This window comes from Kribbella sp. NPDC058245 (assembly GCF_042882005.1).
In the GTDB taxonomy this organism is placed as follows: Bacteria; Actinomycetota; Actinomycetes; order Propionibacteriales; family Kribbellaceae; genus Kribbella.
Map to the genome: position 1 here is coordinate 115371 of NZ_JBHVWY010000002.1, position 115343 is coordinate 230713.

Here is a 115343-nt window from a genome sequence, read left to right on the forward strand (position 1 = left end):
TTGCCCCCTCGGATTTTCATTGGGCAACCCCCCAACTGAGGGGATATCCCTCCACCTAGAGGGTTGCCCCCTCGGATTTTCATTGGGCAACCCCCCAACTGAGGGGATATCCCTCCACCTAGAGGGTTGCCCCCTCGGATTTTCATTGGGCAACCCCCCAACTGAGGGGATATCCCTCCACCTAGAGGGTTCGCCCAGCGGCCAGATACCGAGCGGCCGGGCACCAGGTCGCGGGGGCGCCGTACCGGCGGGCGTGAGATCGCTCGGCGGCGTACCGGCGGTGGTGAGGTCGGTTGGCGCCGTACGGGCAGGTGCTCGGCCCACGCGACCCGCATCCGTGGCGGCCCCGTCCCGTCCACGCCCGGAATTTGGACGGATACCCCCTGAGGTTGCTCCTTCTCCCCTCAAAATTTGAGCAGAGAAGGGGCCAGTTGGAGGGATATCCGTTGAAATGCGCCGGGGTGGGGCGGTGAGGATGGGAGGGACGACTCGGCCGGCGGTGAGGGTGGGTGGGGCGACTCGGCCGGCGGTCAGGGTGGGTGGGGCGACTCGGCCGGCGGTCAGGGTGGGTGGGGCGACTCGGCCGGCGGTCAGGGTGGGTGGGGCGACTCGACCGGCGGTGAGGGTGGGTGGGGCGGTCGAGGGGGCCTCAGCTAGAGAGCGCGTTCCGGCGTGTTGCGACGCGAGAGCAGACGGCGGCGCGGCTCTTCGCGGTCGACCCAGTCGAGGTCGTCGCCCAGTACGGCGTCGTTGGTGCGGTCGGCGTACGGGTCGGGCGGCGGCGGGACCGGGGGCAGCGCGCGCAGCTTCAGCGCGACCATCGGGACCGCGAGCAGGACGGCGACGACGAGCCAGGCGCCGTACTCGCGCAGGATCGGCTCGAAGGAGTTGAAGAACGCCTTCATGGCGGCGTCGACCGTTGCGTTCAGGTTCTGTGCGGCCGGTGCGCGGTCGACGGCCTGGATCGCGGCGACCACTCCGAACGACGCGAGGTACCAAGCCGTGAGCGGCACCCAGAAGTACGCCGAACGCCACCCGCGCAGCCAGCAGGCGCCGTACAGGAGCAGGGCCAGCCCGGCGCCGACGAGGAGTCCGTTCAGCTGCCAGAGCCAACTGAAGTCGGCCAGTTGGCCGGCCGGACGCAGCGCGTACCAGGCGATCGGGAGGGCGAGGGCGAAGGCGGCAACCACCGAGCTTCTGGTGCCCAGGGCACCGAAGACGGCGCCGACGGCACTTGCCGCCAGCAACGAGATCAGCAGACCACGTTCATCCCAAGGGTTCCCGCTCAGCCACCATGCGCCCGCGGCAACGATCAGGACGACCGGTACGGCGGCGCGCACGCGGGCGACCAGCAGACCGGCCAGCACTCCCCCGGCGAATCCGCCGAGGAGCAACAGATCCAGCCGGGGCGGTACGAACAGCGTCGCACCGCCCGGCAGACCCTTCAGGTACGCGGCGGAGAAGCCACCCACGAACCAGGCGACAACAGCAGCCGGGATCGACCACAGGTAGCGCATTCACATCCCCGTTCCCACCCCAACCGAGGCGGACGGGGTTAGTGCTGGGCTCTCTCGACCTTGTTCTTCAAGTCTTCCGCTGTGTCGACGGTAGCTCCCTCGGACCGCAACCAGCCGTCAAGACTCGCCCGATCCTGCAGAGACATCACGGCGACCACGTCACCCGGCTGCGCCTGGGCGACCAGGGACTGCGCCGCCTCCAGCTCGGTCGGGAAGGCCGGTACGTCGTCGACGCCGACCGACGCGGCTCCTTCGCGGAAGACGGCCTCCAGCTCGGACGGCGGCCGGCCGCGCAGGTACTCACTCTTGTGCCCGATCGCGACCAGGTCGGCGCCTCGGGCACCGATCGCGCCGAGGGCGGAAACCATGTCGTCGGCCCGGTCACCCGGCGAGCCGAGGGCGAGCAGCAACCGGCCGCCCTCGTGACGCACGCCGTTCATGATCTCGAGCAGGGCTTCCAGACCGGCCTCGTTGTGCGCGAGGTCGATCACCACGGTGAAGCCGCGCAGCGAGTACATGTTCATCCGGCCCGGGTTGTTCTCGTTCGGCGCGAACGAGCTCAGCCCTTCGATCACCGCGGCCCGCGGCAGCCCGAGCCCGAGTGCCGCCGAGGCGGCCGCGAGCGCGTTCTCCACGTTGTAGTGCGACAGGCCGGACAACGTCATCGGTACGTCGACCACCTTGAGCAGCGGCTCCGGGTCGGTCGCCTGATCGAGCACCGTGATGAAGCCGTCGAGGATCGTGGTCGCCCGGCCGCCCTCGTCGAGGACAGAACGGATCGACGGCGAGTCGGGATCGCGGGAGAACACCCAGCACTTGGCCGGTGAACCGAGCCGCATCGCGAAGGTCCGCGGGTCGTCGCCGTTCACTACACACCAGCCGCGCGGGCGGGTGATGTGCGTGATGACCGCCTTCACCTCGGCGAGCTGGTCGACGGTGTCGATCCCGCCCAGGCCGAGGTGGTCCGCGGTGACGTTGGTGACGACCGAGACGTCGTTCGACACGACACCGACGCCGCGGCGCAGGATTCCACCGCGCGCGGTCTCGGTGACGGCCAGCTGGATGCCCGGCTGGGACAGCACCTGTCCAGCACCGCTCGGACCGGAGAAGTCGCCGTACTTGACGAGCTCGCCGTCGAAGTAGACGCCGTCGGTGCTCGACCAGCCGACGTGCAGCCCGGCCGCGCGACCGATGTGCGCGATCATCCGCGAGGTCGTGGTCTTGCCGTTGGTCCCGGTGACCGCGACGACCGGCACCTTGGGCCGGATGGTCGGCGGCACGTTGCCGGGCGGCTCGTTGCGCACGCGCTCGCCGACCGACGCCATCAGCTCAGGCAAGTGTTCGGCACCGAACGCGTCCAGCACCTCGACGATCGCAGCCGCGAGAGCGCGCGCCCGCTGTTCGTGGGCCCAGGGGAAGGCCACGACCAGCCGGTGGTTGTCGGACTCGGGCCGGACCCGAACGCCGATCCGGCCGATGCCGGCCTCGCGCGCGATCCGCCGTACGACGTGACCGGTCACGCGGATCGCGAACCGCTGCCGGAACCCGGAACCGATCCGGCCCGGCCGGGTCGCGCCCAGGCCAACGGCCTGCGCATACGCCTTCGCGGCCGGCGCCGGGGCGTCCACCAACGCGGTCACGTCGAGCGTGAGCTTGACCGCCGCGCGGCTGAAGTAGAGGTTGGCGCCGTCCAGGACACGGAGCTCAACCAAAGAGGTCGTGGGCACTACGCTCCCATCGCGTGGTAGCCGCCGTCGACGTGAATGATCTCGCCGGTGGTGGAGGGGAAGAAGTCACTGAGCAGGGCAACGATGGTCCTGCCGGTGGGTTCGAGATCGGTCGGGTCCCAGCCGAGCGGGGCGCGCTCCAGCCAGGGCTCCTCGAACTTCTCGAAGCCCGGGATCGCCTTCGCGGCCAGGGTCTTGAGCGGGCCGGCCGAGACCAGGTTGCAGCGGATGCCCTGCGCACCGAGGTCGCGGGCCAGGTACCGGCTGGTCGACTCGAGGGCAGCCTTGGCCACGCCCATCCAGTCGTAGCCCGGCCAGGCCACGGTCGCGTCGAACGTCATCCCGACGACACTGCTCCCGCGCGGCATCAGCGGCGCGCAGGTGGTCGCGAGCGACTTCAGCGAGTACGCCGAGACGTGCACCGCCTGGGCCACGTCCTCCCAGGGGCCCTCGAGGAACTTGCCACCGAGGATCGTCTCCGGGTTCCCGTACGCGATCGAGTGCACGACGCCGTCCAGGCCGTCGACATGCTCCCGTACGGCGTCCGGCAGCGCGGCCAGGTGATCGGCGTTCGTCACGTCCAGTTCGAGCACCGGCGGTTCGACCGGGAGCCGCTTCGCGATCCGCTTGGTGATGCTGAGCGCGCGGCCGAAGTTCGAGATCAGGACCGTGGCGCCTTGTTCCTGCGCCACCTTGGCCGTGGCGAAGCCGATCGAGGAGTCCAGTGTGACCCCGGCGACCAGGATCCGTTTGCCGTCGAGGATGCCCACCGGCTTCCCCCTTTCGTTCGCAGAGAGGTTGTTGGCTAGTTGCCCATACCGATGCCGCCGTCGACCGGGATCACCGCTCCGGTGATGTACCCGGCCTCTTCGGAGGCAAGCCAGCGGACCGCGTACGCGATCTCCTCGGTCAGCCCGAAGCGGCCGAGCGGGATCTGGCTCAGGTACTGCTTGGAGGTCTCTTCCGGCAGTACGGCGGTCATGTCGGTCTCGACGAAACCGGGGGCGACCACGTTCGCGGTGATGCCGCGGCTGCCGAGCTCCCGCGCGATCGAGCGCGCCATCCCGACCAGACCGGACTTGCTGGCCGCGTAGTTCACCTGACCGGCCTGGCCGAGCAGACCGACGACCGAGGAGATGAAGACGATCCGGCCCTTGCGCAGCCGCAACATGCCCTTGGCCGCCCGCCGCGCGACCCGGAACGACCCCGTGAGGTTGGTGTCGATGACCGAGTCCCAGTCGTCGTCGGACATCCGCAGCAGCAGCGTGTCGCGGGTGATGCCGGCGTTGGCCACCAGCACCTCGACCGGACCCTGCTGCTCCTGGATGGTGTCGAACGCGGCGTCGACCTGCTCCTGGTCGGTGATGTCGCACTTGACGCCGAGGAACCCCTCGGGCGGCGGGCTGCTGTTGTAGGTGACGGCGACCTGGTCACCGGCTTCCTTGAACGCAGTAGCGATCGCCAGCCCGATCCCCCGGTTGCCACCGGTCACCAATACAGACCTGCCCACAAGAACTCCTCACACGTCGCCAGTCGTAGCCGAACGCTATCGCCCGCGCCCCCGCCCCCACTCCCCCGGGTCACCCGCCCCGCATTTGCCTGGCTAGGCACCCATATTGGGGGTTCCGCACCGTGAACCAGAGTGCGGAACCCCCGACGCGGGTGCCTAGCCAGCGAAAGGGGGACCGTCAGGAGTCTTCGAGCCGGAAACCGACCTTCAGTCCGACCTGGTAGTGGTCGATCTGGTTGTCGACGATGTGCCCGCGGATCTGGGTCACCTCGAACCAGTCCAGGTGCCGCAGGGTCTCCCCGGCCCGGCTGATCGCGTTCGTGATCGCCTCGTCCACCCCCTCCTTCGACGTACCGACGAGCTCCGTGACCCGGTAAGTGCGATCCGTCATCAGGCTTCCTTCCGTAGCGGCGTACCGTGGTTGATGGTGAGGAGGATAGATGTCCAAACGTCGTGAACGCCCCGGCGAAACGGTCATTTCGGTGACCAGTGCCCAGCCCGGCCGTTCCGAGGACCTGGACAGCCGCATCATCCGGTACGCCGCGATGATGGCGCTGCGGGTCGCGTGTTTCGTGCTGGCCGTGTTCACCCCGTCGCCGTGGCGCTGGCTGTTCGTCGTCGGTGCGGTGTTCCTGCCGTACTTCGCGGTCGTGCTGGCCAACGTCGCGAAGACCGCGACGCAGGACGGCGGCACCCCGTACGTCGCTCCCGAGCGGCCCTCGCTGGAGGCCTCACCGGGCCCCGTGATCCGGGTCGAACCCGACGAAGAACCAGTGCGACGGACCGACACCGAAAAGTGATCTGTGCCGGGACTGGAAAGTTCGCCGGGTTCCGTGTCAGAATCTCCCGCGTGCGCTGAAGTTCACTGTTGGAATTCAGCCTCTTGATGCGGCGTCGGACGGCTCCCCCCGTGGCTGTCCGACGTCGCTTCATTTGTGCCTGGGACGATTTACCCCAAGCTATTGATAATTGAGGGATCAGGAATGGCAATGCCCGAGATCTGCTCGGCCAAGGGCTGCGGCAACGCCGCCACCTGGGCCGTGCTGTGGAACAACCCGAAGATCCACACCCCGGACCGGCGGAAGACCTGGCTGGCGTGTGACGAGCACAAGGCGTCCTTGTCGGACTTCCTCGACCGCCGCGGATTCCTTCGCGACGTCGAACCATTCACCAAGGCTTAGCGAAAAACTGCATTTCCCGATTAACCGCCGATGGCCGACATCGGCCGCGCGGGTTGCAGGAACGCAGGATCGTTGATCCCGTGGCCGGGGAGTTTCTTCCACATCGCCCGCCGCCAGCGATCCGCGAGTTCCGCGTCATCGGCGCCGGCGCGCAATGCGGTCCGCAGATCCGATTCGGTCCGGGCGAACAAGCAGTCGCGCACCTGACCGTCAGCCGTCAGCCGCACCCGGTCGCAGTCACCACAGAACGGCCGGGTGACGGACGCGATGATCCCGACCGTCTGCTCCCCACCGCGGACGCTGAAGATCTCGGCCGGCGCACTCCCCCGGGCCGCCGCGTCCGTCGGCTCCAGACCGAACTGCTCACCGAGCCGCTCGAGGATCTCGTCCGCCGTCACCATCGTGGCGCGGTCCCAGCCGTGCTGCGCATCCAGTGGCATCTGCTCGATGAACCGCAGCTCGTAGCCGTGGTCCAGGCAGAACTGCAGGAGCTCCGGAGCGTGGCTGTCGTTGATTCCACGCATCAGTACGGCGTTCACCTTGACCGGCGACAGGCCGGCCTCCTGAGCGGCGGCCATCCCGGCCAGCACGTCCTTCAGGCGGTCCCGCCGGGTGAGTTGCTCGAAGGTGTCCGGGCGAATGGTGTCGAGACTCACATTCACCCGATCCAGACCGGCCGCCTTCAGCGCGACCGCCTGCCGGGCCAGACCGATGCCATTCGTGGTCAAAGACACCTCGGGCCGCGGCGTGAGCGCCGTCGTACGGTCGATGATGCCGACCAGGCCGCGGCGCAGGAGTGGCTCACCGCCGGTGAACCGGATCTCGTGGACGCCGAGCTGAGTGACTGCGATCCCCACCAGGCGGACGATCTCGTCGTCGGTGAGCAGCTCCGGCTTGGCCAGCCAGTCGAGCCCCTCTTCCGGCATGCAGTAGGTGCAGCGCAGGTTGCAGCGGTCCGTGAGCGAGACCCTGAGATCCGTGGCGATCCGGCCGTACGTGTCGGCCAGTCCTGCCTGAGTCACCTCTTCGGTCGCGGTCACCCGCCCAGAGTACGTGCCGGGCGTTGAGAGTTATGGGGCATGGCTTAAGTTCGAGACGTGCGTCGATTGATGAACGTCCGATGGCTCGGCGCCGCGCTGACGATCCTGGTCCTGGCCACGGTGTGCATTCAGCTCGGCCGCTGGCAACTGCATCGGCTGCATGACCGCGAGGCCCGCAACGAGGTCACCCGGTCGAATCTCGCTGCGCCGCCGGCCCCGATCGACCAGATCGTCGGTCCGCAGGCCGTGGTCGGCGACCAGCATGCGTGGCGCACCGCGGTCCTCACCGGCCGCTTCGACGCCTCGAAGCAGATAGTTCTGCGCTATCGGAACGTCAACGATCGGCCCGGATTCGAAATCATCACGCCGCTGATCCTCCCTGACGGCAAGGGTGTGCTGATCGACCGCGGGTTCCTGGCCCGCCAGGGCGCCGAACTCGCCCCGGGCAACGTTCCCGCCGTACCGGCTGGTGAGGTGACGATCACCGGCCGGCTGCAGCGCAGCGAACGCGGTGGGCACACCAACGGCGGTACGCCGGACAACGGGACGGCGCGGCTGATCAACGGGCCCGAGTACGCCAAGGCTCTTGGTCTGGACCTGTACGACGGTTATGTCACCGTCGACAGCCAGGTCCCGGCCAACGACCCCGCGTTCGGGAAGTTCCCCGGGCCGGAGATCGACAACGGGCCGCACTTCTTCTACGCCCTGCAGTGGTTCATGTTCGCGCTGCTCGCGGTCGGCGGCCTGATCTACTTCACCCGCCGGCCGGCCACCAACGCCGCCGGCGAAGTTGTTGCCGAGCGCAACGACGTACCGGAACCCGCCGTCGGACGGGACTAACCAAACGAACGCTTGCCGACGGCCACGAACTTCGAGATGCAGACCTGGCAACGGTGAGGCAGGATGGTGCCGTGGACCTTGGACTGCGCGACCGCATCTATATCGTCACCGGTGCCAGCACCGGCCTCGGCTTCGCTACCGCGAAGGCTTTGGCCGCCGACGGAGCCCGGCTCGTCATCTCCAGCCGGAGCGAGGAGAACATCGCCCGGGCCGCCGCCGAGCTCGGTGAGAACGTGGTCGGCATCCCGGTCGACAACGCCGACCCGGAGAGCGCCGAGCGGCTGGCCGCCACCGCGATCGCGAAGTGGGGTGCGCTGCACGGCGCCCTGATCAGCGTCGGTGGCCCGAAGCCCGGCACGGTACTGGACTCCGACGAGGCCGACTGGACGGCGGCCTTCAACAGCGTCTTCCTCGGCGGCCTGCGGATCGCCAAGTCGGTCGCCCGGGCCGGCTCGGACGGCACCTCGATCGCGTTCGTCCTGTCCACCTCGGTCAAGGCCCCGATCCCGGGCCTGGCCATCTCCAACGGCCTGCGCCCCGGCCTGGCCATGGTCGCGAAGACCCTGGCCGACGAGCTCGGCCCGAACGGCGTCCGCGTCAACGGCCTGCTCCCCGGCCGGATCGCGACCGACCGGCTCAAGGAGCTCGACGGCAAGGGCGGCGACCCCGAGGTGGCCCGCCGCAGCGCCGAGCGCACCATCCCGCTCCGCCGGTACGGCGACCCTGACGAGTTCGGCCGGGTTGCCGCCTTCGTACTCTCCCCCGCCGCGTCCTACCTGACCGGCGCCATCATCCCGATCGACGGCGGCGCCCTCCGCTCACTGTAAGACGCGATCTTCTCATCAGTTCCCGGTATTTACTCGCACAGATCACAGGGGCGCTGTTATCTTTTAACAGCCTCATTCGCCCCCTGGGAGGAACTGATCCATGCGACGAACCAAGATCCGGACGGCCGGCGTACTGCTTGGCACCCTTGCGTTGGTGGTCACCACGAGCGGCGTCGCGAACGCCGCGTCGTTCAGCTACGGCGCCTACGAGGGAGGCGGCTGGGGGTCCTGGCAGGAGGACCCGGGCGACGACGGCGAACCGGGGGACTCGATCCAGGCGTGCGACATGAAGGCGGACGGGTGGGGAATCGAGGTTCGGCTGGACATCGGCCGCGACGGCGACATCGACCGCAAGGTCAGCACCCGCGGTCACCCCGCCGACTACTGCTCGGGCTGGGCCAGCGGCAACATTCCTGAGGGAACCAAGGTCCGCGTCTGGGTCGTGAAGGTCAACGGCGACACCGACTACCACCCGGTGTACAAGGACGGCACCGCCTAATCGTCCTTCGGGCGGTCGCGGTCTTTTGAGGGCTGCACGCGCTTGGGCTCGCCGGGCATCTTCGGGTACTCCGGCGGATAGGGCAGGTCGGCCTCGCCGTGGTCACGCTCGTGCTTGGCCGACAGCTCCAGCAATGAGTCGAGGGAGAAGGCCTGCTCGCCGACCGCGGCGTGCAGGTCACCGACCTCGGCGAACCGGGCCGGCATCGTGAGCACGTCGAAGTCGTTCGGTACGACGTCCTCGAGCTCCTCCCAGCGCAGTGGCGCGGAGACGCGGGCTCGCTCGTTCGGCCGGACCGAGTACGCCGAGGCGATGGTGCGGTCGCGGGCCATCTGGTTGTAGTCGATGAAGATGCGTTCGCCGCGCTCCTCCTTCCACCAGTTGACCGTGACCTGGTCGGGCAGCCGTTTGGACAGCTCGCGGCCGAGCGCGATCACCGCCCGCCGGGCCTGGATGAAGTCCCAGCGCGGCTCGATCGGCACGTAGACGTGCAGACCGCGGCCGCCCGAGGTCTTCGGGAAGCCCTCCAGGCCGTGCTCGGCGAGCAGCTCGCGCAGCGCCGGGGCCACCGCGACCGCGCTCTTGAAGTCCGTCCCCGGTTGCGGGTCGAGGTCGATCCGCAATTGATCGGGGTTGTCGACGTTCGGACGCCGTACCGGCCAAGGATGGAAGGTCAGCGTGCCGAGGTTGACCGCCCACGCGACCACCGCGAGCTCGGTCGGGCAGACCTCGTCGGCGGGCCGGCCGCTCGGGAACTTGATGGTCGCGGTCTCCACCCACTCGGGCGCGCCCTTGGCCACCCGCTTCTGGTAGAACGCGTCGCCGCGGTTGTCCGCCCGGGTGGAGAGTTTGGCGCCCTCGAACCAGCCGCCCGGCCAGCGCTCCAGCGTGGTCGGCCGGTCCCGGAGCGCGCCCAGGATGCCGTCGCCGACCGCGACGAAGTAGTTCACGATGTCGAGCTTGGTCAGCCCGCGATCCGCGAAGTACGGCTTGTCGGGGTTGCTCACCCGGACCTGCCGCCCACCGATCTCGAGCTCGATCGCCTTGGTCGCCGCCATGGCCGCGACGCTACCGCCCGGCACCGACGAAACGTCGAAGATTCGGCGGAAAGACAAGTTTTCGCAACCCCTGGCCACGGCCAGTAACTGGGCGGTAACGTCTCAGCACCCTCGTTCCTGGGGCGTGAGGCCCCCGGGACGCTGACCAAGGAGCGCGAGGATGAACAGATCCGCCCTGTTCGCCGCTGCCACCGCAGTTGCGACCACCACCGCCCTCGGGCTGACGTCGGCCACCACCGCCACCGGTGCGCCCACGGCAGCCCCCGTCCCCACGCCGGCCGCCGCCGTCGCCCAGGCCAAGGCCGCTCTCGGCGACCACCTCGCCGCCCTCAAGGCGACGGGCGCCGACGCGTTCGCCGTACGGGATGTGATCGTCGACAAGGACGGCGCCACCCACGTCCGGATGGACCGCAGCATCGGCGGCCTCAAGGTCCTCGGTGGCGACGTGGTCGTCCACCAGGGCGTCCAGGGCGCCTGGCAGGGCATCAGCCAGACGCTGACCCGCAGCGCGAACGTCGGCCGGACCCCCAAGGTCAGCGTCGCGACCGCGACCAGCAAGGCGCTCGGCAAGGGTCTCAAGGCCGAGGGCAAGCCCGCTCTGGTGATCGAGGCCCGTAAGGGCGCGCCGCGGCTGGCCTACCTGGTCACCACGACCGGCACCCAGGCCGACGGGACGCCGAGCCACATCACCACCACGGTGGACGCGCTGACCGGCGCCAAGCTGATCAGCGAGCAGCACATCGAGACCGCGACCGGTGACGGCCAGAGCCTGTACTCCGGCACCGTGCCGCTCGACACCACGCCGGCGACCGGTGGCTTCACGCTGACCGACCCCGTCCGTGGCGGCGGCTTCACCGGGGATGCGAACAACAAGACCGAGTCGATCCTGTGCACGCTGTTCGGCATCAGCTGCATCGTGCCGACCAAGTACACCGACGCCGACAACCACTGGGGCACCGGTACGACGGCCGACCGCGCCAGCGCCGCTGTCGACGCCCACTACGGCGCTGCGACGACGTTCGACTACTACAAGAACACCCACGGCCGGAACGGCATCTTCAACGACGGCAAGGGTGTCCCGAGCCGCGTGCACTACGGCTCGAACTACGTCAACGCCTTCTGGGACGGCAAGCAGATGACGTACGGCGACGGCGACAACGTCGCAGCCGGTCCGCTGGTCTCGATCGACGTGGCCGGTCACGAGATGTCCCACGGCGTCACCTCCGCCACCGCGAACCTCACCTACTCGGGTGAGTCCGGCGGCCTGAACGAGGCCACCAGCGACATCATGGGCACGCTCGTCGAGTTCTACTCGAACAAGGCCGCCGACCCGGGCGACTACTACATCGGTGAGCGGATCATGAAGGACCGCGTCGCGCTGCGCTTCATGGACCAGCCGAGCAAGGACGGCAAGTCCGCCGACTGCTGGTCGTCCGGTGTCGGCAACCTCGACGTCCATTACTCCAGCGGCGTCGCGAACCACTTCGCGTACCTGCTCGCCGAGGGCACCGGCCCGAAGACCATCGGCGGTCTCCCACACAACGGCACGACCTGCAACAACTCGACGCTGAACGGCATCGGTCACGACAAGCTCGGCAAGATCTGGTACCGCGCGCTGACCGTCTACATGACGACCAGCACGAGCTACGCCCAGGCCCGGACCGCGACGCTGAGCGCCGCCACCGACCTGTACGGCGCCAGCAGCCCCGAGCGGGCCGCTGTGGCCGCAGCCTGGACCGCGGTGAGCGTCAACTAATGCGGTGAATTCGCCGGTCCTGTCCCACTGGGGCGGGCAGGACCGGCGAATGATCCCCCGTGCCCTCATGGGCAACAACCAGCTGTTCACCAATTGGACCTTGGCGCAGACCGGTCCGGGTGTGAGAATCCGCGACATGTCTGCCCACAGCCGACCACGACGCCGCCTGGGCGCTCTGGTCATCAGTTCCACACTCATCGCCTCCGGAGCGGCTGTCTTCAGCGCCGTACCGGCGGGCGCCGCGTCCACCTCGGTCGTCATCACCGAGGTGTACGGCGGTGGCGGCAACAGCGGTGCGCCGTACACGAACGATTTCGTCGAGCTGACCAACAACAGCGCGTCCCCGGTCGACCTGACCGGCTGGACGGTCCAGTACGCCTCCGCAGCCGGCACCTCGTGGACCAACAAGATCACTCTGACCGGCTCGATCGCCCCTGGCGCGGTGTACCTCGCGCAGGGCGCATCCGGCGGCGCCAACGGGCAGCCGCTGCCGACGCCGGACGCCACCGGCACTGTGAACATGTCCGCCGCCTCCGGCAAGGTCGCACTGGTCAAGACGGCCACCAGCCTGAGCTGCACGACCGGCTGCGCCACTGCGCCCGGCGTGATCGACTTCGTCGGGTACGGCGCCGCCAACGACTTCGAGACCTCCGCCGCGCCGGGGACGTCGAACACCACGTCGGCCACCCGCAAGGTGCCGACCACGGACGCCGACAACAACGGCACCGAGTTCGCCGAGGTCGCTCCGTCGCCGAAGGTGCTCACCAACACCCCGCCGCCGCCGGACCCGATCGACGCCAAGATCCACGACATCCAGGGCGCCGCTCACCTCTCGCCGCTGAACGGCAAGCCGGTCCGGAACGTGACCGGTGTCGTGATCGCGAAGAGCGGCAACGGTTTCTGGTTCCAGGACACCGAGCCGGACGACAACCCGGCGACCAGTGAGGGCCTGTTCGTCTTCACCAGCTCCGCGCCGACCGTCAACGTCGGCGACGCGCTGAACGTGGCGGGCACCGTCTCCGAGTTCCGGCCGGGCGGCTCGGGTGGGGTCACGAACCTCACCACGACCGAGCTGACCCAGGCGAAGATCACGGTCACCGGAACGGCCGCCGTACCGGCTCCGACCATCGTCGGCCCGGGCGGGCGCGTACCGCCGGCCACCGTGATCGACAACGACTCGTCCGGAGACGTCGAGACCACCGGCACGTTCGACCCCGCGGAGGACGGCCTGGACTTCTGGGAGTCGCTCGAGGGCATGTGGACCGGCATCAACACGCCGGAGGTGACCGGCCCGACGAGCTCCTTCCGCGAGCTGTCCGTCGTACCGGCCGGCTCTGGTCTGCGGACCGTCCGCGGCGGCATCCTGCTGCAGCCGACCGACAGCAACCCCGAGCGGATCCTGCTCGACGACCTGCTGGTCCCGATCCCGGACGCCAAGACCGGTGACAAGCTCGCCGGGACGGTTGCCGGTGTCGTCGACTACGCGTTCGGCAACTTCAAGCTGCTGCCGACCACCACGCCGACCGTCGTCGACGGTGGGGTGAAGCGGGAAGCCACCAAGGCGTCCTCGCTGCTGCAGGTCTCGGTCGCGACGTTCAACGTGGAGAACCTGGACCCGTCCGACGGTGAGGCCAAGTTCGACGGACTCGGCCAGGCCGTGGTCAAGAACCTCGCGTCGCCCGACATCATCGGGCTCGAAGAGGTCCAGGACAACGACGGTGCGACCAACTCCGGTACGACGGCCGCCAACGTCACGCTCGACCTGCTGACCGCGGCGATCGTGAAGGCCGGCGGACCGAAGTACGCCTACCGCCAGATCGACCCGGTGAACAACGCCGAGGGTGGCGAGCCGGGCGGCAACATCCGGGTCGCGTTCCTGTACCGCACCGACCGGCCGGTCAAGTTCGTCGACCGCGCGGGCGGCGGTTCGACCGTCGCGACCACGATCACCACCGACCGGTTCGGCCGGCCGCACCTGAGCGCCTCCCCCGGCCGCGTCGACCCGGCCAACCCGGCCTGGGCCGCGACCCGCGTGCCGCTGGCGGGCGAGTTCACCTGGCTCGGCCAGAGCCTGTTCGTGGTGGTCAACCACTTCAGCTCCAAGGGCGGCGACACGCCGCTGTGGGGCCGGACCCAGCCGCCGGTCCAGTCGTCCGCGCCCAAGCGGCACCAGCAGGCGCAGGCGGTCCGTGGGTTCGTCGACCAGCTGTTCGCCAAGGACCCGGGCGCGAACGTGATCGTGCTCGGTGACCTGAACGACTTCGACTTCTCCGAGACCACGAACATCCTGGTCGGCGCGGGCAAGACCGCGCTGATCGACATGCCCCGGACGCTGCCGCTGCCGGAGCGCTACAGCTACGTGTTCGAGGGCAACAGCCAGATCCTCGACCAGATCCTGATCTCTCAGAACCTCCGGCCGGCCTCGTCGTACGACGTGGTGCACATGAACGCGGAGTTCCCGGACCAGATCAGTGACCACGACCCGCAGGTGGTGCGCGTCATTCCACTGCCTTCGTGGATCCACTGATTGCGTGAGCCTTACGTCGGTGGTCTGGGCGGGGTTTTCTTGCCCGGACCACCGATACTGGTGAAGTGACTGATTCGACCAAGCAGTACGCCGTACAGAAGTCTGACGCGGAGTGGAAGGCGCAGCTGTCCCCCGCCGAGTTCCAGGTGCTGCGCAAGGCCGGGACCGAACGTCCGTTCACCGGTGAGTACACCGACACCAAGACCGTCGGTGTCTACAAGTGCCGGGCCTGTGACGCCGAGTTGTTCCGGAGCGAGACCAAGTTCGACTCGCACTGCGGCTGGCCGTCGTTCTTCGCGCCGCTGGCCGAGGACCGGGTCGACTACATCACCGACACCACGCTCGGCATGAAGCGGGTCGAGGTGCGCTGTGCGAACTGCGGCTCGCACCTGGGCCACGTGTTCGAGGGCGAGGGCTACGGCACCCCGACCGACCAGCGGTACTGCATCAACAGCGTCAGCCTGAGCCTGCAGCCGGAGTAGCCCAGTTCCCGCGGATCAGCCGCGGCCTCTACCCGGCGTCCCCACCGCCCGGCCCTCACCGCCCGCCGTACCGGCGTACCGACGTACCCACCGCCCGCCCCTCACCGCCCGGCGTACCGGCGTACCGGCGTACCGGCGTACCGGCGTACCGGCGTACCGGCAATTTGAACGGATAACCCCTGAGGTTGCCCCTTCTCCCCCCGAAATTTGACGGGAGAAGGGGCACTTTCACGGGTCATCCCCTCAAGTTGCTGGTTCTCTCCTCATCGAGTGCCCCGCCACCGACCTTGAGCACGGCCCAACCACTTCGGCCGGCGTCACGTGGTTGAGGGGTGCACAAAGTGACCCGCCCACCCGACCTTGAGCACGGCCCAACCACTCCGACCGGCGTCACGTGGTCGAGGGGTGCACAAAGTGACCCGCCCACCCGACCTTGAGCACGGCCGAACCACTCCGACCGGCGTCACGTGGTCGAGGGGTGCACAAAGTGACCCCGCCCCCCGACCTTGAGCACGCCCCAACCACTCCGACCGGCGTCACGTGGTCGAGGGGTGCACAAAGTGACCCGCCCACCCGACCTTGAGCACGGCCCAACCACTCCGACCAGCGTCACGTGGTCGAGGGGTGCACAAAGTGACCCGCCCACCCGACCTTGAGCACGGCCCAACCACTCCGACCGGCGTCACGTGGTCGAGGGGTGCACAAGGTGGCTTACGGGGTTGGGGGTGGCGGTCCGGCGATCGTGGGTTTCGCGGGGTGGGAGTGCGCGCGGTTGACGGGGCGGTCGTCGGTGAGTTTTCGTCGCCTGGACCCGAAAAACTCACCGATAGCGCAAGCTCCGGGCATCACGTACCTCAGCCACAGCCCGTCAGCCCCAGGCAACGTGCACCTCGGTCGCCGACCGCACCATCCCCCTCAGCCATCTGCTTGGCGCGCGCGAAGCTTTCAGTCGACCGCCGGAGGCGGTCGGGTCGCGCGGCGGGCCAGGTGAGCGACTCGGCCGGCCACGTCGCGCTGTGGCTGAGCTTGGCGTCGGCCGATCAAAAGACGGGGTGGCTGGGCAATGCGGTGGCTGCGGGGGATGGTTCGGCCGGTGACCGCGCTCACCGTTGCCTAGGGCTGACGGGCTTTGGTTGCGGTCGGAAAAGAAGCCTCGCGGGTTCACCGTTGCTGGCCGGCCGGCCGGCTGGCGGGCCGGCGGGTTGTGGTTGCGATCTGGGAACGACGCCGGCGGGTTCGCGGTTGCTTGGGGTGACGGGCGTTGAGTCCGCGAAAATAGGGCGCTTTGGTGATCGGGCTGTACAGACCGACTGTTAGTAGGCGGACGGAGCGGGCGTGCTGCAGCGTGACGGAGGCGCCGAAAAGGGGCGGCTGGTAGGCGTAGTAACAGTCGGTGTGTACGTAGCCGGCAGATCCAACTCATGCGCCGCAGCGGCCGCAGCCCCGGCAACGCCGGGTAACCCACACATCGAGCAGGAGAACCCCATTTGAGGGGAGAAGGGTCAGCGCCCTTTTGCTGGGCCTTCCGGCACCGGTTGCTTGAACGGATATCCCCTGAAATGCGCGGGGCGGGAGGCGCGTCCCGCGGAGGGGTTCACCCGCTCGCGAGCACGGTGGGTTCAGTGGCGGGGCCAGGAGGGATCGGGGAGGATCCACCCCCCGGATCCGTCCCGAATCCTCCCCGAACTCGCTCGAGGCGGGTGGCTTTCCTCCCCAAACCGGTTTGGGGAGGAGGCGTTGTCCCGGAAGCGGTTTGGGGGAGGACGCGATTGTCTCGGAGGCGGTTGGGGGGTTGGGCACCGGATGGCGAGATGCTCGGGGCGCCGGGGATCAGGCATCGGAAGGTGACTCGGCTGACGCGCTGGGCCGGCGCACGCTGGGCCGGCGCGCACTGGGACGCTGCGGGGCGGTTCGTGACCGGCGGTCCCATAGACTGCAACGGTGCTGGATGTCCTGGGTGCTGAGCAGTCATGGGAGGTGCCGGGGGCTTGGGTGACGGCCGTCCGGCAGAGGATGCACGGCTGGGGCCAGGACCAGCGGTCCTTGCGGCCGCTGCGTCCCGACGCCTTCGCGGGGTTCGCGAAGGGGACGCCGGCCGGCGTCTGGTTCACCGCTCAGGTGGCTCCGCTGCTGGCCGGGTGGATCCCGGTTCTGCATGGCGATCATGCCGATCTCGGTGCGGTGCTGACGCGTGAGTTCCAGCGTTCGCCGTACCAGATCGGTGGTGCCGGGCACATCGTCCGGGTCGCGGCGACCGACTGGCCGCTGCAGGTGCTCGCGGGTGCGCAGGGCTTCCGCGAGCAGGGCCGCAAGCATGCGGTCGAGGTGTCGCGCGACGTCGTTGCGATGTTCGTCGACGCTCCCCCGCTTGCTGCCCGCGCGAAGGCGTTGACGGCCGCGTTCGACCGGGTCCTCGCCGACCGCGAGGCGATCCACATCCATATGACGGCCGACTACCCGACGATCGTCCAGTACTGGCGCACGACCGCGCTCACGGCCGCTGAACTCGCCGTACTGCCGGAGTTGGCCGGTCCGAACGCTGCGCTCAAGTACTCGCTGAACTCGCTGCGGGACGCGCACGCCAAGCTGCTGATGACGATTCCGGACGAGGACGCCGGTGACTTCGCCCAGCTGATGGCCGGGATGATCCTGGCCGGCCGGCTCACCAACCTTCCGCCGGGAGTGGCGCAGATCCTCGGTCCGGCGGCTCACGACGTCGAGAAGGCTTTCGCGTCAGCACGGACCGGCTTCCGCCCTCAGGCATGGCTGAATACGAACACCGAGTGGCTGGCGCGCGCCGTACGGCATGATCAGCGCGCTGCCGCCCGAGCCTGGGCTGCGGCGGCGACGCGGGTCTCCGTGCACCTGTCCGGTGCGCTCGGGGACGCGCCGTGGCCGGATCCGCTGATCCCCGATCTGGATGCGTTGTTCCGGCTGCTCGATCGGGATCGCCGACCGACGGCGGCGGTGGAGCAGAAGGAGACCTCGCTCTCGTCGGCCTGGGACAACGTCCAGGGCACGCCCAAGGAGCAGAAGCCGGTCGAGCTGGGACCGGTCGACTTCACCAACGATCCGCTGGCTGAGCTCGACTCGCTGGTCGGGCTGGAGTCGGTGAAGGACTCGGTCCGCAAGATGGTGGCCGAGGTGAAGACCAACCTGCGTCGCCAGGAGCTCGGTCTGCCCAGCCACGAGCGCGCTCGGCACATGGTGTTCGTCGGCAAGCCCGGTACGGCGAAGACGACGATCGCGCGACTGTTGAGCCGCATCTACCACCAGCTCGGCGTACTGGAGAAGGGTCACGTGGTCGAGGTCGACCGGTCCGACCTGGTCGGATCCAGCACCGGTACGACGGCGCCGATGACCGCGGAGAAGTTCCGCGAGGCGATCGGCGGCGTGCTGTTCGTCGACGAGGCGTACACGCTCGTCCCGGAGAACAGCCCGGGTGACTACGGGCTCGAGGCCATCGCGACGATCCTGAAGCTGATGGAGGACCACCGCAACGACTGCATCGTGATCGTCGCCGGGTACCACCGGGAGATGCAGCGGTTCATGGAGTCCAACACCGGTCTGGCGTCACGGTTCCCGAAGCTGCTGTCGTTCGCCGAGTACGACACCAACCAGCTGGTCGAGATCTTCCAGCTGCAGGCCCGGTACAAGGGCATGACGTACAGCGACGACGTCCTGGACGTGGTCCGGTCGATCATTCCGCCGTCGCCGCGAGGCCACAACTTCGGCAACGGCCGTTTCATCCGCAACGTCCTCGAAGAGGCGATCTCCAACCAGGCCACGCGGTTGTCGACGCGCGACCCCGACGCCCTCACCGAGAAGGACCTCCGCGAGCTCCTCCCCGAAGACGTCCGCCCGCCGATGTCCATGCGCGCCGAGGACTACCTCTTCCAGAAGCCCGGCACATAATCCCTAGCGTCCGAAGGGCGCGCGGGGGTCGTCGGCGTGTTTTCGGACGTTAGCGATCAGATGGGGGTGGCGAGGGCGACCGGGTTGCCTTCGGGGTCGGCGAGGTACGCCTGGCGTTCGCCCCAGGGCATGGTGGCCGGCTCCTGAAGGACGGGATGACCGGCCGCGCGGAAGACAGCCACCTCGGCCTCGACGTCGTCGACGTACACGAACAGCTCGAAGCGGGGCGCCGTACCGACGGTGATGCCGAGCTGCGCCTCCGGCCAGTTGGAGTCGGCGATCCCCAGTGAGGAGTCGCCGCGCTCCAGGCCGACGTAGTGCGGGTCGCCCTCCAGCGGGAACTGGTATGTCATCTCGTAGCCGAGCAGGGCGTAGAACTCGACGGACTTCTGCACGTTGCTCACGTAGAGCACCGGGAACGCCTTGCGGTGTATCACGCCAGGTTGGCGATCAGCTCGCCCAGCTCGGTCCGCTTGCCGGTGTAGAACGGCACCTCTTCGCGCACGTGCCGGCGGGCCGTGGAGGCGCGCAGGTCACGCATCAGGTCGACCATCCGGTGCAGTTCGTCGGCCTCGAAGGCCAGCATCCACTCGTAGTCGCCGAGGGCGAACGAGGCGACCGTGTTCGCCCGGACGTCCGGGTAGCCGCGCGCCATCTTGCCGTGCTCGGCGAGCATGAAGCGGCGCTCCTCGTCGGGGAGCAGGTACCACTCGTAGGAGCGGACGAACGGGTACACGCAGACGTACGCGCGCGGCTCCTCGTCGGCCAGGAACGCCGGGATGTGGCTCTTGTTGAACTCGGCCGGCCGGTGCAGCGCGAGCTGCGACCAGACCGGCGCGAGGTGCCGGCCGAGCCCCGAGCGGCGCAGCGCGTGGTACGCCTTCTGCAGCGCGTCCGAGGTCGGGGCGTGCCACCAGACCAGGAAGTCGGCGTCGGCGCGGAGCCCCTCGACGTCGTAGAACCCGCGGATGACCACGTCGTCGGCCGCCAGCTTGCCGACCAGTTCGTTCAGCTCGGCGGTGAGCTCGTCGCGGTCCACGTCACCGAGCCGGGTCTCCACCTTGAAGACCGACCACATGGTGTAGCGGATCACATTGTTCAGCTCGCGCGCCTTCGGCTTCTCCGTCACGGAGCCATTGTCTCCAATGAATCGGTGAAACCACGCACCCGGGTGGCCGCTTTCACACCCGAGGCCACGCAGGCGGCGATCCCGACACCCCGGTACGCCGCTCCGGCGACCGCCAGGCCGGGGTGACCGGCCACCGCCGCCTCGATCCTCGCGACCCGGTCGAGGTGACCGACGGCGTACTGCGGAAGACCCCCGCCCCAGCGGGTGACGAGGGAGCCGATGACGGGTCCTTGCAGGCCGATTGCCTTGTTCAGGTCGCTGGTCGCGAGGCGGACGAGCTCGTCGTCGGAGCGTTGCAGCACGTACTCCTCACCAAGCCGGCCGACGGAGGTTCGCAGTACGGCGAGGTCTCCCCCGGCGTCGCTCGACCACTGCCACTTGGCGTGCGAGTACGTCGCCGCCTTGATCGTGCGCTGCTCCACCGACGGAACGAGGAAGCCGGAACCGGTTGCTGTGGTTGGCCAGTCCTCCTTGCGAACCGCGAGCGTGACGATCGCCATACTCGCGTAGTCGATGCTCGCCAGCTCGGTCGATGCCTCGGGCACCAATCCGGCGAGCATCCGGCTCGCTGGGGCCGCAGGAGTCGCCACGATCACGGCGTCCGCGGTCAGGTACGTCGGCGCGGGTACGGGGCCTGCTTCCAGCTCATAACCATCCGGGGTGCGGGTGATCCGCCGTACCGTGAGTTGTCGTTGGATGACCACGCCGCGGGCGGTCAGGTCCTGCTCCAGCGCAGTGATCAATCGGTTGATGCCGCCGACGAGGCCGGCGAACACGGGCTGGCCGGCGCGCTTCTGTCCGAGCTCCCGCAGCTCAGCCGTGGCGGCGAGCACGCTCGGTGCCGTCTGCAACTTCGCATACAGATCCGGTACGGCGGCCGCGAGCGAGATCTCGTCCGCCTTGCCCGCGTACACCCCGCCGAGCAGCGGATCGATCAGCTTGTCGGTCACCGCGGAGCCCATGCGCTCGGCAACGAACCGCCCGATCGCCACATCCTCGGTCAACGCGGGCGGCGCCAGCTCGGCCTCGTGCGCAACCCGCTCAGCGGCAGCCTCACCCAGTACGTCGGCAGTCGCGGCCGGGTCGACCGGCACACCCATCACGGTTGGCGGGATCGCGCGGATGCGGTCCCCGACCCACAGCCCGGCCGAGGTCGTTGCCGGATGCACCACCTCGTCACCGAGCCCGAGCGCCTTCATCAGGTCGAGCGCCTCAGGCCGCCGTACCAGCACGGACTCAGCGCCCAGGTCGACCGGCACGCCTTCGATCTCAGCCCCGGCCAGCTTCCCACCGAGCCGCGGCGAGCCCTCGAGAACCGTGATCCGCGGCGGATTGGGCCCACTCGCCAACGCATGCGCAGCGGCCAGCCCACTGATCCCGCCACCCACCACAACAACCCGGCTCACGAATCCTCCAACCTCAACACAAACGCCACCTGCGGCCTCGCTCCGACCGTACGCCCGCCCTCCGGGGGTTCAGTGGCGAGGTGAAAGCCCGCTCGGGTCAGCACCGTTTGCGAAGCGACGTTGACCCGTGAGGTGCCAGCGGTCAGCTGCCTCAGGCCGTACTCCGTCGCCGCCAGCCGCGTGATCGCCCGAACGGCGGCTGTCGCCAGCCCACGCCCGGCGGCACGCTCGGCGATCCGGTAGCCCAGCTCGGCAGACCCGTCGTCGATGTCGACCAGGTTCACTCGACCGACCACCGCACCGTCGCCGTCCACCAGCACGTGGAACCGGCCTTCGCCGGCGGCCTGCTCAGCGAGCCGCGCCTGCAGTACGTCCGCGAACTTCGTGAAGAACTCGTCGCCCCGGTCGGAGATGGAGGCCGCGAAGTACAACCGGTTCTCCAACTCGAAGGCGAGTAGAGCGTCCGAATGGGCGGCCGTCAGTCGTTCGAGAGTGACGCCGTGCTCAGAGAGCAGCACGAGCTGACTTCGACTGGACGTACTTGACGATGCGGCCGAGGACCTCCGGGTCGGCATCCGGCGGGACACCGTGACCGAGGTTGAAGATGTGGCCCGGAGCCGCGCGACCCTCCGCGAGGATGCGATCGATCTCGCGCTCCAGCACCTCCCAGCCCGCGTGCAGCAGCGCCGGGTCGAGGTTGCCCTGCACCGGCTTCGCGCCGCCGATCCGGCGAGCCGCCTCGTCCAACGGCACCCGCCAGTCGGCCCCGACCACGTCGGCACCGGCCTCGCTCATCAGGCCGAGCAGCTCACCGGTGTTCACCCCGAAGTGGATCTTCGGTACGTCGTACGACGAGAGCGCCTCGAAGACCTTCGCCGAGTGCGGCTGCACGAACTGCTCGTAATCCCGCGGCGACAAGCTACCCGCCCACGAGTCGAACAGCTGGATCGCCGACGCGCCCGCCTCGACCTGCGCGATCAGACAGGCGATCGCGACATCGGCGAGCCGATCGGCCAGCGCATGCCACAGCTTCGGATCGCTGTGCATGAGCGCCTTCGTCTTCGCGTGGTCCTTGCTCGGCCCACCCTCGACCAGGTACGACGCCACTGTGAACGGCGCGCCCGCGAATCCGATCAGCGGGGTGTCACCGAGCTGCCGCACCAGCTCCTGGACCGACTCGGTGAGGTAGAACAGCTCGGCCGGAGTCGCCGGGCGAACCGCCGCCAGGCCGGCCAGGTCGCGAATCGGGTCCGCCACCACCGGGCCGACGCCGGGCTTGATCTCGACCCCGAAGCCGGTCGCCTTCAGCGGCGTCACGATGTCGGAGTAGAAGATCGCCGCGTCGACACCGTAACGGCGTACCGGCTGCAGCGTTATCTCGACGACGAGGTCGGGCCGCAGGCACGACTCGAGCATCGTGGTCCCCGCCCGGATCGCGCGGTACTCGGGCAGCGCGCGGCCGGCCTGCCGCATGAACCACACCGGGGTGTGCGGGCCGGGCTCACCGCGCGCGGCGAGCAGGAAGGGGGAACGGGCAAGCGTCGAAGGCACGTCACGATGATCCCACGCTGTGCCGAACGGGTTTTCCGGGCCCGAGGGGTTCCGGTTTTGTCCGCGACTGCGTTTGGTTACCGGCGCGTCTAAACAGGCGTCGGTGCGTAATCAGTCGTAGGCTGCGAAGCATGGGTGCCCGCAAGCAGGTCGACGCGCCACCCGCGGAGTTCACCGAGGCCGTGGCGCAGTTACGCGGTGCCCGGTTCCGGCCCGAAGTATTCGTCGAGGAGATGCCCGCACCGCAACGGATCGCTCCGCACGCGGCCGCGGTCAGCGCCGATGTGACGATCGACGGCGACGATGTCGCCACCGGTCGGCTCGTCGTCCTCTACGACCCGGCCGGGAACGACGCCTGGCAGTCGACCTTCCGCTGTGTCGCGTATGTGCGCGCTGCCGTCGAGCCGGAGATGGTGACGGACGCGCTGCTCGGTGGCGTGGGCTGGACCTGGCTGATGGAGGCACTGGCCGACCGGGGTGCGGAGTATCTGGCCCCGAGCGGTACCGTCACCCGCGTGGTATCGGAGAGTTTCGGCGGCATGGCCGACGACGAGGCGACGGCGGAGATCGAGATCCGTGCGTCCTGGAGCCCGGTGCCCGGACCTGGTGGACTGGTGGACGTGACCAAGCACGCCGAGGCGTGGGGTGAAACGCTCTGTACGGCGGCCGGACTGCCGCCGGTTCCGCCGGGAGTGGTCGCGATGCCGACCCGGCGCGGTCAGCGGGGCCGATGAGCCAGGCCGATCCCCAGCAGCAACCGGCCGCTCAGGAAGATCCGGCGCCGGAACTGCCCCTCCTCGAACTGCGCGACGGCCTCTCCGAGGTCATCGACACCGACCCTGCGCTCGCCGAGGTGATCGAAGCCTTCCGGTCCGGCACCGGCTCGGTCGCCGTCGACGCCGAGCGCGCGTCCGGCTACCGCTACTCGCACCGGGCCTACCTGGTCCAGCTGCGTCGCGAGGGCTCCGGCTCCGCGCTGGTCGACCCGATCCCGTTCGGTGACCTCTCTGCTCTGGGTGACGCGATCGTCGACGCGGAGTGGATCATTCACGCCGCGAACCAGGACCTGGCCTGTCTCGCCGAGGTCGGCATGGTCCCGCGCAAGGTCTTCGACACAGAGCTCGCCGGCCGCCTCCTCGGCTACCCGAAGGTCGGCCTGGCCTCACTCGTCAGCGAGGTCCTCGGCTACCGGATGCGCAAGGAACACTCGGCCGCCGACTGGTCCACACGTCCGCTTCCCGCGCCCTGGCTCGTGTACGCCGCCCTGGACGTCGAGATGCTGATCGAGCTCCGCGACGCCATCGAGGCCGAGCTGCGCCGCGAAGGCAAGTGGGAGTGGGCCGAGCAGGAGTTCGCCGCGATCCTCTCCGCACCACCACGCGAACCGAAGCCGGATCCGTGGCGCCGGACCTCGGGCATGCACCGGGTCCGCAACCGCCGCAGCCTCGCCGTCGTACGGGCATTGTGGGAAGCACGCGACCAGATCGCCGAGTCCGCCGACATCTCCCCCGGCCGCATCCTGCCCGACGCCGCCATCGTCGAGGCCGCGGCTGCGATGCCCACCGACCGCGACACCCTGCAGAAGCTCACCGCCTTCAAGGGCCGCGGCGCCCACCGCCACATGCGTACCTGGTGGGAGGCGATCGACCACGCCCGCCGCCTCCCCGACACCGAACTCCCCAAACAAGGCCCCCGGTACGACGGCCCGCCTCCAGCCCGCGCCTGGGCCGACCGCGACCCCGACGCCGCAGCCCGCCTCTCCGCCGCCCGTGCCGCCGTCTCCGAGATCGCCGAGGCCCATCGGCTGCCGACGGAGAACCTCCTCTCCCCCGACACCATCCGCCGCCTCGCCTGGACCCCACCAGCCGGCGCGGACCTCACCGCGGTCTCCGCCTTCCTCCGCGACCACCACGCCCGCGACTGGCAGATCGCCCTCACCGCCCCCGTCCTCACCGACGCCATAGCCACCGAACCAGCCACAAACCTCGACTAGCCAGCGCTCCCTCAAGCCGGCGAATGCCCCTCGCCCCGGAGTTTCGCCGTACGGCGAACAGCGCGTCGCCTGCTGCACCGAACGCCGCTTCCCCCCACAACGTCCGAACACCCGGAGACGAGCCCTGCGGTTTTCGGACGTTAGCCTGCGGCCGCCTGCGTATGCGGTGGCTGCTCGCCGCGGCGGCCGGTTTGCAGAGACGGGTGGCCGGGGTGGTCTTGGGTTGAGGGGGATGGTGCGGTCGGCGACCGAGGCTCGGGTTGCTTGGGCTTCCGGGCTGTGGTTGCTGCCCGACAAAATGAGGGGATCTCCCCTGAACTTGCCGGTTCTCCCCTCGAAATTTGAACGGAGAACCGGCAGCTTGAGGGGAGATCCCCTCAAATGGCCGAGGGCAGAGGGCGGCCTGGTCGCGGCGGTCCAGTTTGCTGAGACGAATGGTGGGCGCGGCCTTCGGCTGAGGGGGATGGCGAGGCCAGCGACCACAGCTCGGGTTGCTTGAGCTTCCGCGCCGTGGTTGCTCCCCGACAACATGAAGGGATCTCCCCTGAACTTGCCGGTTCTCACCTGAAATTTCGGGGGGAGAAGGGACAACTTGAACGGAGATCCCCTCAAATTGCCAAGGGCAGAGGGCGGCCTGGTCGGGCGGCCGTGGGCCGTGGGCCGAACCGCAGGACCGCAGGACCGCCGAACCGCAGGACCGGCCGCAGGCAGCACCCCAACTGACCTGATCCGATGCGCAACCAGCGCCAAGGATCAGCCGACGGGCCTCCGCAGCACTGGCCTCAGCCGAAGCCCGGAAGCTCAGGCGACGTACACCTGTCCGCCGAGCGCACCATCCCCCTCAGCCGTAGACCGCGCCAGCCACCCGTCTCTGTAAACCGGCCGCAGCGGCGAGCAACCACCCCCGTACGACACCGGCCGCATCCGAGCGTGCGCCCAACCGAGCGAACCCCAACCGGGTGGGCCCCAACCGAGCGGACTCCAACCACCGCCGTACGACGCCGGCCGCATCCGAGCGTGCACCCAACCGAGCGAACCCCAACCGGGTGGGCCCCAACCGAGCGGACTCCAACCACCCCCGTACGACGCCGGCCGCATCCGAGCGTGCGCCCAACCGAGCGAACCCCAACCGGGTGGGCCCCAACCGAGCGGGCACCAACCACCGCCGTACGACGCCGGCCGCGTCCGAGCGTCCCCCGAACTGAGGAGGCTCAGGCGGCCGGGTCGAAGATGGCGCTTTGGACGTAGGTCATGGCGGCTACGAACTTGGGGTCGGTCAGGCGGCGGGTCATCTCGTCGGGGTCGACGATCTCGATGCGGGTGTGCAGCCAGTAGAGGTTGCCGAAAGGGTCGCTGACGCGCGCCACGACATCACCCCAGAACATGTGGGTGGGTTCAGTGATGACCGTGCCGCCGGCGGCGACGGCGTTCTTCAGGGTCTGCTCGACGTCCGGGACGTAGAGGCGGAGGAACGCGGGCGTCGGCGTCCAGTTGGGCTTGTCGAACATCATCACGACGGAGTCGCCGATGCGCATCTCGGCGTGGCCGATCCGGCCCTGGTCGTCAACGACGCGGCCTCCGAGATCGACGGCGTCGAAGGCGGCGGCGAGGAAGTCCATCAGGCCGGCGGTGTCACGGCCGATGATCCACGGGGTCACCGAGTGGTAGCCGTCGGGGATGGGCGTCACGGTCATGTTCTGCTCCTTCGTGGTTGGTGATCACCACGCTAGGAGCAGAACAGGACGGGTTGTGACCTCTACTTCGACAGCTGCGCTTCGATCGCGGAAACGACCTCGGGAGACTCCGGCGTCGTCTGCGGGCGGAAACGCGCGGCGACCGTGCCCTCGGGGCTGATCAGGAACTTCTCGAAGTTCCACTGGATGTCACCGGCCTCACCGGCGGCGTCCGCGGTCTGGGTGAGTTCGGCGTACAGGGGGTGCCGGTCGTCGCCGTTGACCTCGAGCTTGTCGAGCATCGGGAAGGTGACGCCGTACGTGGTGGAGCAGAAGGTGTCGATCTCCTCGGCGGTACCGGGCTCCTGGCCGCCGAACTGGTTGCAGGGGGCGCCGAGCACGGTGAAGCCGCGGGACGCGTAGGTCTTCTGCAGGTTCTCGAGACCTTCGTACTGCGGGGTCAGGCCGCATTTGGAGGCCACGTTCACCACGAGGACGGCCTTGCCCTTGTAGTCACCGAGCGAGGTCGGCGCACCGGACAGCGTGGTCAGCGGGATGTCATACAGACTCATGAAGCTCCTTGCAGGGTGCGAAAAAGGAATTCGACAGTGCGCTCCCACGCCAGCGCCGAGGCGTCGGTGTCGTGGAAGGCAGGCATTGGGTTGTCGAAGGCGTGGCCGGCCTTCGGGTAACGGTGAACTTCCGCGCCGACCAGCGCAGGCACCACCACATCCACCGGGATGTAGTCGTCGGCGTCACCGAAGTGGTGCAGGCTCGGCGCGGTCACGTCGGGCGCGAGGTGCAGGAGGTTCGGCAGGGCCGAGCCGTAGTAGCTGACGAGCGCATCCGGCGACGACACCGCGGCGACGTTGAACGCCAGGCCACCGCCGAAGCAGAAGCCGACAATGCCGGTACGGCGATCGCGGCCGCGCAGGTACTCGAGTGCGGCGACCGAATCCACGACCGCCTGGTCCCAGTCCAGCCGCTGCATCGTCCCGATCGCGCGCTCGAGTAGATCGGGCGCGTCCTCGTCACTCAGGTCCACCTCATCGAGGCGCCAGTAGATCTCCGGAGCGATCACGTAGTACCCGAGCGCGGACAGCTCTGCAGCGCGCTGCTCGATGTACGGCGAGACCCCGAAGATCTCCTGCAGCAACAGGATTCCGGGTGTGGACGAGTCGGCGTCACCCCACTCGTGGACTGGCATCAACCCTGAACCGGTATCGATCTCCAAAGTCACACAGTGAAGCGTACGACCTCGTGCCGAACGGGCTGCTTCACGGGTACCCAGCTCTTGGTCTCCTCGATGGCCGCGGTCAGCAGGTTGAAGAGCCGCTCATCCGGGTTCGGCACGCAGGCCTGCGAGATCCCCTCGACCGCACACGACACGGCTCGGGGGGCAGTCCGGCGCGCGAAGTCCGGCGTACCGCGATGGGCTCGCGACGTGAAGGTCCGCGCCCACTTGGTCGCGGCCGGGACCGCCTCCAGCGCCTCGCGCGATGCCGGCTCCAGATCGTCCATCGGCCGCCCGTCGAGCAGCGCCAACTGCCGCTCCCCCACGATCAGCGCGACGGCCAGGATGTACTGCCGCTCCTGCGACACCACCGGCAGCGCATGCTGAATGCACCGCGCCGTCACTCGCGGTACGACGTGTGGGTCGTGCGGCGTCAGCCCGATCACCGACGGGATCAACGGCGCCAGCCGGGTGCGCCCGGCGTCCGACGTACAGTCATTGACGTCGCGAGCCACCCCGGCCAGCAGCGCGTGCGTGCAGCTTGGATGGTCGGACCACGGCTCCCCCGCCAGATACGAGGCGAACTCCATGAAGCACGCGCCTTTGCGCGGATTGCGGTGCTTCCCCCGGCTGAGAACCGGGACTGACAGCTCAAGGTTGTTCATAGAACAGCTCCCGATCAGTACCTGTCGTCTCAGCATGCGCCTGTGTGAGCAGCCGCACAACGCGTGGCGGTTGGGCGCTTCTGTTACCGACGAGTAGTATCGAGGTAGCTTTCCCTACCAAGAGGAGCGCTCCCGTGCCCCGTGAGATCCGCGATGTCGTGTTCGTCGACGGCGTTCGCACCCCGTTCGGCAAGGCCAAGGGCCAGTACGCCGAAACCCGCGCCGATGATCTGGTGATCAAGTGCATCCGCGAACTGCTGCGCCGCAACCCGGGCCTGCCGCCGGAGAAGGTCGAGGAGGTCGCGATCGCGGCCACCACCCAGATCGGTGACCAGGGCCTGACCATCGGCCGGACCGCGGCGCTGCTGGCCGGTCTGCCGAACACCACACCCGGCTACGCGATCGACCGGATGTGCGCCGGCGCGATGACCGCTGTCACCACGCTCGCGTCCGGGATCGCCTTCGGCGCGTACGACGTCGTCGTGGCCGGCGGCGTTGAGCACATGGGACGGCACCCGATGGGTGAGGGCGTCGACCCGAACCCGCGGATCATCTCCGAGAAGCTCGTCGACACCAGCGCGCTGGTGATGGGGTCGACCGCGGAGAACCTGCACGACCGGTACCCGTCGATCACCAAGGCGCGGACCGACGCGTTCGCCGTACTGTCGCAGGAGCGTGCTGCCAAGGCATACGCGAACGACCTGATCCAGCCGGACCTGGTTCCGATCGCGACCCGCTCGGCCGAGCTGGGTTGGGGGCTGGCGAGCACCGACGAGCCGATGCGCCCGGGCACCACACTGGAGGACCTGGCCAAGCTGAAGACCCCGTTCCGGCCGCACGGCCGGGTCACCGCGGGCAACTCGGCCGGTATCAACGACGGCGCGACCGCCGCGCTGATCACCTCGGCCGAGGCCGCTGAAGAGCTGGGCCTGAAGCCGAAGATGAAGCTCGTCTCCTACGGCTTCGTCGGCGTCGAGCCCGAGGTGATGGGCTTCGGTCCGGTGCCGGCGACCGAGAAGGCGCTGAAGCTGGCCGGGCTGACCATCGACGACATCCAGGCCTTCGAGGTCAACGAGGCGTTCGCCGTGCAGGTGCTGGCGTTCCTCGAGCACTACGGCATCGCCGACGACGACCCGCGAGTCAACCCGTACGGCGGTGCGATCGCCTACGGTCACCCGCTGGCCTCGTCCGGCATCCGGCTGATGACCCAGCTGGCCAAGCAGTTCGAGCTCAAGCCCGAGGTGCGCTACGGCCTGACGACGATGTGCGTCGGCCTCGGCATGGGTGGAACGGTCATCTGGGAGAACCCGAACTGGGAAGGCGCAGCCGCATGAGCGACTTGCAGGAACTGATCGACAGCGCGTCTGAGCTCTCGACCGACGAGGTCGTCACGCTGGCACACTCGCGGGACGTCGTACTGCCTAACAAGGCCGGGACGCTCGCGCTGATCACCCTCGACAACGGGCACGACCACACCAAGCCGAACACCTTCGGGCCGAAGGGCCTGGGGTCCCTGAACACGGCGATCGACGCGGCGCTGGCCCGCGACGAGGTTGTCGCGATCGGCGTCACCGGCAAGCCGTTCATCCTCGCGGCCGGCGCCGACCTGACCGGCGTACCGAAGTTGACCGATCGCGAGCAGGCGCTGGCGCTCGGCAAGATCGGGCACGGCGTGATGCGCAAGCTGGTCGACGGTGGCAAGCCGTCGTTCGCGTTCGTCAACGGTGTCGCGCTCGGCGGCGGCCTCGAGGTCGCGCTGCACGCGTCGTACCGGACCGTCTCGGTCGCGGCCGGCGTACTGGCGACGCCCGAGGTCTTCCTCGGCCTGATCCCGGGCTGGGGCGGTAACTTCCTGCTTCCGAACTTGATCGGCGCTGACAAGGCCGTGAAGGTCGTGGTCGAGAACGCGCTGAACCAGAACAAGATGCTCAGCGGTCCGGAGGCGGTCAAGCTCGGGATCGGCGACGTCCTGCTGGACTCGGCCGACTTCCTCGAGCAGTCGTTCATCTGGGCCTCGAAGGTGCTGACCGGTGAGATCACTGTCGAGCGCGCCGAGATCGACCGCGGCGACGCGTGGGACGCAGCCGTTGCCCGAGGCAAGGGATTTGCCGACGTCAAGGTCAGCGGCGCGGCGCCCGCGCCGTACCGGGCTCTCGATCTGATCGCCGCGGCCAAGGACAACGATCGCGACCGCGGTTTCGCGGCCGAGGACGACGCGCTCGCCGACCTGATCATGAGCGAGGAGCTGCGCAGCGGCCTCTACGCCTTCGACCTGGTGAACAAGCGGGCCAAGCGCCCGGCCGGTGCGCCGGACAAGTCGCTGGCGCGCCCGGTGGCCAAGGTCGGCGTCGTCGGCGCGGGCCTGATGGCCGGTCAGCTGGCGCTGCTGTTCGCGCGGCGGCTCGAGGTGCCGGTCGTGCTGACCGACCTCGACCAGGAGCGTGTCGACCGTGGTGTCGGCTACGTGCACGGTGAGATCGACAAGCTGCTCGGCAAGGGCCGGATCCGTCCGGACAAGGCCAACCAGCTGAAGGCGCTCGTCACCGGTTCGGTGGATCGTGCGGTCTTCGCGGACGCCGACTTCGTGATCGAGGCGGTCTTCGAGGAGCTGCAGCTGAAGAAGACGATCTTCGCCGACCTGGAGAAGATCGTCCGCCCGGACGCGATCCTCGCGACCAACACCTCGTCGCTGTCGATCACCGACATGGCCGCTGACCTGGAGCACCCGGAGCGCGTGGTCGGGTTCCACTTCTTCAACCCGGTCGCCGTGCTGCCGCTGCTGGAGATCATCCGGGCGGCGCAGACCGACGACGCGACGCTGGCCACCGCGTTCGCGGTCGGCAAGACACTGAAGAAGTCGTGCGTGCTGGTCAAGGACGCTCCGGCGTTCGTAGTGAACCGGCTGCTGACGCGCTTCCTCGGTGAGGTCAGCGCGGCGGTCGACGAAGGTACGCCGATTCCTGAGGCGGACAAGGCGTTGTCGGCGCTCGGCCTGCCGATGCCGCCGTTCGTGCTGCTCCAGCTGGTCGGCCTGCCGGTCGCGCTGCACGTCGCGGAGACCATGAACCGGGCGTACCCGGACCGCTTCGCGGTGTCGGAGAACCTGGCCAAGGTCGTTGCCGCCGGCAAGCCTTCGTTCTACATCTGGCCCGAGGGCAAGCCGGTCGTCGACCCGGAGATCGAGGCTCTCGTCACGGTTGGCGACAAGCCGTCGACCGCCGACGAGCTCCGCACGCGGGTGCTGACCGCCCTCGCCGAGGAGATCAAGATCATGCTCGACGAGGGTGTCGTGGCCGAGGCGCAGGACATCGACCTGTGCCTGCTGCTCGGTGCCGGCTGGCCGTTCCACCTCGGCGGGATCACGCCGTACCTGGACCGCTCCGGTATCTCCGAGAAGGTCAACGGCAGCACCTTCCTCCCGGCGGGACTAGCTAGCTTGGAAAAGGGTCTCGCTAGCCTCTGAACTTCTTGACCGCTGCCAGCAACTGGGCCGGCGTCATCTTGGTGTGTTTCTTCAGGATGGCGTCGGCCCCGCTCGCGTGACCGGCCAGATCGGCGTACAGAGCAGCGACCTTCTTCTCACCGAACCGATCGATCAGATACTCGATCGTCCACCAGGCCTGACCGTACGAGCGGTCGCCGTTCGCACCGAACTCCGCCGGACCCGGCAGCGCCTTCATCGACGGCAGGCTCTTGCGGACCGTCTTGCGGTACGGGTCGACCGTCCAGTGCGGGTCGTCCTCGATCACGGCACAGCGGACGTACTCCGCGTATCCCTCGACCATCCACATCGGTGCCTGCTCTCCGAGCAGGACAGCGGCGGCGTGCGTCATCTCATGCGCCAGCAGGTCCTTGTCGAGCTTTGTACGCAGCTCCGGGTTGACCACGATCCGGGAGCCGGCAGGCGCGCCCCCGCCGTGTGGTTCCCCGTCGTAGATGGGGAGGTCCTTGGCCGCGATCGTCCAGCCCCCGGCTCCAACGGTCCAGAAGATCGACAGCACCTGCGGCTCGGGCATCGCCACGACCATCACCGAGCCGTTCCACGGCTGCGGCCAATGCCGCTGCACTCCGCTGACGGCCTGCTGTGCGATCGCGGCGATCTTGGCGCCGAGGGCGGCCTCGCGCTGGGCGACGACCACCGCGACCTTGCCACGGCGGACGACAGTGATGGGCTGGTAGTCCCACGGCTGGCGGTGGCCGGCGTAGCTGAGCACCTCGTCGATCGCGTTGTCCTCGACCAGCAGCCACCCGCTCCCCCGTCGTACAAAGGTGTAGGCGACGTCGGTCTGCACCGGCTTCGCATCGAGGCCGGCCAACTGGTACCGCATCATCACCCGCGACGAGAAGGCGGTCGGGCCGTACTTCTCGGTCAGCCGCGGAACCTGGTGCTCGTCGGCCAGGAAGTACTCGAGCCTGGTGAACCCGAACTGGCGCAGGTTGGCGAACAACGTCCGCTGCCGGGCCGCCAGCTTGGCGTCCTTGGTGTTCACCGCAGCAAGGAACGCCTTCAGATCACCTCTGCGTACGGCGGTCGCGCGCGCGCTCAGCAGCTTGTTGATCGCCTGCTTGCGCGCGGCAACGTCCGCGGTCGGCGTGGGCGGCGCTGCTTTGACGGCTGCCGCGCTGTTGCCCGGCGCAGCCGCGCCTTGCTGCAGCCGAACCCCGACCACTGCCACTGCGCCGGCGATCGCCAGCGTCGTCACCGCGGCGACCAGGCGCCTCGGGTGCTTCATTGCTCCGTGCTCCCCCTCCGATGGTCGGCTGATCCTACCCTCAGACTCAGCCGGCCACCGGAGCGGAGATGATCACGCCTTGATGTGCTCTCCGGTCTTCTGCTCGATACCCACGCGACTGCGGCGATAGCCGTAGACCGCGTAGATGATGAAGCCGAGCACCATCCAGATGGCGAACCGCAGCCAGGTCTCCAGCGACAGGTTCAGCATCAGGTAGACGCAGATCACTGCCGCGACGATCGGGATCACCGGGTTCCACGGCACCGTGAAGGACCGCTTGATGTCCGGGCGGCTCTTGCGAAGGATCGGCACCGCGATCGACACCAGGGTGAACGCGGCCAGCGTGCCGATGTTCACCATCTCCTCCAGCTTGCCGATCGGCGTCACCCCGGCCACGATCGCGACCACGATGCCGATACCGATCGTCAGCCGGTACGGCGTGCCCCACTTGGGGTGCGTCTTGCCGAGTTGACGGGGCATCAGGTGGTCACGGCTCATCGCGAACACGACCCGCGCCGCACCGATCATCAGGGTCAGCACGACCGTGGTCAGGCCGGCCACCGCACCTGCCGAGATCAGCGTCGCGAACCCGCCGCGACCGACCGAGCGGAACGCCTCGGCCAGCGCGGCCTCACCGCTGATGTCGGTGTACTTGACCATGCCGGTGATCACGATGCAGACCGCGACGTACAGGACCGTGCAGATCGCCAGCGAACCGATGATGCCGCGCGGCAGGTCGCGCTGCGGGTTCTTCGCCTCTTCGGCGGTGGTCGCGACCACGTCGAACCCGATGAACGCGAAGAACACCAGCGACGCGCCGGAGACCAGACCCATCACACCGAACGTCGACGGCGTGAACCCGAACAGCGCCTGGAACAGCGGCGTCGTGATCGTGACGTGGGCGTCGGGCGTCGGCACGCTCGGCGGGATGAACGGGGTCAGGTTCGAGCTCTTGATGTAGAACAGGCCCGCGATGATCACGAACAGCACCACGAAGAGCTTGATCGCGACCAGGAACAGGTTGACCCGCAGCGACTCCTTGATACCGATCGTCGCGAGCGTCGCCAGGACCAGCACCAGCAGCATCGCCAGCACGTTCACATGACTGTCCGGGCCGATCGAAGCGGGCCAGCCCAATCCGATCTGTTCCAGGAACAGTGCGGCGTACGTCGACCAGCCCTGGGCCACGACGCTTGCTCCGAGCATCAGCTCGAGCAGCAGGTCCCAACCGATGATCCAGGCAAAGATCTCCCCGAGGGAGAAGTACGAGAACGTGTACGCCGATCCTGACACCGGGACGGTGGAGGAGAACTCGGCGTAGCACAGGGCGGCCAGCGCGCAGCAGAATGCGGCCAGCACGAACGACAGGGCGATACCCGGGCCCGCGTAGGCCTTGGCGGCCCGGCCCGTCAGCGTGAAGATACCGGCACCGATGATCACGCCGATCCCGAAGACCGTCAGGTCCAGGGCGGTGAGGCGTTTCTTGAGCTGGTACTCCGGCTCGTCGGTGTCCGCGATCGACTGTTCGATCGTTTTCTTCCGGACAAGACTCATCTGCGCCTCCTCGACTGCGTCCACTCAGGGACTTGGACGGAACCCCCCGAGCCTGCCCCTCTGACGCCGCGAGGTCAATCCGGCACTCAGCGTTGTGGCCGGTATGTCCGTAAAGATGTCCATAACGTGACCTCGGTGAGCCCACTGCGGCTGAGCAGGATCCGGTCCCGCGACACCTGATTGATGCCGTGGGCAGCCATGTCCTCGTAGAGCTCCTCGACCGCGTCCAGACCGATCCGCTGCACCAGGTAGCGGACGGCCAGCCAGCTCACGCCGTACACGTCGGCGTTGCTCTCGTAGAAGCCGGCGTCGGTCGGCAGCGCGCGCAGCGTGGGCATCGCCTGGTCGATGACCTCCTGCTCCCACTTCGAGACCTCGCCGGACCCGCTGATCGCCTCGATGCCGCTCCAGGAGACATACTCCGCCGCGCCCTCGGCCAGCCAGAGCGGTTCGTACCCACCGAGGTCGGCGGTCGCGACGTGCGTGAGCTCGTGGGAGAGCAGGATCTCGTCGACCTGGTCGCGCTGGTTCGGGTTGATCACGATGTAGGCGCCGGCCACGGTGCCGTCGGCGGTGTCCTGACCGGGCAGCGACGAGAAGGTCGACCCCGCGCTCGCCGCTGACTCGATGTCCTCGTCGGCGAACCGGGCATCCCGTACGTCGGTGTCGTCGAGCGCGATGATGAGCGCCGACCCACGCCAGCGGCGCGGCCAGTAGTCACGTACCTCGGTCAGCCCCTCGGCGGCCTCGGTCAGGATCTTCCGGCCGCGGGCCACGTCACCCTTCTCGACCACGACCAGGACGCGCGGTCCGCGCAGCACCTCGATCCGGCCCAGGTCCCACGCCTCGCGGTGCGCGCCGGGGCCGAGGTCCTTGTCCAGGTCGTCGTCATCGGTCAGCACCCAGCGGCCGGCCCGGCTGATGAACGTGTACCCGAGCTCGGTCGTCACCGGGGCGACGTCGACCTTCGGGATCTGGTAGCGCATCAGGATCCGGACCAGGTACGTCGCCCGCCCGCGAGCCTTGACGACCGCCGGGTCGAAACGCTCCTCGGCCTGGCTGTAGCCGAGCTCGGTGAAGCCGATCTCGACCAGGTTCGCGAAGAGGATCTTCTGCTGGGCGATCAGCTTGGTGTTCGACGGGTCGAGATCCTTGAGGAACAGCGCCAGGTCGCCCTTCTCGACGGCCTGGGCGCGGCGGATCAGGATCGTGTCGATGGCCACCCGGCGGGCGGTCGCCGCGATCGACGCCTTCGACGGTGCTCTCGGCGTACTGGGTGGTGCGGGGGTCGCGGCAAGCCGCGCCCGGGCGTCCTCGGACCGCTCGCCGACGGCGTAGACCACACCGCCGGACACGAGCGCTACCGCCAGCAGCAACCCCAGCCATCGGCGGGGGCCAGCCGGAGCGCCTGGCGGTGGGGCGCTAGGGATGGTCGCACTCACGTCGGGTCGTTCCTCCGAGGGCCCGTCTGTCTACAGCTCGGCCACCCTACTCGGTTCGCCGCGTTCCGCCACCAACACGCCGGTCACGATGCGGCGGCGGTCTTCAATGCCCGGAACAGAGCAGCCTCGGTGAGGCCGACATGCTCGGTCATGATCCGGTCCCGCTCCGCCTGATTCGCGCCCAGGGCGGCCAGTTCCTGATACAGGGTGGCGACTTCTGTGCCACCGAAGCGCTCGAACAGGTAGTCGACGGCGAGCCACGACAGCGGGTACGAACTGTCGGGGTGCTGGAAGAAGACCGCGTCGGCGGGCAGGCTCTTGGCCTTCGCCAGGTACTTCGTCCGGACCTCCTGCCGGTACTTCGGCAGGGCCAGATCCTGGGCGCCGTCCATCGGCAGGAACTCGACGTACGTCGCCGCTCCCTCGACCAGCCAGCGCGGCGCATAGGCGCCGTACGGGGCAGTGGCGACGTGGGTGAACTCGTGCGCGAGGGTGCGGGCGTCGATCCTGGTGCGGTTGTGCGGGTTGACGACGACGTACGAGTCGGCGCGCTCGCCCGCCCCACTGACCTCGCCGGGGAGCGTGCGGTAGACCCAGGTGGCCATCGCCAGCGCGTCCTCGGCATTCTTCGGGACGGTGTAATCCGCGCCGCGGACGATCTTGTCGTCGAGGGCGATCACCACGCCGGAGCCGGTCCAGCCGCCCGGCCAGTTCTTGCTGACCGCCTTCACCGCGCTGGTCGCGATCCCGATCAGTTTGGTCGCCAGCTGCTGCTGCCCCTTCTCGACGACGACAAGCACCCGTGCGGCGCGTTTCACCAGTACGTCGCCTGTGTCCCAGGCCTCCTCGTGTGAACCGCGCGGAAGGCGTTTGTCGAGGTCCTGGTCGGAGACGAGCGTCCATTTGCCAGCCGCGCGTTCACTGAACGTGTAGCCGAGCATCGAGCGGACGGGGACGGAGTCGATGCCGCGGATCTGGTAGGTCATCGCGACGGCGACCAGGTACGTCGAGGGGCCGTACTTGCTGGTCACGGCGTCGTCGTACTGCTGGGAGAGCTGTTGGTAGGCGAGCTTGGCGAAGCCGAACTGCTTCAGGTTGGTGAAGAGGATGCGCTGGCGCGCGACCAGGCTCTGGTTGGCGGGATCAACATCGGCCAGGAAGGCCGCTTCGTCGTCCTGGAGGACGGCCGTGGAGCGGCGCTTGAGGACCTTGTCGACGGCCGCGGACCTGGCCGCCAGGTCGATCGCCGGGGCCTTCGGACCGGCCGCCGACGGCTGATCAGCCTCGGTGCTGGATTGATGCAGCGCCAGACCGCCCGCGACCGCCGCGGCGATCAGCACGAACGACAGCAAGAACGGCCAAAGCGGCGTACGGGCCCGTCCTGCTGCCCGTCGCCGCGCCGGCGCCGCATGGCGGCCCACTCAGGCCGCCTGCTCAGGCTCCGCCAGGCCGGGCCGGCTCATCGATCTTGTCGCCCTGGGTCTGGGCGATGGCTTCGATGACGTCCCGCGCGATCTGCTGGCCCGTGAGGCCGATCTGCTGCAACACCGCCGCACGCTTCGCATGATCCAAGAACTGCTGTGGGATGCCGAAGTCACGCACCGGCGTACCGACGTTGTGGTCGCGCAGGGCCTGGGCGATCATCACGCCGCAGCCGCCGGCGCGGCCGTTGTCCTCGATCGTGACGACGAGCTTGAACTTGGGCGCCAGCTCGATCAGCTTCGGATCGACCGGCTTCACCCAGCGCGGGTCGACCACGGTGACGCCGATCCCCTGCGCCTGCAGCCGGTCGGCGACTTCCATCGCGGTGGCCGCCATCGAGCCGATACCGACCACCAGTACGTCGGTGCCCGAGCGGTGCAGGACGTCGAGGCCACCGATCTTGTCGATCGGGTCGATGTCCGGGAACACCTCGCCCTTGGCATATCTCACGACGGTCGGGGCGTCGCTGACGTCGACCGCCTCGTTGAGCAGCTCCACCAGCCGTGTGCTGTCCCGCGGCGCGGCCAGCCTGAGGCCAGGCACGACCTGGACGATCGACATGTCCCACATGCCGTTGTGGCTCGCGCCGTCGTCACCGGTTACCCCGGCGCGGTCGAGCACGAACGTCACGCCGCACTTGTGCAGGGCGACATCGAGCAGCAGCTGGTCGAACGCGCGGTTGAGGAACGTCGCGTACAGGCCGACGACCGGGTGCATGCCGCCCATCGCGAGGCCCGCGGCGCTGGTGACCGCGTGCTGCTCGGCGATCCCGACGTCGAACGTGCGGTCGGGGAAGGCCTGCTGGAACTGGTTCAGCCCGGTCGGGTTCATCATCGCGGCGGTGATCGCCACCACGTCCGGCCGGCGGTGACCGATCCGGACGAGCTCCTCGGCGAACACGTCCGTCCACCCACGCGGCTTGTTGGCCGGGCGCATCTGGTGGAAGTTGTCCTCCTCGTCCTGCTCGGCAGCGGCGTACCCGAAGCCCTTCTGGGTCACCGCGTGCACGATCACCGGACCGCCGAACGCCTTCGCGTTGCGCAGCGCGTCTTCCATCGCCTCGCGGTCATGGCCGTCGACAGGACCGACGTACTTGAGGCCGAGGTCCTCGAACATGCCCTGCGGGGCAAGCATGTCCTTGAGCCCCTTCTTCACCCCGTGGAGCACCTCGTACATCGGGGGGCCGACGTACGGCGTCCGGCCGAGGTTCTTCTTGATCAGGTCGAGGATCTTCTCGTACCGCGGGTTCGTGCGCAGCGCGGTCAGGTGCGTCGCCAGCCCACCGACGGTCGGGCTGTACGACCGGCCGTTGTCGTTGACGATGATCACGAGCTTGAGGTCCTTGGCGGCGGCGATGTTGTTCAGCGCCTCCCAGGCCATCCCGCCGGTCAGGCCACCATCGCCGATCAGCGCGACGACATGGCGGTCCTCCTTGCGGATCCGGTACGCCTTGGCCAGGCCATCGGCATACGAAAGACTCGTGCTCGCGTGGCTGTTCTCGACGATGTCGTGGTCGGACTCCGCCTGGCTCGGGTAGCCGCTCAGGCCGCCCTCCTGCCGCAGGCTGTCGAACTTCGGCGCCCGGCCGGTCAGCAGCTTGTGCACATACGTCTGGTGCCCGGTGTCGTAGATCAACCGGTCCGTCGGCGAATCGAACACCCGGTGCATGGCCAGTGTGATCTCCACCATGCCCAGGTTCGGCCCGAGGTGACCACCGGTCCGCGACACGGTCTCCACCAGCACGTCCCGGATCTCCGCCGCGAGATCGGTGAGCTCCTTCGGCGTCAGCTTCTTCAGATCAGCCGGCCCGCCGACCGTCTCCAGCACGCGCATCGAGCCCCTTCCACCGGACTTGAGAGAACGCTTGAGTCTATGCATGTGCCCGCGCGTTTCCGAACCCGGTCACGACGTGCTGTGAATCTCAGTTCCTGAGACGCTCACTGACAGTGATTAGTTCGGGGTCTCCCCTACAGTGACCGCATGCAGCAGGTGACCACACTGTTCACCAAGTACGACGGCACCCCCCATCGCCTGATGGAGGCCGTCCATCTCGGCGAGGACGAACACGGCCTCTGGGTAGGTTCCCTCCCCGGCCAGCGCGCCCGCCGCGCCGACGGCACCTGGATCACCGTCGACCACCACCGCGTCCGCCTCTTCCCCCGCGGCCAATGGTGGTCCGCCCTCTTCAACGACGACCCGCACGCCACCCGCATCTACTGCGACGTCACCATGCCCGCCGAGTTCGGCGTAGACACCGTCACCCTCGTCGACCTCGACCTCGACATCCGCCTGCTGCGCACGGGCGCCGTACGAGTCATGGACGAAGACGAGTTCGAGGCCCACCGGGTGAAATTCGGCTATCCGCCCCAGGTGGTCGCCACCGCCCAAGCCACCTGCACATGGCTGGCCGCCAACATCACCGTCGCCGAACCCTTCACCACCGCCTACCAGCCCTACCTGGCCGCCGTCAAAGCCCTCTAGACAGCAACCGGCCCCCGCCGGCTAGGAGCCCCCCTGAGCCGACAAGGGCCGATCAACCCGCGCCCTCTAGGAACGCGACCCCACCCATCCTCAACCACTCCCCGTACTTGTTCCACCCCTAACAGCAAACTTGCACCTTCCTGCAACGCCCTTCGACGCCCGCACCGACCAGTGGTCACGACTACGCCGGCGTGCCTCGTCGTCCGGCCAGTCGAACAGCGGCCTCGCATGCGCACGGGCGACCACGAGGTGTCACCTCATTTTCGCCACCAAGACGTAAAGACCTCGATCGCGACGGACACATCATCAGTGTCAACTTGACTCTCCGAATCGGATTCTAGCGTGAACGGTGGCGCACCGTCCACATTAGAATCCAGCTGCAAACGGTCAGAATTCGATGGAAGCGTCAAGAACCATACATTGTCATCGTCCGCCGGACGCCTTACCTCAAGGCGCTCGACATGGAGTTCGGGGAATCTTTCACGAAGACCGGAAAGAATGTCATCGACCGGCCCTCCAACCCGGAAAGCAAGGTCCCATGAAGCTTTGCCGCTCATATTCGAAATCGCTCCGATCGATATGCTCCCTTCAGCAGCCAACGCCATGGCACAGCAACGCCTCAGCCCGGCCCCCGACCCTTGCCCTCAGCCCTGCCCAGAGTCACTGCGCCGATGGAGTTGCACTCCCCCTGGACTGCCCGCCGTCGCATCGGCATTGGGTTCCCAGCAACGCAATTCTTGCCTAGCTGGCAAGCCAGGCGATTGTGTCTTCGTTTTCAGCGGCCGTTCGGTACGAATCGCCGATGTTCAGACGGGCGACATCCCGGAGAGACTGCACACGATTCGGGCTCGGAAGGACGCAGGTCCCGATACTGTCTTGCCATACCGTGCCCTGCAAAAACACCGTCCCATCGAGCGCAGACATCACGAACGCAGGATGACCAAATGGGCCGCCCGTAATACCGGCCGCGCAGCCCGCGCCCATGATGTCCCAGCCGTCCAGCAATTCGACAAGCCCCCAAGCGGCCTCGACATCCGTATCGTCGACGGCCTTCGGGTGCGGGACACTAATGGCGAGTAGGAAGTGGCTTTCTGCTGAAAACAATCCAAATCTCGTCGCCAATTCGAACCAGTCCGCGTTCGCCTTCAAAACTCGTGCCAGGTCATCGAGTGCGGTCGTACGATCCCGGCGGCCCTCATCCGGTCGACATGATGTAACCATGCCCGCAAGGTACGGAGGGATACCCGTCCCGCGCCTGAATCCCAAGAACCCCAGACCGCACTCCGCCATAGTTTGCTCGAGGCGCCGCTCATCCGTAGACATTGAACCACCGACCCCTTTCAGCATGGATCAACATCTATCAACTTAACAAAAATGCCCTGCACCCTTTTGTTCCCACGTGGCCCGACCCATTTGTTCGCGTATCCGGATTAGTGTTGGCATTGTGGTCAGGAGCCGCAGGCTCGTTGGCCTGGGTAGTCGGTGCAGACTTCGGTGGTTGCCAGGTTGCCGGTGTAGAGGTGGATGTTGTCCAGGCGGCCGGTGAAGGGGGCGCCGGTGGGGCCTGGTTTGCCGACGGTGGTGGTGCCGTCGCGACGGGGGGCGGTGAAGGATCGCAGTGAGCCGTCGCGGCTTCGGAGGTCTCGGGTGAGCGAGATCTGGTCCTGGCTCGGGTCGCGATCGTTGAGGACGTAGCTGGCGGTGATGAGGTGCCAGCCGTCGAGGTCCTCCTCGTCGGCGGTGACCGTGAGGGTGGCAGCTGTTTCGGTGTTCGAGCCGGCGTTGGCGCGCGCGAAGGTGAACTGGCCGGAGTCGCCGACAGGCTCGTAGGCGAGGCGCCAGGTGTCCGTGGTGGCGGTGCCTTGGCGGAGGATTACGCCGGGCTTGGTCGGGTCGGTCAGCTTGACCATGACGGCGAGGGAGAAGCTCGCGCTAGCGTCGACCAGGGGACGGCCAAGGGACACTGATGCACGCGACGATCCATTGAGCTGCAGGACCTTGCCTCGCTCGGCGTCGTCGACGAAGGCCTTGGACTGGTCGGCGCCCTGGAAGCCTGAGACGGTCAGGTCGGCGCCGCGGACGGTCTCCGGGGACCGCCAGACCTGGTCAGCGCCGCGCACGGCGGTGTCGAGCGGCCAGTGTGCGACGTCACCTGTGACCACCATGCCGTTCGAATCCTTTGGCAACTGCAGCTCGAGGACCTCTTCCGGACGTAGGACTCGCTGCCAGATCTGCAGGTTGTCGATGGATCCGGCGAAGTAGCCGCCGGCCGCACCGGTCAGCAGACCACGGCCGACAGTCAGCGCACCGGTTGCCTTCCACACGGCAGTGGCAGGAGACGTCGTCTCCTGCTGAAGACGGCCGTTGACGTAGAACTTGAGCGCTCCCGTAAGGACGTCGTACATCGCCAACAGGTGCGACCAGGCGCCGTTGACGGGAGCCTCTTTCGAGGATGCCTTGTACAGCGTGGGATTGCGGACGTCGGCCGAGGTGCGCGCAAAGACCCAGCGTTTGCTCGAGGGGTCGTAGCCGAGGCCGGTAGCAGTGGTGTTGGCTCCATTCGCGGAGGCGATGACGCCGAGCTTCGATGGGTTCGTGGGGCGCGCCCACACCGAGATCGAGAAGCTCTGCGAGGTGTCGACGACCGACTCGCTCGCGGACGCGTAGTCGTCGGCTCCGTCGAGGGCAAGGCCTCCGTCCAGACGGCCGGAGGCCTCGAACGTCGACCCGGCAAGCGCGAGCGGGTGCGTCAGCCCTGGGCCGTCCGCGGCCGTCGTACCACTGCCGTCGTTGAACTCCCACGAACCGACCGGGCCGGGCGCGGGGCCGACGAACAGCATGAAGTTCGTGTCCTGGCTGGGCTGCCCGAACGAATTGACGCTCTGCACCATCAGGAGTAGTCGCCCGTCGTTCGGCGGCTCCAGCTCCAGCGTGGCGGCCGCCCCGTCGACGGTCACGGGATTCGTGCCGATCCATCGGTAGCGGAGACTTACGGCATCAGGCGAGGTCGACGTAAAGGTGAAGGTCACCTTGTCGCCCAGGGCCACGCGCTCAGAACATCTCGGCAGGTCCCAGCAGTTATCAAGCGGCTCGCCGTGATGAGTCGCCGTGACCGAAGGCGGTGCGGGCGGAACAGGCGGGTCGGCGGCGGATGCGACGGGCACTGTTGTGGCCACTAAAGCTAGTGCGGCCAGCAGTGCCACGGTCAGGCGGCGTCCGGACAGTGGGCGTGCGTGATTCATGTGGTCCCTCCCCAGGGCGGCTTTCAGACCAACGCGCCATCCTGCCGTGTGGGCACGGAGCGTGTCCATGAAGTTGCACGAAGCTGCAGAAACCTGGGCGATGGGAGCCGGTCGCGCGATAGCTTTGGGGGATGGGACGGGACGTGCGGGTGGTTTATCGGAAGTTCGACGAGAGTCTGCACTGGCATCAGTGGCTGGAGTGGCTTGGGGAGGACGAGTACGGCGTTTGGCTGGGTGGACGCGTGGGGGCGGTGTCGCAGCGGGGTGAGGGGTTGAAGCTGACGGCCAAGGAAGCGCATGTGCAGTTGTTTCCGCGGGACCAGTGGTTCACGGCGATCTTCAATGACGCGCCGCGGATGACGGAGATCTACTGCGACATCACGACGCCGGTGGAGTTCTTCGAGGATCGCGTGACGATGATCGATCTGGATCTCGACGTGATCAAGCGGCGCGATGGCACTGTGCTCGTGGACGACGAGGACGAGTTCGCGGAGCACCAGGTGAAGTACAACTACCCGCCTGAGATCATCACGCAGGCGCAGGCTTCGTGTGACTGGCTGGTGCAGGCGGTGGTGAACGACGAGCCGTTCACCACCGTCTACAAGACCTACCTGGATATGGTGCGGTAGCTGACGGTCGTGTTCTTCAGCAGAAGGGCGCCGGGAAGCGGGGCGCGTTGGCCGGCGTACATGTCGGCTATGGGCGAGACCGTCAGGTAGAGGTTCTGCCCGGCTGGTACGTCGACGGCTACGGCCGGGAGTTCGATGGTACGGCGGACGCCGTGGGCGGCTCGTTTCTCGCGTAGGGGCAGGGTGTTGTTCTGGATGACGCGGGCGGTGAGGGGGCTGGTGCCTACGCTCAGAGCGAGGAATGCCGGGGTACGCGGGACGATGGTGTAGACGTTCGCGGTGACATGGGGGGTGCCGGCGACGGTGAGGGGGCCGGCGGCGATCTTGACGTTGACGGGGACGCCGGCGCCGGTCGGGGTGGCGATCTTGCCCAGCTTCACCGCGGTGTTCGAGGCCAGCGAACGTTGCGTCAGGCAACGGCCATCGGCGGTGGCCAGGTGGTACAGGCCGAAGCCGGTGAGGCCGGTGTTCTGGCCCAGCAGGTTCAACTTCAAAAACCGCAGGGCCAGGTCGGCGAAGTTGGGCGAGCCCAGGGCGATCGAGCAGGGGTCGCCGGAGGTGCCGTAGCCCGGGGGCATGACGGCGGGGAGGGCGTGGCCGCCGTTGTAGCCGACGAGCATCGAGCGGGAACGGGCGCGCGGGGTGAGGGCGCGGTCGAAGTTCGAGAGGCCCTCGTTGAAGTTGAAGAGGTTGTCGGTGATGCCCTGTTCGAACAGGACGGGGATGTCGAGCTTGCGCCCGTGGGCGACGTGCCAGGCGGGGCCGTTCTTGGCGAAGAAGGCGGTGAGCTCGCGGCCGGCTTTGCCGGGGGGCCAGGCGCCGGTGGCGATCAGGGTGGCCCAGGACTTGCCGATCGCGGGCGGGAGGTTCTTGCCGCCGCTGGCGTAGAGGATGCCGAGCCAGATGGTGCGGGCGGTCTCGGAAGGGGCGAGGGAGCGCTTGAGATCCCACCAGGTGATCTCGGGGGCGAGCGCGTCGAAGCGGGTGCGGCCGTGGTCGCGGATCTCGGTGAAGGCGCCGGCGAGTTGGTAGCCGCCGCCGTACGAGCCGCCGATGGCGCCGATCAGCGGGTCGCCGGGTCGTTGCTTGGTCACCCAATCGAGCGAGGCGACGAAGTCGATCAGTTTGACGACGTCGCGGCCCTCGTAGTCAGGGTTCATCACGTGGGCGACGCCGGTGCTCTCGCCGAAGCTGCGCTGATCGAAGCTCAGGATGCCGAAGCCCGCATCGAGGTGGGCCCGGAACTGGCGGATGTCCGTGGTCCGCGAACCGCCCCAGCCATGGCTGCTGAAGAGCAGCGGCACGGTGTGGCTCGACGACGCGACGGCAGGCTTGAAGAGCGTGTAGCAGATCTTCACCGGCACGGACGTCCCTGGCTCGGGGACCGACTGCACGCAGCCGGTAGTGACGGTGTCTTCAGCGGGAGCGGCAGGGACTGCGACTGCGGGCGCCGGGACGAGCACGGCGCCGAAGAACAGGAGGGCGGAGACGACGGAGACAGTACGACGCATGTGATCACTCCCCGTAGTGGACGGATCTCGCTCCGCACACGCTAGACGACACAGGCCATCTGATCCAGAGCAAGCTGCGACACTGTGCACCGTGCATATTGCGATCGAGATCGTCGCCCTCGTCGCCGTGGTGGCGGGCGGGGCCGCGCTGGCTCGGCGGATCGGGCTGTCGGCTCCCCTGCTGCTCGTGGTGATCGGGGTCGCCGCGTCCTATCTGCCGTTCGTTCCGCGGGTCGAGCTGTCGCCCGAGGTGGTCCTGATCGGCTTCCTGCCGCCGCTGCTGTACTCCGCGGCGATCAAGACCAGCCTGGTCGACTTCACCAAGCACCGCCGGTCGATCGGCCTGCTGTCGGTCGGCCTGGTCGCGTTCACCGCGGTCGGTGTCGGCATGGTGGCCTACTGGCTGCTCAACGTGATGGCCAAGTCCCAGGGCTACCAGCCGCTCCCCCTCTGGGCCGCGTTCGCCATCGGCGCGGTCATCGCGCCGCCGGACGCCGTCGCCGCGACCGCGATCGCGAAACGGGTGGGACTCCCCCGGCGCGTGGTCACGATCCTCGAGGGCGAGAGCCTGGTCAACGACGCGACTGCCCTGGTCATTCTCCGTACGGCGCTCGGCGCGGCGCTGGTCACCCCGACCGTTCTCCATGTCGGGCTCGACTTCCTTCGCGCGGCCGGCGGCGGGATCATCGTCGGCCTGGTCGTGGCGATCGTGCTGGCCAAGGTGCGCAAGCGGTTCACCGACCCGGTGCTCGACACCACGCTCAGTCTGACCGCGCCGTTCATCGCGTACGTCGCTGCCGAGAACCACACCATCCATGCGTCCGGCGTACTGGCTGTGGTGGTCTGCGGCCTGATCCTCGGCCACAAGGCGCCCATCCTGCAGTCAGCCAAGTCACGGATCTCGGAGCGGACCAACTGGCGCACCTTCCAGTTCCTGCTCGAGAACACGGTCTTCCTGCTGATCGGCCTGCAGACCCGCTGGATCCTCGACGAGCTCTCGCGGAGCCCCCTGCCGGGCTGGCTGATCGCCGCCGCGACAGTGGGGGTCTTCCTGGCCACGATCCTGCTGCGGCCGATCTGGGTCATCCCGAGCACCTACCTGTCCCGCCGGATCCTCGGCCGGTCCCGCCCGGGCCCGGTCTCCTTCGGCGCTCTGGTCGTCGTCTGCTGGGCCGGGATGCGCGGCGTGGTCACGCTGGCCGCCGTCTTCACGCTGCCGCCGGACACTCCCCACCGCGAGGTGCTGGTCTTCATCGCCCTGGCGGTCACCGGTGGCACACTCCTCTTGAACGGCTCGACCCTCCCCTGGCTGGTACGGCGACTCAAGCTCCCCGGACCGGATCCAGCCGAGGACGCGCTCCAGGAGGCCGCCGTACTGCAGGGTGCGCATCGCGCCGCGCTCGCGAAGCTGGACGAGATCACCACCCCTGACGACCCTGAGGCTGTGCTCGCGGTCCTTCGGCAGCGCGGTGAGTCGCGTGCGCTTGCTGCGTGGGAGCGGCTGGGGCGTCCGGAGACGGAGTACGAGACGCCGAGCGAGGCGTACCGGCGGTTGCGGATGGCCATGCTGGAAGCCGAGCGGTCGCACATCCTCGAGGTCCGTGACGCCGGTCTGGTCGCCGACGAGGTCCTGCAGCGGGCGCAGGGCGTACTCGACATCGAGGAGTCGATCCTCGACCGCGACGAGGACGACGACGTCGGCGGCCGCTCGGAGGACCTGCGCCCCCCGGCCTCGGCGAGCGGTGGCTGCGAGCACCTCCGCGAGGCGCCGGCGGTCGTCACCCCGAACACGCCTGCCGGCTGTGAGGAGTGTCTGGCCGATGGCGGTACCTGGGTGCACCTGCGGCTCTGCCTGAGCTGCGGTCACGTCGGCTGCTGCGACTCGTCGGAGATGAAGCACGCGAGCAAGCACTACGACGAGACCAAGCACCCGGTGATGCGCAGCTTCGAACCGGGTGAGAGTTGGCGCTGGTGCTTCGCGGACGAGGTGCTCGGCTGATGGCTGACTGTCTGTTCTGCTCGATCATCTCCGGTACGACGCCCGCACACATCGTGCTCGAGACGCCGGAGGTGGTCGGCTTCCTCGACATCCGCCCGGTGTTCAAGGGCCACACGCTGATCGTGCCCCGCGAGCACATCCCGACCATGGTCGAGCTGCCCGGCGAGCTCACCGTCCCACTCTTCGGTACGGCGCGATCCGTCGCGGCCGCGGTCCGGACGGCGTACGAGGCACAAGGTTCGTTCGTTGCCGTGAACAACGTTGTGTCCCAGTCCGTCCCCCACCTCCACGTGCACGTCGTGCCGCGGACGAAAGGGGACGGACTGCGCGGGTTCTTCTGGCCGCGGACCAAGTACGCCGACGATGCCGAAGCCGCCGAGTACGCCGCCAAACTGCGCTCAGCGTTGGAATCCCACCCCTGACGTCCGAAACCACGCCGACCACGTACTGCGCTTCTTCTGACGCTGTGAGGTTAGGGGCGGGCGGTCTCCCAGGCGACGGTGTCGTCGGCCGTGAGCGCACGTGCGGCGGGAGCAGGTGGGGTTTCGGCGGTGAGGTGCAGACCCGGTTTACGGTCCTCGATCGTGAACTGGGCTCGCGTGAACGCCTCCGCGTCATGGTCGCGAACCGTCCGTAGCGTGCGGAAGTCGGCGACCATCGACTCACGCGTGATCGTGGTGTTCACGTAACCGCGCAGGTTGTTCTGGAACCGCAGATGCGGATTCCACTTCAGCCACGGATGCGCCGTCGTACCGCCGTCCGCACCATCACCACCGGTCGTGATCGACGAGCACACCAGTTCCGAACCGACCGCGGGCGCGTTGGGGTCGTCGTAGTTCAGCTTCAGATCCGACGCCCAGTGCGCGTGCACGTCACCCGTCAGTACGACGGCATTGCGCACGCGCGCGTCGACCCAGCCGCGGGTGATCCGGTCGCGAGAGGCGACGTACCCGTCCCAGGAGTCCATCGAGGTGACCTTCAACGGGCCCTCGTTGTTGTCACGCTGCGCGAAGAACACCTGCTGACCGAGGATGTCCCAGCGCGCCTCGGACCGGCGGAAGCCGTCGATCAGCCACTTCTCCTGCCGCTCCCCCGTGATGGACCGCTTCGGGTCCACCGCTGCCGGGCAGTCCTTGTACCCGTCCCCGCAGCCCTGGTCGTCGCGGTACTGCCGGGTGTCGAGCATGTGGAACGTTGCCAGCTCACCCCACTTGACCCGCCGGAAGAGCTGCATGTCGATCCCGCGCGGCTTCGACGACGCGCGCAGTGGCATGTTCTCGTAGTACGCCTGGAACGCCGCGGCCCGCCGCTCGAGGAACCCTTCCTCGGGCTTCTCCGGCGTCTCGTCGGCCCAGTTGTTGTCGACCTCGTGGTCGTCCCACACGGCCAGCCAGGGCGCGACCGCATGCGCGGCCTGCAGATCCGGGTCGGCCTTGTACTGCGCGTGCCGCTGCCGGTACGACGCCAGGTCCGTCGTCTCGGGTCCGTCGTGGTCACGGACGTTCCCACCGGGCGCGACGTAGGTGTTCTTCGTGTACTCGTACTGGTAGTCGCCCAGGTGGAGTACCAGGTCCGGCCGGTCCTCGGCCAGCCGCCGGTACGCCGTGAAGTAGCCGTGCTCGAACTGCGAGCAGGACACGAACGCCATCGCCAGCTCGCGCGGCGTCGTACCGCGAGCCGGTGCGGTCAGCGTGCGGCCTACCGACGTCACGTAACCCTCGCTACGGAACCGGTAGTAGTACTCGCGGCCGGGCTGCAGACCCTCGACGGTCACGTGGATCGCATGCGCGTGCTCCGGCCGCGCGACCGCGACACCGGCCCGCACGACGTGGTGGAAGCGCCGGTCGGTCGCGACCTGCCACTGGACGGCGTACGCGCGGTTCGGCATTCCACCGCGGCCGTCCTCGGCGACAGGGTTGACGGCAAGCCGGGTCCAGAGCACGAACCCGTCGGGCCACGGGTCACCGCTCGCGATCCCGAGAGTGAACGGGTCCTGCCGGACGGGCGTCGCCGCGGCGGTGGCGGGAGCGGACAGGCCGGCGACCGCCGCGCTGGACGCCAGACCGGCTTTCAGGACTGATCTTCGCGAAGTCTCCATGCGGCGAACGCTTCCCAGCCTGGGCAGCCGGTGGTTGGACAGCACTTTAAGACTGGCTGAAGACGCGCCCCGAGGATGTGCTTCAAGGGGGGTTGTCATGAGGTGGATGCTGTTTGCGGCAGGACTGTTCGTTGTCGTGTCCTGTACGACGGGGACAGGCAGCACACCCTCGACCCCACCTGGGCAGCGCGTGATCGTCACCCTGGCCGGCTCGTTCCGGCCCGAGGGTGACCTGGGGGATCAGGCGCGTCAGGAGCAACGCAAGGCGATCAGAACCGCACAGGACGCCGTACTGGCCGAGGTTCCGCAGGCTCAGCTGATTCGGCGGTACGACGCCGTACCGCAGCTGGCCCTGGTCGTCGATGCAGCTGCTCTCGACCGGCTGCGGCACTCACCACATGTCGCGGCCGTGCAGCAGGACACCGCCCAGCAGTCCGGCTGAGGCGGCACCACCGTAGTTGGGGGAATTACGATGCATGTCCGAAGACTGTTCGTTGCGCTGGCCTTGGCCGGTCTGGCAGCGAGCACCACGCAGCTACCAGCACACGCGGAGTCCGGGGAAACGACCCGCGTGATCGTGCAGGTCGACCACATCAGCGACAAGCAGCAGGTGCTCGACAACATCGACCAAGGCACCGCGGAGCAGAACCGCACCTACCGGTCGTTCCCGTTGCTCGCGCTCGACGCCGACAAGGCCGCGCTGGCCGAGCTCGCCGCCGACCCGAACGTGGTCTCGATCCAGCCGGACAAGGTCGGCTCGCCGTCCTTGGCCGAGAGCATCCCGTTCATTCATGCCGACCGCGTCCAGCAGCTCGGCTTCACCGGCGCCGGTCAGACCGTCGCGATCCTCGACACCGGGATCGACCGCGACCACCCGTTCTTCGGCAGCCGGATCGTGTCCGAGGCCTGTTACTCCAGCACCGACGGCACCGCCAACGAGGTCTCGCTCTGTCCGAACGGTACGGCGAGTCAGACCGGCGCGGGATCGGCCGACGCCGAGACTGCCCAGTGCCTCAACGGTACGACGAACATCTGCTTCCACGGCACGCATGTCGCCGGCATCGCGGCCGGCGCCGGAACCGGCGTGACCGGTGCCCCGGGCAACGGAGTGGCGCCGGGCGCGAACATCATCGCGATCCAGATCTACCACCGCAGCAATGTCGGCTGTAAAGGCAATCCGCCGTGCGCGCAGTTCTACTACTCGGACTTCATCGCCGGGATGCAACGCGTCTACGACCTGCGCAACGACTTCACCATCGCCTCGGCGAACCTGAGCGGTGGCGACGCCAGCAACCACACCACGACCTGTGACGGCAGCTCGACGAAGGCTTCGATCGACCTGCTGCTCTCGGCCGGTATCACCACGACCATCTCGGCCGGCAACGAGTCACACCCGGCAGGCGTCGGTGAGCCGGGCTGCGTGTCCACCGCCGTCACGGTCGGCGCGATCGATGCCGATGCCAGCGGCAACGAAGTCGACAGCCCCGCCAGCTACTCGAACCGCGGCCCGCTGCTCGACCTCTTCGCCCCCGGTACGTCGATCCGCGCGTCCGTCCCCGACGACGCCTGGGCCAACCTCAGCGGTACGTCGATGGCCGCGCCGCACGTGGCCGGTGCGATTGCCGCCCTGCGGAACGCCTACCCTGCCGCGACCGCGGCCACCCTGCTCGGGTACCTGCGCGACACCGGCGTCGACATCACCTACGCGACCAGCCCGACAACCAACGCGACCACGCCGCGGATCGACCTGCTGGCCGCCCTGCAGCAGGGCAACAACCCGCCCAGCATCAGCGCCGACGCCGGCACGGTGACCGTCAACGAAGGCACCACTGCCACCAATGCCGGTGGCTTCAGTGATCCCGAGGGCAAGGCGGTCGCGCTGACCGCCTCCAGCGGGAACGTCGTCAACGTCGGCGGCGGTCGCTGGTCGTGGAGTTCGACCACGAGTGACGGCCCGACACAGAGCCGCGATGTGACGATCACCGCGACGGATGACAAGGGTGAGACGGCGACCACGACCTTCCACCTGACCGTCAACAACGTTGCCCCGAGCATCAGCATCGCGCCGGGCCAAGCCGGTACGACGACAGAGGGAGCGTCGTACGGGGTGAAGGCCTTGTACTCCGATCCGGGCTCGCTGGACACGCACTCGGCCGTGATCGATTGGGGTGACGGTACGACGACGAACCCGCCGGCCACCGCGGGCCAGATCAATGGCAGCCACGTGTATGCGGACAACGGCAACTACACCGTCAAGGTCACCGTGACCGACGACGACGGTGGAACCAGCTCGGCGTCCTTCCCCGTTGCCGTCAGCAACGTGGCACCGGTCGTGACGATCGACCCGGCACAGGTGAAGACGATCACCGAGGGCTCGACACTCACGGCGAAGGCGTCGTTCGTGGATCCAGGGACCGCTGACACGCACACGGCGAGCATCGACTGGGGCTTCGGCGCGCCGAGCACCGGTTCGTTGCTGATGACAACGGTCACCGGAAGCCGCGCGTACGGCGACAACGGCTCGTTCACCGTTGGAGTCAAGGTGACCGATGACGACGGTGGAGTCGGTACGGCGACCTTCCCGGTGCAGGTGACGAACGTGGCACCGACCGCCGTGATCGACGAATCCGGGGCGACGGTGGTGAACGGCGTACCGACGTTCATCGCGCACAGCGGGCAGCCGATCGACTTCAAGGCCCGATCGACCGATCCGGGCAGTGACGACCTCGCGCTCAGCTGGAGCTGGGGTGACACGACCAACTACCTGGTGAACCCGCCCGGTACCGATCCGGCGAGCAGCCCGAGTCTGCAGCCGCGTGATGTGACGGACGCGAAGTCGCATGCGTTCGGATCGGCGTGCAACTACGACGTCGGCTTCACGGCTCGCGACGACGATGGTGGTTCGAGTGTGGACTCGGCCAAGGTCGTCGTGCAGGGCAACGCGCACCTGACCAAGATCGCGCCGCTGTGGTTCCTGCAGACCCGCGCCGGGCTGCGGATCCCGCCGGTCGATCTGCCGGTGAGCACGGTCAACTGCTACCTCCAGGTGGCCCAGCAGATGAGCCCGGTCTTCTCCGAGGCGCGTGACGTCTCGACGATGGCCAAGGCGAACGCGGTCCTCAACGTCCAGCTGCTGAACTCGAAGGCCGAGTTCGACCGGCAGGCGCTGACTGCCTGGCTGAACTTCGCGGACGGCTCGTTCGACCTCGGCACCCGGGTGGACACCAACCTGGACCTGCGGCTGGACAGCACCTTCGGCGCCGTGATGGCCCAGGCCGAGGCGATCCGCCTCAACCCAGCCTCGACCAGCAACCAGATCCGGCAGCAGACGCTGCTGCTCGAGAAGCTCAATACCTTGGGCTTCTAGGCCCCAGCCGCTCACTGAGTTTGGCCAAGGCACGCTCGACGGCGGCCCGGACCGTATGGTCCGGGTCGCCTGCCAGTTCTTCGACCGCCTCCACATGCTCGGACTCCCCCGCCACCCCGATAGCCCGTACGGCGGCCGCCCGGACCCGCGGCAACTCGTGCTCCAGCATCGGCAGCAGCCCATCGACCAGCTGACCGAGCTCCCGTTGGGCGGTGATCCGCGCGACGTGCTCGCGGACCCGCCATGCGGGGTCGTCCTCCACCGCCAGCAGCGCGTCCACCACGTCGTCCCGCCAGACGTAGAGGAAGACCCGCGCCGCCCAGACCCGGATCCAGTAGTAGTTCACCGGGTCGACTGGTGCCGTCCAGCCACCAGGATTCGTCGAGCCCGTGATCGCGACCAGCTTCGGGAGCTCAGCGCCGTACGCCGCCTCTCCGCTGATCTCGCCGGTCAGGAACGCGACCGCCCAGTCGATCACCGTGTCCTCGCCGTGCGCGGCGACAGCGGCCTGCACCACCTCGCGCGGATGGTCCTTGGTCATGCGCCCAGTAAATCGCGCCCCACCGACAAAAGGTGACCTGAGACGCCGCGCATACTGCCGGACATGGACCAGGTATGACCTCGACGCCAAGTCCCGAGGACGCCTTCCGCGAACTGTTCGAGCAGAACTTCCGGGAGCTCCTCGGCTACGCCCTGCGCCGTTGCGGCTCCCCTGACGACGCCGCCGACGTGGTGGCCGACACCATGCTGGTCGCCTGGCGCCGGTTCGGCCAGGTCCCCACCGACGGGACCGCGCGACTTTGGCTGTACGGCGTCGCCCGCCGCGTGCTCGCGAATCACCGGCGCGGGGTCCAGCGCCGGGACCGGCTCGGCGATCGACTGCGCGTGGAGCTGCAGGACGTCGTACCGGATCACGCCGACGGCGTCGAAGCGAACGCCGTACTGATGGGTGCTTTGGCCGGATTGAGTGCCGACGATCGTGAGCTGATCATGCTGACCACGTGGGAGAACCTGGCACCACAGGAGGCGGCCGTGGTGCTCGACGTACCGGCGCGGGTGGTGCGAACCAGGCTGCATCGGGCGCGGGCGCGGTTGCGAAAGCAGCTCGGAGACGCGTTCACGGATCACGGACATGTACGGGATGACAGAGCACTGCGACCAGTTCAGGAGAAGCGATGAACGACCGCGAACTCGACCAGCTGATCGCACGGGCCAACCCGTTCGGCGACGATACGGTCCGGCAGCTGCCGACCGCGGACGCCGAGTCCGATCTGCTGGAGGACATCTTGACTACCACCGAACCCGCCACCCGGTTGCGGCCGACCCGGCGCCGCCGGATCGCTATTGGCGCCGCAGCCGCAGTCGGTGTGGCCGCTGCGGTCGGCGTCGTGGGCGCCGTGCTGCCCAAGGACAGCCCGGTCGCGCCGTATGTGGCGCCGTTCGTGGCTCCGCAACCGGCGTACGCGGCAGAGCTCGTCGCGGTCGCCGAGGCCAACGATCGCATCCTGATCGACGACCCGGCCTGGAAGATCACCCAGGTCGACGAGTTCACCAAAGACACCGGCGACATGACCTTCAGCAAGGGCGACCAGACGTTCCAGCTGAAGTGGTTCCCGGCCAAGGAGTTCAAGGACTACTACAACGACCGGGTGACGGGCTCGGTCGAGCACAGCGAGGTGCAGGTGCTCGGCCAGAAGGGGACGTTGTTCCGCTACGCCAAGGAGAACTTCGACTCCGCGTTCATGCTGCCGCCGCGCGGCCCGAGCTTCGTCGAGACCCGTGCGGACCTCGGTTCCCTGGAGGCCTACCGCGACGTGCTCGGCAAGCTGAAGAAGGTCGACGTCAACACCTGGCTGGCGGCGATGCCGGAGGAGGTCGTGAAGCCGGAGAAGGTGCGCGCGGCCGTCGACAGCATGCTCGCGGGAGTCGCCGTACCGAAGGGCTTCAACAAGAAGCCGCTCTACAAGGAGACCGTGATCGCGCGCTACCACCTCGGTGCGCGGGTGACGACTGCCGCATCGTGTGCCTGGCTCGACCAGTGGACCGCCGCGACGAAGTCCGGCGACAAGGCGAAGGCCGCCGAAGCCGTGCAGGCCATGCAGGGCAGCAAGAAGTGGAAGATCCTGCAGGAGATGAAGGCCGAGGGTGACATGCCGGAGATGATCTGGCAGTACGCCGACGAGATCGCCGGCAAGGTCAAGCCCGAGTCCAAGAGCGGCCACCCCGCCGAAGGTTACAAGGACGGGCTCGGCTGCCGCTGATTGTCGCTAACGTCCGAAAACACGCCGACGACGCCCGCGTGTCCTTCGGACGCTACGAAAAACAAGGGGGCCGACCGGATTGCAGCCCGGTCGGCCCTTTCGCGTTGCTCAGTTGGCGATCAGGGAGCGGAGGACGTACTGCAGGATGCCGCCGTTGCGGTAGTAGTCCGCCTCACCGGGGGTGTCGATGCGGACGACCGCGTCGAACTCCTTCACCGAACCGTCGCTCGCGGTCACGGTGACGTGGACGGTGCTCGGGATCGTGCCGTCGTTGAGCACGGTGACGCCGGAGAAGTCGAACGTCTCCTCACCGGTCAGGCCGAGCGACTCCGCGTTCTCACCCTCCGGGTACTGCAGCGGCAGCACGCCCATGCCGATCAGGTTCGACCGGTGGATGCGCTCGAAGGACTCCGTGATCACGGCCCGGACGCCGAGGAGCGCCGTACCCTTGGCCGCCCAGTCGCGCGACGAACCCGAGCCGTACTCCTTGCCGGCCAGGATGACCAGCGGCGTACCGGCGGCGATGTAGGACTCCGACGCCTCGTAGATGCTCGTCACGGGGGCATCGTCCTTGGTGAAGTCGCGGGTGAAGCCGCCCTCGGTGCCCGGTGCGATCTGGTTGCGCAGCCGGATGTTGGCGAACGTGCCCCGGATCATCACCTCGTGGTTGCCACGACGTGAGCCGTACGAGTTGTAGTCCTTGCGGTCGACACCGTGCTCGGCCAGGTACTTGCCGGCCGGGCCGTCGGCCTTGATCGAGCCGGCCGGGGAGATGTGGTCGGTGGTGACCGAGTCGCCCAGCTTGGCCAGCACGCGGGCACCGGAGATGTCGGTGACCGGCGACGGCTCCTTGGCCATCCCGTCGAAGTACGGAGGCTTGCGCACGTACGTCGAGTCGGCGTCCCAGTCGAAGACCTTGCCCTCGGGCGTCGGCAGCGACTGCCAGCGCTCGTCACCGGCGAAGACGTCGGCGTAGTCCTTGGTGAACATCTCCCGGTTGATCGAGGTCGCGATCACCTTCTCCACGTCCTCGGCGGCCGGCCAGATGTCCTTCAGGAACACGTCGTTGCCGTCGGTGTCCTGACCCAGCGCGTCGGTCTCGAAGTCGAAGTCCATCGTGCCGGCCAGCGCGTACGCGATCACCAGCGGCGGGCTCGCCAGGTAGTTCATCTTCACGTCCGGGTTGATCCGGCCCTCGAAGTTCCGGTTGCCGGACAGCACCGACACGACGGCCAGATCGGCCGCCTGGACGCCGGCCGAGACCTCCTCGGGCAGCGGGCCCGAGTTGCCGATGCAGGTGGTGCAGCCGTAGCCGACGAGGTGGAAGCCGAGCTTCTCCAGGTACGGCGTGACGCCGGCCTTCTCGTAGTAGTCGGTGACGACCTTCGAGCCCGGGGCCAGCGAGGTCTTCACCCACGGCTTGCTGGTCAGGCCCTTGTCGACCGCGTTCTTCGCGAGCAGCGCGGCGGCGAGCATGACGGACGGGTTCGAGGTGTTGGTGCAGGAGGTGATGCTGGCGATCACGACGTGGCCGTGGTCGAGCTCGGTCTCCTGGCCGTTCAGGGTGATCTTGGTCTTCTTGACCGGACGGCCCGCGGCACCGGCGCCGTGCGGGACGTGCGGGTCGTCGTTGGTGTGACCATGACCGTTCGGCGCGTCGCTGGCCGGGAAGCTGCCCAGCTCCGACGGGTCGACCTCAGCCTCGTCGTCGTTGCTCGCGTAGTCGGCCAGCGCGCCGCGGAAGCCTTCCTTGGCCTCGCTCAGCGCGACCCGGTCCTGCGGCCGCTTCGGGCCGGCGATCGACGGTACGACGGTCGCCAGGTCCAGCTCGAGGTACTCCGAGAACCGCGGCTCGACGGCCGGGTTGTGCCACAGGCCCTGCTCCTTGGCGTAGGCCTCGACGAGGGCGACCTCGTCGTCGCCGCGACCGGTCAGGCGCAGGTAGTCCAGGGTGATGTCGTCGATCGGGAAGATCGCGCAGGTCGAGCCGAACTCCGGGCTCATGTTGCCGATGGTGGCGCGGTTGGCCAGCGGCACCGCGGTCACGCCCTCGCCGTAGAACTCGACGAACTTGCCGACCACACCGTGCTTGCGCAGCATCTGGGTGATGGTCAGCACGACGTCGGTCGCGGTCGCGCCGGCCGGAACCGCACCGGTCAGTTTGAAGCCAACCACCTTCGGGATCAGCATGCTGACCGGCTGACCGAGCATCGCGGCCTCGGCCTCGATACCGCCGACGCCCCAGCCCAGCACGCCGAGGCCGTTCACCATCGTGGTGTGGCTGTCGGTGCCGACGCAGGTGTCCGGGTAGGCCTGGCCGTTGCGGACCATGACCGTGCGGGCGAGGTGCTCGATGTTCACCTGGTGCACGATGCCGGTGCCCGGCGGGACGACCTTGAACTCGTCGAACGCGGTCTGGCCCCAGCGCAGGAACTGGTAACGCTCACGGTTGCGCTCGTACTCCAGCTCGACGTTGCGCTCGAAGGCGTCCTGCCGGCCGAAGACGTCGATGATGACCGAGTGGTCGATGACCAGCTCGGCCGGCGCCAGCGGGTTGATCTTGGTCGGGTCGCCCCCGAGCTCGGCGACCGCCTCGCGCATCGTGGCCAGGTCGACCACACACGGCACACCGGTGAAGTCCTGCATGATCACCCGGGCCGGGGTGAACTGGATCTCCGTGTCCGGAGCCGCGTTCGCGTCCCAGTTGCCCAGCTTGCGGATGTGGTCGGCGGTGATGTTCGCGCCGTCCTCGGTGCGCAGCAGGTTCTCCAGCAGCACCTTGAGCGAGTAGGGCAGCGTCTCCGCCCCCTCGACACCCGCCAACCTGAAGATCTCGTACGACTGTCCGTTGACCTCGAGTGCCCCCTGGGCACCGAAGCTGTCGACGCTCGCCATCAACCTGCTCCTCTATCCGGTCCAGTTCCGCTGCGGCCCATCCTCCCGGGCCCCGCATCTCGCTCCGAGGTCAGGTCAACCTAACTTCGGAGCGAGGAAGTCTCTCGACATCAAGATACACGACATCGAGTCACTTTCCGAGTCGAACCCGCCTCGCTCCAGAGGCTTCGCCGTACGGCAATCGCCACCGTGCGGACCGAGCACAACCAACCCCGCGACCCCTGTCACAACGTCCGAAGAACCGGAGACGGGCCCTCCGCCCTTTCGGACGTCAGGTGAGCGTGGCCGCTAACGTCCGAAGGATCGGAGACGGGCCCTCCGGTCTTTCGGACGTTAGTTGCATCCGTTGCAACCGTCACCCGGCAACCGTCGCCCGGCAACGTCGCCAGCCGAGCCCCCGGCGACGCCAAACGGCGGTATCGCCACCCGGCGGTTTCGCCACCCGGAAATCGCGGGGATATCCCTCCACTTTGCCGGTTCTCCCCTGAGATTTCGGGCGGAGAACCGGCAACTTCAGGGGTGATCCGTTCATATTGCCCTTGGCCGAAGCCGGCTCCCAACGACTCCGCTCGGCGTGACAATGCCCGGGTCACGAAACCTGCGGCAGAACCTCCGACGCGATCAGGTCCAGGTGGTCGAGGTCGCCGAGGTCCATGATCTGCAGGTAGAAGTGCCGGCTGCCGAGCTCGGCGAAGCGGCCGAGCTGGTCGACCACCTGGTCCGGCGTACCGCCGACGCCGTGCGCCTTCAGCTCGTCCAGACTCCAGCCGACCGCCTCGGCGCGACGCTTCACCTCGACGTCGTCCTTGCCGACCACCACGCGGTGCGCGGCCGAGAGCACGAGCGAGTCGGCGGCGCGGCCGATCGCCGTACAGGCTGCTTGGGCGCGCTCGAACAACACCTTCGTGTCGTCGATCGTCTTGAAGCCGGCGTTGAACTCGGTGGCGTACTTCGCGGTGAGCTCCGGCGTGCGCTTCTTGCCTGCGCCGCCGACGATGATCGGCGGGTGCGGCTGCTGGACCGGCTTCGGCAGCGCCGGCGAGTCCTTGAGCTGGTAGTGCTCGCCGCTGAACTCGTACTTCTCCCCCACCGGGGTGTCCCACAGTCCGGTGATCACCTCGAGCTGCTCTTCCAGCAGGTCGAACCGGCCAGGCGTGTCCGGGAACTCCAGCCCGTACGCCGCGTGCTCCGCCTCGAACCAGCCGGCCCCAAGCCCGAGCTCCGCGCGCCCGCCGCTCATCTGGTCGACCTGGGCGACGCTGATCGCGAGCACGCCCGGGTTCCGGAAGGTAACCGGGCTGACCAGGGTGCCGAGCTTGATCCGCTGGGTCTCACGCGCCAGGCCGGCGAGCGTGATCCACGCGTCGGTCGGACCCGGGAGCCCGTCGCCGTCGCCCATCACGAGGTAGTGGTCAGAGCGGAAGAACGCGTCGAAACCGTTCTCCTCGGTCTTGCGCGCGACGGCGAGAATCTCGTCGTACGCCGCGCCTTGCTGGGGTTCGGTGAAGATCCTGAGAAGCATGCGGACACGCTATCTCGCGTTGGTATACAGCTTCTGCACGTACGACGGCTGCCAAGCGGGATCACGGCTCGTCAGACGGCGAGCCAGGTTGCCGATGTCCAGTCGAGTCTCGACCGGGGTGTCCCACCACTCGGGCACCTGGTCGTACCAACGGTCGATACGCAGCGTCCGGCCGGCGGCGTCGAGTCGCGCGAACAGCCAACCGCCGTGCTCCCCCTGCGCCTCGGTGAGCCAGAGATCGCCGAGGAGTCCACTGAGCTTGTCGGCGGCGAACTCGGGGTCGTCGACATTCGGGGGCTCGAGGTCGAACCGGTACGACGGTGCTTCGGGGTCGAGCACCTGGACCTGGATCGTGAATCCCGAAGGGACGATCGCGGTGCGGGCGCGGCACCAGGCGTGGAGTGCCTCGAAGGCGGTTGAGTCTGCTGGGCGGGGGCGGACTCGCTCGGCTTCGGCACGCATCGCCTCCTCGAGGGAGCCCGGTACCAGCTCGACGCCGGGTCCGTCGGCGCCGACGAGGCCGAGACCCGGGATCGACATCGCCCCGAGTGCGGGCAGCACGGCGGCTGGGCGCTGCTCGCCGTACGGCGCGACATCCTGCCGCTCGTCATACGCCGGTGGCGACGGGCGCTCGCCGTAGGCGGCTCCCTCGTCAGCCTGGTACGCCGCGACCTCGTGTGCTTGGTACGGCGCTGCTTCGTTCTGCTCGTAAGGCGCCTCGTGATCCTGGTTGGGCGCTGCCTGGTGAACCGGCTGGGCCTCGTACGAACCGTTGGCCGGATCGCCCGCCTGCTCGGCGTACGCCACCTGCTGACCGTCAGCCGCCTGGCCGTCATCCCCGAAGACCGCAGGGATCACCCCAGTCGGCTCATCCGCGTCCTCCGGCCACTCCTCAACCTGCGCCGCTGCGAACTCCTCCTGCGGCTCCACGTCGTACTTGTTGCTCTCGGAGTCGTTGCCCTGAGCACGCTCTTCCGCCTCGCCGAACTGGCCTCCCCCGGACGCCTCGTCGTACTGGCCGCGGTCGTCCGACTCGCGATGCTGCGTCTGAGCATCGGCGGGCTCGGCGCGGGTGCCTGCCGCGTCGGTGGGGTTCTGGTTGCGGGTCAGCGCGTCCGAAGCGCCGGTGGGCTGCCACGCGTGCACTTGGTCGGCGGCCAGCTCCGCGGTGGCCAGGTTGGCGTCGACTGCTGGGATGACGCCGGTCGGCTCGTCGTCGCCGAGCTCGGTGACCTGCGCACCCACCGGGGCGGGCTGGCTCGGCTCGGCGTCCGGCCACGGGGACGCGTCGCCAGGGGGCGGCGTCGGGTTCGGCGCGGGGCCAGGCTCGGGCTGAGGTACTGGTTCCGGTTCGGGCGCCGGCTCGGGGTCGGGCGGGGGTACGGGCTCCGGTTGCGGCGCAGGCTCGGGCTCCGGCGCCGGATACGGCCCGGGCACGGGGTCAGGCTGCGGAACAGGCGTCGGCTCCGGCGACGGCCCGGGGGTCGGGTACGGCGACGGACGCGGGTCAGGCTCGGGCCCCGGGAACGGCGACGGGTCCGGTCCGGGGGGCGGGTACGGCGACGGACGCGGGTCGGGCTCAGGTCCCGGGAACGGCGTGGGCTCCGGGTGGGGCGTGGGTCGTGGTTGCGGCGTCGGATTCGGGCTGGGCGTCGGTTCAGGGCGCGGGTACGGGTCCGGGCCGGGCGCGGGGTATGGGTCCGGCGACGGGTGAGGGGTCGGGGCGGGGTGCGGGTCCGTGGGCTGCGGCCAGGGGGTCGGCTGCGGCCAGGGCTCGGGGCTGGGCTGGGGCCACGGCTGCGACTGGAGGTGAGGGTCGACCTGAGCTTGAGGGTGCTCGTCGGTCGAGGGTTCGATGATCGCGGGGATCTCGGCGGTCTCGTCATCCAGTACGTCGTCCTGGTCGACCGAGGCCGGCGCGAACGGACTGTCCGCCGCCCTGTCGTCCGTCGACTGCGGCGCGAACGGACTACCAGCCGCAAAGTCGCGATCAGCACCCTGACCGGCCTCCCCCGACAGCGCGAACGGGCTCGCGTCTGCCCGGTCTGATTCGCCTGCGGGTGGGGCGAAGGGTGACGGGCCGGTGAAGGAGGCCGGGTCTGCGGGGACGGCGGCGATCTCGGCGGTGGGCGCCTCGTCGTCGTCGAAGGCGGTCGGCGCAGGTTCGGGAGCCGGCTGACTGGAGTGGTCGAGGGCCGGAGTGTTCGGGGATTCAGCTGTGTCGGTGTCGCTCGTAGCGCCGCGGTCTGGGGCTGGGGCGTCGGAGCTGTTCGGGGCCGGTGGGGACTCGACCCACTCGCCGTTGATCCAGGCGGGGCCGTCCCAGGCGTCCTCGGACGGCGCAGGCGCGAAGGGCGAGTAGGCAGCGGTCGCTTCTGCGGCATCAGGAGCCGCCGCGAACGGCGACTGCTCCGCACGCGGATCGTGGTCGGAACGCGCCGCAGGCTGCTCCGGCAGCGGCGCGAAAGGTGTGTAGGCCGCAGTTGCGTCCGGGTCCGACGGCAACGCACCCAATGGCGTCCGCGCCGATTGCTCGGCGCGTGCTTCCTGGTTCGAGGGTGCGAAGGGCGACTGGGCCGGGGGCTCTTCGGGGATCGGGGCGAAGGCGTTCGCGGCCGTGGCGTCCGAGTCCTCGGGGGCGCCGGTGGCGCCTTGGAAGGGGTCGTACTGGTTGGTGGCTTCGGGGTCGGACCAGGCGGGCTGTTCGGAGGTTTCGAAGTCTTGGTCGGGGGTTGCTGCGGCGGGGGCGTCGGCGAAGAGGCTGTTGAAGAAGTCGTCGCCTTCGTGGCGGCCGTCGCCTACGCGTGGGGGCTCCGACGACGGCAGGCGGTTGTACGGGAGGCCGTTGTCGGGGACGTCCGCAGGCACGTAGGAGCCGGGAGCGGGGGCAGCAGCGGGTGGCGCGGCAGGGGCGGGGGCTTCGTCTTGCTTGCGCCGCCGGAGCCAACCTTGCTTCTTGCCGACGACGCCGTACTCGTCCTGCTTCGGCGCCTCGTCGCGACCGAACGGGACCTGCTGGTACGACGCGGGCTGGTCGGCCACGATCGGCGTACCACCGGTGTCGGTGGCGATCGGCTGGCCGGTGAACGGGCTGATTCCAGGTGGGACGACGAAGGATTCCTCTTCGTCGTGCGCCGGCCGGCCGTCGGGTGTTCCAGTCACGACAGGCTCAACGACCGAACCCCTAGGCGCGTCAGGCTCCGGCGCAAACTTTTCCGGGACCGCAAGATTCGGCTGAGCCGCGGTGAACATCGACGCGGCCGCGGCCCCGGCGGGCAGGTCCGGCTGCACCGGCGACCGCGGGTTGATGTTGAACGGGGCGAAGAACGCCGCGAGCGCCTCGACCGTGATCGCTCCCCCGGTGCGGATCAGCGCCACGCCGTACGGGAGCAACTCGTCGAGGCCGCCGAGGTAGTCCGCCCACTCGGCGACCCACTCGATCATTTCGCGGGCAGAGTCCTCCTCGGAGGTGATCCAGCCGCCGATCTCCAGGAAGCCGTCGGGCACGGGCTCCCACGGGTCACCCTCGTACGCCGCACGCGCCCACGTCCCGTTGAAGGCGCCGTAGACGAAGCCCAGCTCCCCCGCCGCGAGCCGCTGCCGCACCTCGGGTGAGCCGATCCACTCGGGTGAGCCGGCCAGCAGGTCGGAGCCGGCGGTCTGGCTGTGCTGGGTCTGGTAGCCGAACAGGACGGCCCGGCCGTCGCCCAGGCGCTGGAGGCGCAGGATGGAGCCGGTCTCGTCCTGGTGGTAGTACCCGTCGACGTCCGCATACCACCGGCGGTCGAAACCGGTGGCGTGGGACACGGCGGCCAGCGCACTCCAGCGAGCGCGCAACTCCTCCGGGTCGTCGAGATCAACGAGCGGCATTCAGGTCTCCAGCGCATTGGAATCCAGAGCCAGAACGCTACCCCGAGAGCTCGACACCCACCACTCAGCTGTCCACAGGCTGCAGAACGGCGACGCATTCGATGTGGTGCGTCATCCCGAACAGGTCGAACGCCCGCAGCGACGCGATCCCGTAGCCGAGCCCCGCGAACGTCTTCAGGTCCCGCGCCAGCGCTGCCGGGTCGCACGCCACATACGCGATCCGCCGAGGCGCCAGCGCCGCAATCCGCCGTACGACGTCCTTCCCGGCACCGGTGCGAGGCGGATCCAGCACCACCAGGTCGACGTGCTCCAGCCCCTGCCCGGCAGCCACGTTCAGCACGCGGTCGACGTCACCAGACTCCAGTGTCACGTTCGGCAGGTCGTGCAGGTTGCGGCGTGCGTTCTTCACCGCGTCCTTGTCACCCTCCACCGCGAGCACCGTGCACCCAGCCTCGGCCAGGAAGGCCGCAAACAGCCCCACACCGGAGTACAGGTCCAGAGCCGACTCACCCGCCGCAGGCTCCAGTCCGCTCATCACAGCGTCCACCAGCGTCTCCGGAGCAGCCGGGTGAACCTGCCAGAACCCACCGGCCTCCACCCGGAACCGTCGGTTCCGCACAACCTCCACCACCCGACCAGCGGGCGCGGAGTCCGTGACCACCGCAGTCTTGCCTTCAGACGACACAACAGCCTGTACGGACGCCACTCCCGGCCACCGCTGTGCCAGCACGTCCGGAGTCTCCGGGTGGGCGATCAGACACTTGTCGATCGGGACCAGGTCGTGGGAGCGGTGTGCACGCATCCCCGGCCGTCCGTCGACGACGGCGTACCGCTGTCGCGTCCGCCAGCCCAGACCGTCGTCCCCTGGTGACTCCATCACCACGGTCCGCTCGATCCCACCGATCCGCCGCAGCGTGTCGGAGACCACGGTCGCCTTCAGCCGACGCTGCTCGACGATATTGGCGTGCTGGAAGTCGCACCCGCCACACAGCCCCGGGCCGGCGTACGGGCACGGTGGCTCGATCCGTTGCGGTGACGGTGTCAGCACCTGTACGGCGTCGGCCCGCAGGTACTTCGCGGTCTGCTCGGTGATGCGGGCGTGCACAAGCTCACCTGGCAGCGCGTGCCGGACGAAGACGACCTGGCCCTCGTGCCGGGCCACACAGTGGCCACCGTGCGCCACTGGTCCCACTTCCAGCTCTACTACCGTCCCGACGATGTTCTCGTCTGTCACCGATCTCCTGACGCCTTACGGGGCCCTCGACGTACCTGTCCGGCCACTCGTTCCTCCCGGTCCTGCCGTTCCTCCGCTGCCTGCGACGAGATCAGCTGGTAGGGAACGGACGTAACCATCACACCAGGTGTGAACAAGAGCCGGCCCTTGAGCCGCAGTGCGCTCTGGTTGTGCAGCACGTGTTCCCACCAGTGTCCGACCACGTATTCGGGGATGTAGACCATCACCACGTCCCGCGGCGACTGCCGCCGGATGTCCCGCACGTACTGCAGGATCGGCCGGGTGATCTCCCGGTACGGCGACGCCAGGCGCTTGAGCGGGATCGGGATCCCCATCCGGTCCCACTCGGCCTGGAGGATGTCGGACTCGTCCCGGTCGACGTCCACCGTGACCGCCTCGACCGTGTACGGCCGGGCCGCCTTGGCGAAGGCCAGCGCCCGCAGGGTCGGTTTGTGCAGCTTGGAGACCAGCACGATGGCGTGCACCCGGGACGGCAGCATCAGCGGCTCGTCACCGTCCACGGCCGTCTGCTTACCGACCGTGTCGTAGTGCCGGTGGATGCCCTTCATCAGCAGGAACAGCGCGGCCATCGCGATGATCGCGATGTAGGCGCCGTGGGTGAACTTGGTCAGCAGCACGATCACCAGCACGATGCCGGTCATGGTCAGACCGACCGTGTTGATCACCCGCGACCGCATCATCTGGCGCCGCTTGCCGCCGTCGGTCTCGCTCTTCAGGTGCCGCGTCCAGTGCCGGATCATGCCGAACTGGCTGAGCGTGAAGCTGACGAACACCCCGACGATGTAGAGCTGGATCAGCTTGGTGACCTCGGCGTCGAACGCGATGATCAGGCCGATCGCGCAGAGCGCCAGCAGCACGATCCCGTTGCTGTAGGCGAGCCGGTCGCCGCGGGTGTGCAGCTGCCGCGGCAGGTAGCCGTCGCGGGCGAGGATCGAGCCCAGCACCGGGAAGCCGTTGAACGCGGTGTTCGCGGCCAGCACCAGGATCAGCATGGTCGCGCCGATCACCAGGTAGAACCCGGGTGGGAAGTTCGAGAAGACCGAGTCGGCGATCTGCGCGATCACCGTCTTCTGGGCGTAGCCCGGGCCGACCGGCTGGCCGTCGGGTCCCAGCAACTGGGTCGCGGGGTCCTCGGCGAACCGCAGCCGGATCTTGTCGGCCAGGAACAGGATGCTCATCAGCATCGTCACGGCGATCGTGCCGAGCAGCAGCAGCGTCGTCGCCGCGTTCTTGCTCTTCGGCTTCCGGAACGCCGGTACGCCGTTGCTGATCGCCTCGACACCGGTCAGGGCCGCACACCCGGACGAGAACGCCCGGGCCAGCAGGAAGACCGCAGCGAGCCCGTTGAACACCTCGTGCCCGGGCTCGGGCCGGACCTGGAAGCCCGAGCTCTCCGCCATCGGCAGGCCACCGACGGCGTACCGGATGACTCCCCACACCGCCATCCCGATGACGGCGGCCATGAAGATGTACGTCGGGATCGCGAAGAACGCACCGGACTCGCGGACACCGCGCAGGTTCATCGCGGTGAGCAGCAGCACCAGGCCGACACCGATCGGCACCTCGTGGCCGGCCAGGAACGGGAGCGCGGACTTCGCGTTCTGCACCCCGGACGAGATCGACACGGCGACCGTGAGCACATAGTCGACCATCAGCGCGCTGGCCACGGTCAGGCCGGCCGTCGGGCCGATGTTGACCGTGGCGACCTCGTAGTCGCCACCGCCGGAGGGGTAGGCGTGCACGTTCTGCCGGTACGACGCGACCACGACGAGCATCACGAACGCGACCAGCAGGCCGATCTTCCAGGAGAAGCTGTAGGCGGCCAGACCGCTGATGGACAGGGTCAGGAAGATCTCGTCAGGTGCGTAGGCGACCGAGGACAGTGCGTCACTGGCGAACACCGGAAGGGCGAGCCGCTTGGGCAAAAGCGTCTCACCCAGCTGAGTGCTGCGCAGTTTGCGACCGAGCAGCAGCCGTTTGCCGATATCGCCGAGAGCGGGAGTCACACGGGAGATGTTAGAGGGAGCCTGGTACTCCTGTAGCGTCTAGCCCTGCCGAACCGACCAGTGTGCCCTGTTGGGGCAAGGAGTGATCAGCGAGTGCACGTCGTCATCATGGGGTGCGGCCGCGTCGGCTCGACGCTGGCCCGGACCCTGGAGAAACGTGGCCATACGGTCGCGATCATCGACCAGTCCGCGGACTCGTTCCGCCGGTTGAGCCCGAACTTCACCGGTCGCACGGTGACCGGGATGGGCTTCGACCGCGAGGTGCTGATCGAGGCCGGGATCGAGGGGGCCGAGGCGTTCGCCGCGGTCTCCAACGGCGACAACTCGAACATCCTGGCCGCGCGTGTCGCCCGGGAGAACTTCGGGATCGGCAACGTCGTGGCGCGGATCTACGACCCGGGCCGGGCCGAGGTCTACCAGCGGCTCGGTATCCCCACCGTCGGCACCGTCCGCTGGACCGTCGACCAGATGATCCGTCGCTTGCTGCCCGAGGGTTCCGAGCCGGAGTGGCGCGACCCCTCGGCCACCATCCGGCTGGCCGAGGTGCACGTGCACAAGGACTGGGTCGGCCGGCTCGCCTTGGACATCGAGAAGGCCACCGGGGCCCGGGTCGCGTTCCTGACCCGGCTCGGCGAGGGCTTCCTGCCCAAGGCCGACACGGTCATCCAGGAGGGCGACCTGGTCCACGTCGTGATGCTGGAGCGGGACGCCACCGCGATCGAGTCCCAGCTCGGCACCAAGCCTGAGGAGCTGTGATGCGGGTAGCCATCGCCGGGGCCGGCCAGGTCGGCCGGTCGATCGCCAGCGAACTGCTGGACAACGGCCACGAGGTCCTGCTGATCGACAAGGACCCGCGCGCGATCAAGGCCGAGTCGGTGCCGCGCGCCGAGTGGCTGCTGGCCGACGCCTGCGAGCTCTCCTCACTGGAGGAGGCCGCCCTCCAGCGCTGCCAGGTGGCGATCGCCAGCACCGGTGACGACAAGGTCAACCTGGTCGTCTCGCTGCTGGCCAAGACCGAGTTCGGCGTCCCGCGAACCGTTGCCCGGGTCAACCACCCGCGCAACGAGTGGATGTTCAACGAGGCCTGGGGTGTGGACGTCTCGGTGTCGACCCCGCGGATCATGTCCGCGCTGGTCGAGGAGGCGGTCTCGGTCGGCGACCTGGTCCGGCTGTTCACCTTCCGTCAGGGCGACGCCAACCTGGTGGAGCTCACGCTGCCCGAGGACTCCCCGATGATCGGCCTGCGGGTCGGCGACATCGACTGGCCGCTGGACACCGCCCTGGTGTGCATCCTGCGCGAGGGTCGCGTGCTGCGGCCCGAGCCCGACGGCACGCTGGAGCTGAACGACGAGCTCCTGTTCGTCGCGGCCGACGAGACCGAGGAGCAGCTCGAGGACATGCTCTCCCCGCACCACCGCCGCAACAACGGCAACAACTGACCCAGGCTGACCCCGGAGGGCCCGCTCAGCTTTCGCGAGCGGGCTCTTCCTTCGTGGCCCCGACCTTGTCCTCGACCGGCTCGGGCGGAGGCGGCTGGGTGCCCTTGAGCAGGTGGGTGAAGTTCTCCTTGACCTCGTCCCACTTGTCGTCGGGCATCGAGCCACGCAGTACGGCGTACGCCGCCCAGAGCGTGACCGCGTAGAACGGCAGTCCGAGCGCGATCTTGGCGATCCCGAGCGCGTTCACGCTGTTGGTCAGGTACAGCGGCAGCATGATCGCGAGCCGGATCCCGACCTGCGCGGTGAACACCATCGTGACCCGGTTCAGCGCGCGGAACAGCACCTCGTCCTTGCGCCAGGCCAGCCAGGTCTGCGTGATCGCGCCGTACAGGAGACCGAACAGCGGGTACCGCGTGATCAGCGTGATCGCGTAGCCCACGAAGAAGCACGAGTTCAGGATGATGCCGGGCAGGAAGACGTCCTCGGCCTGACCGGTGCGGGACGCCGTGAAGGCCGAGATGCCGACGCCGAAGAAGCCACCGATCACGTTCGCGATGGGCTGCTTGCGGACGAGCCGGAACACGCCGACCACGGCCGCGGCCGAGATCGCGACGATCAGCGCCAGCTTCAGGTCGTGGTCACTGAACGCGTAGACCACGGTGAACGCGATCCACGGCAGCCCGATGTCGACCAGGGTGCCGATCCAGCCGAGGACCTGCTGGGCGTTGCTCTTGGGCGGAGTTACCGCGGTCTCAGCCATGCGCAGCCGTCGGCCGGAGCTCGTAGCGCGGGTTGAACATCACCCGGTCGCCGTCGACGACCCCGATCCGGCCGGAAGCGGTCAGCTCCGAGCCCGGGTGGATACCGGCGATCTTGCGCCGTCCCAGCCAGACCAGCTTCACCGTGCCGGTGCCGTCGTACAACTCACCCTCCAAGGCCGGTACGCCGCCGCGCGGGCTGAACGTGATCGTCCGCAACGTGCCGTACAGCGTCACGACCTCGCGGTCGCGGCAGCCGGTGATGGACCGCGCGCCGCAGTCGTGCGCGTAGTCCTGAAGTACCTCTGCATCCTGCTGGTCCCGGTCCCCGGCCAGCCCACGGAAGGCCCGCCGGAACAGGCCCGCGGGTTTCTCACTACCCATAGCTCTGATTGTAGTCCGGCTACGCCTGCTCGGCTTCGCCCTCGACGGGCTCCGCGCCCGGCGGCAGACGCAGCGGCAGGGACTCACGCACGGCCATCGGCTCGTCACCGCGGACGACGATCACCTCACGCAGCGTCTGCTCGAGCGGCGGCGCGACCTCGGGGTCGACCGCGGCGCGGCCGAGGATGGTGGCGCGCAGCAGCCAGCGCGGGCCGTCGATGCCGACCACCCGGGAGGTCTGGCTGTAGATCTTGCCGTCCGGGTCCTCGACCGGCACGACCAGCACCAGCTCGGTGCCGAACCCGGTCTCGGTCTCGGTCGCGGTACCGCCCATCCGGGTCGCCTCGCCGGCGATCTCCTGCCGGACCTCGTCCCAGATGCCGGTCCGCTTCGGTGCGGCGAAGGCGCGCAGCTCCAGCGCCGACTCCTCGACCACCAGCAGGATCGCCTGCACCGCACCGGACTGCTCGTCGACCTGCAGCCGCAGCTCCATGCCCGGCAGGCCGCTGATCACGAGAGCACCGAGGTCGATCCGGTCCTCCGCCTCGAGCAGCTCCGGGTCCACCTCGGACGAGTCGAACGGACCCTCGGCCCGGGGCTCCGCCGTACCGGTGGCCGCCTCGTCGCCGGTCTCGTTCTCGAGGTCTTCGTTCTTGCTCTTCCGGCGGAAGATCACAGCTCTTGCCTACTTCCTGAAATCGATTGGTACGGCGGCGGTAGTCTCCCGCATCAGTGGTGTCACCCGTCGCACCTGATCAGCGTGTCACATTCCCGAAGCCGCCGGTCGAGCCGTGGCCACCCTCGCCGCGATCGGATCCCGGCAGCGTCGTCACCTCGACGAACCTGGCCTTCTCCACCTGCTGGATCACCAGCTGCGCGATCCGGTCGCCACGCTTCAGCGTGACCTCGGTGTGCGGGTCGAGATTGATCAGGCAGACCTTGATCTCGCCCCGGTAGCCCGCATCTACGGTGCCCGGCGCGTTCACGATCGACACCCCATGCTTGGCGGCCAGTCCGGACCGCGGGTGCACGAGGGCGACGTACCCGTCCTGCAGGGCGATCGCGATCCCCGTACCGACCAGGCCGCGCTCGCCAGGCTTCAGGGTGATGTCGGAGACCGCCACCAGGTCCGCACCGGCGTCGCCGGGATGTGCGTACGCCGGGATCGGCAGGTCAGGGTCGAGTCGCTGGATGAGAACCTCGGTCACGAGAGGCGACCCTACCGACGCGCTCCGAGACGTCGCATGCCAGGCTGGGCTTGTGGGTGTTTACCGCGAAAGACTGAGCGTGCCAGTGTCCTGGTGGATCATCTCCGCCGCCGCCGTGGTGACGCTGTTCGCCATCACGGCCGTCCCGGTCGGCCTGCTGGCCGGACTGATCGTCGCCGCCGTCACAGTGGCCGTGCTGCTCGCGATCCTGCTCCGGTACGGCGCTGCGCGGGTCGAGGTGGACACGGAGCACCTCCGCGCCGGCCGGGCCGTCATCGAACGCGCTCACCTGGGCGCTGCCGAGGCCCTGACCGGTGAGGCCGCCCGGAACGCCTTCGGCCGCGACTGCGACCCCAAGGCCTACCTGCTGCTGCGCAGCTACGCCTCCGGGGCGGTCCGGGTCGCGATCAACGATCCGAGCGACCCCACGCCGTACTGGGTGCTCGCCACGCGGCACCCCGAACGGTTGGCAGCGGCTCTGAGCGGGCACAGCGTGACAAGATCCTGACTGTCAGGCAATTCGCTAGGAGGGCATGTCGTGGTCGGAGCCAAGATCGGCTGGAAGCTGGTGCAGACCGCCTTCTCGCTCGTAGTCGGTATCGCCGCCAGCAAGGCGGTCAGTAGCGCCTGGAAGCTCGGCTCAGGCGGTAAGCCGCCGAGGAAGGGCCAGGGCGGGTACGTCGAAGTCGCCGCCTGGGCAGCGGCCAGCGCGGCGGCCGCCGCGGTGGCGACGGTGTTCGCCGAGCGCCAGGCAGCGTCGTACTACCTGAAGTCCACCGGCCACGCGCCTCCCGGCTGGGAGCAGGACGCCACCGTCCGCAGCGGGCTCGTGAAGAGCATCGGCAAGGACTGACTCGGCAGCGCTGTTCAGACACGACGACGGGACCTTCCCACCCGGGAAAGGTCCCGTTGTCGTCTACTGACGAAGAAGAGGGCGCTCGATCAGACGCAGTCGCGACAGATCAGCTGCGTTCCCTTCGTCTCTGCAAGCTGGCTGCGGTGGTGCACCAGGAAGCAGCTCGAACACGTGAACTCGTCGGCTTGGCGTGGCAGCACCCGCACTGCCAGCTCTTCGTGACTCAGGTCGGCACCGGGCAGCTCGAAGCTTTCCGCGGCCTCCGCCTCGTCCTCGTCGACCTTGCCGGAGTTCTTGTCGTGACGGCGAGTCTTCAGTTCCTCGATCGACTCTTCGGAAGCGTCCTCGTCCGTCTTGCGCGGGGCGTCGTAATCAGTCGCCATGTGTTCCCTGCCCTCTTCATACCCGTGGTGTTGCCTTGCTGAGCCCTTGAACGGGTGGAGTGGCCGAGAAATTCCGCGCTGAGGTACAGCGCCGAACGTTTCGTCCCCCGAAACCCTTGACAGCCAGGCCGGGAGCGGCAACTTCCGCTCCCGAGGACGGGATTGTGCCCTATCGAGGGCCCTTCGCGCGCACTGGGGTCCAAGTTGTGACCCGCGTGTCGCACTTCTTGTCAGGACCGAACAAATGAATGCTCATTACTGCACAGTTCGAGCAGTAATGAACACTCAACTGCAATCAGGCGCGCAGTGGGTCTCCGGCGGCCAGCAGATCGTGGAAGGCGTCGAACAGCTCCGGCGCGGCCGCGATCGACATCTCGGGCGACACCGGCTCCCCGTGCAGCCCGCCGACCTTCGCTCCGGCCTCGGCGGCGATCAGCGCGCCGGCGCCGTAGTCCCACGGGTTCAGGCCGCGCTCGTAGACCGCGTCCAGCCGGCCGCAGGCGACGTAGCAGAGGTCGATCGCTCCGACCCCGATCCGGCGGATGTCGCGGACCTTGGCAATCAGGTGGGCGACCACCTCGGCCTGGACCTGCCGCCGTACCGGGTCGTATCCGAAGCCGGTACCGACCAGGGCCCGGGACAGCTCGGAGCAGTCCGAGGCCTGGATCGGCTTGCCGTCGAGGAACGCCCCACCGCCGAGCGTCGCCGTGAAGACCTCGCCCTTCGGCGCGTCCACGACCACCCCGGCGACCGTCGTACCGTCGACCTCGACCGCGATGGAGACGGCGTACGTCGGGTGGTCGTAGAGGTAGTTGACCGTGCCGTCGATCGGGTCGACCACCCAGCGCACCCCGCTGGTGCCGACCACGTCGTCGCCCTCCTCGCCGAGGAACGAGTCGTCCGGCCGGGCCTGCAGCACGCGGGCCCGGATCAGCTCCTCGGACTCCCGGTCGACCGCGGTGACGACATCGGTGATCGTGCTCTTGGTGGCGGCGACCGTGATGGTCCCCCGGCGCCGCTCGACGATCAGCGCCGCCGCTTCCTCGGCGACCGTCACAGCGAGCTTCAGCAGGTCTTGGGGGTTCATACAGGTTCCTTTACTGGTCGGCGCAGGGCAGGGCAGCAGTCGTGCCGGCAGTCGTCCCAGGCCGGGCCGAGCTTGCCGACGCACGGCCGCTCCGGCCGCTCGCCGCGCTCGGCGGCGGCCCGCTCGACGACCAGGTCGCGCAACATCGTGACGAACCGCTCGTCGGTCCCGGGCGTGGCCGCCCGGGCCATCGGCAGTCCGAGCTTCTCGGTGGTCGCGGCGGCCTCGGTGTCGAGGTCGTAGATGACCTCCATGTGGTCGCTCACGAACCCGATCGGTACGACGGCCACCCCGGGTACCCCGTCGGCTGCCAGGGCCTCCAGGTGGTCGTTCACGTCCGGCTCAAGCCACGGCACCTGCGGCGGACCGGACCGCGAGCAGTAGACGAGGTCGGTCCGACGGGTCTGCCCGGTACGGCGCTCCAGCTCGGCGTCGATCTCCCCAGCGACGTCCAGGTGCCAGTCGACGTACCCGTTGCCGTCCGGACCGCTGGTGGCGTTCATCGCATTCGGGATCGAGTGGGTGACGTAGGCGATCGCACTGCCCTTTGGGAGCGTGCTGAGCGCGTCGGCGGTCGACTCGACGAACGAGCCGACGAACCCGGGGTGGTTCGCGTAGTGGCGCAGCTTGTCCAGGCGTGGCGCGTCTGGGACCTCGCGGACCGCGTCCTCGAGGTTCTCCCGGTACTGGCGGCAGCCCGAGTACGACGGGTAGGCCGCGGTGACGATCACCACAGCACGCTGGATGCCGTCCGCGGCCATCTCGCGCAGGGTGTCACTCAGGTACGGCGCCCAGTTCCGGTTGCCCCAGTAGATCGGGAGCTCCAGACCGGCCTGGTCGAACGACGCCCGCAGCGCAGCAAGCAGCGCGCGGTTCTGGCCGTTGATCGGGCTCTTGCCGCCGAACGAGTAGTAGTGCTCGCCGACTTCCTTCAGCCGCTCGTCCGGGATCCCCCGGCCCCGGGTCACGTTCTGCAGGAACGGCAGCACGTCTTCGGGAGTCTCGGGTCCCCCGAAGGACAGCAGGAGGACGGCGTCGTACGGGGTCGCATCTGTGGTACCGACGGGCATGCATCCAGTCTCTCAGCCGGAGCGAAACGATGATGCGCGGGGCCGCAGGTCGATGTCAGGCCCAGTGATCGGCGCTGTGTTGGCGAGGCGCTAAGGTGCAACTGCCATGCTGAAGCCTTACCTGCACCTGATGCGCCGACCGGGCGCCGGCGCGTTCTTCAGTGCCGGGGTGCTCGGCCGGATGCCGATCTCGATGACCGGACTCGGTGTCGTCATCCTGATCGCTCGCGAGAGCGGTTCGTACGGTCTGGCCGGCGCAGTCTCCGGTGTGGCCGTCATCGCGGGTGCCCTGACCGGTCCGATCCAGGGCCGGCTGGTCGATCGCTTCGGCCAGCGCCTCTTGCTCATCGTCGGTTCAGTGCTCTGCACGGTCGGTCTGGCCGGACTGCTGATCGCCGTCAAGGCCGACGCCCCGACGTGGGTGCTCTACGCGCTGGCGTTTGTTGCCGGTGGCACCCGTCCGCAGGTCGGTTCGTTCGTCCGCGCCCGCTGGACGCATCTCCTCGGCCGTGGTCGCGCCCTCCAGACCGCGTTCGCACTCGAGGCGGTCGGCGACGAGGTCGTCTTCATCATCGGTCCCGTCGTGGTCACCTTCCTCGCGACCGAGATCAGCCCGTACGCCGGACTCGCCACGGCCGGCGTACTCGGTCTGCTCGGTGGACTCTGGCTCGCGTTCCTGCGCGGCTCTGACCCGCCTGGTCGCGGCAAGGCCAACGGCAAGGAGCAGGCGCCGATGCCGTGGGTGTCGATCGCCCTGCTCAGCCTGATCGGTCTGGGCCTCGGTGCGACGCTCGGTGGCGCTGAGGTGATCACCGTCGCCTTCGCCACACTCAAGGGTCAGGCGAGCATGGCTGGCGTCGTACTGGCCGTCTGGGCGTTCGGCAGCCTGCTGGCTGGCCTCTGGTACGGCTCGGTGCACTGGCGCGCCCCCGTGGAGCGTCGGCTGTTGATCGGCACGATCCTGCTCGCCATCACACTGGCACCACTCCCCTGGGTCAACAGCGTCTGGCTGCTCGGTGTCGTCCTCTTCTGCTGCGGCATGACGATTGCCCCGACCATGGTCGCGGTCACCGCCTGCGTCGAGGAGTGGGTCCCGCCCGAGCGCCTCACCGAGGCAATCACCTGGACCGTCACCGGCATCCTGCTCGGCGTAGCCCCCGGCAACGCCGCCGCCGGCCACGCAGTCGACCTCTGGGGCCCCTCCGACGCCTACTGGGTCCCCGTAGCCGTCGGCATCGCCTGCGCCCTCATAGCCGCCGCCTCCATCACCTTCGCCCGCCCCAAAACCACCTTCGCCCACAACTAACCGGCCTTCTCGCCGCTCCACGCCTTCCCCGCAAAACGTCGTACCGCCCAGGGGTTATTCAAGACCTCTTGTACAACCCCTATTGCGCGGCATCGCCGTACCGAAGAACGGGTAGTAGTCGGCGATCTGGGTGCTCCCCGGCCACCCCCACGCTCCCGGCCGTCACCCCGCCCCCACCACTACCCGCCCGTCGGTACGCCCACCCCGACCTCAACGCCCACGACAGACCCACCCGGGACCGCCCTCAACGACCGCGTTCCCACCCCTGCGCATTTGGCCGGATATCCCCTGAAATTGCCCCTTCTCCCCTCAAAATTTGACCAGAGAAGGGGCAACCTCAACGGATATCCCCTCAAATTGCCGGGGGTCGGCGGGCGCTCGAGGGACGGGGGCGGGGTGCTCGGGAGACGGCGGCGGGGTCCTCGGGGGACGGCGGCGGGGTGCTGGGGGGACGGGGTGGGCTAGTGGGTTCGGGGGAGGGGGGCGTTCCAGCCTCGGCGGATGGCTAGGAGGCGGATGGTGAAGCAGGTGAGGACGGCGGCGTACGAGACCCAGAGGGCGTTGTAGTCGAGGGCCGCGGCGACCACGACGATGGTGGCGCCGAGGAAAGCTGGGGTGGCGTAGATCTCACGGCGGAGTACGACGGGGACGCGGCCGCTGAGCAGGTCGCGGATCACGCCGCCGCCGATGCCGGAGATCGTGCCGAGCAGGGCGGCGGACAGGGGTGACAGGCCGTACGACACCGCCTTCAGCGCGCCGGTCACGCAGAACAGGCCGAGGCCGGCCGCGTCGAAGATGTTCACCAGCCGCTCGAGGCGCTCGATCCCGGGATGCAGGAAGAACGTGATCAGCCCGGCGACGATCGGCACCACGAGATAGCGCCAGTCCTTGAGTGCGGCGGGTGGGGTAGCGCCGATCAGTACGTCGCGGATGAAGCCACCGCCGAGCCCGGTCACCAACGCCAGCACCTGGATCCCGAACACGTCCAACTGCTTGCGAACCCCGACCAGCGCGCCGGTGATCCCGAACACGAAGATGCCCACCAGATCCAGCACGTGCAGAGCCACACCCCCACGCTAAACCACAGGCGCCCAGGTCCCTTGCACCCTTATCGTCTGTGGACATGAGCGGACCACCCGATGTCGATTACCGTGCAACCTCTGAGCGTCCGGCTTGGGCGTTGGTCCCGGCTGACCTGCAGGGGGCTCTGGCTGTTGCCTTGGGCACCGACATTGTGAGTGTGGGCGCGTCGGTGCGGTCCGGGTTCACGGGTGGGTTCGCGGCGCCGGCTCGGCTTGCTGACGGGCGGCGGGTGTTCATCAAGGCGTCGGACAACACACTGCATTCGTACGGCGCTTATCAGCGCGAGGCCGAGATCGTCCCGCAACTGCCGTCGGCGGTACCTGTCCCGCCTATCGTCACCACGGCTCGCACCGACGATTGGTTCGCGGTCGTGTCCGAGTGGGTGGACGCGCGGATGCCCGGAGCGCCATGGACGGCTGAGGACTTCGCCGTGGTCACCGCCACGTGTGAACAGATCGCGGTCGCGCTGGATCCCAGTCCGATCGCCGGGCTGGACACCTTCTTGAAGGATCTCGAGTCCGGTGAGTCGGCCCTGCTGGTGCCGAGTCAGATCCTGTCCGGCGACCGCCCGCTGCCGCGCGGATTGCAGGAGTGGTTGCCACGGATCCTGCCGGAGCTGGCCGACCTGATGAACGCCGTACCGGAGATGCTGACCGGCGACGCCGCCGCCCACGGCGATCTGCGGCCGGACAACCTGTTGATCGACACGACCGGCGCCTGCTGGACGGTGGACTGGAACTGGCTGGCCCACGGACCGCGCTGGATGGACTGGGTCGGCCTGCTCCCGCTCGCCCAGCACCACGGCATCGACACCTTCGCCGCGATCCGCACCAGCCCGCTCACGGCCGACGTACCGGCAGAGCAGCTCGACTGCTTCGTCGCAGTCATCGCGGCGTACATGCTGAAGAACCCTGACAGCCCACCACCGATCGGTACGACGCCCGCGCTGCGGGAGCATCAGCGGCTCTATGCATGGACCTTCCTGGACTGGCTGGCCACGCGACGTGGATGGACCACCTAACGTGGATGTATGACCAAAGCTCCGACCAGCCGGTTCAAGGTCGAGGTGCTCGACGGCGAGCGCACCTCGCGGCGTGAGGACGTCGTCGTCACCGAGGAGCCACTCGAGCTCAGATTCGAGTGGCCCGGCCGCGCACCCGAGCCGCTCGTCGTGACGATGCGGACGCCCGGCGCGGACTTCGAGCTCGCTGCCGGGTTCTGCCTCGGCGAAGGGTTCGCGGTCCGGCCGGACGCGATCCGCACGGTCGCCTATTGCACCGACAACAAGCTCACCCGCGAGCAGCAGTTCAACACCGTCACCATCACCTTCGACGGTCCGCCCGACCGCGAACCACCCCAGCGGTACGGCGTGACGTCGGCCGCGTGCGGGGTGTGTGGTCAGCAGTCCCTCGACGAACTCGCCGAGCGCGACTACGACCCGGTCAACCCCGTCGAGGTCTCGGTTGACGTCGTACGGCGGCTTCCCGATCTGCTCCGCGAAGCTCAGCCCACGTTCTCGCGGACTGGCGGCCTGCACGCGGCCGGTCTGTTCACCGCGGACGGCGACAAGGTCGTCGTACGGGAGGATGTCGGTCGCCACAACGCGGTCGACAAGGTGGTCGGGTGGACCGTGCTCAACCAGCACACGCGACAAGGACTCGTGCTCGCGGTGAGCGGCCGCGTCGGATACGAGATCGTGCAGAAGGCGGTCGCGGCCGGTCTCGGCATGATCGTCGCGGTCGGTGCGCCGTCCAGCCTGGCGGTGGATCTCGCGCGGCGGTTCGGTGTGACGGTCGCGGGCTTCACCCGCGGCGAGCGCTGTGTTGTCTACAGCTACCCGGAGCGGATCATCCGTCCAGCTTGATGAACGTCGCCTTCGGGACGTACTCGTAGCGGTCCGGCATGCAGGTCAGGATGATGACCTGGCCGTGGTCACCGGCGCGGCCGAGCAGTGCACCCATGTCACGCAGCCGGGCCTTGTCGGACCAGCCGAGCGCGTCGTCGAAGATGACTGGCACGCTGCCGTCGCCGGTGCTGACCAGGTGACTGATCGCGAGCCGCGTGATGATCGCCAACTGCTCCTGCGCGCCGGTCGAGAGTGCCTCGATCGGCAACCGCACGCCATCCATCTCGCGCTCCGCGACCGCCAGGTCGTCGTCCAGCCAGACCTTGAACGACGGCCCGTAGACACTGCGTCCCAGCGCCTCGATGCGGGTCTGCAGCGGCTCGGAGTACCGCGTCTGCGCCTCGGCGCGATGCCGGCCCAGCGTCTCGTACACGCGCCGCGCAGCCTCGGCCCGGCGCTGCAAGCTCTCGTGCTCGGTCCGTACGGCGGCCAACTCCAGCTCGGCCACGTCCCGGCGAGTCGCCAGCCCGTCACGGCCGGACTGCTCCAGCCGGCCCTCGGTCGTCCGCAGCGCGTCGCGCAGGGTGTCCCGCTCCCCCTGCATCCGCGTCGCGACCGACAGCGCATCGGCCAGCTCCCCGGCGACTTGATCCGCGCCGGCCGCATCGGCCTGCTCCTGGACCGCGGTCAGCTCCTCAAGCACCGCCTCAACCTCAGCCGTGGCCTCCGTCTCGGCCGCCGTCACCGCGTCGTCGTCGAGCAGCTTCCGTGCAACCGCCAGCGCGTCGACCGCTGCCGCCAACCGCTCTCCCGCGATCTCGGAGCGAGCTCGCGCCTGCTGCGCCTCGGACCGATCCTCGTCCGCCGCCTTCCGCGCCTGCTGCGCCGCGAACTCCGCATCGGTCAGCAGCCGCTCGACCACGCCCAATTCAGTGCGCGCCTCGTCCAGCGCACGCTGTGCAGCGGCCAGGTCATCGACCGGCGGAGGCGGTGGCTCGAAGTCGTCGAACAACGTGTCGAGCGGTGACGCGAACTCCTCGAACAACGACATCTGCCCGGGCACGCCCTCGACGGCCGCCTGCTTCCCGCCGCTCTGCTCGCCGTCCTCCTCGTCGACCCCGAGCCGCGCGGTCAGTACCGCGATCCGCTCCCCCGGGTCCCCGGCGGACGTCAACGACTTCTCGGTACGACGGGCCTCCTGCAACTCGGCCGACGCCGTGTCCGCCTTGCGCAGCTGGTCCCGTGCGGCCGCGACATCCTTCACGCCGGCCTTCTTCAGCAGCTCCTTCTCGCGCCGGACCGCGTCGTCGACCCGAGACCGCAGCGTCGCCGCCTCACCGCCCGCGCGCACCGTCACCTCAAGCTGACCCGGTACGCCGATCGTCAGCTCGCCCGAGACCAGCAGCTCTGCCGACTCGTCGAACCCGAGCTCCTTCGGCATCCGGCCAAGGTTGTTGGATTTCTGGCCAGCTTCGACGCCCTTGCCCGACAACTCGACCGGCTCCGCGCCAAGCCGCCGTACCAGGACTTCCGGTACGCCGGCCGCCAGCGCGGCGCGTGCCTCGACCACCGCGGACCGGGCGTCCTCGAGCGCCGCGACCAACGCGTCGTCGACCTTGATCTTGTCCAGGATCGCCGCGGCCGCCACGATCCGGGCGCGCACGTCGATCAGCTCGCCCTGCTGCCCGAGTAGCCGCTCGAGCTCGGCCTGGTCCATCAGCTGGCTGACCCGCCGCTCGGCGTCCTGCGCGTCGGTACGGCGAATGTCCTTGAGCTCGATCACCTCTGCGAGTGCGGCTTCGGCGGCCTGCACGGTCTCGGTCGCGGCCTTCGCGACCGTGTCCGCATCGGTACGGCGTTCAGCGAGCTCGGCGTCGATCTTGGTGAACCGCTCGACCTCGTCGAGCAGCCGCTCCCGCTCGATCCGCGTGCGGGTGTGGTTCTCCAGCCGGGCTCGAGCTGTCTCGGCCCGGGAGCGGATCGAGTCGCGGCGGAGCAGGATCTCGTCGGTGGCCTGCTTGCGCTGGCGAACCTCCTCGACCGTGCTCAGGTGCTCGCCCAGGCGCGCGTCGACATCGGAGAGGTCGAGGGTCAGCCGCTCGGCCCGGCGGATGTCCTGCTGGACCTCCTCCATCGCCTTCAGCGCCTGCATCGCGGCCAGCTCAGCCGCCGCGACCGCCTTCTCCGACCTCGCGTAGTCGCCGGTCGCCCGGCCGCCGCGCGTCCAGTACCGCAGGTACTCGTGCTCGACGGCACTCACCAACGGCATCGACGCGCCATCGACCGGCGTACCGGACTCGGCCGTGACGGCGGTGATCAGCGGCTCGGCGTCAGCCGGGGTCGGCAGGATCAGCGACTGCCCCTGGCTGACCATCAGGGTCTGCCAGAGCACCGGGTCGACGTACTCGTGGAAGAGCCGCTCGGCCTCGTTGTGCGCCTCGCGTCCGGTCCACGCCGTCCGGCGTCCGTCGGACTCGACAACGGCCAGCTCGGTCGACCGGTTCTTCAACCAGCGCTTGGTGTAAGTGAGCTCGCGACCGCCCAGCGTCAGCTCGGCGGTCACCTCCGGACCGACGTCCTGGCCGACCGGCTGGATGTCGCGGACCCTGGTCGACTTGGAGTCGTCCGGGAAATCGAAGATCAGCGCGAACGCCTCGACCAGGCTGGACTTCCCGACCTCGTTGTCGCCGACGACGACCGTCGTACCGAGGGCGGGCAGGCGAACAGTACGGTCCTTGACGCCGCGGAAGTTCCGCAGCGTCAGAGAGTGCAGCCTCATCCCGCGTCCCGCGCCAATCGGTGCATCAGCGACAACGCGGCACCCGCACCCTCGTCGCCACCGGCCAGCGCCTGCCGCAGCTCCTCCATCGCCGCCCGCGCCGGGCCGCTCAACTGCAGCGCATCCAGATCCGCCGCGTCCGGGGCCGGTCGCACGGTCCAGAACTTCGCCCACCGCTCAACGCTGGCGAACGCCTCACCCTGTACGTCGATCATCGTGTCGAGCCGGCTGAGCAACGGCAATGTGAGTGAGCCGTCGCCGGCCAGCCGCACGTACGTGCGCTCCTTGTCGGGCAGCTCGGCGAACCAGTCTTCGAGCGCGTTGAGCGACTCCTCGTCGAACAGCTCCACGCGGTGATCCACCATGTGCCAGGCGCCGACCCGGATCGGCTCGACCTCGATCTCGCTCTGGCTGACAGTCACCTTCAGCACGTTGCCCGGGTCGGTCTCCTCCGGGGTGGTGACCTCCTGCGTCCCGGAGAACCAGATCCGGTCAGTGACGCGCGTCGTCGAGTGCCGGTCGCCGAGGCCGACGTACTGGACCTTGTTGGCGGCCACTGCGGCCTCGAGTGCCGGCTGGTCGATCGGCGGTACCTCGGACATCCCGCCGCTCAGACTCGTCAACTGCCCGTGCACGAGCAGGATGCGCGTCGTACCGGCTGGTGCTGGGTCCAGCTTGGCGTAGGCCTCCGCGGCGGGGTCGGACGTCGGCCGGCGTGACCGCCAGGGCGCTCCGACAACCTCGACGCCCGGCAGGATCTCGATCGGCGTCGTGTCCGTCAGCACCGTGACGTGCTTCGGCGCATGCGCCTGCCACTGACTCGACGTCCAGAGCGAGCCCGGCTCGAGCGCGTCATGGTTCCCCGGCAACAGGACGACCGGAACCGCGATCCGCTTCAGCGCCTCGCACGCTCGGAGGATCGTCTGCCGCTCCACCTGGTTGTGCTCGAACACATCCCCCGTCACCACCACAAAGGCAGCTCCGGTCTGCTCCGCGACCGCACCGATCCGCGCGACAGCATCCAGGCGGCCCTGCCCCCACCGGGCCTGACCGTCCGGCCCCAGGAACCGGCGCAGCATCCCCAGCTGCCAGTCCGAACTGTGCAGAAACGTGATCGAGTCGTCCATTGCGGTCAGAACGCTAACCCGACCACCCGAAATCCACCCAACCCAACACACCCCAACCCCCCAACCGCCCACACTCCGGACACTCCCACCCCGCAGGTGGGTCAGCCCATCGCGTGGTGGGTGGGCCAACCGCATGCGGTTGGCCCTCCCGCAACCTGGTGGGTTGACCCCAAAGCCGGTTGTTAGCGGGTCGGCGGCGGTATCAAGCGGCCCGGTTGGGTCCGGTTTGCGGAGTGCTGCTGTCGCGGTGGCTGGCGCGCTGTGGCTCCCCAAACCGGTTTGGGGAGAGTTAGCCCGGCCCGAAACGAGATGTGGGGAGGATTTTGCCCCCGAATCGGTCGCATATCCTCCCCACTCTGGTTGGACGCCGACCCGGATCCTCCCCGGGAACCGGTTACGTCCTAAGACACGCCGTACCAGGTGTGCTGTACCAGGCGTGCAGGGCTTCGGACGTCAGCTCGCCCCGCAGGCCGTTTGACACCAACCCTGACCCACTAACTAACTGGCTTTGGGGTTAACCCATGAGGTGGTGGGTTCTAGACCCTCGAGTACGGAACCCACAAGCTGGTGGGCGAACCCATCAGCTGGGAGACAACACAGAAGGTGTTGAGACGGGGTGCAGGGCTGCAGGTGCTCAGGTGGTGCAGGTCATGAGCCGGTTCGGGGCGGGCGGACTGCTCTGGCGGGTTGGAAAACCTGTGTCGGCGCTGGGGCCTGGCGAATAGGGTCGCGGGCATGAGCGAGGGCGACTGGAGGGATGGCGGGTTCAGGCAGCGTCGGCCTTCGGCGGAGACGTTGGACTGGGTCGCGGCGTCGATGGGCGAGGGCAGTCGCGTCGCCGGGTTTCGCCGAATGACTGGTGGCGTCTGCTCTGCCGTGCATAGGGTGAGTGTCGAGCGCCGTGGGGTGCGGACGTTCGTCGTACTGCGGCAGTATCCCGGTGGGCTTGGCCTGCAGGCGGCGTTGGAGAAGGAGGTCGCCAACCTCCGGGTGGTGGCGGGGAGCGCGCTCCCGGTTCCAGAGGTGCTGGCTGCTGATGTTGCTGGTGCGTCGACCGGCGACGCGCCGGCGTTGCTGATGACGCGGTTGCCGGGGCATGTTGAGCTCAGTCCGGCGGATCCTCGGTTGTGGCTGACGAGGATCGCGGAGATCGCCGTCCAGCTGCATTCGCTCGATCTCCCCGCGAAGACGTTGAGACCTTGGACTGATTCCTGGATCGCTCCTCGGGATGGGTTTGAGGTTCCGCTCGGCGCGCGGAGGCCGGCGGTGTGGAGGGCGGCGTTCGATGTAATGGGGGTGGAGCCGCCGAAGGACCCGGCGGTGTTTCTGCACTGCGACCTTCTGCCGGTCAACCTGCTGTGGTCGCGCGGGCGGATCACGGGGCTGACCGACTGGAACAGCATTCATCGGGGCTCGCGCGCGATTGACATCGGGCACTGTCGGCGATTCCTGGCGGCGCTCTACTCGCCCGAGTGGGCCGAGCAGCTTCGGTCGCTGTATGAGTCCATCGCCGGCGTGACTCTCGATCCGTGGTGGGACCTGTATGCCCTGCTGCACTATGACGACAACGGTTCGAAGTGGATCCATGGTCAGGTCGCTGGGCGCCGTCCTGTCGATGTGCCCGGCATGACCTCCCGGGTCGAGGTCGCCATCGAGACAACGCTCCGGCGCCTCGGATAGCTCGGATGGAGAGCGAGCGGCTGCGGCTGCGGGAGTTCACCCCGGCGGACCTCGACCTGTTGGTCGAGCTGGACTCGGATCCAGAGGTGATGCGATTCCTGACAGGGAAGGCGACGCCGCGCGGCGAGATCGCGGACGTCGTGCTGCCCGGGATGCTCCGTGTGTACGGCGAGCATCCGGGGCTGGGGACTTTTGCCGCCGAGGAGAAGTCCGGAGGCGCGTTCGTGGGGTGGTTCGGGCTGCAGCCGACTGCTGACCCCGGGACCGTGGATGTGGGGTATCGGCTGAACCGGGCGGCTTGGGGCAAGGGGTACGCGACCGAGGGGACGCGGATGCTGATCGACTACGCGTTCGGCGAGCTGCAGGTTGAGCGGGTGGTGGCGGACACGATGGCGGTGAATCATCGGTCGCGGGCGGTGATGCGGCGGAGCGGGTTGCGGTTCGCGCGGTTGTGGCATGAGCACTTCGAGGATCCGCTGCCCGGGACCGAGTTCGGTGAGGTCGAGTACGCCATCGACCGCCGTACCTGGGAAGCTGGGCGACGTGCCTGACGAACCGCGCCCGTACGCCGTCCTCGACATCGACGCCACGCTCTCCGACACGAGCAAGCGTGTGCACTTCCTGGAGCGGAAGCCGAAAGACTGGGATTCGTTCTTCGCCGACGCCAAGAACGACGCCGTCCTGGACGAAGGACTGACGGTCGCGACGACCCTGGCGGCCAACCACGAGATCGTCTACCTGACCGGCCGTCCGGAGCGACTGCGGCGGGACACGCTCAAGTGGCTGAAGGACAACGGCTTCCCCGAAGGCACCGTCTACATGCGCCGCAACACCGACCGCCGTCCGGGCGCCCAGATGAAACTCGATCGACTCGAGAAACTCTCCGAGGACCGGCCGGTCGCCGTACTGGTCGATGATGACGTCAAGGTGTGCGCGGTCGCGGAGAAGGCCGGTTACCCGGTGATGAGGGCCGACTGGGGACTCGATGCCGAGACCCAGCCGACCCTCTTCGAGGCCCAGGAGAAAGAGGGCCGCACCTAAGCCGCTACTTGCTCAGGCCCATCACCAGCGTGTTCGGGTACGGCGGGTACGCCGGCAGGTAGAACTCCTGCACCTTCGAACCGTGCAGGAACGCGTTGCGTGCGTACAGCAGCGGGACGATCGGGGCGTCGTTCATGATCTGCTTGTCGAGCGCGGCCCAGTCGGCGGCCGCCTTGGCCTTGTCCGGCTCGGCGGTGGCCGCGTCGATCGCCGAGTCCACCGCCGGGTTGGAGTAGCGGGACATGTTGTACCCGCCGTTGCCGATCTCCGACGAGGCGAACAGCGGCTGGATGTTGCCGATGGCGCTCGGGAAGTCCGGCAACCAGCTCGACACGGTCAGGTCGTAGTCCGGCTTGTTCCCGGTGACCGTCTCGGTCCACTGCTTGTTCGGCAGCGGCTTGATCGTCGAGTTGATGCCGGCCCGCTTGAGGCCCTGCTGGATCGCCTCGGAGACAGCCACACCGGTGGCACTCTCCGAGTCGGCGACCAGCGTCAGGTTCAGGTTGGTCACTCCGGCCGCGGTCAGCAGCTGCTTGGCCTTGTCCGGGTCACCCTGCGGCGGCGCCTCGTAGGTGTTGTACTTCGTGTAGCCCTGGATGCCGGGCGTGATCAGCGTGCTCGCGATCTCGCCACCGAACTCCGGACCGCCCTTGGCGACCTGCACGGCCAGCTTGTCGACGGCGTACTGGATCGCCTTGCGGACCTCGGGGTTGGACAGCCCGGGACGCTTGGTGTTGATCGCCAGGTACTGCAGCGCGCCGGACGGCGAGGTCGCGACCCGCGCCTTGACGGCCGGGTTGCCGGTGACGGTCGGGATCAGCGCGGCCGGGACGTTGGTTCCGGTGCTGGCCGCGAACTGGTCGTCACCCGAGTCCTGGATCAGCCGCTGGTTGACCGCGTTGGCCTCCAGCCCCATCTGCCAGACGAACGCGTCCGGCAGGCCGGTGCGGGCCGGGTCACTGGCCTTGTCCCAGTTCGGGTTGCGCTCCAGCTCGAGCTTCGCGCCCGGCTGGTAGGACTTCACCTGGTACGGACCGCTGGCCACCGGCTTCTCGCCGTAGTGCGCCGGGTCGGTGTCGGCCTTCTGCGGGACCGGCGAGAACGCCGGCATGCTGGCGATCCACGGCCAGTCACCGAACGCCTTGTTCAGCTTGAAGATGATCGTGGCGTTGTCCGGCGTCTCGACCGACGCCAGGTCGCCGCCCTTGTAGGGGCCGGTGTACTTGTCGCCGCCGACGAGCAGCGACTTGTGGTAGCCGAGACCACCGGACAGCTCCGGCGCGAACGAGCGCTCGATGCCGTACTTGATGTCGGCGGCAACGATCTGCGAGCCGTCGGCGTACTTCAGGCCCGGCTTGAGCTTGTACGTCCAGGTCTTGCCGCCGTCGCTGACCTGACCGGTGTCGGTGGCCAGGTCCGGGACCAGCTCGGTGTCCTTGTCCGGCGAGGTCTTCCAGGCCGTCAGCCCGCGCAGGATCAGGTGGATCGCGCTCGTCCCGAGGTTCTGGCTCTTGGCCGGGTCGAAGCTGATCTCCTTGCTGGTACTCAGGAACTGCAGCGTGCCGCCCTGCTCGGCGGCCGCCGACGAGCCGCCACTACTCGAACCTGACTTGTCGTTGGCGTTGCAGGCGGTGGCCGCCAACGCCAGCACGGTCGCGACCGCGACCGCTCGGGTGATGTGTTTCATCATGTCCTCTCAGGAGATGGTTGGCTCGGGGAAGTAGCAGGCGGCCCTGTGTTCAAGCTGCAGCTCAGTCTGGTCATTGACGACCTCGAGTACAGGTCGTTTGGTGGCACAGATGTCTTCGGCCTTGTAACAACGGGTCCGGAACGGGCAGCCCGACGGCGGTGAGATCGGAGTCGGTACGTCGCCGGTCAGCACGATGCGGTCCCGCGTCACGCCGGGTTCCGGCACCGGTACGGCGGACAGCAGCGCCTTCGTGTACGGATGAGCCGGCGACGCGTAGACCTGGTCCGCCGGGCCCTCCTCGACGATCGTGCCGAGATACATCACCGCGACCCGGCTCGCGACCTGCCGGACGACGGCCAGGTCGTGCGCGACGACGACGTACGAGAGACCGAGCTCGTCTCGCAGGTCCGCCAGCAGGTTCAGCACCTGAGCCTGGACGGACACGTCGAGCGCCGACACCGGCTCATCGCAGATCAGCAGGTCAGGGCTGACCGCGAGCGCCCGGGCGATCCCGATCCGCTGCCGCTGTCCGCCGGAGAACTCGTGCGGGTAGCGCTCCAGGTGCTCCTCGGACAGACCGACCTTCTGCAGCAGCTCGATCAGCTGAGCCCGGGTCGGCCGCGTCCCCTGCGCACGGAACGGCGTACTGACGATGGTGCCGACCGACTGCCGTGGGTTCAGCGAGGCCTGGGGGTCCTGGAAGACCATCTGGACCGTACGGCGAACCGGCCGTAACCGCCGGCCTCTCAACCGGGTGACGTCCTTGCCGCCGATCTCGACCCGGCCCGAGGTCGGATCGAGCAGCCGGGTGGCGACCCGCGCCAGCGTCGACTTGCCCGAACCGGACTCGCCGACCAGCCCGACCGTCTCGCCCTTGCGGACCACGAGGCTGACCCCGTCGACCGCCTTCACCGTCTGAGCGGCGCGCCACGGCACACCGCGCAGGCCGAAGTACTTGCGCACACCGTCCAGGCGCAACAGTTCCTCGCTCATGCGGTCGCCTCCGGTCGGCGGCCGAGATGGCACGCGGCTTCGTGGTCGCCCTCGCCGGGACGCGGCGTCAGCTCGGGCCGCTCGGTGATGCAGCGCTCGCCCACCCGCTCGGTGTACGCACAACGCGGCTGGAACGGGCACCCGGTCTTGATCGATCCCGGCGACGGGGGCGAACCCGGGATGGTGGTCAACCGCGGCTTCGGCGGTACGTCGATCCGCGGCATCGCGCCGAGCAGTCCCAGCGAGTACGGGTGGGCTGCCCGGTAGAACAGGTCGCGAACCGTCCCACGCTCGGCCGCACGACCGGCGTACATGACCAGTACGTCGTCCGCGACCTCCGCGACGACGCCGAGATCATGCGAGATCAGGACGAGCGCCGTACCGAACTCTTCCTGGACGTCGGCCAGCAGTTGCATGATCTGCGCCTGCACGGTGACGTCGAGCGCCGTCGTCGGCTCGTCGGCGATCAGCACGCGCGGGTCGTTCACGAGAGCCATAGCGATCACGACCCGCTGCCGCATTCCCCCGGAGAATTCATGGGGGTAGCTCTTCGCGCGCCGCGCCGCGTCCGGGATGCCGACCTTGTCGAGCATCTCGACCGCCCGCTTGAACGCGACCTTCTTCGAGACGTCGTGGTGCAGCCGGTACGCCTCGGCGACCTGCCAGCCGACCGTGTAGTACGGGTTCAGCGCCGACAGCGCGTCCTGGAAGACCAGCGCGATGTCGTTCCCACGGATCTTGCGCAGCTCGTCGGCGGGCAGGCCGACCAGCTCGCGGCCGTCGAGCAGGACCTCGCCCTTGACCTCGGCGTTCGACGGCAGGATGCCCATCACGGCGGCCGAGCTGACGCTCTTGCCCGATCCGGACTCGCCGACGATCGCCAGCGTCTTCCCGGCGCCGACGGCGAAGTCGATCCCGTCGACGGCCGGGACCAGGCCACCCTCGGTGTCGAAGGTGACGCGCAGGTCGTGGACCTCCAGCACCGGCTCAGCCATGACTCACCCTCGGGTCGAGCGCACCGTGCACTATGTCCACCACCAGGTTCGCGAGGATGACGAGGAACGCCGCGAACAGGGTCACACCGACGACCACGGCGACGTCCAGATTGGCGACCGAGTCGATCAGCAGGTCACCCAGCCCCTGCATGCTGAACACCTTCTCGGTCAGGATCGCGCCGCCGAGCAGACCGCCGAGGTCGAGCCCGAACAGCGTCACGATCGGGACGAGCGCACCACGCAACCCGTGCGTGACGACGACGCGGCGTTCGCCGGCGCCCTTGGCCCGGGCCGTGGTGATGTGGTCGAGGTTGAGCTCCTCGAGCATCTGCGACCGGGTCAGCCGGATGTACGACGACGCCGACAGCACCGCGAGGACCAGCCAGGGCGTAACCAGGTGCCAGGCCCAGTCGACCGGGCTCTCGGTCAGCGGCACATACCCGTTCACCGGGACCATGTTCAGCCAGAACCCGAAGACCAGAATCGCCAGCAGGCCGAGCAGGAACGACGGCGTGGACACACCGATCAGCGCGAAGCCGACGGCCAGCCGGTCCAGCAGCCGGCCGCGGTTCAGCGCGGCGACCACGCCCAGCGAGACGCCGATGATCAGCCACAGGACGGCAGCACCGAGGGCAATCGAAGCGGTCACCGGGAAACGGTCGATGATCAGCGTGCTCACCGGCCGGGCCAGCGGGAACGAGTACCCGAAGCAGGGCGCGTCGCAGTGCAACGAGGCCGCGCCCTCGCCGTACGTCCGGCCGGCGAAGATGCCCTTCAGGAAGTTCAGGTACTGCTGCATGGTGCTCTGGTCGAGCTGCATGAAGTGACGGGCCTGCTCGAGGCGGTCCGGTGTACAGGGCTTGCCGCAGGACAGCAGCGCCGGGTCGGTCGGGATCGCATAGAACACGAGATAGACGGCCAGGCTGAGCGCGAGCATCACGAGCAGTGCGGCGAACAGCCGCCGGATGACGAACCAGACGATGTCGGGCATCAGTGTGTCCTCCGCAGCCGTACGTCGAACGCGTCCCGAACGCCGTCACCGAGCAACGTGAAGCCGAGCACGGCCACGAACAGGGCGATACCTGGGAAGACCATGAACCACGGGTCGGCGCCGGTGTAGACCCAGACGATCGAGTCCGAGATCGAGCGGCCGAGGCTCGGTGTCGGCGGCGGGACGCCGACGCCCAAGAAGGACAGCGCGGCCTCGGCGCCGATGTAGCCCGGAATCGCGAGGGTCGCGATCACGAGGACCGGGCCGAGCAGGTTCGGCAGCAGCTCGCGGGTGATCACCCACCAGCCGGTCGAGCCGACGCTGCGGGCAGCCTCGACGAACTCGCGGGTGACCAGCGAACGCGCCTGCGCCCGGATCAGCCGAGCCAGACCGGCCCAGCCGAAGAAGCTCAGCACGCCGATCAGCAGCAGCGGCCGCGGCACCTTGGCCGGCACGATGATGCCGAGGGCAATCATGAAGACGAGCTGCGGGAACCCGAACAGGAAGTCCAGCAGCCGGGACAGGACGGCATCGAACCAGCCGCCGACATACGCCGCGGTGATCCCGAGCAGCGTGCCGATCACGGTCGTGACCGCGGTGACCACGATCGCGATCACCAGCGAGGTCCGCAGGCCGAGCACCACGATCGAGAACAGGTCGCGCCCGGTCAGCGGCTCCACCCCGAACCAGTGCTCCCCACTCGCGCCGCCGAACGATCCGCGCGGCGCGTTCCCGCGGGCCGGATCGAGCAGATCGATGTGGTACGTGAACGCATCCTGGCCCGACAACTTCACCAGCAACGGCGACGCCGCCGCGACCACGATCAGCGCGACGACCAGCACCAGACCGACACGCGCGCTCCGATCCCGTCGTACCCGGCGCAAGGCCTGCCGGGTCGGCGAGAGTGCCCCGGCAACTGACGAACTCACACACACTCCTGACGAGTTGTTTCAAACAGCCGACACAAGCTAGGCGGCATCCTCCCACCCCACGTGCCGCATCTTGAATCCTGAGAATCTCGACTCGATAACTCCGGATTCGGATAGCTCCTCTCGCCCGGCTACTCTCCGCGCATGACAGCGGCAACTGACGGCGAACTGCGCATCGGCTCCAGACTGCTCAACTACACCCTCTACGGTCCCACCGACGGTTTTCCGGTGGTCTCCCTCGGCGGGACACCCAGCACCCGCTGGAAGCGTCCGCACGTTGTCGAAGCCATCGCGGAAGCCGGTCTGCGGATGCTCATCCCCGATCGCCCCGGGTACGGCGGCTCCACCCGTCAGCCCGGTCGTTCCGTGGCCGATGCTGCCGGTGACGTCGCGCAATTGGCCGATCACCTCGGCTGGGACACCTTCGCCCTGACCGGCGGTTCCGGCGGCGGCCCGCACGCCCTCGCCTGCGCGGCGCTGCTGCCCGATCGGGTCATCCGCTGCGCCACTGTCGGCGGCATCGCCCCGCCGCTGACCCACGACCCCGAACCCACCGAGGCCGAGGAGCAGGCCGACCCGCGCCGCGACCGGCACGGCTGGCAGGCTGCCCGTGATGTGAACGTCCTCCGGCCCGAACTCGAGGAGAGCTTCGCCCGGATCATGGCCGCCGTCGCAGCCGGCGGCCCGGAGTTCCCGCCGGACCCGCACGACCCCGCGCCGCCGGCGCCACCCGCTCGCGATAGCCCGGAGGCGATGGCACGACTCACCGCCACCTTCGTCACCAGCATCGACGGGGTGCTCGACGACCTCGCGGCCTTCTCCAAGCCCTGGGGCTTCGACCTCACCGATGTCCGGGTCCCGACCAGCATCTGGCACGGCACCGCCGACGAACGCGCCGGCAAGCACGCAGGCTTCCTGATCGAGGCGCTCTCGTCCGCCGAATCCATCCAGTACGTCGGTGGCCACGTGCCGCCAAGCGCGGCGTACCGGGAAATTCTGCGATGGTTGCGCGGCGCAACTAACTGAGCTGGTCCGACTCGGTAGGCTCGGCTGCACCAACCGCCGAAGGATGACGGAGGAACCGTGCTCGAGCTCAGTGGGTCGACGTGGGCGATCACGATCGGATTGATCGTCGTACTGCTGGCAGTGGATCTGTTGCTCGCGGCACTGCGGCCGCACCGGGTCGGGTTCAAGGAGGCGGCCGCCTGGTCGGTGTTCTACGTCGCGGTGGCGGTCGCGTTCGGCCTGTGGTTCATGAGCCAGTACGGCGGGGACTTCGGCGCGCAGTACTTCGCGGGCTACATCGTCGAGAAGAGCTTGTCGGTCGACAACCTGTTCGTGTTCGTGATCATCATGACCACGTTCGCCGTACCGGAGGAGCATCAGCACAAGGTGCTGACGTTCGGCATCGTGCTCGCGCTGATCATGCGGGCGCTGTTCATCGCGCTCGGTGCGACGCTGTTGTCGCTGTTCTCGTTCATGTTCCTGATCTTCGGGTTGCTGCTGCTCTACACGGCGGTGCAGTTGTTCCGGCACCGTGACGAGGAACCCGACGTCGAGAACAACGTGATCGTGAAGACCGCCCGGCGCGTCCTGCCGGTCAGCGAGGAGTACGTCGGCGGCAAGCTGACCGCGCGGATCGACGGGCGGAAGGTCGTGACGCCGCTGTTCGTCGTACTGGTCGCGATCGGTGGCGTCGACCTGCTCTTCGCGCTGGACTCGATCCCGGCCGTGTTCGGTGTCACGGACGAGGCCTACATCGTGTTCGCGGCCAATGCCTTTGCACTGCTGGGGTTGCGGGCGTTGTTCTTCCTGGTGAAGGGGTTGCTCGACCGGCTCGTGTACCTGTCGGCCGGGCTGGCCGTCATCCTCGCCTTCATCGGCGTGAAGCTGATCCTGCACTGGGCCCACGTGGACATCCACGACGGCATTCCGGAGGTCTCCACCCCGGTCAGTCTCGCCGTGATCATCGGCATCCTGGTGATCGTCGTGGTCGCCAGCCTGCTCAAGACCCGCAACGACCCGACCGTCACCGCCCACGCCGGGTCCCTGCACGGTCAGCGAAAAACTCCGGACGAGTAATCAACCTTCCGCTCCCCTGCCGTCATCTCTAGTCGTGTGCAGTCACGGTGGCTGTGCGAAACTCGAGGGGACACAGAGAGATGAAGAAGTTCGGGGTTGTGACAGGGATCGCAGCGATGGCGGGCGCGGGGGCTCTCCTGATCGGCGGCACGCTTCCCAGTAACGCGGCAGTTGCCTCCAGCAACAGCCAGGCGGCGTCGACGTACGCGAAGCGGTACTTCGCCGTCAGCGACGGCCCGCACGCCAGCGCCTATGTGCCGAAGACCTGGAAGCACCAGACACTCGGCGCCTGGCAGGACAAGTTCTCCGACGCCAAGCACAACCAGTCGGTCCGCTTCAACACGGCGTACAACGCCAACATCAGCACCACTCAGGCGATGAAGCGCAAGATCGTCGCGCTCAAGCACACCCGCGGCCTGCACATCGTCAGCACCTCGACCGCGTCGATGAAGTCCACCTCCGGCCAAGGTCCGCTGACCGTCAGCACGGTCGTCTACACCTACCGCAGCGGCAAGACCACCCGTTGGGTCGCCGACCGCTTCATCGGTGTCGCGGGCGGCAAGTCCGCCGAGGTCGAGATCGCCGTCGCCGGTGCCCCGAAGGACTACAAGTACCTCGGCGCCGTCCTCCTCAACTCCAGCCGCTCCATCCAGCTCTCCAACTGACCAGGGTGCACTCCCCCACCGCCGCCGTACCTCCCGATCGAGGTACGGCGGCCGCACACGTTCAGCCGACGGGTTCGAGGATCCGGTGGGTGCCCGTGGGCCTGACGTGGAAGACGAAGCCATGGGGTGTTCTCCATTCGAGGGTGGTGGGGTTGATCCGGCGCACCTTCCAGCCATGGGCGTGGGTTTTCAGCCGGTGGCCGTAGCGGCTCAGCGGTGCGAGGTTGGTGGTGCTGGTTTGGCCTGGTGGGCCGAGGGGGTCGTAGGGCGTGATGTGGTCGAGGTCGATGGATTTACTGGTTTCGCGGGTGCCGTAGGGGAAGAGTTCGACGGGGTGGGTGAGTTTGACGCGTTCGCGGATGCGGTCGGTGGCTTCGTAGCAGTTGACCGAGATCGCGTCGTTGAGGTCGATGACCGGCTTCACCACGTAAGGCCCGTATCCGATCAGTTCGCCCAGTTGCGAGGCCAGTGAGGGCCCGTGCCCTTCGACCCGGATCACGCCGTCGCCGGCTGCGAGGGTCTGGTCGGTGAGGTGGACATAAATTTCGGTCTTTCCTGGGCGTGCGGCAGTACTTGGGCGTGCGTGAGCGCTTGGCGTTGTCGCGGGTGTGAGCCGGGTGTAGGCGTCGCGTTTGATCTGCGCGAGCCGACTGGCGAGTGCGCGTTGTGCTGTGGCGTCCATGGGCTCGCCGGTGTCGCCGTCGGGCTCGAGGGCGGAGGCGGGATCGAACGGTTCCACCGGCCAGCGGGACGGGTGATCTGCATGATCGAAGGGGTCGGGGAGGTTGCTGGTGCTCGGGTGCGGAGCATCCCGGTCGGCCTCATCGTGCAGTCCGGGCTCGACCATGCTCGCCGAGTACTCGTCCCAATCATCCTCGCCACCGCCGTCGCGCTGGCGCAGCTCCGGACCGCCGTCCCTCACGGCCGTTGCACCATCCGAGGCAAGACCTTCCGCAGCGCGACCGCCCGAGGTGGAAGTCCGACCGGGAACACCCGACGCGGTAGAGCCCGGGGCCGGGGCGCTTGGGGTGGAGGGCTGCGGACCTGAGGCGCCGCGGGCGAGAACACCCGAAGCAGCGGATCTCGAAGCCGAGGGAGTCTGCGTGGCTGAGGTTGCAGCATCCGGAGTTGCGGGGCTCGGCGCCGGGGCGCTCCGGGTGGGAGACTGCGGGTCTGCAGCGCCGCGAGCGGGAACATCCGCACTGCGAGTCGGAACGCTCGAGGCAGCGGAACTCGAAGCCGCGGACGCCGGGGTAGGAGTCTGCGACGTGGTCGAGCTCGGGGCCGGCGTGGTCGGGGCTGGGGTGTCCGGCGTGCCCGTGGTGTCCGGCGCGCCTTGGGTGTCCGGGGTCGTCGCGGTGGCGGCGTGGCGGGTTTGGGCTAGGAGTTCTTGGGCGAAGACGGGGTCGGCCAGAATGCCTACCGCCTCAGCACGGCGGAACTGTAGCGAGCGGGTATCGCCCAGGGTCTGCTGGGCGTCGCCGAGCGCGTCGATGACAGCGTCGAAGCGGGTGGCCGCGCCAACCGACGTACGGATATAGATGGTTTTCGTGCCGTGCTCATCCGAGCGGCCGACGAACACGCCGCGTTCGCGGACCTTCGCGGCCGCCTCGGCACGAGCGCCATCAGGGTCGGCGTGCATCTTCGCGGCCTTGACGATCTTGTCCAACCGGTACGGGGTGATCGTGTCGATCAGGTCCGCGACCCGGCCATCGACGTACTGGGCAGCCTCCTCGGACAAGGCGAGGCAGTCGCGCACGATCCGGCAGGCCTTCCATGGAGTCGCCTCACCGGACAAGACCTTGGCCCAGATCAAGGGAAAACGGTGACGCAACGCCAACGCATCACCGATGATCCCGCGCCCGACCCCGGGTGAGACACCCAGGACGACCGCGAACTCACCGATCGCGAACTCCAGAATCTCCGGGCAGCCTTCACCACCCAGCACCACACCACGCTCACGCCCCTCGAACGAACGGCGACCAGCCCGCGACGCACACGAATCAGGATGGAAACGGTCGGCATAAACCAGCGCGTGTTCGAGCACCCGGGCATCGGCCCGATGCGACAACGCACGCTGCCCGGCGGCCGACTCCAGCAGGTCGGGCGTCGCGAGCAGCGTCAGATCATCGTCGAACATGCATTCTAGTTTACGCACACCGAGCGAGCCCGCGCAAATCGCCATCGGGCCTGAATCCCTTATCCACAAGGGGAAACATCACAGCCACACCGAGCACGAAACCGTGTATACCCAGCCGGCCTGATCGAGTTCGGGGGTTGATGTCAAGAACGGTCGGGCGGCTCCGACGTACCTGTGATGGCACCCGGGAGCGGATGCCCGGAACGGGAGTGTGGAGCGATGGAAGCGTTGAGCGTGGTTCTGAACAGCAAGCTGGTGGCCGATGACCTGCGGTACTCCGTGCGCGGCGAGATGGCCATCGAGCGACCGAAGCGCCGCCTGTGGTCCGCTCTCCGGCGGAAGCGGACCACAGCGGTCGGCCGGCGGGTTCACTCGGCTCGACTGGCGTGAGTGCTAATCGGCGTCGACCAGGTCCCAGCGGCGCTGGCGCAGGAAACGGCCAGCCGCCCACGCGAGAGCTGCTCCGACGAGTACGCCGGGCAGTATCCAGCGCCAGCCGGTGAAGACGCTGGTCGCTACAACCTGGGCCTGCGGCTGCGGCGCGGGCTGGGCGTCGGCTACGGGTGGCGACGCTGGCGGTGAGTAGTCGAGCGTGGTGGGGCCGCCCAGGAACCGCTGACCGTCGAGGTCACCGGGGAGCAGCTTGAGGGAGGCCAGCAGCTTCGTCAGGGCGACCGGCTCCGGCGACCGATGCCAGACCGGCTTGCCGAGCAGCGCCGAGCCGTCGAGGGCAGAGCCGTCAGATGACTCGCTGGTGGCGATCCACGGGCCGCCCGGGGCGTCGGGGTAGATGATGTCGATGCGCCAGACGTTCATGTCGTGGATGAGCCACGCAGCGCGGACGAAGTTGCCGCTCTGGTGATCCGGGGAGTCCGGCTCTTTGCTGGCGCCCTCGAGACTCGTCAGCGCCTGCAGTTCGCTGTACCGCAGATCGTCGTACCCAAGAGCGACCACTCGAGGCGGTGCGCTCAGCAGCACGCTGGTGGGACCGCCCGCGTACGCGGGAGCGGCCATGGTGAGCATCGCGAGTACGGCGAAGAAGGCGAGCGTCCGTCGGATCATGTACTGGGTACACCGCCGCGCGTCAGAAGGTTCCGACGGCCACCTGGGTCGCACGGTGTTTGTCGGCACCCTCAAGCCGGAAGGTCGTACCGTTCAGCTCCCAGACCAGCGTAGGTCCGGCGATCCGCACTACCTGTTCGTTCACCAGCACTAGCTCGTGTGGGGTGCTGAACCAGTAACCGTTGACCTGTTGGATGTAGTCGAGCGACTTGTAGTGCTGCTTGAGGTACATCGGTGAGATCCCGGTGCGGAACTGTTCGAGACGCAGGCTGCCCCAGCTCATGGCAACGAAGTCCTTCGAGGCGTCCACCGCGTCTGGCGCGCCCAGGCCCTTGGGAAGTACCGGAGTGAAGCCAGCGACCTGTGCAGCCTGCTCCAGCGACAGCGCACCCGAGACAGTAGGCACAGGTGGAGCGCTCTGCGGTGCAGTGCCGCCCGGGACAGCCTGCACTCCCCCGATCCGCAGCCACTCGGCAACAGCCGCCCGCACCGGCGGTGTCAGCGCCAGCCCAGCCAGCAGCACACACAGACCGGCCACGAAAGCCCGCCAGCGGTCGCGCGAGCGCCGTCGTACCGGAATGTCGGCCACGCGCGCCAGAACCGCAGCAGTCAGCTCGGAGTCGACCGGCGGTACCTCCACGGACCGTCCCAACGCGCGCAGCTCGTCATCCAGGTTCATGGCAGCACCTCCTTCTCCAGCAGATACCGTCGCAGTCGCTCCAGGGCCCGGTGCAGCCGTGACTTGACCGTCCCACGCGGCCAACCGAGCACCGTCGCCGTCTCCTGCTCGTCCAGCTCCAGCAGGTACCGGCACGTCACCACCAGCCGGTGCGCCTCCGGCAGAGCCTGTACGGCGCTCAGCAGCTCAGCCCGCCGTTCCAGCGACACCGTCTCCTCGGCAGGATCCAGTACGACGTCCAGCGGCGCAGCGATCTCTTCCCGGCGGCTGCGACGCGAACGCGACCGCACGCAGTTCCGTGTCTCGTTCGCCACAATTCGCAGCAACCACGGCCGAAAGGCAGCACCACCCCGGAACCCACCCAGCGCCCGGTACGCCTTCACGAAGGACTCCTGCACCACGTCATCCGCATCCGCACCGGCTCCGAGCAACACCGCCGTACGGTGAGCGATCGGCGCATGCAGCAGCACCAACTCGCCGTACGCAGCGGAGTCCCCGCCACGCACCCGAGTCAGAATCGCCGCCTCATCCGCTGCGCTGATCTGGACCTCCTCAACCTCTCGGACACTCTCACTACACCGCCGATGGTCGTCCGGTTCCAGTGTGGCTAGACCCACCCAGGTGTGGGGCTGGACCCGTACTGGACGACGCAGCAGATTTCTAACGTCGTGAGTATGAAGAAGACAGTGAAGAAGTGCATCGGACTGTACGGCGTGGCTAGCGCGGTAGTACTGAGTGTGGTGATCGCGACGGCTGCGACGCACGGGACGGTCAACACGTTCATGTGGGTGCGATCGGTACTGCTGCTGGCCGTCACCCCCGTGCTCTACCGGCTGAGCGCACAGCGCCTTCGGACTCTAACGACTGTGTTGCCGATCGCGATCATCGGCGTCGACCTGATCCCCGGGGTCTGCCCGGTGTGGTTCGCCGCGCTCCAGGCCGCGTCTGTGATCCCCTTGATCGCAGTGGCGGTCATGATCCGGCGGCAACCGGCGGAAGGGACGAGGACAGCATGCGACGGCTCGTAGCGGCAGGGCGAGGGCTCGTGCTCCTGACCCTGGCCACAGCAGTGCCGGTGCTCTCGGTCGTCCCGGCCGTGCTGGGTGCTCTAACCGGGCGGTCCTGGTCTCCGGCCAACCCCTGGACCTGGTTCGGCTGGCTGCTCATCGTCAGCGCCTGCGCGCTCGCCCTGGCCCGGCCGATCGGCACGCTGGTACGGCGCCTCGCGAACAGCTGGTGCGGTCTCCAGCTCGAGGATGGGTACCGGCCGCCCGGCCCGGAGCCGGTCCAGCTGTCGACCGGGCACTGGTGGAACGGCCACTCGTACGAACGGACCCGCCGGGACGCCGAGATGGATGCCCGCTGGCGGCGCGGGCTCGGCGATCCGGCCTACTGGCGAGACGTGCGCTGGCTTGGAATCTCGGCCATCACCATCGCGCCCGTGTGCGCCGTACCGCCGGCGGCACTCGCCGGAGCCGTGATCGCCTTCACCCGGTCAGCAGTTGCCGTCGGCATCGGCCTCACGCTGATCGGCGTACTGACCGCGCCGTACGCGTGGCTGGTCCTCCGCCCGCTCGCCGGACGCTGGCTCCCGGCGCCAGACAGCACCGACCGGGTGCGCGAACTCGAGCTCCAGCGCGCGGATCTGACCAGGTCACAGGCGGCAGAGATCCGGCGGATCGAGCGCGACCTGCACGACGGAGCGCAGGCCCGGTTGGTCGCGGTCGGCTTGTCGCTGGCCACGGCCGAGCGACTGATGGACACCGACCCCGACCGCGCGAAGGCGCTGCTCCGCGAGGCCCGGGAGGGCACCTCCACGTCACTCGCCCAGCTGCGTGACCTGGTCCGCGGCGTCCACCCACCGGTACTCGCCGAACGCGGCCTGGTCGATGCGATCCGTGCGCTCGCACTCGACAGCGCACTCGAAGTCACGGTCGCCTCTGACCTCGGGCAACGTCTCGACGCGCCGATCGAAGCCGCGGCGTACTTCAGTGTGGCCGAGCTCCTGGCGAACGCGACCAAGTACGCCGAAGCCTCCACGGTGCAGGTGGACGTCCGCAAAGCCGGTACGGCGCTCACCGTGCTCGTGACGGACACCGGTCCGGGCGGCGCTGTCGCCGTACCGGGTGGTGGACTGGACGGGATCGCCCGGCGGCTGAGTGCCTTCGACGGCACTCTGACACTGGACAGCCCGCCCGGTGGGCCGACCCTGGCACGGATGGAGATCCCATGCGAATAGTTGTCGCCGAAGACCTCTACCTGCTCCGCGACGGCCTGGTCCGGCTACTCGAGACCTTCGGCCACGAGGTGGTCGCGACCGCAGCCACCGGACCGGAGACGCTCCAAGCCCTCCTGACGCACCGTCCGGACGTTGCGGTCGTCGACGTCCGGATGCCGCCCACCAACACCGACGAGGGGCTGACCGCCGCGCTCAGCGCACGCCGAGAGGTCCCCGGGTTGCCGGTGCTGATTCTGTCGCAGCACGTCGAGCAGCTGTATGCCCGTGAGCTGATCGCCGACCAGGCAGGCGGCGTCGGCTACCTCCTCAAGGACAGCGTGTTCGACGCCGACCAGTTCATCGACGCCCTCGAACGCGTCGCCGCCGGTGGCACCGCGCTCGATCCGGCCGTGGTCACCAAGCTCCTCGCCCGCCCGGCCGCCGAGCCGCACCTGGCCCGGCTGACCGAGCGTGAGCGGTCGGTCCTCGCCCTGATGGCGGAGGGTTTGTCGAACAGCGCGATCGCCCAGCGCCTGTTCCTCAGCGACAGCGCGATCAGCAAGTACACGACCACTACCTTCGACAAGCTGGGCATCCAGGCCGACGACTCCGCCAACCGGCGGGTCCTCGCCGTCCTGACCTACCTGAAAGTCTGAGCAGGTCGCCCGTCGGGTGTATAGGGTCGGGATCGTGCCAGACATCGATGAATCCTTCCTTGCCCTTCCCCGGCAGGAGCTTGCGGAGGCCGCGTTGCAGCGGGCGCGAGACCTCGGGGCCACCTTCGCGGAGTTCCGGCTGGAGCGGATCCGGTCGGAGTCGATCTCGCTGCGCGACAGCGTGCTGGAGAGTGCGAGCGACGGCGAGGACCTCGGTCTCGCGGTGCGCGTCGTGCACGACGGGACGTGGGGTTTCGCGGCCGGGGTCGCGCTGACGACGGACGCGGCAGTCCAGGTGGCCGAGCAGGCCGTCAACATGGCCTTGGTGTCGCGGCCGATCAACGCGGAGCCGATCGAGCTCGCCGACGAGCCGGTGTACGACGGCGTCACGTGGGTCTCGTCGTACGAGATCGATCCGTTCAGCGTGCCGCGGAGCGAGAAGGTCGCGCTGCTGACCGACTACAGCGACCGGCTGCTCAAGGCCGACGGCGTCGCGCACACGAGCGTGCATGTCGCCACGATCCGCGAGTGCAAGTTCTACGCGAACACCGAAGGTACGTCGTACACGCAGCAGCGGGTGCGGATCGGTCCGGAGATCACCGCCTTCGCGGTGGACGCCGAGACCGGCCGCTTCGACTCGATGACCACGCTCGCGCCGCCGGCCGGACGTGGCTGGGAGTACATGACCGGCACCGGCTGGGACTGGGACGACGAGCTCGCGCAGGTCCCGGGCTGGCTGGCCGAGAAGATGGCCGCGCCGAGTGTCGAGGCCGGGGTGTACGACCTGGTCATCGACCCGAGCAACCTGTGGCTGACGATCCACGAGTCGATCGGCCACGCCACCGAGCTGGACCGCGCGCTCGGCTACGAGGCCAACTACGCCGGCACCAGCTTCGCGACCACCGACAAGCTCGGCAACCTCAAGTACGGCTCGCCGGTCATGCACGTCACCGGTGACCGCACCGCCGAGCACGGCCTGTCCACGGTCGGGTACGACGACGAGGGCGTGGCCGGTCAGCAGTGGGACCTGGTGAAGGACGGCGTACTGGTCGGCTACCAGGTCGACCGCCGGATGGCGAAGGTGAACGAGGAACTGCTCGGCACCGCCCGCTCCAACGGTTGTGCGTACGCCGATTCGTCCGGGCACATCCCGATCCAGCGGATGGCCAACGTGTCGTTGCAGCCGGCCGAGAGCGGCCCCTCGACCGAGGAGCTGATCAGCCGGGTCGAGAACGGGATCTACATCGTCGGCGACAAGTCCTGGTCGATCGACATGCAGCGGTACAACTTCCAGTTCACCGGGCAGCGGTTCTACAAGATCACCAACGGCAAGCTGGACGGTCAGCTCCGCGACATCGCCTACCAGGCGACCACGACGGACTTCTGGGGCTCGATGGAGGCCGTCGGCGGCCCGGAGACCTACGTCCTGCACGGCGCGCTGAACTGCGGCAAGGCCCAGCCCGCCCAGTCCGGTGCCGTCAGCCACGGTTGCCCGTCCGCCCTGTTCCGGGGCGTCCGCATTCTCAACACCACGCAGGAGGCCGGCCGGTGACCGCCATTCAGCTCACCCCGCAGGACACCGTCGAGCGCGGGCTCGCGCTCGCAGCGGCCGAGGGCGCGGACGGCTGCGTGATCATCGTCGCCGAGACCTCAAGCGCCAACCTGCGCTGGGCCAACAACACCCTGACCACCAACGGCTCCATGCGCGGCACACACGTCACCGTGATCGCCACGGTCGGAGCCGGCGAAGGTACGGCGACCGGTGTGGTCAGCCGGTCCGCGGTCACCGACAACTCGTTGCGCGAGCAGGTGTCCGCGGCGGTCGCGACAGCGCGGGCCTCCTCCCCGGCAGACGACGCCCGACCGCTGATCGACGGCACCACCAGCCCGGACTGGGACGAGGAGGCAGCCGAGACCTCAGTCAGCGTCTACGAGAAGTTCGCTCCGGCGCTCGGTGAGACCCTGCAGCGAGCCACCAGCGAAGGCCGCTGGCTCTACGGTTTCGCCGACCACGAGGTCGTCACCCTGTACGTCGGTTCCTCGGCCGGACTCCGCGTTCGGCAGGCCCTCCCCCGTGGTTTCGTCACCGAGACCGGCAAGTCCGGCGACCTCAGCCAGTCCGCCTGGGTCGGTGCGGCGACTCGCGACTTCACCGATATCGATCCGCTGGCGTTCGACGCCGAGCTGACCCGACGGCTGGGCTGGGCGTCCCGGACGGTTGCCGTCGAGCCCGGCCGGCATGCCACCGTGCTGCCGCCGACCGCGGTCGCCGACCTGACGACGTACCTGTTCTGGCAGTTGGACGGCCGGCAGGCGTTCGAGGGCCGCAGTGTGTTCGCGAAGCCGTCCGGTGGCACGAAGATCGGCGAAACGCTGTCCACCAAGCCGGTGCAGTTGCGGTCCGACCCGGCGCTGCCCGGACTCGAGACCTTCCCGTTCGCGGTCGCGCGATCGTCGGACGGTTCGTCGAGCGTCTTCGACAACGGCCTCACGCTGACCGCCACCGACTGGATCCGGGACGGCAAGCTCGAGACCCTGATGACGAGCCGGCACACGGCCGAGCTGATCGGCGCACCCACGGCCGCGCCCGGAATCGACAACTACGCCCTGTCGATCGACGGCGCCACCGGTACGACGGACGACCTGGTCGCCGGTGTGGAGAACGGTCTGCTGCTGACCTGCCTGTGGTACATCCGGATGGTCGACCCGCAGACCTCGCTGCTGACCGGACTGACCCGGGACGGCGTCTACCTGATCGAGAACGGTGAGGTGACCGGGGCGGTCAACAACTTCCGCTTCAACGAGAGCCCCGTCGACCTGCTCTCCCGGATCACCGCGGCCGGCGCGACCGTGCCGTCGTTCTCCCGCGAGTGGGGTGACGAGTTCTCCCGGACGGCGACCCCGCCGCTGCTGATCCCGGACTTCAACATGTCCAGCGTCAGCAAGGCCAGCTGAGCCAACGCAAACGCCCCGCGAACTTGTCAAAGGTTCGCGGGGCGTGCTGTTGTTCGTCAGACCGTCGGCGGGTCGGCGAAGCCACCACGCTCGGCGGCCTTCGGGTCCGGCCCGAACCGGTTGTCACCCGGCGTCCCGTCCTGGGCCTGCCAGACGATGAACCAGATCCAGCCGATACACGGGATCAGCCAGATCAGCACCCACCAGCCCCTGCGGTCCTTGTCGTGCATCCGGCGGACCGACACTGCGATGCTCGGGATCGCCATCGCGAGGAACAGGATCGTCGAGATCCACCCGGTGCGGCCGAACTTCGCGTCCGGGTCGCCGTAGTCGGTGCCCAGCAGCTTGTCCAGGATGGCGGCGACGATCAGGATGATGACCCAGAACAGGAAGTACATCCAGAACTCTTTGCGCCGTGCCCGGCCGTTGAACTCCGCGTACCGCTTCGTGATCACATCGGTGAACCACTGCATTGCCGCACTCCGATTCTCTCGAGGTGAGATGCGTCAGTGCACGCTGTCGCCTCGCTCAGCGGCCCGCAACGTGGCGCGCCGTCCTTGAAGGGAACTTCACCTTTTCGCGACGGTGACGCGCCACATCCGGTGCGGTTTCGGGCCTTCGGCGTACGGCGTGGTGTCGACCGGCCGCCAGCCGGCGGTCAGCTCGTCGAGCCGGGGCCGGTCGAAGAAGCGGCCGACGAACCCGTCGTGCTCCCACAACCCGTCACCGAACTCCCGCCAGTTCGCCGCACACGGGTCCTCCGCGGACCAGACGGCGTACACGAAGAGGCCGCCGGGTCGCAGCACCCGGTGGATCTCGCCGGTCAGGCCGCGCAGCTCGTCCGGTGTGAAGGCCATGTTCAGCAGCAGGTTGGCGAAGACCGCGTTCACCGTGGCATCGGCCGGCGGCAACGGATCGCGGACGTCGTGCAGCGCGGCGGTGACCCGGTCGTCGAGTCCTTCGCGCTGTGCCTGCTGCCGCAGCTGGTCGAGCGCGGTCTCGCTGAAGTCGGTGGCGTGCACGCTGAATCCCTGCCTGGCCAGGAAAAGCGCGTCCCGGCCATGCCCGGACCCGAGCTCGAGAACGTCATCGATGCCTGCGGCACCGAACGTCTCCGCCGCCCAATGCGCCGCTGCCGACGGTTCGGCTCCGTGCAGTTGCGGATGTCGCGCGTAAGCGGACTCCCACCGTTCCTGCTGAGCCCGTGCGAGCTCGACGTGTCCAGTGTTCATGTTGCTCCCCGTGGTCGTCACGCCGGTCTGGACGATCGGCAGACCGCGCCAGCCTACAGTGCGCGAATCCGGGGAGTCTCGGTCACGCCGTGAGCGGGTTCGGAAGGTTCAGGTAGACAGTGGACAGATTCGCCTGACAGGGCAGGGTGTCTGCGGTCAGCCAGCGGCGCGCCAGGCGGTCGCCGTCCGGGCCAGCGGCCTTCAGCAACGGCAGTGCGAGGACGAGTCGGTCCCGCACCACATCGAGCAGCTCTCCTTCGTCGGCGACCCCATCCGCCGCCAGACAGCCGACCACGGCCAGGGCCTGGTTGTAGAGCAGGCTGCAGGTGAGGCGGTCGTCCGCCGTACTGTCGTCGACCACGGCGAGCGCAGAGTCCCGCAGGCCGGTTACGGCGAGCAGACCACGCAGGTACGACGATGCGAGGTGGTAGCCCTGGTTGTCGCGGTAGGCACCGCCCTTGATCCGGCCGAGACCGTCCAGGCGGATCAGGGTGTTCTGCTGATGAGCCTCGAGTCCGATGCCGGTCTCGGCGTACAGGTGCAGCATCGGGATGAGGACGCTGTCGACGTACTGCGCCACCCACGCGGCTGGGTCGTCGGCGGCGAACTCGCTGAGGCGGCTGAGGCGGTCAGGGCGTGGCGCGACCAGTCCGGCCAAGCAGGCATAGCTGTTGACGTCATTCGGTACCTCACGCACCGCGACGTCCAGACCGGTCAAGGTGGGTCCACCCTCGTCAAGAGCGATCCAGGCCGGGTCGCGGACGATGGTGAAGCGGGGATGCGCTGTCGCCGTACCGGCGTTGTAGGCGGCGTCCAGCAGGCGGTAGACCTCCAGGCCGCGGCGGAGCTCGGTGGGGGTCGACTCACGCCGCGAGTTGGCGATGCGCAGGCCCAGGGACAGCTTGAGCATCACCGGCAGGTCTGGGTGGTAGAGCGTGCGCATGCTCGATGTCGGGTACCACTGCGCGCCGTGCGGGCCGAGCTCTTTCACTCGACCCTCCTCGAGCAGCTTGGCGACCCGCGGCCGTTGCCGCAGGGCTGCCGCCTGCCACGGGTGAGCCGGGATCAGCACCCGGCCCGCCGACGGAGTGATACCGGCCAGCGCGCCCATCAGCTGCACAGCGTCCAGTCCCTGCAGTGAGGGCGCGCCGGCCACCTGGTCCGAGGACACCAGTTCGGTGTCGGCCTCGAACCAGTGCACCGCGAAACGGCCACCGAGCTCCGGCGAGTACCTCGCCAGCTCGGCACCGCTCAATCCGTCCCGGCTCTTGGGTGCCGGGTGGTTCAGTTGACCGAACAGCAACGCCTGCTCGATCTCCAGGAAGCGGCCCGGGCCACGGTCAGCCCCGCCCGCGTCGACGAAGTACGCGACGTTGCGGACCGACTCCGCCGTCCGCGCGACGAGGTCGTCGACCTCGGCCGGGTCGGCATCGGTGGACAGCAGCCGGACCAAGGCCTCCGGGGCCGGCGGGACACCGTCCACCAGGATCTCGGTGAACTGGTGCCACCCACTCCGGGAGGCATGCTCGACCCGCGCCGTGACTGTCGAACCGCCGACTGCCAGCTGCAGCAATCCGGCCGTCACCGGCACCGCGGCCTCCCGCGTGTAGCAGCGCAGAATCGCGTTCAGATGCGCCGCGACAGCCGTCTCGGTCGAAGTCACACTCACTCTCCTGAAGTAAGGCAACGCTTACTTAGGTGAGCCTAACTTCAAATCGTCTCCGTGGCCACCCGACTACACGTGGCCATGCTCACTCTCGCCGTACGGCGTCCTGGTGAGGATGAACGTCGCCAGGTTCAGGTGGTCGAGGGCGCCGTCGGTGCGGACGACGCGGAGCCGCTCCCCCGCGAAGTAGCCGTCGCGTCCCTGGTAGAGATCCGGGCCGAGCGGCGTGAAGCGGCAACTCATCGCACCCGACATCAGCAGTCCACCGGCGCTGACGCCGATGGTCAACGGCGTGTTGCCCCAGTACCAGTGACCGAGCAGCTCGTTGCCCTGCTCCAGCTGGGGTTCCGGCAGCCACTCCCGTGCGAGCACCGGCTCATACCGGACCAGAGTGGTGATCAGCTCCGGCGCCAGCGACGCGACCTTGCCGTGTGTCGCGTTCCCCAACGTGACCGCGCCGATCCGTCGTACCCGGTCGACGAACAGCCCGGCCAGGAAGCCCGGCATCGAGCCGGTGTGACCGAACAGCAGATAGGGGTCGTCGGCAATCAACCGCAACCCCAGCCCGTACGACGCTGTCAGCGCCTCGCGTGGATCCCCAGCCGCCGGTGCGGACATCTCGTCGACGGTGTCGCGGCTGAGCACCTCAGCGACCGGGTCGATCCAGAAGTTCGCGTACGTCGCCAGGTCCTCGATGGTGCTCCACAACTGACCAGCCGGAGCCATCGCTCCGGAGTCGTAGGCCGGCTCCTCGATCAGCTGACCGCTGAACGGATGGACCGAGTACCCCTGGGCGGCCGCGCCGAACGGGAAGTACGACGTACGCCGCATCTCCAGCGGATCGAGGATGCGCTCCTGGACCACGTCGAGCCAGGACTCACCACGCAGCCGCGCGACGAGCTCACCCAGCAACGCGTAGCCGAGGTTGGAGTAGTGGTGCCGCCGATCGGCCGGACCGGTCGCGTGCGACTCGTCCATGCTCGCGGTCAACTCGTCGAACGAGACGCCCGGGTTGCGCTCCCACCAAGGACCCTCGGGCTCGGCGTTCATCCCACCGCTGTGGGCGAGCAGGTGCCGCACGGTCCGGTCGCCGAACGCGATCCCGGGCAGATGCTTGCCGACGGCATCATTCAGCGACAGCAGACCCTCGTCGCGGCACTGCAGGACCAGGATCGCGGTCAGCGTCTTGGTGATCGACCCGATCCGGTACTGCACGTTCGATCCCGGCACGAGCCCGGACGCGTTGGCGAACCGGCCGCGCGCGCCGGTCCACACCAGCTCCCCGTCACGCACCACGCCGGCGGTCACCGACGGCAGTCTGGTCTCACTCTGGGCGGCTGCGATCCCGGCCAGCAGGGCGGCGTCGGTGTCGGCACGTACGTCGGTCACCTGAACGAGTATGCCCGTTGGGGTTGAAGAATGTGCGCCGAGGCCTGACCCGGTGACGGGGTCATCGCGCTACGCGGTCGGCTTTACTCGGTCGGGGAGGTGAACGCCAGGTGGCCGCAGAACACGTCGCACCCGAGGCACTCCGGGTAGTGCTGGCCGACGCCCATCCGGTGATCCGCAGCGGCCTCCGTGCCGTCCTCCAGGCGATCCCGGATGTCGCCGTCGCCGCCGAGGCGGAGTCGTTCGGTGACACCGTCCGGGCCGTGCTGATGTATCGCCCGGACGTCGTCGTGCTGGACCTCGACCTCGGCCGCCGTACCGTGACCGAGATCCTCCGCTCCGCTCCCCACACGCGGGTGCTGGTCTTCACGATGACGGACGAGGACGAGTCGGTCGTCGCCGCGCTGCAGGCCGGCGCGTTGGGCTATGTGCTCAAGGATGCACCGCACGACAGCATCCTGCGAGCGATCCGCGGTGTCGCGGCCGGTGAGGCAGTCCTGGGTCCAACAGTCGCCCGGCGACTCAGCAGTCTGGTCGGCTGCGTCGTACCGGACGCTGGTCGGCTCTCTGGCCTCACCGGCCGCGAGCACGACGTACTGGCGCTGGTGGCGGAGGGCCTGGCGAACTCGGCCATCGCGCAGCGGCTCGGGCTGGCACCGAAGACGATCAGCAACCACCTGTCGTCGATCTTCGCCAAGCTCGGCGTCAGTTCGCGGGCCGAAGCCGCCGTCCGGGCTCGTCGCGAGGGTCTGCGCTGACGTACGCCGACGCCTGCAGTTCGTACAGGTCCGCGTAGAGGCCACCACGCGCCAGCAGCTCGGTGTGACTCCCCTGCTCGACGATGCGGCCATGCGCCAGTACGACGATGACGTCGGCCTGGCGGACGTTGACGAGCCGGTGCGTGATCAGGATCTTGGTCCGGCCGGAGCCGATCCGTCGCAGCGACTCGAACGCGGCCTGCTCGGCTCGCGCATCCATGGCGGCCGTCGGCTCGTCGGCAACCAGGATCGGTGCGTCGCGGTAGAGCCCACGGGCCAGTCCGATGCGCTGCCACTGCCCACCGGACAGGTCGCGGCCGGACTTGAACTCCCGGGACAGCACAGTGTCCCCACCGGCCGGCAGCTCGGCGATCACTGCGTCGGCACCGGAGGCTGCGAGCGCTGGGTCCAGGTCGGTGGGCGAGTCCAGCCTGCCGATCCGGACGTTGTCGTACGCCGACATCGGCCAGCGGGCGGGTTCCTGCGCGACGATCGCGATCCGGTCGTGCACGGTCTGCGCGTCCACGGTCGCGAGGTCCACGCCGTTCCAGCACACCCGCCCTGCGGTCGGTGCGTACAGACCGGTGAGCAGCTTGGCCAGCGTGGTCTTGCCCGAACCGTTCTCACCGACCAGTGCGACCGTCTGGCCTTTGCGGATGACCAGGTCGAGGTCTCGGAGCGCTGGTTCGAGCTGACCGGGGTAGGTGAAGCTGACCGCCTCCAGACTGATCCGTCGCGGGTCACGTGGCGCAGCTCTCCCAGTCATTGGTGTCGTGTGCTGACGGGTCTGCACCAGCAGGGTGCTGTAAAGCTCTATATACAAGGAGTTCTCGTAGATCTGGGTGACACCGGCCATCGAGTTCGACAGTGCGGTCCCGGCCAGCCGCATCGCCATCACAGCAGTTCCGGCGAGGGCGAGTGGCAGCCAAGCGCCGTACAGCATCAGACCGAGTACGCCGAAGCCGATCGCCGTACCGAGACCGGCAACGGCCCGTCCAACCAGGTTGACGCCCGACTTGGCCAGCTCGACCCGCTGCCCCTCCGCGGTGAGCCGCGTGCTGATCCGGAGGTACTCGGTCAGTAGCGCGGGCCCGGCCGTGCAGGCCCGCATCTCGGCAGCTGTCGGTCGTCCGGTGAGCAGTCCACTAGCGATCGACTGCCGGCGACGCAGCGACACCATGCGCAGGTACGAGCGGTACTGCAGCTGCACCGCTCGCGCAGACGCCAACACCTCCGGTACGACGGCCAGTACGACGAGTGGCGCGAGTAGCGGATGCAGCAGTCCAGCGGTGATCACCGCGGCTACTAACTGGATCAGTGACTTGGTCAGATCGGCGACGCCGCGCACGCTGATCTCGATACTGCGAATGCCGCGCTCCTGGCCCTGCCGGAGCAGGTCGACGTACTCGCTGTCCTCAAAGGCGATCAGTGCGACGTCAGCAACTGCCCTGTGCAGCTCATGCTGTGCTGCCTGTTCGATCCTCGGTCGCAGCGCGGCCTGGGCCGCTGAGCCTAACGCATCAAGCACTGCTCGGCCCGAGAGCAGCAGAACGAGCTGGAGGATCGCGGGCAGTGCGGACGTGAGCCGCGCTGGCGTGGGACCCGCGGCCAGCAGCGCCGTGAGCACATCGGCCGTCGCCAGCAATCCGAACGCAGCCACGCACCCTGCGGCCAGCTGGAGGATCAGCACCGCCAGCGTCAGCCGACGCGACGCCTGCCAAGCCAGCGAGCCGACAAGGCGGACAGCGCCCGGCAACGAGCGCAGTGCTGTCCGCAGTCCACTACCTGCGGCCTGCTGACCGATCTGCAACCAGTCCGGTGCCGTGACCTCGTCGACGCCGACCAGCGGTCGCGTCACCGCGGCCGCCACGGCGCCCGGGCCAGACTCTCCCGCGTCCGCACCAAGAGCCCACGCACCCGCTGCTCCGGCGGATGACCGCATCCCAGCAGCCGGTTGCAGTGCATGTGCACGTAGCTCTGCGCGAGCGTGTCTTTGTCCAGCTCTGCCAGCTGAGGCGCAAGGCCTGCGATCCGCTCAGACCACAGGTCCATTGCCGGCTGCACTGTCGCGGGCAACCAGTCCGGATCGCCCAGCACCGCTCGCAACGCGTTCTGCTCCTTGCGGAACTCATCCGACGTCGCCTTGCGATCCTGCAGTCCCAGCTGGCTTAGCACCCGCCGCTGGTCTTCGTCGTACCCGAGCGCACCCAAGAGCGAGTCAACCGTGTAGACGCCCAGCAACGACATGTCGAGGTTCCGGCGCTGCCGCAGCAACTCTGCGACCAGCTCACTGTCCGCATGGAACAGCTGCTCGGCCAACGCCATCCCCACCGGACCGCCGTACCGCTCGACCTCCTGCTCATACGTGTCGAGCGCGAACCTCTTGCAGTACCCGGCTTCCACCAGCTCGGCGCCCCACCGCAGCACCCGCTCCACGTCCGGCTGCCGATACCACCGCACGCGCAGATGTGGGTCGGGATCGACATACCGCATGAAGAACCACGAGTCCGCCCCGAAGTCGCTGAGCGCCTGCGCGATCAGGTCATCCTCGTACGCCGGGACGTGGTACAGCTTGGCGAACAACCAGTCGCTCCCCGGCGGATACACCCGTCGCACGGTCTCGGTACGTCGTACCGGCGCGCGCCGTGCTGGACGCCGTACCGGCTTGTCGAGGACCAGCGGCACCACCAGCTCGCTGAAGTAGTTGCCGTCCGGCCCGGTGACCCAAGCATCGCCAGGTGCCGGCAGCGCCTCGTGCAGCACGGCCTGCTCACGGACCTGGGTCCGCAGCTGATCGACATGCGCCGGATTGTCGAGGTCAAGCAGCAGCCGGTTGTCCGACACAGCCAGGTACACGTACCGCGGAAGGTGCCAGCGCTCGCGCCAGGCCACGAAGTCGGTCAGATCAGCAGGCTCTACCCGCCACATCGCGGGTGACAGCACCAGGCGGCCGCGCTGCACCCTAGGCAGGAATGCGAAGTCGGTCGCAGGTCCCCAGGTGAAGCCGAGGTTCACCAACCGGGCATCGTGGAAGACGTGCTCCAGGAAGCGCACGATCTCCGGCGAGCCGGAGGTGTTCAGCATGTGCCCGGCGCACGGCACGACCTCTCGGCCGTCCACCGCCCAGCGGAGCACGAACCGATCGCCACTGAGACCGACGACCAGCTCGTCCGGTGGCAGCTGGTGGTCACCGGGGGTGGTGGTCAGAGCGATCTCGCGTTCGCGGACCAGCGGCCGGATGGTGACGTTGGCCGTCCGCACGTGGCGGGCGAGGTAGCTCACCTCGGCGTGCAGCACATCCGGGTTCACCTCGGCCTCGGCGGCAGCAGCCGCCCGCAGTGGCTCGTCGCCGACCAGGTCGGCGAAGCGGCCGAGTACGCGGCCGGCCGCACCACCGCCGACGTTCGGTCCGACCAGCAGCCGGAAGTCACCGGCATCCAACGCGGCGGCCGAGCCCGCGACCACGAAGACCGACAGGTCAAGTGAATCGGGCGCCTGCCGTGATCCGACGGTCAGTTTGTCGAGGGTCGCGTCGTCGAGCTCCACCGCGGTCCGGCCGTCCTGCAGCGCATCGAGTGCGAGGTCGACCAGCGTCCTGTTGCGCAGCTTCTGCTCGTCGGTCGGCTCGCGACGCTCCGGCTGCTGTGGTGCGCCGAGGCCGCGGTCCGGGTCGAGGAGCTCGAGCAACGGCACCTCGCGATCTCTGCCGTACCGGTCCTCGAACAAGGCCCGGTAGCCGTCCAAGAAGGACGTGCCGGCTGCTGACGGCGACAGTCGCGCCAGGAGCTCAGCAAGTCGGGCAGACTCCACCGCAACCTCGTGAGTGACGCGTCCCGTGAGCGGGAGAGCCATGTCGGTCTGGAACTGCGTGGCCGTCTCGCGCAGCGCCTTCGCCTTGGCAGCCAGCTTCGGGTACTCCGCAGCGGCGTGGTCGACGTCCAACCCGTCCCACTCGGCGATGTCGTCCAGCAGCTCGGTCAGGGCGGTCGCCTCCGCCCGCGCGGCAGGTACGGACGCGAGCCGGTCGGCGACGTACCGAGCTGGGTCGGGGATCGTGACCGGTGGACGCAGATCAGTCAGCAGCACGGTCTGCTCCCAGAGCTGCTGCAGCAGGCCTTCCACCTTCACCCGTGGTGCGCCGTTGGCAGCGAGCGCGTCGACCAGGTCGTTGTACGGAACAGGCGTGCGCGCGGCTTCGAGCACGGCCCGCACCACCGGCGTTGCGCGCAGGTTCACCGCGCGACCGGCTTCAGCGGGATCGGTCAGGACAGCTCGTTCGCTGAGGAACAGCCGGTCCGCGTGCAGGCTGGCCGCGGGGTTGGCGAACCAGCGCAGTCCGGCGCGGACATCCGGCTTCTGCTCCAGCTCGGCGATCAGCTCGATCAGCCAGCCCATGTCCGGCCGCGTCCGGATCTGTGCGGGCTCGGCGGTCAGCGCCAAGTCCGTCGTCTCACCCCACTGCGCCACTCCAACTCCGGCAAACGTCCCGTACGGCGTCGGTCGCGTCGACATGCGGATGAGATAGCGCTGCAGGCTGCTGCGCATCCGCCGCAACGCTTTCTCGGTGCGGGGCGGTTCGGTCAGCGCCCGCGAAAGGTCGCCGGCGCCGACCGCCAGTGCGCGCTGAATTCGGGGATCCGCCGGCAGTTCAGTGCCCGGCGCAACGGCCGTCGGCGGGTCAAGGAACGCCTCGACCGGCAGTAGCGGCGTACGCACCATCACCCAGTCCAACGGCCGAAACATGCGGCTCCCCTCAGCTCAGCGGTAGTTGACTGTCACCGAAACGGTCAGCAGTACTTCGATGTCGTGCACCGGACGGGTGCGGTCTCCGGCGGGTACCGCTCGTCCTCCCGCGCGTCCAGCGAGATCTCCTGCAGCCGAATATCAAGGTCGAAATCGTCGATCGTTGCCGTAGGCATCTTCATTCCCTTTCGATTGATTCCCACCAGCGCGGGGGTGCGCTGGTCAGCTCAGCAGCAGTACGTGGTCCCAGGACGGCTCGACCGGAGTGCTCGCAGCCAGCAACGCCAGTGCGACGCCGGCCGCGCCGTCCAGCAGACCGCCATGCTCACGCATCTCACCGGTCGCCGACTTTCGCGAGTAGTAGCCAGTGGCTATCTCCGGTCGGTACAGGTCAAGCACCCGCTCGGTCAGCTCGACAGCCGCCTCGGTGAACAGCGGCTCGTCCGTGTCGTTCGCGAACCGCACCATGATCTGCAGCAGGCCCGCGACGCCGTGGCAGAGTCCAGGTGAGTCCCCGGTCAGCCGCGCCGACCACGGCCGGCGATGCACTGCGGCCATCGCCTCGATCGCGAGCTGCCGCAACTTGTCGTCGCCGATCGCCTTACCTGCCAGGAACAGTGACCGCGCCACTCCGGGGCTGCCGTAGCACCACGCAGCCTGGGCCGGTCCCTCCCCTGACCCGTCACGCGTGACACACGCCGGCCAGTTCACACCCCACTCGTCGTCAACCCGCTGCGCGACCAGCCACTCGGCAGTTCGCGCGATCGCCTCTGTTTGCCGAGGGACGACGTACCCGTGGGAGAGGGCGATCGACAGGACCGCCAGTGGTCCCGGGATGCCGTGGGCGAGACCGCAGTTGTAGATGCCGTTCTCGTACCACTCGGCGATGGAGGTGTCCTTGCGGATTGCGTCCGGCGGGGTGAACCAGTTGGGCTCGTCCGGGCCGGAGTCGCACAACGCCACCAGCCCGGCCAGCTCCGGCCGGTCACGCAGCATGAGGTAGCGCTCCAAGCCGGCTAGGCCGCAGATGACGTCGAACGCTTCATAAGGTTGGTTGGCTGGTGAGCGGACGAACTCCGTGGACTGCTCGGCCGTCGCCGTCGCGATCCGGTCATCGAGGGTCGCCAGCAGACCGCCGTACCGGGTGCCCTCACGGGACAGGTATGCGGCTGTGGTCGCGATGCCGCCGATTCCGACGAACAGTCCGGGGTGATTCCGGCCGGCGGTCTCGAGGCCGCGGACTGCGGCGGTCAGTGCCTCATGTGCGTGCCGATCCCAGCCTGCGTCGGGAACGGTCCGGTCCAGCTGACCGAACAGCAACGCCTGCCCGGCCGAGCCGTCCAGCCCCGGCTCGGTCTCGGTCCGAACGCTCAGCCGCTCTGCCACCTCGAGCGCTCGCTCGGTCGCCGACCGAGCGAGTTCCCCGGACACCACTGACCGCCACGGTGGCATCAGCAGAAGTCCGAGGTGCAGCGCCTCGACGTGGTGGTGCAGTTGAGCTCGATAGTGGCCGGCGGGAACTTCTCGCCCTGTGCGTCCAGGCTCTGCAGCCGGATGTCGAGGTCGAAGTCGTCCATAGTTGCGGTAGGCATCGTTTCTCCTCCGGTCAGCAGTCGCCGGTCGGCTTGCAGTCGATCGGGCAGGTCCAGTCGGAGCAGCAAGGCTCCGAGTCCGGCCGGGTGCCGGACAGGAAGGGCTGGTCGATCCGCGGCCGGCCGATCGGTCCGAGCTGAATGTCCAGGTCGTAGTCGTCGAGCGTTGCGGTAGGCACGAAGGTCCTCCTGGTGGGTGAGCTGTTCTCCTCACCCTGAGGTCTTCCCAGCCCGGGACGACAGAGTCCCGGACCGGGAGAACCCGGGAAATCCTCCCTGGTCAGTCGAAGCAGCAGAAGTCGGTGCAGCAGGGATCGCTCCACGACCTGCTGGTCCGTGGCGGGATTGTCACGGACTCCACGCTGCGACTGCCGTCGTACGGCGTCAGCCGGATGTCGAGGTCGAACTCGTCGACCGAGGTTGTCGGCACGTGATCCTCCGGACGCTCAGTCGGTGCAGCAGCTGTCGCTGCAGCAGACGCCGTCCGACCACGGCCGGGTCGTGTGCACGGTCACCGCCCTGGGCACCGCCTGCGTGTCCAGCGGCCCGAGCCGGATGTCGAGATCGAACTCGTCAATGGTTGCTGTCGTCATGGTGATCTCCTGGGCCGGTTCAGCAGAGCGACGTGGGGTCGCAGAAGTCGGAGCAGCAGATGGCGTCCGACCACGGGCGGCTCGTGCGGGCAGTGGGCTCGAACTCGCTGTTGGCGGTCGGCCCGAGCTGGATGTCGAGATCGAAGTCGTCAACGGTTCCGGTGGACATAACGGTCCCCCTCCTGTGGGTGGCTGTTCTGCTGACCAGCCTGTGGCCGTGCTGTACCAGGACGACAGGGACGTCCGCCGGGAAGAACCGGGAAATGCTCCCGGCAACGGCAAAGGCCGCCTGCTGTGATCAGCAGACGGCCTTTGGGGTGGTGCGTGATTACTCGAACGACTCCGGGGACGGGCAGGAGCAGATCAGGTTGCGGTCGCCGTAGGCGCCGTC

The 115343-nt window shown here is 68.4% G+C and carries 106 protein-coding genes (1 of these 106 only partly in view); 42 read left to right on the forward strand and 64 right to left on the reverse strand.

What is annotated here, in order from left to right; genetic code table 11:
• Positions 1–653 precede the first annotated feature (653 nt).
• From ACFVWG_RS04055 to ACFVWG_RS04075, 5 genes are all read right to left on the reverse strand, one after another.
• The gene (locus ACFVWG_RS04055; RefSeq protein WP_391541640.1) at positions 654–1517 is read right to left on the reverse strand and encodes a hypothetical protein; all 864 of its coding nucleotides are present in this window, start codon (positions 1515–1517) and stop codon (positions 654–656) included.
• Between the two features lie 38 nt (positions 1518–1555).
• Entirely contained in the window at positions 1556–3244 is a 1689-nt protein-coding gene (locus ACFVWG_RS04060; RefSeq protein ID WP_391541641.1) for a Mur ligase family protein, read from the reverse strand.
• Positions 3244–4014: an enoyl-ACP reductase FabI gene (gene fabI, locus ACFVWG_RS04065; RefSeq protein ID WP_391541642.1), complete on the reverse strand. Its 771-nt coding sequence runs from the start codon at positions 4012–4014 to the stop codon at positions 3244–3246. The genes ACFVWG_RS04060 and fabI overlap by 1 nt, the downstream gene beginning before the upstream one ends.
• Positions 4015–4049: 35 nt before the next feature.
• A complete protein-coding gene (fabG, locus tag ACFVWG_RS04070; protein ID WP_391541643.1) occupies positions 4050–4754 on the reverse strand; it encodes a 3-oxoacyl-[acyl-carrier-protein] reductase in 705 nt (234 codons plus the stop codon).
• Positions 4755–4932: 178 nt separating this feature from the next.
• The gene (locus ACFVWG_RS04075) at positions 4933–5145 is read right to left on the reverse strand and encodes a dodecin (protein WP_391541644.1); all 213 of its coding nucleotides are present in this window, start codon (positions 5143–5145) and stop codon (positions 4933–4935) included.
• Positions 5146–5194: 49 nt separating this feature from the next.
• Between ACFVWG_RS04075 and ACFVWG_RS04080 the strand changes: the two genes are divergently transcribed.
• Positions 5195–5554, forward strand: coding sequence for a DUF3099 domain-containing protein (locus tag ACFVWG_RS04080; protein ID WP_391541645.1), 360 nt, complete (start codon positions 5195–5197; stop codon positions 5552–5554).
• Between the two features lie 183 nt (positions 5555–5737).
• Positions 5738–5935, forward strand: coding sequence for a hypothetical protein (locus tag ACFVWG_RS04085; RefSeq protein WP_391541646.1), 198 nt, complete (start codon positions 5738–5740; stop codon positions 5933–5935).
• Positions 5936–5955: 20 nt separating this feature from the next.
• Here the strand turns inward: ACFVWG_RS04085 and moaA are convergent, their stop codons facing one another.
• Positions 5956–6975, reverse strand: coding sequence for a GTP 3',8-cyclase MoaA (gene moaA, locus ACFVWG_RS04090; protein ID WP_391541647.1), 1020 nt, complete (start codon positions 6973–6975; stop codon positions 5956–5958).
• A 57-nt stretch (positions 6976–7032) separates the two neighbouring features.
• Between moaA and ACFVWG_RS04095 the strand changes: the two genes are divergently transcribed.
• From ACFVWG_RS04095 to ACFVWG_RS04105, 3 genes are all read left to right on the forward strand, one after another.
• Positions 7033–7815, forward strand: coding sequence for an SURF1 family protein (locus ACFVWG_RS04095; RefSeq protein WP_391541648.1), 783 nt, complete (start codon positions 7033–7035; stop codon positions 7813–7815).
• Between the two features lie 71 nt (positions 7816–7886).
• Entirely contained in the window at positions 7887–8642 is a 756-nt protein-coding gene (locus ACFVWG_RS04100; protein ID WP_391541649.1) for an SDR family oxidoreductase, read from the forward strand.
• Between the two features lie 100 nt (positions 8643–8742).
• Positions 8743–9141: a hypothetical protein gene (locus ACFVWG_RS04105; protein WP_391541650.1), complete on the forward strand. Its 399-nt coding sequence runs from the start codon at positions 8743–8745 to the stop codon at positions 9139–9141.
• Here the strand turns inward: ACFVWG_RS04105 and ligD are convergent.
• Positions 9138–10199 (reverse strand): non-homologous end-joining DNA ligase, encoded by a 1062-nt coding sequence (gene ligD, locus ACFVWG_RS04110; RefSeq protein ID WP_391541651.1) that lies wholly within the window; start codon positions 10197–10199, stop codon positions 9138–9140. The two genes, ACFVWG_RS04105 and ligD, sit on opposite strands and share 4 nt — an antisense overlap.
• A gap of 160 nt (positions 10200–10359) precedes the next feature.
• On the opposite strand from ligD, the gene ACFVWG_RS04115 reads away from it, so the two are divergent.
• The 4 genes from ACFVWG_RS04115 (at position 10360) to ACFVWG_RS04130 (ending at position 18879) form a co-directional block, all read left to right on the forward strand.
• Positions 10360–11955, forward strand: a complete 1596-nt coding sequence (locus tag ACFVWG_RS04115) for a M4 family metallopeptidase (protein ID WP_391541652.1) — start codon at positions 10360–10362, stop codon at positions 11953–11955.
• 136 nt (positions 11956–12091) lie between these two features.
• Positions 12092–14482 (forward strand): lamin tail domain-containing protein, encoded by a 2391-nt coding sequence (locus tag ACFVWG_RS04120; protein WP_391541653.1) that lies wholly within the window; start codon positions 12092–12094, stop codon positions 14480–14482.
• 65 nt (positions 14483–14547) lie between these two features.
• The gene (msrB, locus tag ACFVWG_RS04125) at positions 14548–14964 is read left to right on the forward strand and encodes a peptide-methionine (R)-S-oxide reductase MsrB (protein ID WP_391541655.1); all 417 of its coding nucleotides are present in this window, start codon (positions 14548–14550) and stop codon (positions 14962–14964) included.
• A 1941-nt stretch (positions 14965–16905) separates the two neighbouring features.
• Positions 16906–18879, forward strand: a complete 1974-nt coding sequence (locus ACFVWG_RS04130) for an AAA family ATPase (protein ID WP_391541656.1) — start codon at positions 16906–16908, stop codon at positions 18877–18879.
• Positions 18880–18935: 56 nt separating this feature from the next.
• Here the strand turns inward: ACFVWG_RS04130 and ACFVWG_RS04135 are convergent, their stop codons facing one another.
• The 5 genes from ACFVWG_RS04135 to hemE are packed head-to-tail and all read right to left on the reverse strand — an operon-like array spanning position 18936 to position 22965.
• Entirely contained in the window at positions 18936–19283 is a 348-nt protein-coding gene (locus tag ACFVWG_RS04135; protein ID WP_391541657.1) for a VOC family protein, read from the reverse strand.
• 29 nt (positions 19284–19312) lie between these two features.
• A complete protein-coding gene (gene hemQ / locus ACFVWG_RS04140; protein ID WP_391541658.1) occupies positions 19313–20008 on the reverse strand; it encodes a hydrogen peroxide-dependent heme synthase in 696 nt (231 codons plus the stop codon).
• Positions 20005–21414 carry a protoporphyrinogen oxidase gene (gene hemG / locus ACFVWG_RS04145; RefSeq protein ID WP_391541659.1) on the reverse strand — a complete coding sequence of 470 codons (1410 nt, stop codon included), beginning with the start codon at positions 21412–21414 and terminating at the stop codon, positions 20005–20007. The genes hemQ and hemG overlap by 4 nt, the downstream gene beginning before the upstream one ends.
• Positions 21411–21932 carry a GNAT family N-acetyltransferase gene (locus ACFVWG_RS04150; RefSeq protein WP_391541660.1) on the reverse strand — a complete coding sequence of 174 codons (522 nt, stop codon included), beginning with the start codon at positions 21930–21932 and terminating at the stop codon, positions 21411–21413. Before ACFVWG_RS04150 ends, hemG begins: the two co-directional genes overlap by 4 nt.
• Positions 21919–22965: a uroporphyrinogen decarboxylase gene (gene hemE / locus ACFVWG_RS04155; protein WP_391541661.1), complete on the reverse strand. Its 1047-nt coding sequence runs from the start codon at positions 22963–22965 to the stop codon at positions 21919–21921. Before hemE ends, ACFVWG_RS04150 begins: the two co-directional genes overlap by 14 nt.
• Before the next feature lie 131 nt (positions 22966–23096).
• Here hemE and ACFVWG_RS04160 point away from each other — a divergent pair, with 131 nt between their 5' ends.
• Together ACFVWG_RS04160 and ACFVWG_RS04165 are read left to right on the forward strand one after the other, a co-directional pair.
• On the forward strand, positions 23097–23699 hold the full coding sequence (locus tag ACFVWG_RS04160) for a DUF3000 domain-containing protein (RefSeq protein ID WP_391541662.1): 603 nt from the start codon (positions 23097–23099) through the stop codon (positions 23697–23699).
• Positions 23696–24958, forward strand: coding sequence for an HRDC domain-containing protein (locus tag ACFVWG_RS04165; protein WP_391541663.1), 1263 nt, complete (start codon positions 23696–23698; stop codon positions 24956–24958). The genes ACFVWG_RS04160 and ACFVWG_RS04165 overlap by 4 nt, the downstream gene beginning before the upstream one ends.
• A 1211-nt stretch (positions 24959–26169) precedes the next feature.
• Here ACFVWG_RS04165 and ACFVWG_RS04170 read toward each other — a convergent pair.
• From ACFVWG_RS04170 to ACFVWG_RS04185, 4 genes are all read right to left on the reverse strand, one after another.
• Positions 26170–26652, reverse strand: coding sequence for a VOC family protein (locus ACFVWG_RS04170; protein WP_391541664.1), 483 nt, complete (start codon positions 26650–26652; stop codon positions 26170–26172).
• Between the two features lie 62 nt (positions 26653–26714).
• Positions 26715–27203, reverse strand: coding sequence for a glutathione peroxidase (locus tag ACFVWG_RS04175; RefSeq protein WP_391541665.1), 489 nt, complete (start codon positions 27201–27203; stop codon positions 26715–26717).
• Positions 27200–27871 (reverse strand): dienelactone hydrolase family protein, encoded by a 672-nt coding sequence (locus ACFVWG_RS04180; protein ID WP_391541666.1) that lies wholly within the window; start codon positions 27869–27871, stop codon positions 27200–27202. The genes ACFVWG_RS04175 and ACFVWG_RS04180 overlap by 4 nt, the downstream gene beginning before the upstream one ends.
• A complete protein-coding gene (locus ACFVWG_RS04185; protein ID WP_391541667.1) occupies positions 27868–28530 on the reverse strand; it encodes a hypothetical protein in 663 nt (220 codons plus the stop codon). The genes ACFVWG_RS04180 and ACFVWG_RS04185 overlap by 4 nt, the downstream gene beginning before the upstream one ends.
• Before the next feature lie 134 nt (positions 28531–28664).
• Here ACFVWG_RS04185 and ACFVWG_RS04190 point away from each other — a divergent pair, with 134 nt between their 5' ends.
• Both ACFVWG_RS04190 and ACFVWG_RS04195 read left to right on the forward strand, forming a co-directional pair.
• Positions 28665–29864 (forward strand): thiolase family protein, encoded by a 1200-nt coding sequence (locus tag ACFVWG_RS04190; RefSeq protein WP_391541668.1) that lies wholly within the window; start codon positions 28665–28667, stop codon positions 29862–29864.
• A complete protein-coding gene (locus tag ACFVWG_RS04195) occupies positions 29861–31993 on the forward strand; it encodes a 3-hydroxyacyl-CoA dehydrogenase NAD-binding domain-containing protein (protein ID WP_391541669.1) in 2133 nt (710 codons plus the stop codon). Before ACFVWG_RS04190 ends, ACFVWG_RS04195 begins: the two co-directional genes overlap by 4 nt.
• On the opposite strand, the gene ACFVWG_RS04200 is transcribed toward ACFVWG_RS04195, so the two are convergent.
• The 5 genes from ACFVWG_RS04200 to dxs all read right to left on the reverse strand — a co-directional run bounded on the left by ACFVWG_RS04200 (position 31983) and on the right by dxs (position 39574).
• Positions 31983–33263 carry a hypothetical protein gene (locus ACFVWG_RS04200; protein ID WP_391541670.1) on the reverse strand — a complete coding sequence of 427 codons (1281 nt, stop codon included), beginning with the start codon at positions 33261–33263 and terminating at the stop codon, positions 31983–31985. The two genes, ACFVWG_RS04195 and ACFVWG_RS04200, sit on opposite strands and share 11 nt — an antisense overlap.
• A gap of 72 nt (positions 33264–33335) precedes the next feature.
• Entirely contained in the window at positions 33336–34817 is a 1482-nt protein-coding gene (locus tag ACFVWG_RS04205) for an APC family permease (protein ID WP_391541671.1), read from the reverse strand.
• Between the two features lie 86 nt (positions 34818–34903).
• Entirely contained in the window at positions 34904–36259 is a 1356-nt protein-coding gene (locus tag ACFVWG_RS04210; RefSeq protein ID WP_391541672.1) for a hypothetical protein, read from the reverse strand.
• Positions 36260–36342: 83 nt separating this feature from the next.
• Positions 36343–37680: a hypothetical protein gene (locus ACFVWG_RS04215; RefSeq protein ID WP_391541673.1), complete on the reverse strand. Its 1338-nt coding sequence runs from the start codon at positions 37678–37680 to the stop codon at positions 36343–36345.
• 13 nt (positions 37681–37693) lie between these two features.
• On the reverse strand, positions 37694–39574 hold the full coding sequence (dxs, locus tag ACFVWG_RS04220; RefSeq protein ID WP_391541674.1) for a 1-deoxy-D-xylulose-5-phosphate synthase: 1881 nt from the start codon (positions 39572–39574) through the stop codon (positions 37694–37696).
• Between the two features lie 147 nt (positions 39575–39721).
• Between dxs and ACFVWG_RS04225 the strand changes: the two genes are divergently transcribed.
• Complete coding sequence (locus ACFVWG_RS04225) at positions 39722–40222, forward strand: DUF402 domain-containing protein (protein ID WP_391541675.1); 501 nt, start codon at positions 39722–39724, stop codon at positions 40220–40222.
• Positions 40223–40963: 741 nt separating this feature from the next.
• Here the strand turns inward: ACFVWG_RS04225 and ACFVWG_RS04230 are convergent.
• Positions 40964–41371, reverse strand: a complete 408-nt coding sequence (locus ACFVWG_RS04230; protein WP_391541676.1) for a hypothetical protein — start codon at positions 41369–41371, stop codon at positions 40964–40966.
• A 299-nt stretch (positions 41372–41670) separates the two neighbouring features.
• Positions 41671–43464 (reverse strand): LamG domain-containing protein, encoded by a 1794-nt coding sequence (locus ACFVWG_RS04235; protein WP_391541677.1) that lies wholly within the window; start codon positions 43462–43464, stop codon positions 41671–41673.
• A 131-nt stretch (positions 43465–43595) separates the two neighbouring features.
• Here ACFVWG_RS04235 and ACFVWG_RS04240 point away from each other — a divergent pair, with 131 nt between their 5' ends.
• A complete protein-coding gene (locus ACFVWG_RS04240) occupies positions 43596–44093 on the forward strand; it encodes a DUF402 domain-containing protein (RefSeq protein WP_391541678.1) in 498 nt (165 codons plus the stop codon).
• Here ACFVWG_RS04240 and ACFVWG_RS04245 read toward each other — a convergent pair.
• Positions 44072–45604: a CocE/NonD family hydrolase gene (locus ACFVWG_RS04245; RefSeq protein WP_391541679.1), complete on the reverse strand. Its 1533-nt coding sequence runs from the start codon at positions 45602–45604 to the stop codon at positions 44072–44074. The genes ACFVWG_RS04240 and ACFVWG_RS04245 overlap by 22 nt on opposite strands.
• Before the next feature lie 91 nt (positions 45605–45695).
• On the opposite strand from ACFVWG_RS04245, the gene ACFVWG_RS04250 reads away from it, so the two are divergent.
• Together ACFVWG_RS04250 and ACFVWG_RS04255 are read left to right on the forward strand one after the other, a co-directional pair.
• Positions 45696–47603, forward strand: coding sequence for a Na+/H+ antiporter (locus tag ACFVWG_RS04250; protein ID WP_391541680.1), 1908 nt, complete (start codon positions 45696–45698; stop codon positions 47601–47603).
• Positions 47603–48025 (forward strand): HIT family protein, encoded by a 423-nt coding sequence (locus ACFVWG_RS04255; protein WP_391541681.1) that lies wholly within the window; start codon positions 47603–47605, stop codon positions 48023–48025. Before ACFVWG_RS04250 ends, ACFVWG_RS04255 begins: the two co-directional genes overlap by 1 nt.
• 50 nt (positions 48026–48075) lie before the next feature.
• Here the strand turns inward: ACFVWG_RS04255 and ACFVWG_RS04260 are convergent, their stop codons facing one another.
• A complete protein-coding gene (locus ACFVWG_RS04260) occupies positions 48076–49701 on the reverse strand; it encodes an alkaline phosphatase D family protein (RefSeq protein WP_391541682.1) in 1626 nt (541 codons plus the stop codon).
• 97 nt (positions 49702–49798) lie between these two features.
• On the opposite strand from ACFVWG_RS04260, the gene ACFVWG_RS04265 reads away from it, so the two are divergent.
• Positions 49799–50143: a hypothetical protein gene (locus tag ACFVWG_RS04265; protein WP_391541683.1), complete on the forward strand. Its 345-nt coding sequence runs from the start codon at positions 49799–49801 to the stop codon at positions 50141–50143.
• Between the two features lie 30 nt (positions 50144–50173).
• Positions 50174–53068 (forward strand): S8 family serine peptidase, encoded by a 2895-nt coding sequence (locus ACFVWG_RS04270; RefSeq protein WP_391541684.1) that lies wholly within the window; start codon positions 50174–50176, stop codon positions 53066–53068.
• Here ACFVWG_RS04270 and ACFVWG_RS04275 read toward each other — a convergent pair.
• A complete protein-coding gene (locus tag ACFVWG_RS04275) occupies positions 53049–53609 on the reverse strand; it encodes a HEAT repeat domain-containing protein (protein WP_391541685.1) in 561 nt (186 codons plus the stop codon). The genes ACFVWG_RS04270 and ACFVWG_RS04275 overlap by 20 nt on opposite strands.
• 74 nt (positions 53610–53683) lie before the next feature.
• Between ACFVWG_RS04275 and ACFVWG_RS04280 the strand changes: the two genes are divergently transcribed.
• Positions 53684–54247 (forward strand): RNA polymerase sigma factor, encoded by a 564-nt coding sequence (locus tag ACFVWG_RS04280; protein WP_391541686.1) that lies wholly within the window; start codon positions 53684–53686, stop codon positions 54245–54247.
• Complete coding sequence (locus ACFVWG_RS04285; RefSeq protein ID WP_391541687.1) at positions 54244–55329, forward strand: hypothetical protein; 1086 nt, start codon at positions 54244–54246, stop codon at positions 55327–55329. Before ACFVWG_RS04280 ends, ACFVWG_RS04285 begins: the two co-directional genes overlap by 4 nt.
• Before the next feature lie 108 nt (positions 55330–55437).
• Here the strand turns inward: ACFVWG_RS04285 and acnA are convergent, their stop codons facing one another.
• The 5 genes from acnA to ACFVWG_RS04310 all read right to left on the reverse strand — a co-directional run bounded on the left by acnA (position 55438) and on the right by ACFVWG_RS04310 (position 66877).
• Positions 55438–58224, reverse strand: a complete 2787-nt coding sequence (gene acnA / locus ACFVWG_RS04290) for an aconitate hydratase AcnA (protein ID WP_391541688.1) — start codon at positions 58222–58224, stop codon at positions 55438–55440.
• Between the two features lie 589 nt (positions 58225–58813).
• Positions 58814–59746, reverse strand: a complete 933-nt coding sequence (locus tag ACFVWG_RS04295) for an LLM class F420-dependent oxidoreductase (protein WP_391541689.1) — start codon at positions 59744–59746, stop codon at positions 58814–58816.
• Between the two features lie 9 nt (positions 59747–59755).
• The gene (locus tag ACFVWG_RS04300) at positions 59756–63616 is read right to left on the reverse strand and encodes a hypothetical protein (protein WP_391541690.1); all 3861 of its coding nucleotides are present in this window, start codon (positions 63614–63616) and stop codon (positions 59756–59758) included.
• Positions 63617–63680: 64 nt separating this feature from the next.
• A complete protein-coding gene (locus ACFVWG_RS04305; RefSeq protein WP_391541691.1) occupies positions 63681–64850 on the reverse strand; it encodes a class I SAM-dependent RNA methyltransferase in 1170 nt (389 codons plus the stop codon).
• Entirely contained in the window at positions 64847–66877 is a 2031-nt protein-coding gene (locus tag ACFVWG_RS04310; RefSeq protein ID WP_391541693.1) for an APC family permease, read from the reverse strand. Before ACFVWG_RS04310 ends, ACFVWG_RS04305 begins: the two co-directional genes overlap by 4 nt.
• Before the next feature lie 93 nt (positions 66878–66970).
• Between ACFVWG_RS04310 and ACFVWG_RS04315 the strand changes: the two genes are divergently transcribed.
• Both ACFVWG_RS04315 and ACFVWG_RS04320 read left to right on the forward strand, forming a co-directional pair.
• Positions 66971–67633, forward strand: a complete 663-nt coding sequence (locus ACFVWG_RS04315) for a potassium channel family protein (protein WP_391541694.1) — start codon at positions 66971–66973, stop codon at positions 67631–67633.
• Positions 67633–68316 (forward strand): potassium channel family protein, encoded by a 684-nt coding sequence (locus ACFVWG_RS04320; protein WP_391541695.1) that lies wholly within the window; start codon positions 67633–67635, stop codon positions 68314–68316. Before ACFVWG_RS04315 ends, ACFVWG_RS04320 begins: the two co-directional genes overlap by 1 nt.
• 25 nt (positions 68317–68341) lie before the next feature.
• Here ACFVWG_RS04320 and ACFVWG_RS04325 read toward each other — a convergent pair whose 3' ends face one another.
• The 4 genes from ACFVWG_RS04325 to dut form a co-directional block, all read right to left on the reverse strand.
• The gene (locus ACFVWG_RS04325; RefSeq protein ID WP_391541696.1) at positions 68342–69076 is read right to left on the reverse strand and encodes a DUF3159 domain-containing protein; all 735 of its coding nucleotides are present in this window, start codon (positions 69074–69076) and stop codon (positions 68342–68344) included.
• Positions 69069–69458 (reverse strand): OB-fold nucleic acid binding domain-containing protein, encoded by a 390-nt coding sequence (locus tag ACFVWG_RS04330; RefSeq protein ID WP_391541697.1) that lies wholly within the window; start codon positions 69456–69458, stop codon positions 69069–69071. The genes ACFVWG_RS04325 and ACFVWG_RS04330 overlap by 8 nt, the downstream gene beginning before the upstream one ends.
• A gap of 19 nt (positions 69459–69477) precedes the next feature.
• Positions 69478–70134, reverse strand: a complete 657-nt coding sequence (locus ACFVWG_RS04335) for a DUF3710 domain-containing protein (RefSeq protein ID WP_391541698.1) — start codon at positions 70132–70134, stop codon at positions 69478–69480.
• 79 nt (positions 70135–70213) lie between these two features.
• On the reverse strand, positions 70214–70666 hold the full coding sequence (gene dut, locus ACFVWG_RS04340) for a dUTP diphosphatase (RefSeq protein ID WP_391541699.1): 453 nt from the start codon (positions 70664–70666) through the stop codon (positions 70214–70216).
• A gap of 79 nt (positions 70667–70745) precedes the next feature.
• Here dut and ACFVWG_RS04345 point away from each other — a divergent pair, with 79 nt between their 5' ends.
• Positions 70746–71174 carry a DUF3093 domain-containing protein gene (locus tag ACFVWG_RS04345; RefSeq protein WP_391541700.1) on the forward strand — a complete coding sequence of 143 codons (429 nt, stop codon included), beginning with the start codon at positions 70746–70748 and terminating at the stop codon, positions 71172–71174.
• A gap of 30 nt (positions 71175–71204) precedes the next feature.
• The gene (locus ACFVWG_RS04350; RefSeq protein WP_391541701.1) at positions 71205–71519 is read left to right on the forward strand and encodes a DUF4235 domain-containing protein; all 315 of its coding nucleotides are present in this window, start codon (positions 71205–71207) and stop codon (positions 71517–71519) included.
• 89 nt (positions 71520–71608) lie between these two features.
• On the opposite strand, the gene ACFVWG_RS04355 is transcribed toward ACFVWG_RS04350, so the two are convergent.
• The 3 genes from ACFVWG_RS04355 to ACFVWG_RS04365 all read right to left on the reverse strand — a co-directional run bounded on the left by ACFVWG_RS04355 (position 71609) and on the right by ACFVWG_RS04365 (position 74062).
• On the reverse strand, positions 71609–71905 hold the full coding sequence (locus ACFVWG_RS04355; protein ID WP_391541702.1) for a DUF4193 domain-containing protein: 297 nt from the start codon (positions 71903–71905) through the stop codon (positions 71609–71611).
• 295 nt (positions 71906–72200) lie between these two features.
• A complete protein-coding gene (locus ACFVWG_RS04360; protein WP_391541703.1) occupies positions 72201–72992 on the reverse strand; it encodes an inositol monophosphatase family protein in 792 nt (263 codons plus the stop codon).
• Positions 72989–74062, reverse strand: coding sequence for a ferrochelatase (locus ACFVWG_RS04365; protein WP_391541704.1), 1074 nt, complete (start codon positions 74060–74062; stop codon positions 72989–72991). Before ACFVWG_RS04365 ends, ACFVWG_RS04360 begins: the two co-directional genes overlap by 4 nt.
• Positions 74063–74168: 106 nt before the next feature.
• Here ACFVWG_RS04365 and ACFVWG_RS04370 point away from each other — a divergent pair, with 106 nt between their 5' ends.
• Positions 74169–75368 carry an MFS transporter gene (locus ACFVWG_RS04370; protein WP_391541705.1) on the forward strand — a complete coding sequence of 400 codons (1200 nt, stop codon included), beginning with the start codon at positions 74169–74171 and terminating at the stop codon, positions 75366–75368.
• A 461-nt stretch (positions 75369–75829) separates the two neighbouring features.
• Here the strand turns inward: ACFVWG_RS04370 and ACFVWG_RS04375 are convergent, their stop codons facing one another.
• Complete coding sequence (locus tag ACFVWG_RS04375) at positions 75830–76435, reverse strand: trimeric intracellular cation channel family protein (RefSeq protein WP_391541706.1); 606 nt, start codon at positions 76433–76435, stop codon at positions 75830–75832.
• A gap of 56 nt (positions 76436–76491) precedes the next feature.
• Here ACFVWG_RS04375 and ACFVWG_RS04380 point away from each other — a divergent pair, with 56 nt between their 5' ends.
• Positions 76492–77472: a phosphotransferase gene (locus ACFVWG_RS04380; RefSeq protein WP_391541707.1), complete on the forward strand. Its 981-nt coding sequence runs from the start codon at positions 76492–76494 to the stop codon at positions 77470–77472.
• Positions 77473–77481: 9 nt separating this feature from the next.
• Positions 77482–78315: a formate dehydrogenase accessory sulfurtransferase FdhD gene (fdhD, locus tag ACFVWG_RS04385; protein WP_391541708.1), complete on the forward strand. Its 834-nt coding sequence runs from the start codon at positions 77482–77484 to the stop codon at positions 78313–78315.
• Here the strand turns inward: fdhD and ACFVWG_RS04390 are convergent.
• From ACFVWG_RS04390 to ACFVWG_RS04400, 3 genes are read right to left on the reverse strand one after another with little or no spacing between them, the layout of a single operon-like run.
• Positions 78299–81076 carry an AAA family ATPase gene (locus ACFVWG_RS04390; protein WP_391541709.1) on the reverse strand — a complete coding sequence of 926 codons (2778 nt, stop codon included), beginning with the start codon at positions 81074–81076 and terminating at the stop codon, positions 78299–78301. The genes fdhD and ACFVWG_RS04390 overlap by 17 nt on opposite strands.
• On the reverse strand, positions 81073–82203 hold the full coding sequence (locus tag ACFVWG_RS04395) for an exonuclease SbcCD subunit D (RefSeq protein WP_391541710.1): 1131 nt from the start codon (positions 82201–82203) through the stop codon (positions 81073–81075). The genes ACFVWG_RS04390 and ACFVWG_RS04395 overlap by 4 nt, the downstream gene beginning before the upstream one ends.
• 13 nt (positions 82204–82216) lie before the next feature.
• Positions 82217–82357 carry a rubredoxin gene (locus ACFVWG_RS04400; protein ID WP_391541711.1) on the reverse strand — a complete coding sequence of 47 codons (141 nt, stop codon included), beginning with the start codon at positions 82355–82357 and terminating at the stop codon, positions 82217–82219.
• Between the two features lie 731 nt (positions 82358–83088).
• Here ACFVWG_RS04400 and ACFVWG_RS04405 point away from each other — a divergent pair.
• From ACFVWG_RS04405 to ACFVWG_RS04415, 3 genes are read left to right on the forward strand one after another with little or no spacing between them, the layout of a single operon-like run.
• Complete coding sequence (locus ACFVWG_RS04405; protein ID WP_391541712.1) at positions 83089–83883, forward strand: phosphotransferase family protein; 795 nt, start codon at positions 83089–83091, stop codon at positions 83881–83883.
• 5 nt (positions 83884–83888) lie between these two features.
• A complete protein-coding gene (locus tag ACFVWG_RS04410) occupies positions 83889–84434 on the forward strand; it encodes a GNAT family N-acetyltransferase (RefSeq protein ID WP_391541713.1) in 546 nt (181 codons plus the stop codon).
• Positions 84427–84924, forward strand: coding sequence for an HAD family acid phosphatase (locus ACFVWG_RS04415; RefSeq protein ID WP_391541714.1), 498 nt, complete (start codon positions 84427–84429; stop codon positions 84922–84924). The genes ACFVWG_RS04410 and ACFVWG_RS04415 overlap by 8 nt, the downstream gene beginning before the upstream one ends.
• A 4-nt stretch (positions 84925–84928) precedes the next feature.
• On the opposite strand, the gene ACFVWG_RS04420 is transcribed toward ACFVWG_RS04415, so the two are convergent.
• Genes ACFVWG_RS04420 through ACFVWG_RS04440 form a run of 5 tightly spaced genes read right to left on the reverse strand, consistent with a single transcriptional unit; the run spans position 84929 to position 90522 of the window.
• Positions 84929–86611 (reverse strand): ABC transporter substrate-binding protein, encoded by a 1683-nt coding sequence (locus ACFVWG_RS04420; protein WP_391541715.1) that lies wholly within the window; start codon positions 86609–86611, stop codon positions 84929–84931.
• Between the two features lie 9 nt (positions 86612–86620).
• Complete coding sequence (locus tag ACFVWG_RS04425; RefSeq protein ID WP_391541716.1) at positions 86621–87607, reverse strand: ABC transporter ATP-binding protein; 987 nt, start codon at positions 87605–87607, stop codon at positions 86621–86623.
• Positions 87604–88602, reverse strand: a complete 999-nt coding sequence (locus ACFVWG_RS04430) for an ABC transporter ATP-binding protein (protein WP_391541717.1) — start codon at positions 88600–88602, stop codon at positions 87604–87606. The genes ACFVWG_RS04425 and ACFVWG_RS04430 overlap by 4 nt, the downstream gene beginning before the upstream one ends.
• The gene (locus tag ACFVWG_RS04435; RefSeq protein WP_391541718.1) at positions 88595–89593 is read right to left on the reverse strand and encodes an ABC transporter permease; all 999 of its coding nucleotides are present in this window, start codon (positions 89591–89593) and stop codon (positions 88595–88597) included. Before ACFVWG_RS04435 ends, ACFVWG_RS04430 begins: the two co-directional genes overlap by 8 nt.
• Positions 89593–90522 carry an ABC transporter permease gene (locus ACFVWG_RS04440; RefSeq protein WP_391541719.1) on the reverse strand — a complete coding sequence of 310 codons (930 nt, stop codon included), beginning with the start codon at positions 90520–90522 and terminating at the stop codon, positions 89593–89595. Before ACFVWG_RS04440 ends, ACFVWG_RS04435 begins: the two co-directional genes overlap by 1 nt.
• Positions 90523–90666: 144 nt before the next feature.
• Between ACFVWG_RS04440 and ACFVWG_RS04445 the strand changes: the two genes are divergently transcribed.
• From ACFVWG_RS04445 to ACFVWG_RS04455, 3 genes are all read left to right on the forward strand, one after another.
• Positions 90667–91548 carry an alpha/beta fold hydrolase gene (locus ACFVWG_RS04445; RefSeq protein WP_391541720.1) on the forward strand — a complete coding sequence of 294 codons (882 nt, stop codon included), beginning with the start codon at positions 90667–90669 and terminating at the stop codon, positions 91546–91548.
• Positions 91549–91605: 57 nt separating this feature from the next.
• Positions 91606–92604, forward strand: coding sequence for a TerC/Alx family metal homeostasis membrane protein (locus ACFVWG_RS04450; protein WP_391541721.1), 999 nt, complete (start codon positions 91606–91608; stop codon positions 92602–92604).
• A gap of 80 nt (positions 92605–92684) precedes the next feature.
• Positions 92685–93269: a hypothetical protein gene (locus ACFVWG_RS04455; RefSeq protein ID WP_391541722.1), complete on the forward strand. Its 585-nt coding sequence runs from the start codon at positions 92685–92687 to the stop codon at positions 93267–93269.
• Positions 93270–93330: 61 nt separating this feature from the next.
• On the opposite strand, the gene ACFVWG_RS04460 is transcribed toward ACFVWG_RS04455, so the two are convergent.
• Positions 93331–95409: a hypothetical protein gene (locus ACFVWG_RS04460; protein ID WP_391541723.1), complete on the reverse strand. Its 2079-nt coding sequence runs from the start codon at positions 95407–95409 to the stop codon at positions 93331–93333.
• A 219-nt stretch (positions 95410–95628) separates the two neighbouring features.
• On the opposite strand from ACFVWG_RS04460, the gene ACFVWG_RS04465 reads away from it, so the two are divergent.
• Positions 95629–95799 (forward strand): hypothetical protein, encoded by a 171-nt coding sequence (locus ACFVWG_RS04465; RefSeq protein ID WP_391541724.1) that lies wholly within the window; start codon positions 95629–95631, stop codon positions 95797–95799.
• A gap of 3 nt (positions 95800–95802) precedes the next feature.
• Here the strand turns inward: ACFVWG_RS04465 and ACFVWG_RS04470 are convergent, their stop codons facing one another.
• Genes ACFVWG_RS04470 through ACFVWG_RS04480 form a run of 3 tightly spaced genes read right to left on the reverse strand, consistent with a single transcriptional unit; the run spans position 95803 to position 97656 of the window.
• A complete protein-coding gene (locus ACFVWG_RS04470) occupies positions 95803–96471 on the reverse strand; it encodes a hypothetical protein (protein WP_391541725.1) in 669 nt (222 codons plus the stop codon).
• 22 nt (positions 96472–96493) lie between these two features.
• Positions 96494–97150 (reverse strand): hypothetical protein, encoded by a 657-nt coding sequence (locus ACFVWG_RS04475; protein WP_391541726.1) that lies wholly within the window; start codon positions 97148–97150, stop codon positions 96494–96496.
• Entirely contained in the window at positions 97147–97656 is a 510-nt protein-coding gene (locus tag ACFVWG_RS04480; protein WP_391541727.1) for an RNA polymerase sigma factor, read from the reverse strand. The genes ACFVWG_RS04475 and ACFVWG_RS04480 overlap by 4 nt, the downstream gene beginning before the upstream one ends.
• A gap of 168 nt (positions 97657–97824) precedes the next feature.
• On the opposite strand from ACFVWG_RS04480, the gene ACFVWG_RS04485 reads away from it, so the two are divergent.
• From ACFVWG_RS04485 to ACFVWG_RS04505, 5 genes are read left to right on the forward strand one after another with little or no spacing between them, the layout of a single operon-like run.
• The gene (locus ACFVWG_RS04485) at positions 97825–98178 is read left to right on the forward strand and encodes a hypothetical protein (RefSeq protein ID WP_391541728.1); all 354 of its coding nucleotides are present in this window, start codon (positions 97825–97827) and stop codon (positions 98176–98178) included.
• Positions 98163–99389, forward strand: coding sequence for a histidine kinase (locus ACFVWG_RS04490; protein WP_391541729.1), 1227 nt, complete (start codon positions 98163–98165; stop codon positions 99387–99389). The genes ACFVWG_RS04485 and ACFVWG_RS04490 overlap by 16 nt, the downstream gene beginning before the upstream one ends.
• Complete coding sequence (locus ACFVWG_RS04495) at positions 99380–100024, forward strand: response regulator (RefSeq protein WP_391541730.1); 645 nt, start codon at positions 99380–99382, stop codon at positions 100022–100024. Before ACFVWG_RS04490 ends, ACFVWG_RS04495 begins: the two co-directional genes overlap by 10 nt.
• 34 nt (positions 100025–100058) lie before the next feature.
• Positions 100059–101576 carry a TldD/PmbA family protein gene (locus tag ACFVWG_RS04500; protein WP_391541731.1) on the forward strand — a complete coding sequence of 506 codons (1518 nt, stop codon included), beginning with the start codon at positions 100059–100061 and terminating at the stop codon, positions 101574–101576.
• Positions 101573–102979, forward strand: a complete 1407-nt coding sequence (locus ACFVWG_RS04505) for a metallopeptidase TldD-related protein (RefSeq protein ID WP_391541732.1) — start codon at positions 101573–101575, stop codon at positions 102977–102979. The genes ACFVWG_RS04500 and ACFVWG_RS04505 overlap by 4 nt, the downstream gene beginning before the upstream one ends.
• Before the next feature lie 56 nt (positions 102980–103035).
• Here the strand turns inward: ACFVWG_RS04505 and ACFVWG_RS04510 are convergent, their stop codons facing one another.
• From ACFVWG_RS04510 to ACFVWG_RS04525, 4 genes are all read right to left on the reverse strand, one after another.
• Positions 103036–103452 (reverse strand): DUF805 domain-containing protein, encoded by a 417-nt coding sequence (locus ACFVWG_RS04510; protein ID WP_391541733.1) that lies wholly within the window; start codon positions 103450–103452, stop codon positions 103036–103038.
• A gap of 96 nt (positions 103453–103548) precedes the next feature.
• A complete protein-coding gene (locus ACFVWG_RS04515) occupies positions 103549–104211 on the reverse strand; it encodes a class I SAM-dependent methyltransferase (protein WP_391541734.1) in 663 nt (220 codons plus the stop codon).
• Positions 104212–104293: 82 nt separating this feature from the next.
• Positions 104294–105874 carry an IucA/IucC family protein gene (locus tag ACFVWG_RS04520; protein WP_391541735.1) on the reverse strand — a complete coding sequence of 527 codons (1581 nt, stop codon included), beginning with the start codon at positions 105872–105874 and terminating at the stop codon, positions 104294–104296.
• 72 nt (positions 105875–105946) lie between these two features.
• Positions 105947–107266, reverse strand: coding sequence for a serine hydrolase domain-containing protein (locus ACFVWG_RS04525; RefSeq protein ID WP_391541736.1), 1320 nt, complete (start codon positions 107264–107266; stop codon positions 105947–105949).
• Positions 107267–107376: 110 nt separating this feature from the next.
• Here ACFVWG_RS04525 and ACFVWG_RS04530 point away from each other — a divergent pair, with 110 nt between their 5' ends.
• Positions 107377–108024 carry a LuxR C-terminal-related transcriptional regulator gene (locus tag ACFVWG_RS04530; protein ID WP_391541737.1) on the forward strand — a complete coding sequence of 216 codons (648 nt, stop codon included), beginning with the start codon at positions 107377–107379 and terminating at the stop codon, positions 108022–108024.
• Here the strand turns inward: ACFVWG_RS04530 and ACFVWG_RS04535 are convergent.
• The 6 genes from ACFVWG_RS04535 to ACFVWG_RS04560 are packed head-to-tail and all read right to left on the reverse strand — an operon-like array spanning position 107972 to position 114538.
• A complete protein-coding gene (locus ACFVWG_RS04535) occupies positions 107972–109882 on the reverse strand; it encodes an ABC transporter ATP-binding protein (RefSeq protein ID WP_391541738.1) in 1911 nt (636 codons plus the stop codon). The genes ACFVWG_RS04530 and ACFVWG_RS04535 overlap by 53 nt on opposite strands.
• A complete protein-coding gene (locus ACFVWG_RS04540) occupies positions 109879–112767 on the reverse strand; it encodes a lantibiotic dehydratase (protein WP_391541739.1) in 2889 nt (962 codons plus the stop codon). Before ACFVWG_RS04540 ends, ACFVWG_RS04535 begins: the two co-directional genes overlap by 4 nt.
• A gap of 44 nt (positions 112768–112811) precedes the next feature.
• Entirely contained in the window at positions 112812–112943 is a 132-nt protein-coding gene (locus ACFVWG_RS04545; RefSeq protein WP_391541740.1) for a hypothetical protein, read from the reverse strand.
• 46 nt (positions 112944–112989) lie between these two features.
• Complete coding sequence (locus ACFVWG_RS04550; protein WP_391541741.1) at positions 112990–114198, reverse strand: lanthionine synthetase C family protein; 1209 nt, start codon at positions 114196–114198, stop codon at positions 112990–112992.
• A 20-nt stretch (positions 114199–114218) separates the two neighbouring features.
• Positions 114219–114359, reverse strand: a complete 141-nt coding sequence (locus ACFVWG_RS04555; RefSeq protein ID WP_391541742.1) for an FDLD family class I lanthipeptide — start codon at positions 114357–114359, stop codon at positions 114219–114221.
• 14 nt (positions 114360–114373) lie between these two features.
• Entirely contained in the window at positions 114374–114538 is a 165-nt protein-coding gene (locus ACFVWG_RS04560) for a hypothetical protein (RefSeq protein ID WP_391541743.1), read from the reverse strand.
• A gap of 123 nt (positions 114539–114661) precedes the next feature.
• Between ACFVWG_RS04560 and ACFVWG_RS04565 the strand changes: the two genes are divergently transcribed.
• A complete protein-coding gene (locus ACFVWG_RS04565; protein ID WP_391541744.1) occupies positions 114662–114793 on the forward strand; it encodes a hypothetical protein in 132 nt (43 codons plus the stop codon).
• Positions 114794–114805: 12 nt separating this feature from the next.
• Here the strand turns inward: ACFVWG_RS04565 and ACFVWG_RS04570 are convergent, their stop codons facing one another.
• The 3 genes from ACFVWG_RS04570 to gcvP all read right to left on the reverse strand — a co-directional run.
• A complete protein-coding gene (locus ACFVWG_RS04570; RefSeq protein WP_391541745.1) occupies positions 114806–114952 on the reverse strand; it encodes a hypothetical protein in 147 nt (48 codons plus the stop codon).
• 19 nt (positions 114953–114971) lie between these two features.
• Positions 114972–115121, reverse strand: a complete 150-nt coding sequence (locus tag ACFVWG_RS04575) for a hypothetical protein (protein WP_391541746.1) — start codon at positions 115119–115121, stop codon at positions 114972–114974.
• Between the two features lie 159 nt (positions 115122–115280).
• Positions 115281–115343, reverse strand: the 3' portion of a protein-coding gene (gcvP, locus tag ACFVWG_RS04580; RefSeq protein ID WP_391541747.1) for an aminomethyl-transferring glycine dehydrogenase. 2769 nt of this gene lie beyond the right edge of the window; the window shows 63 of its 2832 coding nt (coding positions 2770–2832); the start codon falls outside the window, past its right edge — the gene reads right to left on this strand; the stop codon is at positions 115281–115283.

Coding starts and splice junctions, on each gene's coding strand:
- ACFVWG_RS04425 (WP_391541716.1), bottom strand. CDS start 87,607: ATGAGCGAGGAACTGTTGCGCCTGGACGGTGTGCGCAAGTACTTCGGC.
- ACFVWG_RS04570 (WP_391541745.1), bottom strand. CDS start 114,952: ATGACGACAGCAACCATTGACGAGTTCGATCTCGACATCCGGCTCGGG.
- ACFVWG_RS04085 (WP_391541646.1), top strand. CDS start 5,738: ATGGCAATGCCCGAGATCTGCTCGGCCAAGGGCTGCGGCAACGCCGCC.
- ACFVWG_RS04370 (WP_391541705.1), top strand. CDS start 74,169: ATGCTGAAGCCTTACCTGCACCTGATGCGCCGACCGGGCGCCGGCGCG.
- ACFVWG_RS04115 (WP_391541652.1), top strand. CDS start 10,360: ATGAACAGATCCGCCCTGTTCGCCGCTGCCACCGCAGTTGCGACCACC.
- ACFVWG_RS04280 (WP_391541686.1), top strand. CDS start 53,684: ATGACCTCGACGCCAAGTCCCGAGGACGCCTTCCGCGAACTGTTCGAG.
- ACFVWG_RS04275 (WP_391541685.1), bottom strand. CDS start 53,609: ATGACCAAGGACCATCCGCGCGAGGTGGTGCAGGCCGCTGTCGCCGCG.
- ACFVWG_RS04555 (WP_391541742.1), bottom strand. CDS start 114,359: ATGCCTACCGCAACTATGGACGACTTCGACCTCGACATCCGGCTGCAG.
- ACFVWG_RS04205 (WP_391541671.1), bottom strand. CDS start 34,817: ATGAGTCTTGTCCGGAAGAAAACGATCGAACAGTCGATCGCGGACACC.
- ACFVWG_RS04495 (WP_391541730.1), top strand. CDS start 99,380: ATGCGAATAGTTGTCGCCGAAGACCTCTACCTGCTCCGCGACGGCCTG.
- ACFVWG_RS04105 (WP_391541650.1), top strand. CDS start 8,743: ATGCGACGAACCAAGATCCGGACGGCCGGCGTACTGCTTGGCACCCTT.
- ACFVWG_RS04330 (WP_391541697.1), bottom strand. CDS start 69,458: ATGGGTAGTGAGAAACCCGCGGGCCTGTTCCGGCGGGCCTTCCGTGGG.
- ACFVWG_RS04225 (WP_391541675.1), top strand. CDS start 39,722: ATGCAGCAGGTGACCACACTGTTCACCAAGTACGACGGCACCCCCCAT.
- ACFVWG_RS04515 (WP_391541734.1), bottom strand. CDS start 104,211: ATGAACACTGGACACGTCGAGCTCGCACGGGCTCAGCAGGAACGGTGG.
- ACFVWG_RS04475 (WP_391541726.1), bottom strand. CDS start 97,150: ATGAACCTGGATGACGAGCTGCGCGCGTTGGGACGGTCCGTGGAGGTA.
- ACFVWG_RS04365 (WP_391541704.1), bottom strand. CDS start 74,062: ATGCCCGTCGGTACCACAGATGCGACCCCGTACGACGCCGTCCTCCTG.
- ACFVWG_RS04445 (WP_391541720.1), top strand. CDS start 90,667: ATGACAGCGGCAACTGACGGCGAACTGCGCATCGGCTCCAGACTGCTC.
- ACFVWG_RS04075 (WP_391541644.1), bottom strand. CDS start 5,145: ATGACGGATCGCACTTACCGGGTCACGGAGCTCGTCGGTACGTCGAAG.
- ACFVWG_RS04255 (WP_391541681.1), top strand. CDS start 47,603: ATGGCTGACTGTCTGTTCTGCTCGATCATCTCCGGTACGACGCCCGCA.
- ACFVWG_RS04435 (WP_391541718.1), bottom strand. CDS start 89,593: ATGCCCGACATCGTCTGGTTCGTCATCCGGCGGCTGTTCGCCGCACTG.
- ACFVWG_RS04360 (WP_391541703.1), bottom strand. CDS start 72,992: ATGAACCCCCAAGACCTGCTGAAGCTCGCTGTGACGGTCGCCGAGGAA.
- ACFVWG_RS04080 (WP_391541645.1), top strand. CDS start 5,195: ATGTCCAAACGTCGTGAACGCCCCGGCGAAACGGTCATTTCGGTGACC.
- ACFVWG_RS04540 (WP_391541739.1), bottom strand. CDS start 112,767: ATGTTTCGGCCGTTGGACTGGGTGATGGTGCGTACGCCGCTACTGCCG.
- ACFVWG_RS04410 (WP_391541713.1), top strand. CDS start 83,889: ATGGAGAGCGAGCGGCTGCGGCTGCGGGAGTTCACCCCGGCGGACCTC.
- ACFVWG_RS04195 (WP_391541669.1), top strand. CDS start 29,861: ATGAGCGACTTGCAGGAACTGATCGACAGCGCGTCTGAGCTCTCGACC.
- ACFVWG_RS04430 (WP_391541717.1), bottom strand. CDS start 88,602: ATGGCTGAGCCGGTGCTGGAGGTCCACGACCTGCGCGTCACCTTCGAC.
- ACFVWG_RS04260 (WP_391541682.1), bottom strand. CDS start 49,701: ATGGAGACTTCGCGAAGATCAGTCCTGAAAGCCGGTCTGGCGTCCAGC.
- ACFVWG_RS04490 (WP_391541729.1), top strand. CDS start 98,163: ATGCGACGGCTCGTAGCGGCAGGGCGAGGGCTCGTGCTCCTGACCCTG.
- ACFVWG_RS04285 (WP_391541687.1), top strand. CDS start 54,244: ATGAACGACCGCGAACTCGACCAGCTGATCGCACGGGCCAACCCGTTC.
- dxs (WP_391541674.1), bottom strand. CDS start 39,574: ATGCGCGTGCTGGAGACGGTCGGCGGGCCGGCTGATCTGAAGAAGCTG.
- ACFVWG_RS04325 (WP_391541696.1), bottom strand. CDS start 69,076: ATGGCTGAGACCGCGGTAACTCCGCCCAAGAGCAACGCCCAGCAGGTC.
- ACFVWG_RS04485 (WP_391541728.1), top strand. CDS start 97,825: ATGAAGAAGACAGTGAAGAAGTGCATCGGACTGTACGGCGTGGCTAGC.
- ACFVWG_RS04420 (WP_391541715.1), bottom strand. CDS start 86,611: ATGAAACACATCACCCGAGCGGTCGCGGTCGCGACCGTGCTGGCGTTG.
- ACFVWG_RS04460 (WP_391541723.1), bottom strand. CDS start 95,409: ATGTTCGACGATGATCTGACGCTGCTCGCGACGCCCGACCTGCTGGAG.
- ACFVWG_RS04120 (WP_391541653.1), top strand. CDS start 12,092: ATGTCTGCCCACAGCCGACCACGACGCCGCCTGGGCGCTCTGGTCATC.
- ACFVWG_RS04300 (WP_391541690.1), bottom strand. CDS start 63,616: ATGCCGCTCGTTGATCTCGACGACCCGGAGGAGTTGCGCGCTCGCTGG.
- fdhD (WP_391541708.1), top strand. CDS start 77,482: ATGACCAAAGCTCCGACCAGCCGGTTCAAGGTCGAGGTGCTCGACGGC.
- ACFVWG_RS04470 (WP_391541725.1), bottom strand. CDS start 96,471: ATGATCCGACGGACGCTCGCCTTCTTCGCCGTACTCGCGATGCTCACC.
- ACFVWG_RS04380 (WP_391541707.1), top strand. CDS start 76,492: ATGAGCGGACCACCCGATGTCGATTACCGTGCAACCTCTGAGCGTCCG.
- ACFVWG_RS04355 (WP_391541702.1), bottom strand. CDS start 71,905: ATGGCGACTGATTACGACGCCCCGCGCAAGACGGACGAGGACGCTTCC.
- ACFVWG_RS04545 (WP_391541740.1), bottom strand. CDS start 112,943: ATGCCTACGGCAACGATCGACGATTTCGACCTTGATATTCGGCTGCAG.
- ACFVWG_RS04185 (WP_391541667.1), bottom strand. CDS start 28,530: ATGAACAACCTTGAGCTGTCAGTCCCGGTTCTCAGCCGGGGGAAGCAC.
- ACFVWG_RS04395 (WP_391541710.1), bottom strand. CDS start 82,203: ATGGACGACTCGATCACGTTTCTGCACAGTTCGGACTGGCAGCTGGGG.
- ACFVWG_RS04510 (WP_391541733.1), bottom strand. CDS start 103,452: ATGCAGTGGTTCACCGATGTGATCACGAAGCGGTACGCGGAGTTCAAC.
- acnA (WP_391541688.1), bottom strand. CDS start 58,224: ATGGCGAGCGTCGACAGCTTCGGTGCCCAGGGGGCACTCGAGGTCAAC.
- ACFVWG_RS04160 (WP_391541662.1), top strand. CDS start 23,097: ATGGGTGCCCGCAAGCAGGTCGACGCGCCACCCGCGGAGTTCACCGAG.
- ACFVWG_RS04320 (WP_391541695.1), top strand. CDS start 67,633: ATGCGGGTAGCCATCGCCGGGGCCGGCCAGGTCGGCCGGTCGATCGCC.
- ACFVWG_RS04200 (WP_391541670.1), bottom strand. CDS start 33,263: ATGAAGCACCCGAGGCGCCTGGTCGCCGCGGTGACGACGCTGGCGATC.
- ACFVWG_RS04170 (WP_391541664.1), bottom strand. CDS start 26,652: ATGACCGTGACGCCCATCCCCGACGGCTACCACTCGGTGACCCCGTGG.
- ACFVWG_RS04455 (WP_391541722.1), top strand. CDS start 92,685: ATGAAGAAGTTCGGGGTTGTGACAGGGATCGCAGCGATGGCGGGCGCG.
- ACFVWG_RS04165 (WP_391541663.1), top strand. CDS start 23,696: ATGAGCCAGGCCGATCCCCAGCAGCAACCGGCCGCTCAGGAAGATCCG.
- ACFVWG_RS04465 (WP_391541724.1), top strand. CDS start 95,629: ATGGAAGCGTTGAGCGTGGTTCTGAACAGCAAGCTGGTGGCCGATGAC.
- ACFVWG_RS04175 (WP_391541665.1), bottom strand. CDS start 27,203: ATGAGTCTGTATGACATCCCGCTGACCACGCTGTCCGGTGCGCCGACC.
- ACFVWG_RS04055 (WP_391541640.1), bottom strand. CDS start 1,517: ATGCGCTACCTGTGGTCGATCCCGGCTGCTGTTGTCGCCTGGTTCGTG.
- ACFVWG_RS04235 (WP_391541677.1), bottom strand. CDS start 43,464: ATGAATCACGCACGCCCACTGTCCGGACGCCGCCTGACCGTGGCACTG.
- ligD (WP_391541651.1), bottom strand. CDS start 10,199: ATGGCGGCGACCAAGGCGATCGAGCTCGAGATCGGTGGGCGGCAGGTC.
- ACFVWG_RS04270 (WP_391541684.1), top strand. CDS start 50,174: ATGCATGTCCGAAGACTGTTCGTTGCGCTGGCCTTGGCCGGTCTGGCA.
- ACFVWG_RS04390 (WP_391541709.1), bottom strand. CDS start 81,076: ATGAGGCTGCACTCTCTGACGCTGCGGAACTTCCGCGGCGTCAAGGAC.
- ACFVWG_RS04575 (WP_391541746.1), bottom strand. CDS start 115,121: ATGTCCACCGGAACCGTTGACGACTTCGATCTCGACATCCAGCTCGGG.
- ACFVWG_RS04295 (WP_391541689.1), bottom strand. CDS start 59,746: ATGCTTCTCAGGATCTTCACCGAACCCCAGCAAGGCGCGGCGTACGAC.
- ACFVWG_RS04245 (WP_391541679.1), bottom strand. CDS start 45,604: ATGCGTCGTACTGTCTCCGTCGTCTCCGCCCTCCTGTTCTTCGGCGCC.
- ACFVWG_RS04265 (WP_391541683.1), top strand. CDS start 49,799: ATGAGGTGGATGCTGTTTGCGGCAGGACTGTTCGTTGTCGTGTCCTGT.
- ACFVWG_RS04240 (WP_391541678.1), top strand. CDS start 43,596: ATGGGACGGGACGTGCGGGTGGTTTATCGGAAGTTCGACGAGAGTCTG.